The organism is Brevundimonas sp. TSRC1-1 (assembly GCF_049898245.1).
GTDB classification, from domain to species: Bacteria; Pseudomonadota; Alphaproteobacteria; order Caulobacterales; family Caulobacteraceae; genus Brevundimonas; species Brevundimonas mediterranea_A.
In genome coordinates this window covers 278,447-390,077 of sequence record NZ_JAFCXI010000002.1, presented here as the reverse complement: position 1 = coordinate 390,077, position 111,631 = coordinate 278,447, and the positions used below count along the sequence as shown (strand labels likewise).

The window sequence follows — 111,631 nt, the reverse complement described above, 5'->3', positions numbered from 1 at the left end:
ACGACCTGTTCCTGACGGACTACAAGGAGACGCAGGACAAGCCCGAGCCGGTCGAACTGTTCCGCCCGCAGGGCATGCAGAACGCCTATTTCGCCCAGTTCGGCTGGACCGGCCCCAATGTGGTCGGCGGGGTTCCCGGACCCAACACCGTCTGGCGCCTGACCGCCGGCTCGACCCTGACCCCGACGACGCCCGTCACCCTGACCTGGGACAACGGCCAGGGCCTGCGCTTCACCCGCCTGGTGTCGGTCGATGATCGCTATGTCTTCTCGATCCTGGACACGGTCCAGAACCTGGGAACCCAGTCCATCACCATCGCCCCCTACGGCAGCGTCCAGCGCCAGGGCGTGCCGCCGCTGGCCGGTTCGTCCCATATCGTCCACGAGGGCGCCATCGGCACCTTCGGCAAGCCGGGCGACTATCGGACCGAGCAGAAGAAGTACAAGGACTGGCTGAAGGAGCCCCGCATCGAGAACGCCTCGACCGGCGGCTGGCTGGGCATCACCGACAAATACTGGCTGGCGGCCCTGCTGCCCCAGCAGAACGAGGCGGTCGAGACCGAATTCCGCGTTCGCGACGTCAACGGCGGCCAGCAGCTGGAAGCCAATATCCTGGGCGCGGCCCGCACCATCCAGCCCGGCGGAACCGCGACCGAGACCCAGCGCCTGTTCGCCGGCGTCAAGCGGGCCGAGGTGCTGAAGACCTATGAAGAGACCCTGCACCTGCCGCGTTTCGTCTATGCGATCGACTGGGGCATGTTCTGGTTCCTGACGCGCCCGATCTTCTGGATCCTGGAGAACGTCTATGGCTTGGTCGGCAGCTTCGGCGTCGCCATCCTGGCCCTGACCGTCATCGTCAAGCTGGTGATGTTCCCGCTGGCCAACAACGCCTACGCCAGCATGTCCAAGATGCGGAACCTCCAGCCCAAGATGGAGGAGATCAAGAAGAAGTTCAAAGACGACCCGCAGAAGCAGCAGCAGGAGACGATGGCCCTGTACCAGAAGGAGAAGATCAATCCGGTCGCCGGCTGTCTTCCCCTCGTGCTGCAGATCCCGGTCTTCTACGCCCTGTACAAGGTGCTGACCGTCACCATCGAAATGCGTCACCAGCCCTTCCTGGGCTTCATTCACGACCTGTCGGCGCGCGACCCCTCGGTGGTGTGGAACCTGTTCGGTCTGATCCCCTGGAATCCGGCGACCCTGCCCCTGCTGGGCGGGCTGCTGGTCGGGCCGCTGGGCATCGGTCTGCTGGCGGTGGCCTATGGTCTGACCATGTGGCTGCAGACGGCGATGAACCCGCCGGCGGCCGATCCGGTCCAGCGCCAGATCTTCCAGTTCATGCCGCTGGTCTTCACCTTCATCATGGCGCCCTTCGCGGCGGGCCTGCTGGTCTACTGGGCCTGGTCGAACATCCTGACCATCCTGCAGCAGTATTACATCATGCACCGCTACAAGGCCGAGAACCCGATCGACGACTTCATCGCCCGTATCCGGAAGACGAAGGCCGCGTGATCGACGAAACCGAGTTCACCCCCGAAGAGATCGAGGCCGCGCGGATCCTGTTCGCGCGGCCGGCGACCTTCATCATGGGCGCCGCCAAGATCGAGCAGCTGCCCGATCCCGACCTGCCCGAGATCGCCTTCGCCGGCCGCTCGAACGTCGGCAAGTCCAGCCTGATCAACGGCCTGGTCGGCATGCACAAGCTGGCCCGCGCCTCGAACGAGCCGGGGCGGACGCGCGAGGTCAATTTCTTCGACCTGGACGGCCGGATGCGTCTGGTCGACCTGCCCGGCTACGGCTGGGCCAAGGCCTCCAAGACGACGGTGCGCAAGTTCCAGGACCTGGGTCGCGACTATCTGCGCGGGCGGGTGACGCTGAAGCGGGTCTATCTGCTGATCGACAGCCGCCACGGCCTGAAGAGCGTGGACAAGGAGGCGCTGGACGCCCTGGACCTCGCCGCCGTCAGCTATCAGATCGTCCTGACCAAGGCCGACAAGCTGAAGAAGGGCGAAGGCGAGGCCGTTCAGGAAGCGACGCTGAAGGCCATCTCCAAACGCCCCGCCGCCTTCCCGGTCGTGGCCCTGACCTCGTCGGAAAAGGGCCTGGGCCTGCCCGAACTGCGCGCCGAGATCATGCGCACCACCGGCGCGACGATCGACTGACGCCGGTCGTCATCCTCCGGCGGCAATCCACCGGGATCGGCAAGGCCTGGCGGTGAAAAGTCCGGCGTCGGCGCCTGCGCCGAGGGCTGCGCAAGACCCCAGGCGGATATTCATGTCGGCGATGGCAAGCCTCGCCCCTGGCGCGACGCCAGGGGCGAGGCCGGGGCCTGCCTCACTGTGAAATCAGATGCGCGTCCCGAAGAAGTTCGCCGACCTCGGTGGCGTCGATCCTCTTCAGCAGAAAATCGCGGATGAACGCCGGCCCGGGAATATCGAGGGCCTTGCCGTCACGAACGTGCCCGACGGCGGCCAGCAGCTTGCGCACGTCATAGGTCGAGTTGAAGACCTCGGGAACGCCGCGCTCCACATTCAGCAGGGTATAGACAGCCTCCATCGGCGTGCGCACCGAATATTCGGTGGTGAAGATGCAGTCGCGCTCGGCCGACTCGGCGAACTGTCCGATGAAGGCGAAATTGACCGCGCCCCGGGGCACGACGTCCGGACGATCCCCCGCCTGCCGCGGCATGAAGAAGGCCGTGATGTAGGGCATCATCACCGGCACGGCCCTGGCGCCTGTCGCGGCCAGGTCGGCGATGTCCTCGACCGGCACGCCGAGGTGATAGAGCAATTCCTGGGTGATTTCCTCGCCCGTGCAGTCCTGCATCGGCTTCTTGACGAAATCCCCGGGGGTGTCGACGAACAGCGAATAGACCCAGATGACCACCTGGTCTTTCGGCTGCTGCTTGAAGTGCGGGTGGCGGCTGACGGTCCAGCTCATCAACCAGCTGGAATCCTTGACGGTGACGATGCCGCCGGTGACGACCGTGCCGCTGAAGGGGTCGCGCTTGGCGATCTTCTGGATGTAGGCGGGGATGCGGGGGTCCAGCGTCGTGATCGTCGCCGATTCCCACTTGGTCTGGGCGATATGGGCGCCGAAGACGTCGGGCCGACCGAAGGCGGGGTCCTTGGCGGCGATATTGCGCCAGAGGTCCCAGGCCGGAGCGGGACCCTCGTTCAGCCGGGCGGGCGTGTGATGGTCGCCATTATCGGAATTCTCGGTCAGGGAGCCGATGGTCATGAAGACCAGATCGTCGGGGCCGAGATCCACGCCGCCGACCGCGCCGTCCTGCAGCCAGTGGATGCGGGTGGCCTGTTTACGCCCGGGCGTGATGTCGAAGTCGACGTCGGTGACCTCCACGCCGTATCGGAACGTGACGCCGTGATCCGTCAGCCACTTGTAAAGCGGCTCCACCAGCGATTCATACTGGTTGTGGCGGGTGAACTTCAGGGCGCTGAAATCGGCCAGGCCGCCGATGTGGTGGATGAAGCGGTGGACATAGAGCTTCATCTCCAGCGCCGAGTGCCATTCCTCGAAGGCGAACATCGTGCGCCAGTAGAGCCAGAAATTGCTCTTCAGGAAGTCCTCGCCCATCACCTCGTTGATGCGCCGGTTCTCCATCTCCTCGCGGGTCGCCAGGAAGAGGGTGATGAGGTCCTTCTGCGCCCTGTCGTTCAGGGTGAGGAGAGCGACATCCTCAATGGGCCGGCCCTGGTTCTGGGTCGCGCGCTGCAGGGAGAAGTTCGGGTCGTCCTTGTCCAGCCAGTAGAATTCATCGAGCACGCTGGCCCCCTCGACCTCAAGCGAGGGGATCGAGCGATAGAGGTCCCAGAGGCACTCGAAGTGTTCTTCCATCTCGCGACCGCCGCGGATCACGAAACCCTTCTCCGGATCCTTGATCCCGTCCAGCGCGCCACCCGGCAGCGCCAGTCGTTCAAGGATGGTGATCCTGTCGCCGGACATGTGCCCGTCGCGGATCAGGAAGGCCGCGCCGGCCAGACTGGCCAGGCCCGAGCCGACGAAGAACGCCGTCTTGTTCTCTATGCCCTCGGGCTTGCGAGGCCTGGCGAAGGCTTCGTAATTTCCGCTGCTGTAGTACATGGCGACGTCCTTTCCGGTGGTCTCAGTGCGCTAGAATGGCGCGTCTATGTCGACGACGTCGATAAGCTTGTGGTTGACGAATTCCTTGATGCCCAAGCCGATGAGTTCGCGCCCATAGCCGGAGCGCCGCACGCCCCCGAACGGCAGGTCGGCCTTGACCATGGTTGGATGGTTGACGAACACCATGCCCGTGGAAATCTTCCGGGCGACCTCGGCGCCATGGGCGGGATCGCTGGTAAAGACCGAGCCGCCGAGCCCGAACGGGGAGTCGTTGGCGATACGTATGGCGTCGGCCTCGTCCTTGGCTCGAAACAGCATTGAGACCGGCCCGAAAAACTCCCAGTGCCGCGCCGGGTTGTCGTCGCCGACTTCGGTCAGAATGGTCGGCTGCACGAAGGCGCCCCGGTCAGGCGCGGCTGGTCCAACGGCTTCCGCCTTGGCGCCCAGCTTGACCGCTTCGGCGATCTTTTCCTTCACCTCATTGGCGGCGCCCTGAGAGGACAGCGGCGCGAGCGTGGTCTGGGGGTCGAAGGGGTCTCCGGCGACCAAGGCCGCCACGCCCTGGCGGTAAAGGTCGAGAAACGCGTCATAGATCTCATCGACGATGATCATCCGTTTGGACGACACGCAGACCTGTCCGCCGTTCCAGTGGCGTCCAAACACCGCCCAGTCGACGGTCTTCTGAAGATCGGCGTCGGCCAGCACGACAAAGGCGTCCGCGCCTCCCAGCTCCAGGGTCGACTTCTTCAAGGCCTTGCCGGCCTGGGCCGCGACGACCGATCCGGCGGCTTCCGAACCGGTCAGGGCCACGCCCTGAACGCGAGGATCATTGAGGATGAACTCGATCTGCGAGCGCGTGGCGAACAGGTTCTTGAAAGCGCCCTCGGGAAGGCCGGCCGCCTTCATCAGCGTCTCGAAAGCCTCGGCGCTCTGGGGGACGTTGGAGGCATGCTTGAGCAGCATGGTGTTCCCGGCCGACAGTTGCGGCGCGATGATTCGGGCGATCTGATAGTAGGGGAAGTTCCAGGGTTCGATGCACAGCAGCACGCCGAGCGGTTCGTGCGTCACCCGCGCCTCGCCCTCGGCCGGATGGGCGACGGGCAGGATTTCGTCGGCCAGCAGATTTTCGGCGTTGGCGGCGTAGTAGTCGAAAATCTGCGCCGAAAGCTCGACCTCGGCCTTCGCCTCGGACAGCAGCTTGCCCATCTCGGTGGTCAGGATCGCGGCGAAGGCGTCGACGTCCTGTCGCAGGAGGCTGGCGGCGTTCCGCATCACTCTGGCGCGCTCGCTGAAAGCCGTTTCGCGCCAAGCCAGGAACGCGGCGTGCGCGTGCTCGATGGCTTGAGACACCTCCGCGTCCGTCGCGTCGGGGAAGGTCTTGAGCACTTCGCCCGTAAATGGATTTGTCGTTTGATAGGCCACGATCGGTTCTCTTCTCAATGCGATGCAAATGTGTCGGAGGGACCGTCAGCCGCCGAGAGGGAGATCGCCGACCTGCGCCGGTCCGGCGGGGGACGTCGTCACAGCCCGGCCTTGGCCGTTCCGGGTCTCGCTCAGGATCGATATCTTGATGGCCATAACGGAAGCCCGCCTTGCGCGATGTCGTCACCGACCCCGTCGCTGTGGGCGCTTGCCGTACGAGCGGCCTTGACACAGATCAGTTCGCAGCGACTTTCCGCAGCGCATTTCGAATGCCGCCGGGCGACATGGGCGAAGGCTCAGCCCGTCGGCTTCCGCCTTCTGGTTTCAGGCGCGACTGGTTCGCTCACGCGCGCCGCTGGGCCCCGGCCTGCGCCCCGAAGACGCGGCTTGCCGGAGGATCACGAAAGAAAGGCCCGGAGATCGCTCTCCGGGCCTCAATCGTTCAGCCTGTCGCCCGCCCTACTGGGCGGCCGGCGCCGCCGAGCGGACTTCGACGGGCAGGCCAAGCGCGTCGAGCTGGGGTTTGACCACCGAGGCGTCGCCGACGACCACCCAGACGAAGCGCGACGGGTCGAGCGCCGCCTGGGCGGCGGCGTCCAGCTCAGCCGCCGTCAGGGCGTTGGTGCGCGCCGCGACGGTTTCCGGATAGTCGTCCGGACGTCCCAGCATGTCGTTGCCTCGCATGGCGCCCAGAACGGCGGCCGAGGTCTCGTAGCTGCCGGCCAGGCGGCGGGTGTTGCCGTTGACGGTGCGTTCCAGCTCAGTGGGGGTCACGCCCTTGCCGCCCTTCAGGAAGTCGTTGAACTGAAGGTTCAGGGCTTCGATGGCGGGGCCGGTCTGGTCGGCCTGGACCGGGGCGGTGACCAGATAGGGGACGCGTCCGGCGAAGCCGGCGACCGAGGCGTTGACCCCATAGGACCAGCCCTTGGTTTCACGCAGATCCGAGTTGATGCGCGACAGGAAGTCGTTGCCCAGCACGTTGTTCGCGGCGTTGAACACCAGCAGGTCGTCGGTGCCCTGCGCCGCCAGAACCTCGCCGCCCATGATGTAGGACTGGGGCGATTGCGGCCGGTCGATCAGAACGATCCTGGACGTGGTGGCGGGGATCGAACCGGAGAAGTCCTTCACGCCCTTGGCGACGGCCGGGGCGGTCCAGCGGCCGAACTCGGCCTCCAGAACCGGGGTGATCTCCGACAGGGGCTTGTCCGAGACCACGAAGATCTTGGCGTTGTCGGGCCGGATCCATTCGGCGTAGTCGGCGCGGATGTCGGCTTCGGTGATCGACTTGACGCTGGCTTCATCGCCATTGCCGCTGAAGGGGCGACCATAGGGGCTGGACGCGCCGTAGATCAGTTCCGGCAGGGCGCGGCTGGCCAGGGCGGCCGGCTGGGTCCGTTCGGCGGCGATGCGCGACAGGCGGGTGGCGCGCAGACGCTCCAGCTCGGACGCGGCGAAGGCCGGGTTCTTGACCACATCGGCCAGCAGGGCCACCGACGGCTGCAGGTTCGGCGTCACGGCCGAGAGCTGGACCACCGAACGGTCCATCGAGGCGCCGGTCGAGATGGTGGCGCCCAGGGTTTCCTGGGCCTCGGCCAGCTGGGTCGCATTCAGGGTGCGGGTGCCCTCGTCCATCAGGTCCAGCATCAGGCTTTGCAGACCCAGTTTCGACGCGTCGTCGGCGGCCAGGCCGGCGTTGAAGTCGATGGCGATCTTGGTCGCCGGCACCGCGTCACGCTGGGCGTAGACCACCTCGACGCCGTTCGACAGGCGGGTGCGCTGGACCGCCGGGAAGTCGACGTTGGCGACGGCTGCGATCTCGGGCTTGGGCATACGGGCCACGCGCTCGATCGGCGGGGCGGGGGTGTGGTTGGCCCCCGACGGCGCCTCGGCCGCCTCCTGATAGGCTTCACGCTCGCCCGGCAGGGTCGTCAGCGTATAGGCCGGACGGGTCAGCCATTTCTGCATCGCCGCCTGGACCTGGGCCGGGGTCACCGCCGCATAGGCCTGGAGCTCCTTCTTGTAGTGTTCCGGATCGCCGGCGTAGAGCTGGCCTTCGGCCAGGGCCACGGCCTTGCCGCCGAAGCCGCCGACCTGTTCAAGGCCTTGCACGGTGCGCGAGACATACTGGGTCTTGACCCGTTCCACCTCGGCCGCGGTCGGGCCGTCGGCGATCAGGCCGTTCAGGATCTCACGGGCGCGCGCCTCGACGGCGGCGGGATCCTGGCCCGGCTTCACATCGAGGGTGATGTCGAACATGCCGACGCGGTGGAAGGCGCTGTTCGAGGCGCTGACCGAGACGGCGCTCTGTTCGCCGCGCACCAGGGCGTTGTCCAGGCGCGAACTGGCCAGGCCGCCCAGCACCGAGGCGCCGACGCTGAGCGGTACGGCGTCTGCATCCAGCATGCCGGGCACGGCCCAGCTGATCTCGACGCGGGCGTTGGAGACGCGGTCGCGGGTGGTCTCGCTGATCGGCGCCGGCAAGGTCGGGACGGAGGCCTGGGCCGGGGTGTTGACCGGACCGCGCGGGATGGCGCCGAAATATTTCTGGGTCAGTTCACGCGCCTTGGCGGGCGTGATGTCGCCGGCCAGGACCAGCACCGAGTTGTTGGGGCCGTAGTTGGAGCGGAACCAGTCGCGCACCGTCTCCATCGAGGCCGCGTCCAGATCGGCCATCGAACCGATGGTCGAGTGACGATAGGGGTGGCCCTCGGGGAACAGGGCCTCCAGCTGCTTGTACTGGTTCAGGCCGTAGGGCTGGTTGTCGCCCTGGCGCTTCTCGTTCTGGACGACGCCGCGCTGCAGATCCAGCGTCTCCTGGGAGATGGCGCCCAGCATATAGCCCATGCGGTCGCTTTCCATGAACAGGGCCTGTTCCAACGCCGGGGTCGGGACGGTCTCGAAATAGTTGGTGCGGTCGAACCAGGTGGTGCCGTTCATGTCCGTCGCGCCCATGTTGCGCATCGGGGTGAAATAGCTGCCCGGCGCATTCTCGGAGCCGCCGAACATCAGGTGTTCGAACAGGTGGGCGAAGCCGGTCTTGCCGGCCGGTTCGTCCTTGGAGCCGACATTGTACCAGACCGACACCGCCACGACCGGGGCCTTGTGGTCCTCGTGGACCAGGACGGTCAGGCCGTTGTCGAGGGTGAATTTGGTGTAGGGAATATCGACTTCGGCGACCAGTTCGGACACCGGCGCGGCCTGGAAGGCGGGGGCGGAGGCCTGAGAGGGAGCCTGGGCGGGCGCGACGGAGGCCCAGACCGGGTTGGAGACCGCCAGCAGGGCGGCCGCGGCGACAAGAGAACCGGCACGACGCATGGGATGACATCCTTGATTGCAGCTGGATCGGACCATAACGACGGTCGATCCGCTGGCAACGCGACCCATTGAACATGAACAAAGCTTCATGTTCGCACGCACGAGCCCCGGAAAAGGTTGCATCCCCGGACCCCCGGTCTTATGCGCGCCTCAACTCCCCGATCCCTGCTGCCGAGTTTATCGAAAGAGCCGCCATGTCCGCCCCCGCCGACAAGCCCGTGAAGAAAGTCGTCCTCGCCTATTCGGGCGGGCTGGACACCTCGATCATCCTGAAATGGCTCCAGACCGAATATAACGCCGAGGTCGTGACCTTCACCGCCGACCTGGGCCAGGGCGAGGAGCTGGGCCCGGCGCGCGAGAAGGCGCTGAAGCTGGGCATCAAGCCCGAGAACATCTTCATCGACGACCTGCGCGAGGAGTTCGTGCGCGACTTCGTCTTCCCGATGTTCCGCGCCAACGCCCAATATGAGGGCGACTATCTGCTGGGCACCTCGATCGCCCGTCCGCTGATCTCCAAGCGCCAGATCGAGATCGCCCGTCAGGTCGGCGCCGACGCCGTCTGTCACGGCGCGACCGGCAAGGGCAATGACCAGGTCCGCTTCGAACTGGGCTACTACGCGCTTGAGCCCGACATCCGCGTCATCGCCCCCTGGCGCGAATGGGAGTTCCGCAGTCGCGAGGCCCTGCTGGACTTCGCCGAGAAGAACCAGATCCCGATCTCCAAGGACAAGCGCGGCGAGGCGCCCTTCTCGGTCGACGCCAACCTTCTGCACTCGTCCTCCGAGGGCAAGGTGCTGGAAGACCCGGCCGTCGAGGCCCCCGAGTTCGTCCACCAGCGCACCATCTCGCCGGAGGACGCGCCGGATGTGGCGACCGTCATCGAAATCGGTTTCGAGAAGGGCGACGCCGTCTCGATCAACGGCGAGGCCATGTCGCCGGCCACGATCCTGACCGCCCTGAACCAGTACGGCCACGACAACGGCATCGGCCGTCTGGACCTGGTCGAGAACCGTTTCGTCGGCATGAAGTCGCGCGGCGTCTATGAGACCCCCGGCGGGACCATCCTGATCGCGGCGCACCGCGGCATCGAGAGCATCACCCTGGACGGGGGCTCCATGCACCTGAAGGACCAGCTGATGCCGAAATACGCCGAGCTGATCTACAACGGCTTCTGGTTCTCGCCCGAGCGCGAGATGCTTCAGGCCGCCATCGACAAGAGCCAGGAAAACGTCTCCGGCACGGTCAAGGTCAAGCTGTACAAGGGCAATGTCTCGGTCATCGGCCGCGAGAGCCCCTACAGCCTGTATGATCAGGACCTCGTCACCTTCGAGGAAGGCGTCCAGGCCTATGACCACAAGGACGCGGCCGGCTTCATCAAGCTGAATGCGCTCCGCCTGCGCGTCCTGGCCAAGCGCGACGCCCGCAAGGCCTAGCGCCAGACCGCCCGAGGCAAGCCGATGACCGTCAAGGACCGTCTCAGGATCCACGAGACCCGGCTTCTCTCGGACAACTGGTATGTGCTGAAGACGACCCGGTTCGACTGGAAACGGCGCGACGGACGCTGGCAGACCCAGGAGCGGGAACATTACGACCGGGGCAATGGGGCGGTGCTGCTGCCCTATAATCCGGCGGCGCGCACCGTGCTGCTGGTGCGGCAGTTCCGGTTGCCGGCCTATCTGAACGGTTACGACGACCTGCTGATCGAGGCGGCGGCCGGCCTGCTGGACGAGGCCGAGCCCGAGGTGCGGATCCGCGCCGAGGTCGAGGAAGAGCTGGGCTATCGGCTCGGCGCGGTGCGCAAGGTGTTCGAGGCCTTCATGAGCCCCGGCTCCGTCACCGAAATCCTGCACTTCTTCGTCGCCGAGTACGATCCGTCGATGAAGATCGGCGACGGGGGCGGCCATCCGGACGAAGGCGAGGACATCGAGGTGCTGGAGCCCACGCTGGACGAGGCCCTGGCCATGATCGCCGACGGCCGCATCCGCGACGCCAAGACCATCATGCTGTTGCAGCATCTGGCTTTGACGCTTCCGAAGTAGGCGCCCGGTTTCGGCCTAGTCGGCGATCTCCGACCGGGCGATCCTGAGGATCGCCCGGCTGCGGTCGTCCGTGACCCAGATCGACCCGTCGGCGGCGACCGCCAGAACCACGGGCGATCCGCGCGGCTGGCGACCCGCGACCGCGTCCCAACCCGGCGTCAGCACCTTGCCGCGCACGCTGGGCGCCCCGGCCGGATAGGGCAGGGCGCCGCGCGGGTAGATGGCGTAGCGTCCGCCGATGTCGGTCAGAGGGCGGCCTTGCGCGTCGGTCTCGGCCGCCACGATCCGTCCAGCGGCGCGACGATAGCCGTGCCAGCTCATCAGCAGCCGGCCGCGCAGTTCGGGAAACATCGCCCCTTCGTAATAGATCAGGTCCAGCGGCGCGGCGTGCGGCGGCAAGAGGGCGACCGGCCGGTCACGCCGGTCGCAGCGGGCCTGGGCCGCGCTCCAGCCCGGCAGGGGCGTCGTCAGGTCGACGCAATAGGGCCAGCCGTAATGGCCGCCCTGACGCAGGACGTTGATCTCGTCATAGGGATGGTCGGGCGTGGTCAGGTCGACCGAGTTCTCGCCCTGAAGGATCGTGCCCGACCGATGCCGCACCAGGGCGATGGAGTTGCGCAAGCCCGAGGCGAAGACGGTGCTGTCCTGCGCCCACCGGCCGGCGCCCAGATAGGCGTGACGCCGCACCTGGGCGGTTCGGGCGCTGTCGGCGCAGGCGCCCTTGGCGTCAGTGCGCGGCCGACCCCGCGCGTCCAGGCAACGGTCGCTGGGCGCCCCGACATTGACCAGCAGAGCGCCGTCGCCGTCGAAGACGAAACCGGACAGGGGGTGGCGATTGTCGTGCAGCCGGTTGTCCGGCAGGTCGCCGATCACGGTCCGCACCGTCGCCGCCGGATCGGCCGCATCGGGGTCCAGGGTCAGGATGCGGTTCATCTCGGACACATAGATCCGTCCGTCCGGGCCCCGCGCCACCGTGTGCGGCATGGACAGCCCCTGGGCGAGCCTGCGCCAGCGCGCCGCACCGTCGGCGCCGAACGACAGCCGCCAGACCGCGCCGCGTCCCGGCTCCCACCCGCCCAGGTCGGTGACCAGCCAGTCGCCGCCGGACAGGGGCAGCAGGCCGCGCGGCATGCGGGGTCCGTCAGTCCCCGCGCCCTGCCAGACTAGGCCCAGACAATAGCCCGGCGCCGTCCGCACCGTGGTCGCGGGCCGCCCGCCGCAGTCGCCGTCCACGGCATAGGCGCGCGAGGCGGCTTTGGCGCCGGACGGTAGGCTCAGCAGGGCGAGCGCGAGGAGCGTAAGCAAGGGGCGGATGGGACGGCGCATGGCCTCTTGGTAAGGCCAGGCCGAACAGATTGCGAGCCTCGGGGGGGCAGCCCCTAGGGGGCGAACAGGATCCACAAGCCCGTGGCGGCGAAACCGACGGCGGCGGCCAGCCGGATCCACTTCAGCGGCAGTTTCTTCGCCGCCGTCTCGCCCAGCAGGACGGCGGGGCCGTTGACCAGCATCATGCCCAGGGTCGATCCGGCCACGACCAGGGGCAGGTTCTCGAACCGGGCGGCCAGCATGGCGGTGGCGACCTGGGTCTTGTCGCCCATCTCGATCAGGAAGAAGGCCGAGGCGGTGGTCCAGAAGATGGCCCAGAAGCCGCGCTGAACCTCGCCCTTCTGTTCGTCCAGGGTATCGGGGATCAGGGCCCAAGCGGCGAAGCCCAGGAAGGCGACGCCGACGATCCAGCGCATCCAGTCGCCGGTGATGAAATGGGCCAGAACCGTGCCGGCCAGGGCCGCGAAGGCGTGGTTCAGCAGGGTGGCGGCGAGAATGCCCAGGATGATGGGCGTGGGCCGTCGCCAGGTCGCCGCCATGACGATGGACAACAACATGGTCTTGTCCCCGATCTCCGCGATGGAGACCAGGCCGGTCGAGATCAGAAAGGCTTCCAAGAAGGAACCTGTGTGCGCGGGAGCCTCGGCGGACGGACCTGTGGCGTTCGCAGCCGGGCCCCGCGTGGACATCCCTGCGAAAGCCGCCGGTCTTGCCGTGATCCGGACCCCAAGAGGGTCCCGGACCGTTCCCGCGCCATCCTCTCCGGGAGAGGAAGCATGTTGACGCGAGCCCCGCTGATTGTTGCGGGCGGCTACTCCCCGATGACGGGCCGGGGTTTAGGACGCGCGGCCGGAAATGAAAAGTCGATAACGACTCGCAAGATTTGCCTCAGATCAGACCCTGCCGCCCAGCCTCGGCCGTCAGGTCGTCGCGGAACTCGGGCGCGGCCAGGGCGATCAGGGCGCGGGCCCGCTCGCTGGTCGACTTGCCTTTCAGGTTGGTCCAGCCGTGTTCGGTGACGATGATGTGGACGTCGTTGCGGGGCGTGGTGACGGGGCCGTCCAGCAGGGCGACGATGCGCGAACAGGTCCCCTTGGCCGCCGTCGCATGACAGGCGATGATCGACTTGCCCCCTTCGGAGCCATAGGCCCCGCGCACGAAGTCCAGCTGTCCGCCCGAGGCGGTGAACTGGCGCCCGTTCAGGAACTCCGAACAACAGGCGCCGCTCAGGTCGATCTGAAGCGTGGCGTTGACCGAGACCATCTTCGCATTGCGCGCGATCACGGCCGGATCGTTCACATAGGAGACGGGATGGGCCTCCAGGCCGCGATTGCCGTCCAGGAAGTCATAGGTGTTCTGGTCGCCCATCGAGAAGGCGAAGACCCCGACCCCGGGGTGCAGGGTCTTGCGGGCGTGGTTGGCCACCCCGGCCTGCATCAGCTCGACCAGGCCCGGCGTCAGCATTTCTGTATGGACGCCCAGGTCGCGGTGGTCCTTCAGGGCGTCGCAGACGGCGTTGGGCAGGGCGCCGATTCCCATCTGCAGCGTCGCCCCGTCCTCGACCAGATCGGCGATGATCCGGCCGATGGCGAGGTCGGCCGGCTGGGGCTCGGCCCTGGGCACGACCAGCAGGGGGGCGGCGTGTTCGACGATCCCGGCGACCCTGGAGACATGGACGGTGCAGTCGCCGAACACGCGCGGCATGTGCGGATTGACCTCGACCACGATGGTCCGGGCCGTGTCCGACACCGGCTTGGCGTAGTCCGTGTTGGTCCCGAACGAGAAGAATCCGTCGGCGTCCATAGGCGAGACGGTGCAGATCAGCGCATCCACCCCGACTTCGTCGCACAGCAGGCGCGGCGACTGCTGGAAGCCGGTCGGGATGAACTGGACCGGATTGGGCCGCCTCTCCTCGAAGGCGCGCTGCTCCAGCCGGCGTTCGACGGCGCTGTGGAACAGGCTCCACGGCCGGATCCGGTCCATCAACTCGTAGCGCAGCACAGTGTCGCCGGCGATGGCGGTGGAGAGCAGATAATAGAGGTTCACGTCCTCGACCTCGCCGCGCTCGGCCCGTTCGGCCAGGGCCTTGAGCAGGGCCGGGGGCTGGGACACGCCCAGGCCCATGGCGACCTTGGCGCCCGACCGGATCAGGGCCGCAGCCTGATCCGGCGTTTTCAGCCGTTCGGCATAGAGGGCGGCGTGGTCCATGGCGTATCTCCCGTCTGCGCGCCGCTCTGTTCAGATCGAGGCGGCGTCTCAAGACAGACTATCCTGCGTCCGACGCCAAGGCGGGGCTAGACTTTGGTCGGATCGTCCCCGGTTTCAGGCTCCATCGGCGACGGCTCGTCCTGCAGGGGCGCCTGATGACGCTTCTGCCAGCGCGCGATCCCATAGGCGACCAGCCACAGGACCATGGCCCAGGCCGAGCCCACGGCCCAGCCGGCGAAGACGTCCGTCGCCCAGTGGGCGCCCAGATAGATGCGGGTCAGCCCCACCAGCAGGGCCATCAGAATGCCGACCCCCAGGACGAAGATCTTGAACCTCTGGCGCGGAAAGGCGCGCGTCAGCATGACCGCGACGCTGAGATAGAAGACCGTCGCCAGCAGGGCGTGGCCGGAGGGGAAGCTGGCGTTGATCGTCTCGACCGCCTGCAGGGCCTGGGGCGGGCGTTCGCGCTCGAACACCGCCTTCAGCCCCTCGCTCAGCGTCACCGCGCCGATCAGGCTCAGGGCCAGCAGGACGGACGACAGCCATTTCCTCTGGCTCAACAGGAAGACGATGACGATCAGGGCGAACAGGCCCAGCACCGATATGCCGCCCAGCGAGGTGATGTCGGCCGCCGCCTCCTTCAGCCACCACGGCCCCCAGGGCCGGCCGGGGTCGTCGGCATAGGGGCGCAGCAGGGCCAGAACCTGATGGTCGAAGGCCTGGCCGTCGGCCTCCGTCATGTCGTCGGCGATCTCGACGAAGGTCATGACGCCGATCGCGGCCACGAACAGGGCCGTCAAAGCGGCGATCTCTGTTCGCGCAACCGTCAGGGCGCGTATCAAAAAGGGACGGAAATCTGAAACGGTCATGGACGGGCCAAACGGCCAAGCTCGCCCTATGTTCCGATCACGCGTTCGTGATATCGCAACTGCGAAGGCCTGGGAGGGGTTTGCTGGCTTGCTTGCTGGATTTTCCCCAGGCGTGGACGAGTTGTCCGACCGATTCGCTTACAATGCGACCGTCAAGACGTTGACGGGTTATTAGGCATGTGCGCCCTATATGTGGGCTCAGGGAGCGTTGAGACCACTAGATGATGTGGTCACGGCGCAGGTGGCTCTAGGCTGTTTATTGTTCAGGACGCAGATGACCATGGCTGGCGGCGAGGCTTTGAAGACGACGGAATTCCAAGGTGTTGTGACGAACGCGACCCTCGAGAAGCCCCATCTGACTGTCGTGAAATCGGTCCAGGTGGACCGTTCGCGCGACGCCCTGCTGACCGACTTCGGCAAGAAGACGCTGGAAGACCGCTACCTGCTGGCGGGCGAGAGCTATCAGGACATGTTCGCCCGCGTCTCGACCGCCTTCTCGGACGACGCCGACCACGCCCAGCGCCTGTACGACTATATGAGCCGCCTGTGGTTCATGCCCGCGACCCCGGTCCTGTCGAACGGCGGCGCGGATCGCGGCCTGCCGATCTCCTGCTTCCTGAACGCCGTCGGCGACAGCCTGGACGGCATCCAGAGCGTCTGGAACGAGAACGTCGCCCTGGCCTCGAACGGCGGCGGCATCGGCACCTACTGGGGCGGCGTCCGCTCCATCGGCGAGAAGGTCAAGGGCGCGGGCAAGACCTCGGGCATCATCCCCTTCATCCGCGTGATGGACTCGCTGACCCTGGCGATCAGTCAGGGCTCGCTGCGTCGCGGCTCGGCCGCCGTCTATCTGGACATCCACCATCCCGAAATCGAGGAATTCCTCGAGATCCGCAAACCCTCGGGCGACTTCAACCGCAAGTCCCTGAACCTGCACCACGGCGTCAATGTCACGGACGAATTCATGGAGGCGGTGAAGACCGGCGCCACATTCGACCTGAAGTCGCCCAAGGACGGCGCGGTCATCAAGACCGTCGACGCCCGCTCGCTGTGGACCAAGCTGCTCGACATCCGGATGCAGACCGGCGAGCCCTATATGATCTTCTCCGACACGGTGAACCGCCAGATGGCGCCGCACCAGCGCGACCTGGGCCTGAAGGTCAAACAGTCGAACCTGTGCGCCGAGATCATGCTGCACACCGGCCGCGACCATCTGGGCGTGGACCGGACCGCCGTCTGCTGCCTGTCGTCGGTCAACGCCGAGACCTTCCTGGAGTGGCGCGAAGAGCCCAAGTTCATCGAAGACATCATGCGCTTCCTGGACAATGTGCTGGAGGACTTCATCCGCCGCGCCCCGCCGGAAATGAAGGCCGCCGTCTATTCGGCCAAGCGCGAACGTTCGGTCGGCCTGGGCCTGATGGGCTTCCACTCCTTCCTGCAAGGCCAGGGCGTCGCCTTCGAAAGCGCCATGGCCAAGTCGTGGAACATGCGCCTGTTCAAGCACCTGCGTCGCGAGGCCGACAAGGCCAGCCGCCTGCTGGCCGAAGAGAAGGGCCCCTGCCTCGACGCCGAGGAGCGCGGCGTGATGGAGCGGTTCAGCCACAAGCTGGCCATCGCCCCGACCGCCTCGATCTCGATCATCTGCGGCGGCACTTCGGCCGGCATCGAGCCGATCCCGGCCAATATCTACACCCACAAGACCCTGTCGGGCTCGTTCGCGGTCAAGAACCCCTATCTGGAGCGCCTGCTCGACGAGAAGGGGATCAACACCGAGGCGGTCTGGAACTCGATCCTCGAACACGAGGGGTCGGTCCAGCACCTGGACGCCCTGAACGAGGACGAGAAGGGCATCTACAAGACCGCCTTCGAACTGGACCAGCGCTGGGTGGTGGAACTGGCCGCCGACCGCGCCCCGGAAATCTGCCAGGCCCAGTCGCTGAACCTGTTCATCCCCGGCGACGTCAATAAATGGGACCTGCACATGCTGCACTGGTCCGCCTGGGAGCGCGGCGTGAAGTCGCTGTACTATCTGCGCTCCAAGTCGGTGCAGCGCGCCGCCTTCGCCGGCGCCGAGGACAAGGCCGAGGCGGTCATCGATCCGAACCAGCCCGACCTCTTCTCCATGCCCAAGACCGACTACGACGAGTGCCTGGCCTGCCAGTAGGCGGTCGGACGCCAGACCTGAAAGGGCTCCGCGCAGGCGGGGCCCTTTTTCACGACTGGAACTCCGGCGCGGCGGCGTCGTTCAAAAGGGACGAAACAGTGTCTTGAAAATGTCTGTTGGAGTCTGGTTGCACCTGGTGCAAGCTGGAGAACAGCGGACGGTGGGGAGACCGAATGCGCGTTGCGGTGTGGAGCGTTGGAGTGGGAATCGTCCTGGCGGCAGCCGGGTTCGCCGACTCGCGCGCCCAGGCCTGGATCCCCGGCGCCTTCGACGAAACTCACGCGACGGCTCAAACCCTGACCGCGCGCCTCAATGAGCAAGGCGGGTTCCGCGTCACGCCCGACGCCCGCTTCGGATCCGAAATCGAGATGAGCGCGCCCTTGCGGCCGGCCGAAACCGAGGGTCTGGCCGCCGCCACCCGCAACGATATCTGGATCGACCGCAAGGCCTTCACCGACCGGGTCACGCTGGAAACCGCCGGGCGATTGCGTCGCGCCGACGGCTCGCCCCTGCCGGTCACGCCGATCGACCGGGCCGAGCTGGACGCGGAAGCCTATGACCTGCGCTATGTTCGCGGCTTCCGCGGCGCCGTCGGACGCACGCCGTCCGGCCTGGAAGTCAGTCTGACGCCCCACGCCGGTTTCGGCGTCGGCAGCGAGGGCGGCTCGGCCGAGGCCGGCGCCACCCTGAAGATCGGCGAGGGCCTGGATCGTCTCGCCCCCGACGGAACCGCGCGCTTCGGCGAGCGTCCCCGGTGGTATCTCTACGCCGCCGGGTCCGGCCGGGCGGTCGGCTATAATTTCGCCCGCACCCGCGACGGCGACTACGCCCGCTCCGGCTATACCCAGGATCGAGGCGGCTTCCTGGGCGACGCCTCGGTCGGCGTGGCCTATCGCCGGGGCGATGTTCAGACCTCCGTCGGGCTGGTCTATCGCGAGATCGACGCCGGCAAGGGGCTGCGCGGCATGAACGGCCTCGACACCGATCTGGACGAGGGCCTGATCGCCTTCCAGCTGTCGATCAAGCCGCGCCGCTGACCCGCACCTTCGGGTCGTCGCGCATCAGCGAACCTCCGACACCGCCACGCCCTCTCGCCTCGGATCCGCGCCGCCGTCCCACCGGCCGTCGCGCCACATCGCTCCATGCAGGCCCGAGGTCTCGGTTGCATTGGGTCTGAGGCTCATGCCCGCCGCCCCCAGGGCGTCGCGGATGTCCGGCGCGATCAGGGCCGTATCGGCGCCGACCATCTCGCCGCGCACCACCAGATTGGGCAGGGCGACAGCCTCCTGCATCGGCAGGCCCCAGTCGATCACCCCGATCAGGGCCTTGGCGACATAGGCCAGGATGCTGGACCCGCCCGGCGAGCCGATGGCGCCGACCAGACGGCCCTGACCGTCCAGGATCAGCACCGGCGTCATCGACGACCGGGGCCGCTTGCCCGCCGCCACCGCATTGGCCGCGGGATGGCCGTCCTCGCTCGGGGTGAAGGAGAAGTCGGTCAGCTGGTTGTTCAGGAAGAAACCCTCGACCATCCGGCCGTTGCCGAAGATGCTCTCGACCGTGGTCGTCATGCTGACCGCGTTCCCCTCCGCATCGACGATGACCATGTGCGAGGTGCCGCCGGGCTCGGCCGTGCGGTCTGCGCCGCGCGGGGGCGACCCCGTGGGGGCGCCGGCCGTCGCGGGACCGTTCAGGGTCGGCGCCAGGGCCGCGCGCGCGGCGACATAGTCCGGATCCAGCAGGCCGGCGATCGGCACGCCGACGAAGTCCGCATCCCCCACATAGCGGTCGCGGTCGGCGTACATCAGACGCTGCAGCCGGCCGAAGGCGACCCAGGCGGCCGGGCTGTCGGGGCCCTTTCGGATGTCGGGCGTCTGCTCGGCCATGGCCAGGAACTGCAGCAGGGCCACTCCGCTGGACGGCGGCGGCGGCACGCAGACGACATAGATCCGGTACGGACGGCACAGGGCGTCGCGACGCAGCGGGCGATAGGCGGCGATGTCCGTCTCGGTCAGGCCGCCGGGGCGCGGCGCCTTGGCCACTGTTTGGGCGATCTCGCGCCCGATGCGGCCGCCATACAGAACGCCCGGCCCTTCGTTCGCCAGGGCCGCCACGGTTCGGGCATAGGCGGGGTTCCGCATCACGTCGCCGGCCCGATAGGGTTCGCCGTCCGGCCGGGTGAAATAGGCTTTGGCCCACCGGGTTCTCGCCTGGGGCGCGGGGCCGTTGATCATGCCGGCCAGGCGCGGGCTGACCACGAAACCGTCCCGCGCCAGGCGTTCGGCCTCGCCGAACAGGTCGCGCCATTCCAGCCGGCCGTGATCCTTATGCGCCATGGCCAGCATGGCCACCGCGCCCGGCGCCCCGGTCGAGCGCCCCGACAACAGGGCGTCGATGAAGGCCAGCGGCTCGCCGTCCTCGTAAAACAGCTCTGGCGTGGCCGAGGCCGGCGCCGTCTCGCGGCCGTCATAGGCCGTCACATGGCCGGTCGCCGCCTCATAGCTCATCAGGAAGGCCCCGCCGCCCAGACCCGACGACTGGGGCTCCACCAGGCCCAGCACCGCCTGTACGGCGACAGCGGCGTCCACCGCCGACCCGCCGCGCCGCAGCACCTTCATCCCCGCCTCGACCGCCAGCGGATTGGCCGCCGCCACGAAGGGGCCGCGCGCAGGCGTCCCGGCCTCCGGCGTCGTCGCCTGACCCTGAACCGGTGTCTCGGCCGCTGTCGGAGCGCCCCCGCCCGCCGTCTGGCAGCCGGCGATGACAATGGGAATGAGCAGGACGGCGAGACGACGGCGGATGAAATGCATGAGAAAATCCGGACGAGGGAGGACGTCGCCTCCCGACCTAGGCCGTCCCGGCGTCCGCGCCAACCGCCGACCACGCAGAAACTGCATTCCGCCGCTTGCGCCCGCCGGTTTCTACGGCTAAAGACCCGCCCTCGCCGCAAGGCAGCCGCACCCGTAGCTCAGCTGGATAGAGCACCAGACTACGAATCTGGGGGTCGGGCGTTCGAATCGCTCCGGGTGCGCCATTTCCACAAATCTATCATTCGGGTAGATGGGCCGCGCTGCGAGTCCAGCCGACGGGCTGGCTGTAATACTGCCGGCAGCCGAATCCAGGCCTCTGATTTAGACGACACGCCCGGTTTATAGGGGCCGAGACTCGTGAAGGGTCGTGATTCACGAGGACCGCCCCCAGCGACCACGACAGCTTAGGTCGGCGGGGCGTAGCGCCGCCGTCTGCATCGAACCTGCATGGCGCCTGCGCTGACAATCCATCGACGGCGCAACCGATCTCGACGGACATGGCGGAGAAGCATTTCCCGAAAGGGAGGCCCCATGCTTCACATACCCGTTCCGCCTCGATCATCATTCTGGCTCAGGGTCGCCGTCGGCGCCGCCCTGGTCGGCCTCGCCGACCTGCTGTTCTTCGCCCATGCCCCCGGTACGAGTCTTGGCCTGTTCGCCTTCGCGGTCCTGGGGAGCGCGCTCCTTGGTCGGAAAGACCTGCTGCAAGACCGTCGAGGCCGGGGCTTCGTCCTGGCCGGCGTCGCCTTCGCCCTGGTTCTGGCGGACCGGCCTGGGCTGCTGGCCTGGGCTCTGTTCGGGGTCTCTATGAGCCTCGGGGCGTTGTCGAGCCGGGTGGGGCCGAACGAGACGGCGTGGGGCTGGGCCCAAAGACTGGCGCTCGACTGGTTTTTTGCGCTGTTTGGCCCCGTGATCGACCTGTTCAAGGTCTCGCGGCTGAGGCGCGGTCGCGGCGGAATGTCCGCTCTGAACCTGCTTGGCCTTCTCATCATGCCCTTGGTCGGCGGCGGTGTCTTCCTCGCCCTGTTCTCGGCGGCGAATCCGCTCATTTCGAATGCGCTCGCCAACCTGTCCCTGCCGTCCCTGTCGCCCCAGAACGTCCTCCGCATCCTGTTCTGGTGCGCCGTCTTCATCGGCGCTCTGGGCCTGCTGCGTCCGCGCTGGCGCAAGCCCTTGCTCGCCCTGCCGGAACGCAAGATCGGAAAGCCTTCAGCCTTCCTGACCCGCACGATCACCCTGTCCCTGATCGTCTTCAATGCGGTCTTCGCGCTCCAGAGCGGCCTGGACATCGCCTTCCTGTGGAGCGGCGCGCCGCTTCCCGGCGACATGGGCCTGGCCGACTACGCCCATCGCGGCGCCTATCCCCTGATCGTCACCGCCCTGCTCGCCGGGCTGTTCGTCCTGGCGGCGCTCCAGCCGGGTTCCGACACAGCGAACAGGCCGCTGGTGCGTCGTCTGGTGGTCGTCTGGATCGCGCAGAACATGATCCTGGTCGCATCCAGCCTGCTGCGCACCGCCGACTATATCGAGGCCTACGCCCTGACCCGTTTCCGCATCGCCGCGATGATCTGGATGGGGCTGGTGGCGGTCGGCCTGATGCTGATCTGCTGGCGCATGCTGGCCGGCAAGTCGGCGCACTGGCTGATCAACGCCAACGCCGCGGCCGCGCTGATCGTGCTGGCGGTCGTCAGCGTCGTCGACCTCGGCGCCGTCGTGGCCGGTTGGAACGTGCGGCATGCCAGGGAAGTCGGAGGTCGCGGGGTCGCGCTGGACCTCGGCTATCTCCATACCCTGGGCGCGCCCGCCCTCGTCTCTCTGGCCGAACTGGAAACGACCCTCGACGACGCCGTCCTGCGCGACCGGGTCGCCGCCGTCCGCCAGGACATCCTTCTGAACGTCCGTCGGCGACAGAGCGAATGGCGCGGCTGGACCTGGCGCGACCAGCGTCGTCTGGATCGCATCGCCGCCCTGCAACAGAAGGGCGCCTTGTCGGCGCCGGCGCCGGGCGCCCGTCACTGGAACGGGCGGCTCATCCAAATGCCGCCGCCTACCGCGCCGGCGCCCGTCGCCGCCCCGCCGCCTGTCCCGTTGACCTCGCGGACGGAAGGCTGAACATGGCCATCATGCAAAGCACCGTCCTGGTGGTCGACGACGACCCGCACATCCGCGACCTGCTGACCTTCGCGCTTCAGAAGGCGGGTCTGGCGACGCGGGAGGCCGCCGACGGCGAGGCCGCTCTGGCCGACATCGCCCTGTGCAGGCCGAACCTCGTCGTGCTGGACATCAACATGCCCCGCATGGACGGGATCGAGGCCTGTCGCCGAATCCGCGCCCAGGGCGATCTGCCGGTCCTGTTCCTGTCGTCGCGCGATGACGAGATCGACCGCATCCTGGGCATGGAGCTGGGGGCGGACGACTATGTGACCAAGCCCTTCAGTCCGCGCGAGGTGGTGGCGCGGGTCGCCGCCATCCTGCGCCGGATCGCGCGGAGCCCGCCCCCTCCGACGCCGGGTCAGTTCGCCTTGGGGAGCCTGGGCCTGGACGCGGACGGATGGCGGGCGACATGGCGCGATGTGGAGGTGCCGCTGACGGTGACGGAGTTCAGCATCGTGCGCACCCTGGCCGATGCGCCGCGCCGGGTCTTCACGCGGGACGCCATCATCGACCGGGTCCATGGCCCAGGCTTCGCCATGACCGACCGTACGATCGACAGCCATGTCCGCAACCTGCGGGCCAAGTTTGCAGCGGTGGGCGGGGCTGACGTGATCGAGACGAGACCCGGCATCGGCTATCAGCTTGGCCCCTGTCTCGGCGCGCCGGGGACGTCGGACGCGTGATCGCACGCCTGCGCGCCTTCGTCCGCCGTCATTGGCCGGCGCTCAGGCTCCGGACGATCCTGCTGTCGGTGCTGATCTTCGCCGGCGTCCTGCCGGGGCTCAGCGCCATATTCCTGCGGGTCTACGAGAACACCCTGGTGCGTCAGACGGAGGCGGAACTGGTCGCCCAGGCCGTCGTCCTGTCGGCCGTCGCCGCCTCGGATTGGCCCGGCGCCGTCGTGGTTTCGCCCGATCCCGCCCGACGCGACGATCCGGGTTATTACAGGCCCGAACCCGCGACGATCGACCTGGGGTCCACGCCGGTCTTGCCGGCGCGACCCTCGCCGCGCTCTGCGGCGGCGCCTGAGGCCGGGGCGGTCGAGGTCGCCGCCCGGTTTGGTCCTGTCGTCGAGCAGACCAGCCGCACCACCCTGGCCTCGATCCTCTTGCTGGATCGCAACGGGACGATCGTTCTGGGCTACGGCCAGGGCGGCGGCCTGGCCGATCTGACCGAAGTGCGCTCGGCGCTTGCGGGCGAACCGCGAACGGTCCTGCGTCGCAACGACGCCTATCGTCCGCGCTACTCCATGGAATGGCTCAGTCGCGCAGCGGGCGTTCGTATCCACCATGCGCGGCCGGTGATGGTGAATGGCCGGGTCGAGGGGGTCGTCGTGGCGTCCCGCTCGCCCCGGGCCCTGTTCAAGGGACTGTACCAGGACCGGATCAAGATCGGGCTGGGCGTCGTCGGCACCCTGGGGGTGATCGCCCTGCTGGCGGTTCTGGTCTCGCGCGGCATCGCCCGCCCGATCGAGGCGCTCAGCCGGGCGACGCGCGATGTCGCCAACGGCGGCGGCGTGTTGCCCCCCGCGCCGGCCACCGCCGCCGTCGAAATCCAGACCCTCTATGAGGACTTCGGGCGGATGGCCCAGGCCGTCGATCGCCGGTCCCGCTATCTGCGCGACTTCGCCGCCGCCGTCAGCCATGAGTTCAAGACGCCCCTGTCCGGGATTCAGGGGGCCGTCGAACTGCTGCAGGACCATGAAATGGACCCAGGTCAACGTCGACGGTTCCTCGACAACATCGCCGCCGACGCCCGCCGCCTCTCGGCCCTTGTGACGCGCCTGCTCGACCTGGCGCGCGCCGATATGGCGCGTCCCCAAGCCGGGCTTTCGGTCGACGTCCGCCTCCCGATCACGAAGGCGGTCGACGCCAGGTCAAGCCGGCTGGCGATCTCGGTGATGTTCGGGGACGAAACGCCCAGGGTGGCCGTTCCAGCGTCTACCATCGAGATGGTGGTTTCGACGCTCCTGGAAAACAGCCGCCAGGCCGGCGCGACGGCCGTCAGCATCAGGGCGGCGGCCCTGCCCGATCGACTTGTCGTCACCCTGGCGGACGATGGTCCAGGCGTCGCGCCGGCCGACGCCGGTCGCGTCTTCGAGCCCTTCTTCACCACGCGACGCGGGGAGGGCGGCGCCGGCCTCGGCCTGTCCATCGCCCGCGCCCTGCTGGCCGCGAACGACGCCACCCTGGATCTGCTGCCTACGACCGAGGGCGCCGTCTTCGAATTGGTCATGCCGCTCGCCGAGCAATAGGTTTGGCTGTGCGACCGGGGGCCGGAACCGGGCCGTCTTTCGCGGACACGCCTTATACGCCGCGGATCACCCGTCCCGGGACAGCCTCGGCCGCCATCGGCGGAGGCGGATCGAAACCCGATCATGCCCCGCTTCAGCCGCGGGGTCCGATGTGGAGGCGGCGTGGTCCGCAGGCGCCCCGTCTCGAGACAGTGACGAACGGTCCATGCCGAATTGCGACAGCTAGCACTCACGATGACCCGGAGCCGGTCTGCCGCCCCACGCTTTGAGAGCCGCCGTATTAACGCTGTCCGAACCCGGTTCGATGTCAGATCAATCGCTTGCGTAGTCCTCGTCGACCAACCCCTTACCGCCTATGATTAATTTGTGTTAGTCATTGTAATGGATGGGTTTTTGCACTGAGCCGGTTTGCCCGATGTTGGGCCTTCTGGAGAAATCTCGTGACCACCAAGATCCTCATCATCACCGCCGTTCTCGGCGTCGCGACGGCCGGCGCCGCCCATGCTCAAAGCATCGGATCAGGCCAGTCGAACAATGCATCCGTCCGCTCGCAGCTGAACGCCACGATCACCGACGTGAACAATTCGGTTTCCGTCACCTCCGCCGCCATTTCCAACAGTGTGACCATCGACGGCGGCACGGCGGTGTCCCTGAACAACAATCAGAACGCCTGGGGCGGCGCGTCGTCCCAGCTGAACGCGACCATCGGCGATGTCTCCAAGGACGTCTCGGCGACGTCGGCGGCCATCGCCAACTCGGCGACGATCAAGACCTCCGACTGGGGCGGCGCGATCACCAACACCCAGGTCGCCTATAACGACCCCTCGGCCACGCTGAACTCCACCATCAGCGACGTGTCGGGCACGGTTTCGGCGACGGCGGCGGCCATCAGCAACTCCGCCACCATCGACTCGCGGCTGGGGTCCCTGAACTCGTCGCAGACCAATACCGCCGGGGTTTCCGCCATCGCCACCACGACCGTGCGTGACGTCTCGGGCGCCGTCACCAACACGGCGGCGGCCATTGGCAACAGCTTGACCGTGACCGGCTTCTGAATGGACAGGCCGGCGTCCCCGCGAAGGCGGCGTCGGCCCTTTCCGCCGCTTCACCCCGCTCTCCTTCCCGCTGAGATGACACACATCATGACCAAGACGCCGCTCTTGCCGCTCGTAATCCTGACCCTGTCCGGTCTCTCCGGGCGGGCCGTCGCGCAATCCTCGACCGAGTCCGCCGGGGCGGCTTCGATGGAGGCCGGCTATGGCCGTTCCGGCGCCGTCGCGACCCAGACCTTCAACCCCGTCACGCGCGACGCCAACGGCAATCGGCTGGTCGTCAACGGCGTCATCGTGAACAGTCAGGCCGGCACGACCGTCAGCTACGCCAGCACAGGGTCGAACACGCAGTCGGGCGCCGCCTATTTCGACAGCGGCGCGGCGGCGCTGGGCGATACGAGCAGCGCGACGGCCGTGGGCAACCTGGTCAATGTCTCCATCATCGGCCACGGCAACACCGTGGTGCTGAACAGCCGCCAGACCAACAGCGGCGACGTCAGCGCCAATGTGCGGAAGTCCGGCTCATGAGGCGGGCGGCGATCACGGGGATCGCGCTCGGCCTGGTCGCCGGAGCCGCGACGGCGGAACCTTCGGGCGGGATGAATCCGGGCGCGATCCGCGGCGCCCCCGCTACAGCCAATCCGTCTCCCTATTCTGCGGCCCTGACCTGCTTGTCGCGGCGGGGCGGCTGGATCGACGGCGCCCCGCCCAGGATCGCGGTGGGACGGATTTCCGACATGACGGGCCGGGTCGATCTCCAGACCGGCGCCCGCGTCTCGCAGGGCGCCGCGCTGTTCGCCATCACGGCCCTGGCCCGCTCCGGCGCGCCGGTGGTCGAGCGGCTCGACAACACGGTCGCCGAGATCGAATTGAACTATGCGCGCCAGCACCTGCTGTCCGACGCCCCGGAACGGGCCGGTCAGGATCCCGACAATTTCAGGCCGATCCACGTCGGCCAGGTCGCGGGGTCGCGGTACTATCTCGTCGGCGGCGTCACCGAACTGAACTACAATATCGCCTCGAACGGCATGAACGTTCAGGCGGGCGATGTGAGCGCGACCGGCCTGCGCGGCCTGGGTCAGGCGTCGCGCTATGTGATGAACGTCGCGGTCGACCTCAGGCTGGTGGATACGCGCTCGCAGGAAGTGGTGAACAGCGTCAGCTTCCAGAAACAGGTGGTCGGCGTGGACCGCAGCCTCGGGCTGACGGGAACCCAGGGATCGGTCGGCGGCGTTGCGACGGCCGGCGGCGGCGCCATGGAGCCGGTGCAGGCCGCTGTGCGGACGGTGGTCGAACGCGGCGTCTTCGAACTGTTGGCCGACATCCAGACACCGGGCGCCAAGGCGACCTGCCTGCCGGCCGACGACCCTGTCGGGGTCCAGACCTACGCCATCGCCGCAGGAGCCGCTTCGTGAGACTGAGACCGCTTCTGGAGGCGTCGATGATCGCGGCGGTCGGTCTGGCCGGCTGCACGACCGCACGCTACGACCCCGCCACCGGTCTCTACGCCAATCCGATCGGCGGCGCGCCGGCGACCGGCAACGACACCGCCTATTCCGCCGCGCTGAGATGTCTGGCGTCGGCGGGCCAGGCGGAGGGGCGCAGCGCGCCGCGGCTGGCGGTCGGCGACATCGCCGACCTGACCGGCCGCAATGATCTGGAGACAGGACGCAAGATCAGCCAGGGCGCGTCCCTGTTCGCCGTGACAGCCCTGACCAAGGCCGGAGTGCCCACGGTGGAGCGCCAGGATCGCGGGGTTTCGGAGGTCGAACGACAATATGCCCAATCTCATCTCCTGTCCGACACCCCCCAGGCGGCCGGCGAAAGCGCCGAGAATTTCCGCCCGATCTACGCCGGTCAGATCGCCGGTTCGCGATACTATGTCGTGGGCGGGGTCACCGAGCTGAACTATAATCTGCGGTCTTCCGGGGTCGATGTCTCCGCCGGGGGAATCGAGGCCAGCGGGGTCAAGGGGGGCCTGACCAGCAGCGGCTATGTCATGAACATCGCCATCGATCTTCGCCTGGTCGACACCCGGTCCCAGGAGGTCGTCGCCACGGCCTCCTATCAAAAGCAGCTTGTCGGTCGCGAGATCCGCGTGGGCGTGTTCGACTTCACCCACGGCAATATTTTCGACCTTTCCGCTGGAGCCTCCGGCATGGAGCCGATCCAGTTCGCCGTCCGGACCGCGATAGAACGCGGCCTGTACGACTTCGTCGCCGACCTCTACGCCATTCCCCGCGACCGCTGTCTCGCGCGGCCGGAAACGGGGCTGCAAGGCGAGAGCCTGCTGGCGCTGCGCGCGGCGGAAGCGGCTGCGCCCGAGGCCGAACGGCCGTCCGCCAGGCCGCCCGCCGTCGGGCAGGCCCCGTCCCGCCCGATGGCGGGACCGCCGGCCCGCTGGGTGCTGGATCCTTCCAGCTGGCGCACCGCGCCGTCGTCCGCGGTGCGCGGGACGACGGCCGCGGGCGGTTGAGGCGCCACGGACTTTCCGACTTCTCCAGTGCCAATTGAAGAAGGCCGTCGCGAGCGTCGCGACGGCCTTTCTCGTCTGGGTCAGTCCCCCGATCCGTCGCGCGGGGCGGCGGCGTCCCGCGCGACGAAGGGTCAGAGGCCCCCGGTCACCCGGCTGATGGTCGCCGAATTGCCGATGGCCGCCGCCGTCAGCGACGCCGAATCCACGGACCGGACCGTGACGTTGGATATCGCCTGCGTCAGGGCCTTGTTGTCCTGAACAGAGGAGGCCGTCAGCATGGTGTTCGGCCCGGTGTTCAGCGTCAGCGAGTTGGAGATCGCCGCCGAGGTGGCCGACACCGCGCCATCGACGTCGGCGATCGTGGCGGACAGGGTTGCGGTCGGGTCGTAGCCGGACATCTGGGTGTTGGTGACCGTGCCCTTGCCCGCGCCCTGCAGGTCGATGGTCGCCGAATTGGCCAGGGCGGCCGAGGTCAGGTTCACCTTGTCGGACACGTCCTGGACCGTCGCGTTCAGCACGGCTCTCGAGTCGCCGTTGAAATATTGGGCGTTGGTCACGGTCATCGCCCCTTCGCCCGAGGCGGTGAAGGAGTTTGCGATGGCGGCGGCGGTGCCGTTCACGGCGCCGTCGATGTCCGCCACCTTGAGGTTGGCGTCCGCCAGAAACTGTCCGCGATGGGTGTACTGGGTGTTGGCGACCTTGGACACGACATTGCCGTCCAGGGTGACGGTGGCGGAGTTGCCCAGGGCCGCCGCCGTGGCCGCGACATCGCCGTTCACGTCGGCGACATTGCTGGACAGGGCGGCGCTGGTGGAGCCCCAGCTATCCTGAAGATTTCGCACGGTCGTCGGCCCGGCGCCGGAGATGGTCGCGGAGTTGCTGATCGCCGCCGAGGTCTGCGAGACGTTCCCGTTGACGTCGTTGACGACGGCGTTGAGCTGAGCCCGGACGGTCGCCGTGTTCTTCTGGTTCGATGTTGCAGTAGACTGCGCCTGAGCGCCGGATGCGAGCATGAGAGCGGCCGCGGCCGCTAGGCTGGTCACGCCGATATTGTGAGTCATTTGAAAGCCCCAAGAGGATATCCGTCGGAAATGACGGCGTTCTGTCGACTGCAAGAACGGCCGCGTCTTTCCGCGTTCGAGGCGTTAACCGAGTCTCGGGACGAAGCGCCGATACGCATTGAAGATCGTCCCGCAGGACGGAGGACAGGGTTAACCTTCGCGCCGTCCGCCTCGTTCAGTTTGCGACGCTTGCGACCGCGCCTGCCTCGGATTGGCACATTCGGAGGACGGACGTCGATCCGTCTCGCCCTGCAGTCGGCGCAATAGAAAACCCGCGCCGGCGAAGGCGCGGGTTGAGGAAGCGCGTCGTCAGGCTTGATCAGCCCCGAACGGGGCGCAGACCGTCGGCGGAGGCTTGTTGCAGGGCCGGGCGCTTCTGTCCGCCGGACGCGATGATGCGGTCGATGCGGGCCTTTTCGGCGCGGAAGGCGGCCAGGTCGCCGCCGGCCAGTTCGGTGCCTTCCTGGGTGCGGACGCCGGCGGGATTGATCCGCTGGCCGTTGCGCCACAGTTCATAGTGCAGGTGGGGGCCGGTCGAGGCGCCGGTCGAACCGACATAGGCGACGACCTGGCCCTGGCTGACGCGCTGGCCGGCGCGAATGCCGGAGCCGTAGCGCGACAGGTGTCCGTAGCCGCTCTCGAGCCCGTTGTTGTGACGGATGCGCAGCCAGTTGCCGTAGCCGCCCCAGCGACGCGCCTCGACCACCACGCCGTCGGCGGGGGCCACGATGGGCGTGCCTGTGCCGGCGGCGAAGTCGATGCCCTGGTGCATCTTCTTGTAGCCCGAGATCGGGTGGGTGCGGAAACCGAAGCCTGACGAGACGCGGCGGAAATTCTGCAGCGGGGTGCGCATCATGGCCGAGCGCAGGTTCTTGCCCGAGGCGTCGAAGAACTGGGCTTCCTTGGCGCCGGCCGGCTTGAACCGATAGAAGGTGACGCCGCGCAGTTCGGCGTACATCAGGTCGCCCACGCCCACGGTGCGACCGGCCTCGGTCACGTCGCGGTCGAAGACCATGGTGAACTCGTCCGAGGCGCGGATGTCGCGCTGCATGTCGAACTTGGTGGCGAACAGGCGGCTGGCGGAGCGGACGATGGAGGCGGTGGCCCCCAGTTCGCGGGCGCTGGCGGACAGGGAGCGTTCGACGTCGCCCTTCAGGACCACGGTCTCGTGCGTGACTTTTTCTTCCAGCGAACGCAGGCGCAAGGCGCCGTCGAAACTGCGCGACACGGTCAGCTGGCTGGCCGGGCCGGTGCGCATGGTCAGGCCGATGAGGCGGGCGTCGCCCCGGCCGTCGCGCGGCTTGGCGATGGCGGTTTCGAAGCGAAGGCCGGCGCGGAGGTCGGCGAGGTCGAAAGCGTTGGCGACGGTGGCGGCGACGGCGCTGGCTTCTTCCGGCGCGACGCCGGTGCGGCGCACGGCCTGCTCGAAGGTTTCGCCGCGACGGATCTGGACGGGGACGGCTTCCGGGGCGGTCATGCCGGCCGGGGCGTTGGCGGCGGCGAAGGCCTGGACTTCCATGGCGGCCATCTGGGCCGACGACATTACGGGAACTTCTTCCGCCTGAGCGGGTTGGTAGACTCGACCGGCCAGCAGGGCGACCGAAATGGCGGCGGCGGCGGTCACGACATGCGGTGCGAGACGCATAGGTTGGCGGCGTGGGTCGAACTGAGCCATCGGTCTCATCGTGTTGCGACGCCCGAGGCGCCAAACTTTTTACCCAAAATCGCGCCGATAGACCCCGAGCGCGAAGTCATCGGCTATAACCTGCCTGTCTCAGTTTGGGAAGACAGACCGTTACAAACCGTTAAGAACCGGACGTGGGCGGAAAAAGTCTCGCAGACTCATGCGATTGACACGCAGGCTCGCCCTCTTGTCGCCCAGCTTGGCTGCGACGAACGCAGGGTTCGGGCCTGTCGGCGACGCTTGAGGCTTGTATTCGCATCGAGGGTGGCGATGGTGGTCCGGCGATCAGTTCTCAATCGATACGGCGTCCCTGTTTGACCGAAGTTCCGGCCACTCCTTCCGACCGATCCCCAGGCGTCAGGCGCAAGGGCGGCCTGCGGCGTCGACTGGGCCTGGGCCTGCTCGCCGTGTTCGTGGTCGTGGCCCTGCTGGCGGCCGCCCTCTATCTGAACCGTCGCGCCGCAGCGCGCGAGGTTCTGGTCGGCTGGCTGGAGCGTCAGGGCGTCCAGGCCGAGGTGGAGGTCGAGCGGATCGAGCTGGACGGTTTCGTCGGCCGCATCCGTATCGGCGACCCGCGCAATCCGGATGTGACCGTCGAGCGGGTCGAGGTGGATTACGCCGTGGCCCTGCCCTGGTCCAGGACCGGCGTGGGGGTGACGCCCAGTCGGATCCGACTGGTGCGGCCGGTGATGCGGGCCAGCTGGAAGAAGGGAAAACTGTCCCTGGGGTCGCTCGATCCTCTGGTCGAACAGTTCACAGGCGGGCCGCCCAGGCCGGACTCGCGCAGCCCTCTGGTGATCGTCGAGGGCGGGCGGGCGCGGCTCGATACCGAATATGGGCCGGTTCAGTTGCTGGCCGATGCGCGGGTGGACGACGGCAAGCTGATGCGTTTGAGCGCCCGGATGCCGCGGGCCGCGCTGAAGAGCGGAGAATTCCAAGCTGACGGCCTGGGGGCCGTCGTCGATCTGACGACGACCGGCGACCGGGTCGCGCTGCGGGTCGAGGCCGAAGGCGACCGGGTCCAGACCGCCGCCCTGAACGGTCGGGCGATCCGGCTGAGCCTGACCGGCGACCTGCCCTATCCCGACATGAAGAGGCGGCGCGGCGACGGCCGGGCCGTGGTCGACGCCCGTCTGGTCGGCGACGTGCTGGGCTTCGCCCAAAGCGGGGGCGCGGGCCAGGGCGGACAGCAGACGCAGGCGCGGGATGCGGAGCTGTCGGCGCGGTTCGACGGCGTGACGGCCGGATGGATCGAGACCTTCCGGCTGGAAGGCGCGACCGCCCTGAACCTGAAGGCGGCGGCGATCGATGGGCCGGGGCTGGCGGCGCGTCAGGTCGCCGGTTCGGCGACGGGCGGGCGGTTGACCGTGTCGCGGGATGAGGCCGTGCGCTGGAGCCTGGAGACACCCCTCAATTTGAGAGCCGCCTCTGGCCAGGCCGGCGAGGCCAAGGCGCAGAACCTTTCGATCCAGTCGAACGGTCTGTCCATGGGCGGGCGGAATACGGCCTTCGAGGCGACCGGGCCGGTGACGGCGGCGTTCGACCGGATCGGTTTCGGCGACCTGATGCTGAAACAGGCGCGGGGCGAACTGAGCCTGGACGTGGTTCAGGATGGGGCGATCCGGATCGCGGCCGAAGGCGGCCTGCGCTCGGCGGGCGGCGCCTGGCCCCTGTTCGGGCCGGTCGGGCCGGATGAGATCGCCGAGTTGACCGAGATGAAGACGGCGCTGGGGGATTTCGCCCTGAGCGCGCCCGCCATCCGCTTCGCCACGGGTTCGGCGGGGACCAGCGTGACCCTGGCCCGGCCCGTCACCCTGACGCCGGCCAACGGCGGAATACTGACCGTCGCCCAGGCGGGAACGGGGGCCTATCAGGCCGAACCGGGCCGTCTGGGCGGCGGGGCCCTGACCCTGACGGCGACGCGAGGGCGAGGCCTGCCGGAAATGGCCGTGGCCGTGCCTGAGTGGCGGCTGACCGACAGCGGGTTCGAGGCCCTGCTGGACGGGCGGGCCCAGCTGGACTTCGACCTGGCGCGCGGCATCGACGCCCGGACGCGGGGCCTGCTGGCCATGGCGGACGGGCGGCTGACCTATGCGACCTCCGACTGTGTCGACCTGACGGTCGAGCGGCTGGAGCTGGACGAGAACGACGTCCATCAGGTGGCCGGGAAGCTGTGCCCCGAAGGCGGGCCGCTGCTGAGTTCCAAGGACGGGATCTGGCGCGTCGCCGGCGGTTTCCAGGGCGTGTCGGCCGACGCCCCCTTCCTGGGGATGCGGTTCGCCGAGGCCTCGGGCCGGGTGGTGGTGGACGGGACCAAGGCGGGGGTCGGGCTGACGGCGACGGTGGCCCAGGTCCAGGCGCTCGATGCGACCACGCCCAAACGGTTCGAGACCCTGGCGGCTTCGGGCCAGGCGACCCTGGCCAATGAGCGCTGGACCGGCGAGTTCGACCTGAAGGGAACCGGCAAGGCGGCCGCGACCACCCTGGGGCGGTTGACCCTGGCCCACGACGGTCGAACCGGGGCCGGGGGCGTTCACATCGCCGCGCAGGGGGTGCGGTTCGTCGAAGGCGGCCTTCAGCCCTCGATGCTGAGCCCTCTGGTCGAGGCCTTCGTCCAGTCGCCGGCGACCGGCGTCGTCGGGTTCGACGGCCGGTTCGACTGGACCAAGGACGGCGAGCCGACGTCCAGCGGGCGGTTGAGCGTGCCGGGGCTGGACTTCGTCAGCCCGGCCGGGCCGGTCAAGGGCGCGCGCGGCGAGATCGAATTCACCAGCCTGAGCCCCGCCATCATCACGGCGCCGAACCAGAGGCTGACGGTCGACAGTCTGGACATCGGGGCCGACGCGACGGCCCTGGACCTGAACTTCGCCATCGACGCGGCGGGGTTCAGCATCGCCGGCGGGTCGGTCCAGGCCGGGGGCGGGACCGTCTCCATCGAACCCCTGGTCGTGCCGCTGGACCCGACCCAGGCCTATAGCGGGGTCATCGTGCTGGACCGGGTCCAGCTGGGGGATGTGGTCGCCGACAGCGGTTTCGCCGACAAGGTGATGCTGGACGCGGTGGTGTCGGGCCGGCTGCCCTTCACCATGGACCCGAAACTGGGCCTGAAGATCACGGCCGGCGCCCTGGGCGCGGTCCAGCCGGGGCGGCTGTCGATCCAGCGCGACGTGCTGACCGATGTGGATGCGGGCGGCGGGGGCGCGGACGTTCCGCCCAATATGGTCGAGGACCTGGCCTATCAGGCGATGGAGCATCTGGCCTTCGACGTGCTGAGCGCGGATGTGAACAGTCTGGACGAGGGACGGATCTCGGTCCTGTTCCACATCCGCGGGCGGCACGAACCGCCGCAGCGCCAGGAACTGCGCCTGACGGTGGCCGAGCTGATCAGCCGGGAGTTCCTGAACCGGGAACTGCCCCTGCCGTCGGGCACCCAGATCGACCTGACGCTGGACACCACCCTGAACGCCAACCAGTTGTTCGCCGACATCATGGCGGTCAATCGGGCGCGTCAGGGTCAGAAAGAGCCAGGGCCGACGCCCGCGCCCGAGACTGAGCCCGAGACTGGGCCCGAGACTGGGCCTGAGCCCGAAGCGCCGTGAGTCGAACCATTCAGCGACCGTTCACGCGATAGCGTGCTAATGACCTCTCAACCTTGACCGACCCGGAGTTCTCGCCATGATCAACAAGCGCCAGTTGGCCGGACTCGGCCTCGGGGCGGTCGTCGTCGCCGTCGCGGCCTGCGCCCCGACCATCCGTCTGGAGGTTGCGCCGATCCAGATCTACGCCAAATTGGATGCAGACGTCCGCGTCCGGCTGGATCAGGAGCTGCAGCAACTGCTCCAGCAGAACCCGAACCTCTTCTGATCGCCTCGCTTCTTTTGAAAGGACAGGCCGATATGAGCCTTCGTAAATTCCTCGCTGTCGGCGCCCTCGCCGCAGCCGTTTCATTCGGCGGCGCCGCCCTGGCCCAGACCGCAGCCCAGAAGACCCTGGTCGACCAGGCCAAGGCCGCCGGCACGGTCGGCGAACAGGCCGACGGCTATGTCGGCTTCCGGGTCAGCACCTCCGACGCCGCCCTGCGCGCCGCCGTCGACGCCATGAACGCCGGCCGCCGCGCCGCATACGCCCGCAGCGCGGCCGAAGCGGGCACCAGCGCCGATGTCGCCGGCGCCCGGATGTTCGAAAGCCAGCTGCTGCCGCGCATCCAGTCGGGCCAGTGGTACCGCAACGCCCAGGGCCAGTGGGTCCAGCGCTGAGCCAGGCCTGAATGATCGATCCGGCGTTTCGCCGGGTCGATCCCACGGGCTTCAGGCCGCTGTGCGACGCGAGCTCAGGGCCGGCAGAAGCAGGCCTTCGGTCAGGGCGCGCACCACGGGCACGGCGACGGCGTCGCCCATCAATTTCAGCGCCGCGCTCTCGCTGCCGGGCAGACGATAGTCGTCCGACACGCCCATAAGCCTCGCCGCCTCGCGTCCGGTCAGGCGACGCACCCGCGTCCGACCGCCGTCGCAGACCACCACATATTGCCGCGACGACCCGCCCGCCGGGGTGCGCAGACAGCCGGCCAGGCCGTCGAACCGGATCTCCAGCCGCTGGACCTTGCGGCCGTCTTCGGTCCGCACCCGGCGATAGGCGGCGCCGACCACGCGCCGGCCGGAGGCGACGGCGGCCTCGATCCGGGCGCGGTGCAGCGGAGCGGCCAGGGCGAGGATGTCCGCGCCGTCGTCCAGCCATTCCACGGATTCATCCGGCTCCAGCAGGGCGGCGAGATCCAGGTTGCGCCGGGGCGGGACCGGCAGACTCCACCAGGCCCAGGCCGCGCGCACGGCGTCCGGCAGCCGGGCATGGGCGGCGACCAGGCGGGGGGAGTGGAAGGGGCCCGAGGGGGCGGAGGCCTCGGGCGCGCCGTTCAGGGCCGATTCCTGAACCGCCACGATGAACAGGCGGGGCCGTGACTGGGGCAGCCAGTGGGCGGCGTCCATCTCCAGCGCCCCGACGCGATAGCCGGCCTGGACCATGGCGGCGCAGACGGCGGAAAAATCCCGGCCCGATTCGTCTTTGGGGCCGGAGGTCAGCAGACCGATGACGTTTTCCAGCACGATGACGCGGGGCGCGCGCCCTTCGACCGCCAGGCCCTGGATCAGACGCCAGAAGCCCCAGAAGGCGCCGGATCGACCGGCCTCCAGTCCGCCCCGCGCCCCGGCCAGGCTGACGTCCTGACAGGGCGACGAGGCCCAGGCCAGATCGGGCGCGCCCGGCAGGTCGGCGGGGCGCAGGGACCAGACGTCGCCCAGATGGAAGCGGATGTCGGGATGGTTGGCGACGAAGGCCCGCCCCTTGGCGGGGTCCATGTCGTTGGCGAAGACGGTGTCGACGCCGGCCCATCTCTGGCCTGAGAGGCCGGCGCCGGACAGGCCCAGGCCCGCGAGACCGCCCCCGGCGAAAAATTCATAGGCGGTCGGGCGAATCGACATGCGGCCACCATAACTCAGCCCGGCCCCTTGACCGAGGCCGGCCCCGTCCACACCTGCAGGCCGAACGCGGGGGTCCGTCATGCGCGCCATACTCACCACATTGCTGATCGGGCCGGTTCTCGGCCTGACTCTGGTCGGTTGCTACGACCGTCGGGACAAGGCGCCCGAATCCGCGCCGCCGCCCGAGGCCGCGCCGGTTCTGGCGGGTGTCGATCTGGGCAAGCCGGTGCGGGCCCTGGGGACCGAACCCTTCTGGAGCGTGGAGATCACCCCGGACACCCTGATCTACACCCGGATGGACCAGCCGACGCAGCGGGCCCCCAACCGCGGGGCGACGGTTCAGGGGACGGTCGCCACCTACGCCACCTCCACCGACCTGAATGCGGCGATGAACGTCGTGCTGATCGCCACCGAATGTTCGGACGGCATGAGCGACCGCACCTATCCCCTGACCGCACGGGTCGAGATCGGCGACGACACCCTGAGCGGTTGCGCCGCATCGGCCTCGGCCTTGAAAGTCGCGCCGGCGCCCTGACCGGCCCCTGCCTTCACCACCAGTCGGCTTCGCGCAGGGTGCGGGCGTAACGGCGGCTGACGGGGACGCTGAGACCGCCCTCCAGCGTCAGGGTGGCGCGGCCGTCGCCGCGGTGGACGCCGCGCACGGCGGATCGGGCCACCCACCAGCTGCGGTGGGTGCGGGCGCCCTCCAGCCCCTCCAGCTCCTCGACCGCGTCGGACAGGCGCATCAGGATCAGGTCCGAGCCCCGGTCGGTGTGCAGGTGCAGATAATGATCCTCGGCCTGGACGGCGTAGAGAGTCGCGCCCCTGAGCTTCAGCGGCAGCCGGTCCAGGAAACGGACCGGGGGCGGCGAGGCCGGCGCGGGGGAGGCGGGCGCGGCGTGGGTCTGGACCGGCTGGGCCCGGCCCAGGAAGACATTGACGGTGGTGACCGCCAGGGTGACGACCAGCACCGGGCCGAACAGCTGGGGCAGGGCCGCCAGCGGATAGAGTTTCCGGGCGAAGAACAGGCCGGTCGCCGCCCAGACGATGACGCTCAGGGGGCCGGTGATCACTCCGGTCATCACCGCCACCGTCAGCCAGGGGCGGTCGTCCACATCGACGAACCGCGTCACGATCCGGCTGCACAGATGGCCCCACAGCCCGCCCAGGATCATCATCAGCACCCAGTAGGCCAGGCGCTGGACATAGGGGGCGTTGGCGCTGCCGAAGGCGCCGGTGGTCGCCAGGAAGACCCCGACCAGGCTGGCGACGACAAGGCCGCGCAGGAAGGTTCGGCGACGGTCGGCGGCGGGAGACGTCATGGCGGCTTTCGAAGGAGGGACGCCTGTCTGAAATCATGATTTCGGGGCCGGAGGAAGGGGCGTCCGTTCGCGAAGCCGGGGTGGTCGTTGACGCAGAACGGGAGGCGCGACCGCGAGCCGGGCTTCAGAAGCGGCGAGACACATCGCCGGAGGTTCCCCTTGTTTCGTCACGCCCGTTTCGCCCGTTTCGCCCCGTCCATCGCCGCCCTGGTCCTGCTGGGCGTCCCCATTGTCGCCTATCTGGCGGCGGACGGGGGGCGGATCGCCCTGCTCGGGTTCAGTTTGCGCGCGCCGGACTTCGGCCTGCTGTCGGCGGCGCCGACCGCGATCCAGATCCATGTGGCGGCGGCCCTGACCGCTCTGGCCATCGGCATCGTGCTGCTGGCGGGGATCAAGGGGACGCGGCTGCACCGGGCGCTGGGCTGGACCTGGGTGCTGGCCATGGGGACGACGGCGGTCAGCTCGTTCTTCATCCACACGATCAACCCCGACGGACCGGCCGGCCTGTCGTTCATCCATCTGATCAGCGGCTGGACGGTGGTGAGCCTGCCGATGGCGGTCCATGCTGCGCGGCGTCATCGGGTGCAGGCGCACCGGCGGGCGATGACGGGCATGTTCGTGGGCGGGCTGATCGTCGCCGGCGCGCTGACCTTCCTGCCCGGCCGGCTGATGTGGGCGATCTTCTTCAGCTAGCGGGGCGACATGCCGACGACGGCGCGGAAGCCGGCGGCGGCGAAGCGGACCATATAGTCGCCGGCCGTCTCCAGGTCCCCGGATCGGGCCAGGCCGCCCGACAGCCGGTCCAGACGGCCGGTCTCGCCCAGGGTCAGGGTCAGGGCGCCCGACAGATTGTGATAGCCCCAGTACAGGTCCACCTCGCTGGCGTCCGGCAGGACCACGGCGATCAGCTCGATCAGCCGGCGGATGGCCGGGTCGAAATAGCGGGCCATGGTCTCGCCCCCGAAGGTGGGGTTGGCGTTGGTCTGGGCCACCAGGGCGGCATAGTGTTTCCAGCCCGGCCCGCCCTTCAGCGACCATTCGAACGGCGGCCGCAGGAAGGCCTCGAGCAGGCCCTCCAGGGTCATGTCCGGCCCGGCGGCCTCGGCGTAACGATCAATGGCGGCGACGCGGTCGTCGTTCCAGACCTCGGCCCGGCGCAGGAAGACGGCGTCGAACAGGTCGCGCTTGGCCCCGAAATAATAATGCACAAGTGCGGTGTCCACGCCCGCCTCGCGCGCCACCTCGCGGATGGTGACGCCATAGAAGCCGTGTTTGGAGAACAGGTCCTCGGCCGCGTCCAGGATCAGGTCGCGCGTCTCGCCGGCGGCCTTGGCCTGGGCCTTGGGGGGACGGCCGCGTCGGCCGGGCCCCTGAGCCGAAGGGGCGCCGACGGCCGACTTGCGGCGCGCGGCGGCGATGGAACGGACGGCGGGGGGCGAGGCGTCGGGCTTGCTCATGATCGGGAGGCTAGGCGGGCGTTCGCACCGGTGCAACGGCGCCACGCCCCGGATCGAAGCGGCGGCGCGGTGACGCGGGGAAGGGGGAGGGTTTGACAGACGGCGGAAACCGGGTCAGGTTCAGGAAAATCATTGAACGCTGAATAAAAGCGTCAACGGGCTGGAAACGACAACCAAAGGGGTAGGATCATGAGACATCATGTGAAGTGCGCGCTGCTGGCCGGCGCGGCTTGGGGCGTGCTGGCGGGGGCTTCCACGGCCCAGGACGCCGAGGCGGCGGCCCAGGCGGCCAATGCAGAACAGGCCAATATGGTCGAGGACATCGTCGTCACCGCCCGGCGGCGCGACGAACAGCTGAAGGACGTGCCGGTCGCGGTCTCGGCCCTCAGCGCCGAGCGTCTGGAACAGACCGGCGCGACCAATATCACGGCCCTGCAGCAGCAGACGCCGAACGCCACGGTGCAGATCGCCCGCGGCTCCAACTCGACCCTGATCAGCTTCATCCGGGGCGTGGGCCAGCAGGACCCGCTGTGGGGCTTCGAGCCCGGCGTCGGCCTCTATATCGACGACGTCTATGTGGCCCGGCCGCAGGGCGCCGTGCTGGACATCTTCGACATCTCGCGCATCGAGGTGCTGCGCGGGCCCCAGGGGACCCTGTACGGCCGCAACACCATCGGCGGGGCGATCAAATACGTCACCAAACGCCTGGGCGCCGATCCCAGCCTGACGGCGCGGGCCGAGGTCGGTTCGTATAACGAGCACAACTTCCTGCTGTCCGGCTCGGTCCCGGTCGGCGACACCTTTGCGATTGGCGGCGCGGTCGCCACCTATCAGCACGACGGCTACGGCGAGAACCTGAACACCGGCCAGGACCAGTACGACAAGGACGTCACCGCCTATCGCGCCAGCGCCGAATGGACGCCGAACGAGAACCTGTTCTTCCGACTGGCCTGGGACCGGGTCGAGGACGATTCCAGCCCCCGTCACGGCCACCGCGAAGTGAATTCGACCACCGGCGGCTATACGCCTCCGGCCAGCGAATATGACACCTACGCCGGCGTCACCGGCGAGCAGAAGGTGGTCACCGAGGGCGTGTCCCTGACCGGCGAATACCGGGTCAACGACATGCTGACCCTCAAGTCCATCACCGCCTATCGGTCGGGCGACACCTCGACCGTCATCGACTTCGACCAGACGCCCCTGCCGACCCTGGACGTGCCGGCCATCTATTCGGACGACCAGTTCACCCAGGAGTTCCAGGCCCTGTTCACCGGCGATCGCTGGTCGGGCGTGGCGGGCGTCTTCTATCTGGACGGCACCTCCTCGGGCGCCTTCGACACCATCGCGGGCAATCTGGGCCTGGCCATCGCGGCGGCGGGGTCGGTGGACACAAAGTCCTTCTCGGTGTTCGGCGACTTCAGCTACGATCTCTCTGACCGGCTGCACGTCTCGCTGGGCGGGCGCTACACCAAGGACGACAAGGACGCCTCGGTCCTGCGCCTCTTCTATCTGGGCGCCACGCCGACGCCCTACACCGGCGGAGCCGCCCGGCCGATCTTCGCCACACGCACCGACTACACCGCTTCGGACAGCTTCGAGAAGTTCACGCCGCGCGCCAGCATCTCGTATGACTTCACCGAGGAGGTCACCGGTTACGCCTCGGTCAGCCAGGGCTTCAAGTCGGGCGGCTGGGACATGCGGGGCGACGCCGCCCTGGTGCCGCAGACGGTCAATGGCTACCAGCCCGAGACGGTCACCACCTATGAGCTGGGCCTGAAGGGGTCGGCCTTCGACCGGCGGATGAACTTCGCCTCGGCGGTCTTCTATTCCGACTACAAGGACCAGCAGATCACGACCCAGCAGGTGGCCACGGCCCCGGCCGTCGGCATCGCCTCGGTGGTCGACAACGCCGGCGCCTCGACCATCTACGGCTTCGAACTGGAAGGGTCGGCCTTCCTGACCGACGACATCACCGCCAACTTCTCGCTGGGCTATCTGAAGAACGAGTTCGACGAGTTCATCACGCGGATCACGGGCACGCCGGTCGATATCTCCGACACCCGCGAGCCGCAGAACTCGCCGGAATGGTCGGCCTATTACGGCATGACCTGGCGGGGCGACATCCTGGGCGGGGAGATCCGGGTCACGCCGTCGCTGTCCTATCGCTCGGACTACCACCTGTTTGACACGCCGGACCCCATCCTCGACCAGGACGGCTATGTCCTGGCCGACGCCAGCGTGGTCTGGATCGCGCCAAGCAAACAGTGGGAGGTCGGCCTGTTCGGCCGCAATCTGACCGATGTCCGCTACAAGGTCGGGGGCTACAGCTTCCCGGGCGCGACCTACAACAACTCGATCAGCGCCTTCTACGGCCCGCCGACCACCTATTCGGCGCGCCTGACCTACCGGTTCTGATCGCCGAAGACGCCTGACGGAGGGCGGCGGTCTCCGGGCCGCCGCCCTTTGCTTTGCAGGGGGCGGACTTGCGGCTAGGCTCGCGCCCAACAAGAAAAATACGCCGAGGGAAACGCCGATGACGACCGACACGCTGACGGACGCGCAGGCGCCCGCGCCGCACCGACCGGGCTACCGCTTCTATGTGCTGGCGGTGCTGATCCTGATCTACATGCTGAACTTCCTGGACCGGCAGATCATCGGCATCCTGGCCGCGCCGCTGAAGGAAGAGTTCGGCATGTCCGACAGCCAGTTCGGCCTGTTGGGCGGCATCGCCTTCGCATCGGTCTATTCGACCCTGGCCATTCCCCTGGCCTGGATGGCTGATCGGTTCAGCCGGGTCTGGATCATGACCGGAGCCCTGGCGGTCTGGTCCGGCTTCACCGCCCTGTGCGGCATGACGGGGTCGTTCGGCCAGCTGTTCCTGTGCCGTATGGGCGTGGGCGTGGGCGAGGCGGGCGGGGTCGCCCCGGCCTATTCGCTGATCGCCGACTATTTCCCGCCCCATCAAAGGGCGCGGGCCCTCGCGGCCTTCGCCTTCGGGATTCCGCTGGGCATGGCGGCGGGCACCCTGGTCGGGGGGCTGCTGGCGGCGACCTACGGCTGGCGCACGGCCTTCATCGTCGTCGGCCTGCTGGGCCTGCTGGTCGCGCCCCTGTTACGGCTGACGGTCAAGGATCCCCAGCGCGGCGGAACCGATGCGGTCAAGACCGAGGCCCAGGTCGCGGCCCTGGCGGCCGCGCCGGTCGGCACCGACCGGGCGGGCCGGATCGCGGCCCAGGTCATGCTGGGCCTGGGCGCCGGGCTGCTGCTCCTGGCGGCGGCGAACTGGTTGCTGGGCGGGTCCCTGGGCAGTCCGCTGGTCCTGGCCTTCGGCGGCCTGCTGGCCGGGGTGATCGGGGTTTCCTTGATGGTGGCGCGACGCACCGCCTCGGTGGTGATCAAGAAGCCCAGCTTCTGGCTGCTGGGCCTGGGCGCGGCCTCGTCCTCGGTGTGCGGCTATGGCGTCGCGGGCTGGTTGCCGCTGTTCTTCATGCGCAGCTTCGACCTGACCCTGCGTCAGACCAGCTGGTATTACGCCGGCATCGCCCTGATCGGCGGTCTGCTGGGCATCTGGCTGGGCGGCATGATCGCCGACAAGCTGTCGAAAAAGGGCAAGGGCGCTTATCCCCTGACCCCGGCCATCGCCTTCCTGATCTCGGCGCCCTGTTTCATCCTGGCGATGAACTCGCCCTGGCTGATCGGCCTGGTCCTGCCGGGCGGCGGCAGCAACACCCAGCAACTGGTCCTGGCCTTCCTGATCTTCCTGTTGCCGACCGGCCTGAACCTGGCCTGGCTGGGGCCGATCACGGCGGCGGTCCAGCATCTGGTCCCGGCGGCCATGCGGTCCACAGCCTCGGCCCTGTTCCTGCTGCTGAACAATCTGCTGGGGATCGCGGTCGGCTTCTATTATTTCGGCTGGATGAGCGACCTGCTGGCGCCCCGGTTCGGGGATGAGAGCCTGAGGTGGGCCATCTACACCGGCATGGGCTTCTATGTGCTGGCGGCGGTCCTGCTGATCGGGGCCTCGCGGACGCTGAAGCGGGACTGGGTCGACTGAAGCTTAGACCAAAACCATGGTCGACCCCTGTTGCGCCTGCGAAGGGGCGGAGCCTATAAGCCCCGCAAACCCTTCCCAGCAAAGATTGCGGCGGTCGCCATGAACATCCACGAATATCAGGCCAAGCAGGTTCTCAAGGGCTTCGGCGCCCCGGTCGCCGAGGGCGTGCCCATCACCTCGGCCGATCAGGCCGAGGCCGCCGCCAAGCAACTGCCTGGCCCGCTCTATGTCGTGAAGTCGCAGATCCACGCCGGCGGCCGCGGCAAGGGCAAGTTCAAGGAACTGCCGGCCGACGCCAAGGGCGGCGTGCGCCTGGCCTTCTCGATCGAGGACGTGGTCAAGAACGCCAAGGAAATGCTGGGCAACACCCTGGTCACCGCCCAGACGGGCGAGGCCGGCAAGCAGGTCAACCGCCTCTATATCGAGGACGGCGCCGACATCGCCCGCGAACTGTACTGCTCGCTGCTGGTCGACCGTCAGTATGGCCGCGTTGCCTTCGTCGTCTCGACCGAGGGCGGCATGGACATCGAGGCCGTCGCCCATGACACGCCCGAGAAGATCCAGACCATCGTCATCGACCCCGCCACGGGCGTGACCGAGGCCGACGTCGCCGCCATCAACGCCGCCTACGGCCTGACGGGCGATGCGGCCGAAGACGGCAAGTCGCTGTTCCCGGCGCTGTACAAGGCCTTCGTCGAGAAGGACATGGCCATGCTGGAAGTGAACCCGCTGATCGTCATGGAGAACGGCCGCCTGCGCGTCCTGGACGCCAAGGTCAGCTTCGACGGCAACGCCCTGTTCCGCCACGAAGACATGCGCGCCCTGCGCGACGAGACCGAGGAAGACGCCAAGGAAATCGAAGCCTCCAAGTGGGACCTCGCCTATGTCTCGCTGGACGGCAACATCGGCTGCATGGTCAACGGCGCCGGCCTGGCCATGGCGACGATGGACATCATCAAGCTGTACGGCAAGGAGCCGGCCAACTTCTGCGACGTCGGCGGCGGCGCCGGCAAGGAGAAGGTCGCTGCGGCCTTCAAGATCATCACCGCCGACCCGAACGTCCAGGGCATCCTGGTCAACATCTTCGGCGGCATCATGAAGTGCGACGTCATCGCCGAGGGCGTCGTCGCCGCGGTGAAGGAAGTCGGTCTGAAGGTGCCGCTGGTCGTGCGTCTGGAAGGCACCAACGCCGAACTGGGCAAGAAGATCCTGAACGAGTCGGGCCTGACCATCCAGGCCGCCGACGATCTGGACGACGCCGCCCAGAAGATCGTCGCAGCGGTCGGCTAGGTCCGGCGGCTCGCCCCCAGGCGGACGTCGTCGATGGCCGTGTTCGAAGTCGTCGCCATGGCCCTGGCGCCGGAGCGGCATGTCGCGGCCTTCGTCGATCACTTCCGCCGCAAGGGGGCCGCGCGCGTTCGCGTCTATTTCGACAGCGCGGCCGCGCCGGCGCCGGACGCCGTGGGCCTGGCTGAAGGCGAGCTGATCGTCTGTGACGACGCCTTCTGGTCCGCCCTTGGCGGTCGGCCGGCGACGGTCGAGGATCGGCAAAGGGTCGTCTATGGCGCCGCCTATCGCGGCCTGGCCGCCGACTGGCTGCTGGTCGTCGATATAGACGAGCATTTCTTCGGCGCGGTCTCGCCGGCCGCCGTGCTGGAGGCGGTTCCGGCCGACTATGAGTCCGTCATCTTCGAGACCGTCGAGGCGGTCTGGCGATCCGGGGACGATCTCAATCTGGAATACGGGGCCAGTCTGGCCCGCAAGTCCTACAGCGGGCCGTTCTGGTCCGAGCTGAGCCACGGCCTCTATCCGGGCGCCGGCCAGTTCTTCGTCCGGGGGCTGCTGGGCCACCATATGGGCAAGCACGCCGTGCGGCGCGGCCTGGCCGACATCACCGTCTGTATCCACGAATCCAAGCGGGCGGGGGTTCCGTTGAAGGCCGCCCGCGCCCGCGACCCCGGCACGGGCGGTCGGGCCTGGCTGCTCCACTATGACGCCATCAGCCTGGACGGCTGGCGCGCCAAATGGGATCGACGGCTGGCTGTCGGCGATACGGCCGAGTGCGGCCGCCGCCGAAGACGGCAGCAGACAGACTACGCCGAGGCGCGGGCCGCGGGCCGGGAGGCCGCGCTGTTCGAGAGACTGTACGCCCTGACGCCGGTTCAGGCCTGGATTCTGCGGCGGCTGGGATTGTTGCTCGATATTCCGAGCCCCCGCTGGCCGACAAGGGACTGACTTGCCCCGTCTCGCTCCACGGCCTATGTGTTCCACATAACCCGTGTAGGCCGATGACCCGCAACCTGACCCTCGCCATCGACGACGACCTGCTCGACAAGGTGCGGGTTCTGGCCGCCATGAAGCGGACCAGCGTCAACGAGATGGTGCGCGGCTTTCTGACACGGCTGGTCGAGCAGGAGACCTCAAAGGACGAGGCGCGCGAGGCGCTGCTGAAACTGATCGACGAATCCGAAGGCCGCGGAGGCGAGGGTTGGCGTCCGCTCACACGGGAAGAAACCTACAGCGGAGACCCTCGGTTTGATCGCGAGTTCTGAGGTCTTTCTCGACACCAATATTCTGCTCTACGCCGCTCTTGGTCGGGACCATGCGGGGCATAGGTGGGAGCGTGCGCGCGAGATCGTGCTGACCGAGGACTATTGCACCTCGGGCCAGGTGCTCGCCGAATTCTACAACAACGCCACGCGCAAGGGCGCGCCGCCGCTTTCGTCGGACAAGGCCCGCGAATGGGTCCGCGTCGTCGCCATGAAGCCCTGCCAGCCGATCACGCCGGAGGTGGTGGTCGCGGGCGTCGACAACGCCCGCCGCTACCAACTGTCCTACTGGGACGGCGCCATCATCGCCGCCGCCGAGCGGCTGGGCGCCAAGGTGCTCTATTCCGAAGTTCTCACTCACGGTCAGACCTACGGGTCGGTCCGCGTCGAAAACCCCTTCCTCTCCGCCTAGCCAAAGAAGCGAGACCCCATGTCCATCCTCGTCAACAAAGACACCAAGATCATCGTCCAGGGCCTGACCGGCAAGACCGGCGGCTTCCACACCGAACAGGCCCTGGCCTATCACGGCACCAAGATGGTCGCCGGCGTGCACCCGACCAAGGGCGGCACGAACTGGACGGGTTCGCACGGCGAAACCCTGCCCATCTACGCCTCGGTCGCCGAAGCCAAGGACGCCACGGGCGCCGACGCCTCGGTGATCTATGTCCCGCCGTCGGGCGCCGCCGCCGCCATCATCGAGGCCATCGACGCCGAGATCCCCTTCATCACCTGCATCACCGAGGGCATTCCGGTGCTGGACATGGTCAACGTCAAGCGCCGCCTGGAAGGCTCCAAGTCGCGCCTGCTGGGTCCGAACTGCCCGGGCATCCTGACGCCGGACGAGTGCAAGATCGGCATCATGCCGGGCAATATCTTCAAGAAGGGCTCGGTCGGCATCGTGTCGCGTTCGGGCACCCTGACCTATGAGGCCGTGTTCCAGACCACCAACGAAGGCCTGGGCCAGACCACGGCCGTCGGCATCGGCGGCGACCCGGTCAAGGGCACCGAGTTCATCGACGTGCTGGAACTGTTCCTGGCCGACCCGGAAACCACCTCGATCATCATGATCGGCGAGATCGGCGGCGGCGCCGAAGAAGACGCCGCCCAATTCCTGATCGACGAAGCCAAGAAGGGCCGCAAGAAGCCGATGGCCGGCTTCATCGCGGGCCGCACGGCTCCGAAGGGCCGCACCATGGGCCACGCCGGCGCCGTCGTCTCGGGCGGCAAGGGCGATGCGGAATCCAAGATCGCGGCGATGGAAGCCGCCGGCATCCGCATGTCGGAATCGCCGGCCCGCCTGGGCAAGACCCTGGTGGAAGTGCTGAAGGGTTAAGGAGCCAAGGCGCACAGGCGCCTCTCCCTCCCCCTGCGGGGGAGGGGCGTCGCGTCAGCGACGGGGTGGGGGCGGCCAGGCTGGGCCGCACCTGTCTAGTTTTAGAGGTCTGTGGGGCTCGCCCTGCCCGCCCCACCCGGCTCCGCTTCGCTTCGCCCCCCTCCCCTGCGGGGGAGGGAAAGGTCGACGAGGCGTCGCGCATCAAAAATGCCGGTCTCGGCAGGATTGGACGCCCCCGGTTTCGGCCGGGGGCGTTTTTCTTTGCGCCTGCGACCAATTTCTCACCGAATTGCCCCGTTTCGGTCATGACCCATAAGGAAAGCACGCCTATATGACGGGCGCGCCCCTCACGGAGATGTGTCCGGCGGGGCCCAAGGGATAGCGAGAACAATGGCGGACGATGCGGGTCGGCTGAACCAGGTCTTTGCCGAGACCTCTTTCCTCTACGGGTCCAATGCGGCCTATATCGAGGAGCTGCACGAGAAGTGGGCCAATGATCCCGGCTCGGTCTCTGCGGAATGGAAAGCCTTCTTCGACCAGTTGCGCGACAACGCCGCCAGCGTGAAGGCCTCGGCCGAGGCCGGCGCCTGGGGGCGTGGAACCGCCACCGAGCCCAATGAGGCGAACGCCGTGTTCGACGGCCGCTGGCCGGCGCCCAAGCCCGATCCGAAGAAGCCCGGCGCCGCGCCGGCGCCTGCAGCGGCCAAGGCCGCGCCGGTCGAGGTTTCAGGCGACGCGATCCGCGCCGCCGCCCATGATTCCATTCGCGCCCTGATGCTGATCCGCAGCTATCGCGTGCGCGGCCACCTGCAGGCCAAGCTGGACCCGCTGGGCATCGAACAGCCGGTCGAAAACCCGGAACTGACGCCGGAATTCTATGGTTTCAGCGCCGCCGACATGGATCGTCCGATCTTCCTGGACGGGGTCCTGGGGCTTCAGACCGGCACGATCCGCCAGGTGCTGGACCTGTTGAAGCGCACCTACTGCGGCAATATCGGCATCCAGTACATGCATATAGCCGAGCCGGAGGAGAAGTCCTGGCTGCAGCAGCGGTTCGAAGGGCCGGACAAGTTCGAGCAGAACGCCTTCACCAAGGAAGGCAAGCTGGCCATCCTGAACAAGCTGATCGAGGCCGAGGGCTTCGAACGCTTCCTGCACAAGCGTTTCCCCGGCACCAAGCGGTTCGGCCTGGACGGCGGCGAGGCCATGGTCCCGGCGCTGGAGCAGGTGATCAAGCGCGGCGGCAATCTGGGCGTCGACGAGGTCGTGCTGGGCATGGCCCACCGCGGCCGCCTGAACGTGCTCGCCGCCGTCATGGGCAAGCCCTACAAGGTCATCTTCCACGAGTTCCAGGGCGGTTCGGCCGTGCCCAGCGACATCGAGGGCTCGGGCGACGTCAAATATCATATGGGCGCCAGTTCGAACCGCGAGTTCGACGGCAACCACGTCCACCTGTCGCTGACCGCCAACCCGTCGCACCTTGAAATCGTCAACCCGGTGGTGCTGGGCAAGGCGCGCGCCAAACAGGCGTTCGACATCCGCGAGGCCAACGCCGGCAAGCCCGAGGCTGAATGGGCGCTGGACCGTTCCAAGGTCGTGCCCCTGCTGATCCACGGCGACGCCGCCTTCGCCGGCCAGGGCGTGGTGGCCGAATGTTTCGCCCTGATGGGGCTGAAGGGCTACCGCACCGGCGGCACCCTGCATTTCGTCATCAACAACCAGATCGGCTTCACCACCAGCCCGCGGAACTCGCGCTCGTCGCCCTATCCGTCGGATGTGGCGCTGATGGTTCAGGCGCCGATCTTCCATGTGAACGGCGATGATCCCGAAGCGGTCGTCTTCGCCGCCAAGGTGGCCACCGAATACCGCCAGAAATTCCACAAGGACGCGGTGGTGGACATGTTCTGCTATCGCCGGTTCGGCCACAACGAAGGCGACGATCCGACCTTCACCCAGCCGCTGATGTATTCGAAGATCCGCGCCCAGCCCTCGACCCGCGAACTGTATTCGCAGCGTCTGGTCGCCGAGGGCGTGCTGACGCAGGCCGAGGTGGACGCCGAGATTGCGCGGTTCGACACCTTCCTTGACGACCAGTTCGAGGCCGGCAAGACCTGGTCCGCCGAGAAGGCCGACTGGCTGGACGGCCACTGGCAGGGCTTCCAGTCGCCCAAGGACGAACTGCGCGGCGAGACCGCGGTGCCCCTGGCCAAGCTGACCGACCTGGGCCACCGCCTGACGACCATCCCCAACAGCGTCGACATGCACAAGACGCTGAAACGGGTCATCGACGGCCGGCGCGAGGCCATCACCTCGGGCGAGGGCCTGGACTGGGCCACGGCCGAGAGCCTGGCCTTCGCCTCGCTGGTGGACGAAGGCTTCCCGGTGCGTCTGTCGGGCCAGGATTCGGTGCGCGGCACCTTCTCGCAGCGCCATTCGGGCATCATCGATCAGACGACCGAAGAGCGTTACATCCCGCTGAACAACCTCCGCGAAGGCCAGGCCAACTACGAGGTCATCGACTCGGCCCTGTCGGAAGAGGCGGTGCTGGGCTTCGAGTACGGCTATTCGCTGGCCGACCCCAACACCATGGTGATGTGGGAAGCCCAGTTCGGCGACTTCGTGAACGGCGCCCAGGTGGTGATCGACCAGTTCATCAGCTCGGGCGAACGCAAGTGGCTGCGGATGAGCGGCCTGACCATGCTGTTGCCGCATGGCTATGAGGGCCAGGGTCCGGAACACTCGTCGGCCCGTCTGGAGCGCTTCCTGCAACAGTGCGCCGAAGACAATATGCAGGTCGCCAACTGCACCACCCCGGCCAACTATTTCCACATCCTGCGTCGCCAGATGCACCGGCCGTTCCGCAAGCCGCTGATCCTGATGACGCCCAAGAGCCTGCTGCGTCACAAGAAGGCGGTCTCGTCGATGAAGGATCTGGCGGAGGGTTCGTCCTTCCACCGCGTCCTGCACGACGACGCCCAGACCCGCCCCGACGTCGCCGGGATCAAGATCAAGGCCGACAAGGCGATCCGCCGCGTCATCCTGTGTTCGGGCAAGGTCTATTACGACCTGCTGGACGCCCGCGAGAAGAAGGCCAAGGACGGCCAGGCGGTGGACGACGTCTATATCCTGCGCCTGGAGCAGTTCTATCCGTGGCCGATCCAGTCGCTGCGCAAGGAACTGGCCCGCTTCCCGAAGGCCGAAGTGGTCTGGTGCCAGGAAGAACCCAAGAACATGGGCGGCTGGACCTTCGTCGATCCGTGGCTGGAGCTGACGCTGGACAAGCTGGACGTCGCCTCCAAGCGCGCCCGCTACGTCGGCCGTCCCGGTTCCGCCTCGACGGCGGCCGGCCTGATGAGCCGCCACCTGAAGGAACTCGAGACCTTCACCAACGAAGCCTTCGCCTGATACACCTCACCGAATACTCCCAAAGAGACAGCTGGACCCGACATGGCCGACATCCTGACCCCCGCCCTCGGTGAATCCGTCACCGAGGCCACCATCGCGAAATGGACCAAGAAGGTCGGCGACGCGGTCAAGAAGGACGAACTGCTCGTCGAACTGGAGACCGACAAGGTCTCGCTGGAAGTGGTGGCCCCGGCCGACGGCGTCCTGGGCGCCATCAACGCCGCCGAGGGCGACACCGTCGTTCCCGGCACGGTCCTGGGTTCGGTGACCGAAGGCGGCGCGGCCGCCGCTGCGGCTCCGGCCCCGGCCAAGGCCGCCAAGGCCGAGGCCAAGGCGGCGCCCGCCGCCGCTGCGTCCAGCATCGACATCACCGTGCCGGTGATGGGCGAAAGCGTCGCCGAGGGCTCTATGGGCAAGTGGCTGAAGAAGAGCGGCGACGCCGTCAAGAAGGACGAACTGCTGGTCGAGATCGAGACCGACAAGGTCGCGGTCGAAGTGTCGGCCCCGGCGGACGGCGTGCTGACCATCGCCGCCGACGAGGGCGCGACCGTCACCCCCGGCCAGAAGATCGGTTCGATCTCGGGTTCGGGCGCAGCCGCTTCGGCTCCGGCCGCCGCTGCCCCGGCGCCCGCCGCCGCTCCGGCCAACACCGGCTCGGCCCAGGTCTCGGGCGGCAAGAACGACACCCTGTCGCCGGCCGTCCAGCGCGTCGTCGCCGAAAACAATCTGGACCCGAAAACCATCGCCGCCACCGGGCCCAAGGGCAATATCACCAAGGCTGACGCCATCGCCGCCATCGGTCAGGCCGCCCCGGCTCCGGCCGCCGCCGCCGCGCCTTCGGCCCCGCGCGCCGTCGGCCCGCGCGAAGAGCGGGTGAAGATGACGCGCCTGCGTCAGACCATCGCCCGTCGCCTGAAGGAATCGCAGAACACGGCCGCCCAGCTGACCACCTTCAACGAGGTGGACATGACCAATGTCATGGCCCTGCGCGCCCAGTACAAAGAGGTGTTCGAGAAGCGCCACGGCGTGAAGCTGGGCTTCATGTCCTTCTTCACCAAGGCCGTGGTTGCGGCCCTGCACGAGATTCCGGCCGTCAACGCCGAGATCGACGGCACGGACATCATCTACAAGAACCACTATGACATCGGCGTCGCCGTCGGCACCGAAAAGGGTCTGGTGGTTCCGGTGCTGCGCGACGCCGACACCCTGAGCCTGGCGGGCATCGAAAAGGGCATCGGCGCCCTGGGCAAGGCCGCCCGCGACGGCGCCCTGACCATGGACCAGCTGCAGGGCGGCACCTTCACCATCACCAACGGCGGCACCTATGGGTCGCTGATGTCGACGCCGATCCTGAACGCCCCGCAGTCGGGCATCCTGGGCATGCACAACATCGTCCAGCGCCCGATGGCCATCAACGGCGAGGTCAAGATCCGTCCGATGATGTACCTGGCCCTCAGCTATGATCACCGCATCGTCGACGGCAAGGAAGCCGTGACCTTCCTGGTCCGCATCAAGGAACTGCTGGAAGACCCGCAGCGGGCCCTGCTGGACCTGTAAGAGACGGAAAGGCGGCGAGGTTTTCGTCGCCTTTTTCTTTCCCGACGAGGCCGATCATGCTGACCCTCTATACCGCCCCCGGATCCTGCAGCCGGGCCAGCCATATCGCGCTGGAAGAGTCCGGCCTGGCGTTCGAAGTCCGCCTGGTCGATTTCGCCCAGGGGGACCAGCGCCGGCCCGAGTTTCTGGCGATCAACCCCAAGGGGCGGGTTCCGGCTCTGGTGACCGATCAGGGCGTCCTGACCGAAAGCCCGGCCATTCTGGCCTATATCGCCGCCCTCGCTCCGCAGGGTCTGCTGGCGCCGGTCGAGCCCTTCACCCTTGCGCGGATGCAGGCCTTCAACCTCTATCTGGCCTCGACTGTCCACGTCGCCCACGCCCATGGCCGCCGGGCCTCGCGCTGGAGCGACGACGCTGCGGCCCAGGCCTCGATGGCGGCCAAGGTGGCGCAGAACATGCGGGACTGTTTCACCCTGATCGAGGCGGATCTGGCCCGGAACGGAGACAGCGACTGGGTGATGGGCGACGCCTATTCCGTCGCAGACCCCTATCTGTTCACCTTCACCGGCTGGCTGGAAGGCGACGGCGTGGATGTGGCCGAGTTTCCGAATGTACGCGCCCATTACCACCGGATGGGCCGTCGTCCGGCGGTCGTCCGGGCGCTCCAGGCCGAGCAGACGCGCGCAGCCTGAGATATCATCGGTTGTGTCTCGTTTGCGCCGGTTGGACCTTTTCAGCCGACTAAGGGGTTTTCCGCACTTACGGCCCGGGCGGGAATGACGCCTTATTCCCGCCATGGAGTGGGCAGCGCGCGCGATAGGGGTGTTCTACGTCTTGGGCGGGCTGATGCTTCTGTATCAGGCCTGGCTCAACTGGCGTTTGCAGCGTGCATTGTCGGGGCTGATCCCGGTGTCCGTCACCGACCAGGTCGGGGACGGGGTGATTGCGCTGGGCGCCATGCTGGTCCTGGCCTCCGGCGCGGCCCTGGCGGCGCTCAGCGGCTGGGCGGTCGCGGCCTTCCTGGCCGGGTGGACGATCCAGGCCCTGTATCTGCTGTGGAATGATCGCGCCGTCCGCATCGCCGAGCCCACGGCCCTGAGCGGCCGTCGCCGGTCGGTCCACGCCTTCGCCGGCTATACAGCCGTCACGGCCCTGGTGCTGTGCCTGCCCATGCTGGGCGTGCTGGGCTGATCAGCCGAACTCGGCCTCGAGATCCGCCAGGCGTGCGGCCTGATCCTCGGCGATCAGGGCGTTCAGCATGGGGTCCAGGTCGCCTTCCAGGATCTGGGGCAGGCTGTGCAGGGTCAGGCCGATGCGGTGGTCGGTCACCCGGCCTTGGGGGAAGTTGTAGGTGCGAATCCGCTCGGACCGGTCGCCCGACCCGACCTGGGACTTGCGCGAGTCGGCGCGGGCCAGATCCTTGGCCTGGCGTTGCATGTCGTACAGGCGCACCCGCAGGTTCTTCATCGCCTTGTCGCGGTTCACGTGCTGCGACTTCTCGGAGCTGGTGGCCACGATCCCGGTCGGAAGGTGGGTGATCCGCACGGCCGAGTCGGTCTTGTTGACGTGCTGGCCGCCCGAGCCGGAGGCGCGGAAGGTGTCGATGCGGATGTCTTTTTCCAGGATTTCGATCTCGACGTCCTCGACCTCGGGCAGGACGGCGACGGTGGCGGCCGAGGTGTGGATACGGCCTCCGGCCTCGGTCGTCGGCACGCGCTGGACGCGGTGGACGCCGCTCTCGAACTTCAGTCGGCCGAACACCCCGTCGCCGGTGACGGTGGCGATGATCTCCTTGTAGCCGCCGGCGTCGCCCTCGGTCGCCGAATCCAGCTCGATCCGCCAGCCGCGCGTGGCGGCGTAGCGCGAATACATGCGGAACAGGTCGCCGGCGAACAGGGCCGCCTCGTCGCCGCCGGTGCCGGCGCGGACTTCCAGCACGGCCGAGGCGTTCTCGTCGGCGTCGCGCGGGGCCAGCAGCAGGGCGACGTCGCGCTCCATCTGCGGCAGGCGTTCGGTCAGGTCGCGCAGCTCGTCCTGGGCCATGGCGGCCATTTCGGGATCGGCGGCCATGACCTCCAGATCGGCCATCTCGGCGCGGAGTCGGGCCAGGCCCTGGACCGCGTCGGCGACGGGCTTCAGCTCGGCGTGCTCCTTGGACAGGCGGACGATCTCGACGCCGTCCGTCGCCGCACCCATGCGGGCCTCCACCTCGTGGAAACGGTCGAGCACCTGATCGAGACGGGCCTGGGGCAGACGCAAGGGGGCAATCCTGGAGAAAGGGAGGGCCGTCCTTAGCGCGCCGAGGGGCGCGATGTCGATTGTCGGCGGGGACCACGGTCGGCGCCGGGATTGTGATTTTGGATAACGATGGCGTCAGAGGCGCTTACGCCGAGGGTTCCAAACGACTAGCTGACGGCCGATCAGCCGTGAGGAGGACGTCATGTTCGATCGCCCGCCGCCGTCGAAGCCTGTCGCCCAGGCCGCCGACGCGACTCCGGACGGCGCCGACAGCGTGGAACGGCTGTGCCGCCTGTATGACGCGCGTCTCACCGCGGCGGGCGGCCGTCTGTCGCCGGACGATGCGCGCGACCTGAAGACCATGGCGGGCCTCTATGGCCTGGATAGCGACCGGCCGGCGGTCGAGGTCTGGCGCGATCTGCGTCGGGTCATCGTGGCCCAGACATCCGGTTCCGCTGAAGGGGCCGCGCCCCGGCCGGCCGAGATCGCCGTCGTGGGGGGCGATCTGGAGCCTCTGACCCTGCTGGTGGTCGAGGATGACGCCGAGGTGGCCGCCGACCTGACCGAACTGTTGACCGAGGCCGGGCACAGGGTGGTGGGCCCGTTCCACAGCGCGGCGGCGGCCGAGGCTGCGGCGGCCCTGCACGCCATCGACGGCGCCCTGCTGGACATCAATCTGTCCGGCGTCACGACCGGGGGCGAATTGGCCGAGGTTCTGACGCGGCGCTGGGACATTCGGGTGATCTTCATTTCCGGCGACGCTGAGGCCGCAACCCGTTACGCCCCCCTCGCCGAAGCCCTGGTGCTGAAACCCTATACCGGTCGGCAAATCCTGGCGGCGGCGGCCCGGTTGGGCCGGCCGGGATGAGGTCGGGCCGGACGGCGAACGGCGTCTTGCGTCCGGCGCGCGGTCGCGCGATCACGGACCATGCTGTCGAACCGGTCCCGCTACGCCCTGCGCGCCATGATCCATCTGGCCGGCCTGCCGGGCGGCGGCCCCGCCACTATCGGCGAGATCGCCGAGGCCGCCACGGCGCCGCGCAAATTCCTAGAAGCCATACTTCTGGATCTGCGTCGTCAAAATCTGCTGGTGTCCAAGCGGGGGCGGACCGGAGGCTACGCCCTGGCGGCGCCGGCCGGGACCATCAGTTTCGCCGATGTGATCCGGGCGCTGGAAGGCCCCCTGGCCTTGGCGCCCTGCGCGTCGCGCACCGCCCACGGGCCTTGCGAGACCTGTCCGGACGTCGAGACCTGCCCGTTGCAGCCGGTCCTGCAGGATGGGCGCGACGCCGTCGCCGCGGTGTTCGAGGCGCGAAGCCTTCTGCAAGCCGCGTCGAATCCTTCTCCTATTGACCCAGTAGGAAAATAACACGCACCGTCGGGCGGATTTTCAGGGGCGGCCATGCAAGATTTCCTCGTCTTTCTCCTCGTCGGTTTCCTGGCCCAGTCCGTCGATGGGGCCCTGGGCATGGCTTACGGCGTCATCTCCTCGACGGTCCTGCTGTCGTTCGGCGTGCCCCCTGCGACAGCTTCGGCCAGCGTCCATGCCGCAGAGGTCTTCACCACGGCGGCGTCGGCCGGATCTCACACGGTCAACAAGAATGTGAACTGGAAACTGTTCGTGCCCCTGGCCATGGGCGGGGTGGTGGGCGGCTGCCTGGGAGCCTTTGTCCTGACCAGCATCGACGGCGACCTGGTCAAGCCCTGGATCACCGCCTACCTGGCGATCATGGGGGGCGTGATCATCTGGCGCGCGACCCGCCAGACTCGCGCGCGGATCTTCCCGGTCAGGTTCGCGGGACCGCTGGGCGTCGTCGGCGGGTTCTTCGACGCCATCGGCGGCGGCGGCTGGGGGCCGACGGTCACGACGACCCTGGTGGGGTCGGGGGGCGATCCTCGCGCCGCGATCGGCACCACCAATACGGCGGAGTTCTTCGTCACCTCGGCCATTTCGGCGACCTTCCTGGCCGCCCTGCTGACCGGTCACTGGGCGGAGGCCAAGGGCGTCGCCACCCACGCCGCCTCCATCCTGGGCCTCATCCTGGGCGGTCTGATCGCCGCGCCCTTCGCCGGGGTGATCGCGCGGATCGCGCCCCGTCGGATCCTGACCTACGGCGTCGGGGCCGTTGTGTTGCTGTCCGCCGGCTATCAGGCCCTGCGGCTGTTCGGGGTGATCTGAGACGAAAGACGACGGCGGGTCGGGACCCGCCGTCGCCGTGGTTTTCCTTGATCCGATCAGCGCGCGCGGGCGCGGAAGCGGGTCAGGAATTCCTTGATGTTTTCGCGGATCGAGGCTTCGTTGGCCATCCGAAGACGTTCCACGCCCATGAAGGCCTGACCCATGGTCGCTGTGCCGGTCGCCGCCACCGTTTCGTCGAAGACGGAACGGTCGGCTCGCATCACGGTATAGCGAACCTGGCTGGTCACAGACATGTCAAAGCCGGCCATCGGCTGTTTCAGGTCGATCAAGGATGCGGAGACCGTCATGGGCTGACCTTCGGTCCCCATATAGCCGGCGGCCGTCAACGAGCCTTCCAGCGCGGTCTTGAAGTCCGCATTCGAAACCTCGGAGGTCCACATCGGATTGGTGTTCTGGCCGCCGGAAACCGTGACTGTCGTCACCGACCGATAGCCGAGATCGCCGGGCGCCGCCGTGAGGCCCGATGTCGCCGGCAAGGTCATGAGCGCGGGGTTGGACGGGCTGGCGCAGGCCGCGACGCCCATCAGGGCGCCCAGAGCGGCGGCGGCGGCGAGACGACGGATCATTATTCGCCTCCGGCTGCGGCTGCGGCGGGCGGCGTCGCGACGGGGGCCTGGGCTGCGGCCGCTTCTTCGGCCGGGGTGCGCAGGGTCACGATCAGCGGATTGGGCTTCAGATCATTCATGGCGCCGGAGGTGGCGTCGATCGCCCCACCGATGATGCCGCCGATCAGGATGTTGCCGGCCATGGCCGTACCGCCCGCGCCGGAGACGCTGCTGGTGATGTCATGGGTCTGGGCGACGTAACCGTCCTTGGACACGGTGATGCGGAAGGCGTCCTTGCGCGGCATGCGGAAGGTGCAGGGCGTCGCCTGGCATTCGAAGCCGTTCGACGTGCTGACCTGGGCGCCGGGCGGGGTGCTCTGGACGGAGAATTGCTGACTGGAGCCACGCGTCACGGTGGCGCAGGCGGGCAGCGACATCGCCACGCCGGCAAGCATGAGCAAGCGCACGCCGAAACGTGCGGAATTTTTGGAAATCATAAGGCCCCTCAGTGGATTAAGGTTCAGCCTCCCCAGGCGAACCAACGGCAGAGGTTGCACTTCCGACACGATCGGTCAATCACTCAGGCGTGAATTTCATCAAACCTTGTGCAACCTCGAGGGGCGGGTCTATTCCGCCGCCTGAAGCTCCGCCGCCCGGGCCGCGTCCAGTTCGGCGGCCTTCTGCTCGACCAGGTCGACGATATGGTCGATCATGCCGTCATTGGCCTGTTTGTGGGCGATCTTGCCGTTCAGATAGATCATGCCCGCCCCCTTGCCGCCGCCGGTGAAGCCGATGTCGGTATAGAGGGCCTCGCCCGGGCCGTTCACGACGCAGCCGATGACCGACAGGCTCATCGGCGTCGAGATATGGGCCAGTTTCTCTTCCAGCAGCGTCACCGTCTCGATGACGTTGAAGCCCTGACGCGCGCACGACGGACAGGCGATGATATTGACGCCCCGATGGCGCAGGCCCAGCGACTTCAGGATGTCGAAGCCGACCTTGATCTCCTCGACCGGATCGGCGGCCAGCGACACGCGGATGGTGTCGCCGATGCCGGCCCACAGCATCGAGCCCATGCCGATGGCCGATTTGATCGTGCCGGTGCGCAGCGGCCCCGCCTCGGTCACGCCCAGGTGCAGGGGGCAGTCGATGGCCTCGGCCAACTGCTGATAGGCGGCGACGGTCAGGAAGGGGTCGGACGCCTTCACCGAGATCTTGAACTCGTGGAAATCGTGATCCTGAAGGATGCGGGCGTGGTTCAGGGCGCTCTCGACCATGGCGTCGGGGCAGGGCTCGCCGTACTTCTCCAGCAGCTCCTTTTCCAGCGAGCCGGCGTTGACGCCGATCCGCATCGAACAGCCGTGGTCCTTGGCGGCCTGGATCACGTCGCGGACGCGGTCGGGACTACCGATATTGCCCGGATTGATCCGCAGGCAGGCGGCGCCCGCCTGGGCCGCCTCGATGCCGCGCTTGTAGTGGAAATGGATGTCGGCGACCAAGGGGACCCTGGCCTCGCGGGCGATGGTCTTGAAGGCCTCGGTCGATTCCACGTCGGGGCAGGAGACGCGGACGATGTCGGCGCCGGCCTCTTCCAGCTGGCGGATCTGGTCGATCGTCGCCGCCGCGTCGGACGTCGGCGTATTGGTCATCGACTGAACGCTGATCGGGGCGTCGCCGCCCACGAGGACGGAGCCTACGCGGATCTGGCGGCTCTTGCGGCGCTCGATATGGCGCCAGGGTCGGACGTGGGTATGGTCGCTCATCACGGGCTCATATAGGCCGAAGACGGCGTCAGGGCCACGGGGACGACGATCAGTTTGTCGCCGCGACGGGGGGAGGGGCGGGTTGGGCGGCTTGTTGGGCCGCCCGCACGGCCTGAGCCTGCGCCACGCGACGGGCCTGGTCCTCCGCCACCTGGCGGGCGGCCTGTTCTGCGCGGCTGTTCAACTGGGCCAGGGGCGTCAGGACAGCCGGCAGGATGCCGCCGTGTTCGCCGTTCAGATAGACGTCAAAGGCCGCCGGATCCGATACATCGATGGTGGCGCTGACGCCCATCGGCGCGCGCCAGGCCTCGCCGGCGGCCATCTGGCGGGCGAACAGGGCCTGACCGTCCCCCAGCCGAACGACCAAGGCGCCGGCCTTCTTGGCCTGGATCACCACCTGGGAGGCGGTGGCGGGGGCGCCATAGACGGCGCCGCGTGGGTTGAAGGCCTTTTGCACGGGGGCGTTGTTGGCCGCCGCCGTCGCCGCCAGCACCGCAGGATCATTGGGATCGATCCCGGTTAGTTGGGCCTCCAGGCCGGGCGTGATGTAGAGGGCCGGCGTGGTCTGGTCCAGCGGTGCGGCGCGGGGCGCGCTGAGGTCGATCAGACCGTTCTGACCGGGCACGTCCCCCAGGGTCCAGCTCTCGGGCACGGCGGCGATGTCGGAGGCGCGCGGCGCCTTCATCAGATTGATGCGCTGGAAGACATTCCATCCGACGATGGCCAGGGCGGCCACGGCGACGACCGCGATGATGCGCGGCGAATAGCGTTTCACATCCTCAAAGGCGATGCCGATGGGCGCCTTCAACGGGGCCGAGGTGTCGGGACTGTCGCGCTTGAACCGTTCGACGGCCAATTGCTCGTCGAGGCCCAGGGCGGCCGCATAGCCACGCACATAGCCGATGGCGAAAACCCGAGAGGGCAGGGAGGACCAGTCGTTCTGCTCCAGAGCGGTCAGGAACCGCGAATGGACCTTGGTTTCGGCGGACAGATCCGCCAGGGACTTGCCGGACGACTCGCGCGCCCGGCGCAGGCCGTCGCCCAGAGTCACGGACTCTGCGATGGAGGGCGCAATGTCCTTCCAATCAGGATGAGCCTTGAACTCGTCGGGGGCTTGCCCCGCATCCAGCGCCATGACGCCTGACCCCACACTCGGAACGGCTTGAAGCCGCTCCGTACTCGAAACGGACCCGTCCGGTAGCATGTCTTCGTGACTGGACTCGCCTCCCCCCGGAGGCAGTCCTGATGCGTCCTGTGGATAAACCATAATGCCCGCCCCATCAACGGCGATTCCCAAAACGGAACGCGCGCGAAGACTCTCAGACGGCGATGTTCAACTTCCGCGCCAGGGATTCGATCTCGTTGCGCACCGAGCCGGTCGAGAGATTCAGCAGATTGTTCAGGCCCCGGCGCGCCGCCGTCAGGTCCGCGGACAGGATCATCCGCTTGACCGGGCCGACGCCGCCGGCCGGGGCCGACAGGCGGGTGAAGCCCAGGGTGATCAGGGCGAAGGCCTCCAGCGGCCGGCCCGCCAGTTCGCCGCAGATCGAGACCGGGGTGCCGGTGTCGGCGCAGGCCTTCTGGATCGTCTGCAGGGCGCGCAGGGTGGGCGGCGACAGGGGATCGTAGCGGTCCGAGACCAGGGGATTGGTCCGGTCGGCGGCGTACATGTACTGGAACAGGTCGTTGGTCCCGATCGAGACGAAGTCGGTCAGGGGCAGAAGCGCGTCGAGGTGCCACAGCAGCGACGGGCATTCGACCATGGCCCCGACGCGCAGCAGGGCGGGCAGGGCGCGGCCGCGCCGCTTGGCCCAGGCGCATTCGACGTCGACCAGCTCGCGCGCGGCGCGGAACTCGTCCACCGTGGCGATCATCGGGAACATGACGCGCAGCTCGCGACCCGCCGCCGCCGTCAGCAGGGCCCGAAGTTGCATCCGTAACAAAGACGGCCGGTCCAGGCCCAGGCGGATGGCGCGCCGGCCCAGGGCGGGGTTCTCCTCCCGCTCGGCCTCCAGATAGGGCAGGACCTTGTCGCCGCCGATGTCCAGGGTGCGGAAGGTGACGGGCCGGTCGCCGGCGGCGTCCAGCACCAGCTTGTACAGGGCCGTCTGGGCGTTCAGGCGGGGCAGCTCGTCCGAGACCATGAACTGGAATTCGGTGCGGAACAGGCCGATGCCCTCCGCCCCCGTCTCGTTCAGATTCTCCAGGTCCACCGCCAGGCCGGCGTTGGTCAGCAGGGTGATGCGCTGGCCGTCCAGGGTCACGGCGGGGGTGTCGCGCAACTGGGCGAACTGAGCCTGGCGCTGGTCGCGCACGGCCATACGCGACTGGACCGCCTCGATCATATCGGGGCGGGGCCGCAGATAGGCCTCGCCGGTCTCGCCATCGGCGATGACGACGTCGCCTTCCGACAGCCGGTCGCGCAGGCCCATCAGGCGGCCGACGCACGGGATCTGCAGCGCGCGGGCGACGATGGCGGCGTGGCTGGCGGCCGAGCCTTCTTCCAGCAACAGGCCCTTCAGCTTGTCGCGCGGATATTCCAGCAGGTCCGCCGGACCCAGGTTGCGCGCCACGAGAATGGCGTCGTCCGGCAGTTCGCGCTCACCCGGCTTGTCGCCCGCCAGCACCCGCAGCAGCCGGTTGGCCAGGTCCTCGAAATCGTGCAGCCGTTCGCGGATATAGGGGTCGCGCGCCTGGGCGAAGCGGGCGCGGTGCTCGTTCCGGACCCGGTCCACCGCCGCCTCGGCGGTCAGGCCGTTGCGCACGGCCTCTTCCAGCGACCGGTTCCAGCCCCGGTCGTCGGCGAACATCCGATAGGTCTCCAGCACCTCGAACGAGGGTCCGGCCAGGCCCTGGCCCTTGTCCAGCATGGCGTCCAGGCCGGTCTTCAGCGAGGCCAGGGCCAGCTTCAGCCGGGCCTCCTCCATCGCCGGGTCTTCGGACAGGAGTTTCTCGGGCGGCAGGGGCGCTTCGTGCAGGACGACCCGGCCGACCGCCAGACCGTCGCCGAACTTCTGGCCCTTCAGCCGTTCGGGCCGGTGGGGCGCCAGTTCGACGTCGCGCAGCTCGTCCTGTTCCAGCAGTTCGCCGGAGGACACCGTCTCGGACAGGACCATGGCGATGGTCTGGATGTCCTCGACCTCCTCCTCGTCATAGCGCCGCTCGGTGCGGTTCTGGACGACCAGGACGCCGATGGCCCGGCCGCCGCGCAGCAGGGGGGCGCCGAGGAAGGCGTGATAGGGGTCTTCGCCCGTCTCCGGCCGGTAGGAGAAGGAGGGGTGCGAGGGCGCGTCCGACAGGCTGATCGGCTGGGCCATCCGGGCCACCTCGCCCACCAGGCCTTCGCCGGGGCGCAGGCGGGTGTTGTGGACGGCGTCGGGGTTCAGGCCCTCGGTGGCGAACAGCTCCAGCTCGCCCGAGGCGCGGCGCAGATAGATGGAGCAGACCTCGGCGACCATGGACCGGGCGATGATCCGCACCACCATGTTCAGACGGTCCTGCGCCGGGGTCGCGCCCGCGCCAGCCCCGCCCAGAGCCTCGCGGATCTGGCGCAGGAGGATCCGAGGTCCTCTGGTCATCGCGCCGCCTGCCGGCATCATGGCTCCCGCGCTCCGGCGCCGAGGCGCCTGTTCAAATCATCCTATATCGCGTCCAGCCCGTAAGCCGAATGCAATGCGCGCACGGCCAGTTCGGCGTACGCCGCGTCGATCAGGACGCTGATCTTGATTTCCGAGGTCGAGATGGCCTGGAACTTGACGCCCTTGTCGGCCAGGGCCTTGAACATGGTCTGGGCCACACCGGCGTGGCTGCGCATGCCGACCCCGACGACGGACACCTTGGCGACATCCTCGTCGACCCGGATTTCCTCGATGCCGATCTCGGCCTGGGCGGCCTTCATCAGGTCGGCGGCGCGGACGGCGTCGCGACGGCCGGTCGTGAAGGTCAGGTTGACCGCCCCGGCGGTGCGCGACTGGCTCTGGACGATCATGTCCACATTGACGTTGGCCTCGGCCAGACGGGTGAAGACGTCGGCGGGGGCGTCCACGCGGTCGGACAGGCCCAGCAGGGTGATGCGGGCCTCGTCACGGCTCATGGTCACACCGGACACGATGCGCTTTTCCAAGATCTCCTCCTCGTCGCAGATCAGGGTTCCGCCCTTGTCGGGCATTTGGCCGGACGCGTCCGGTTCGATGAAGCTGGACAGGACGCGCACCGGCACCTGTTTGGCCATGGCGAGCTCGACCGAGCGGGTCTGCAGCACCTTGGCGCCCAGCGAGGCCATTTCCAGCATCTCCTCGTAGGAGACCTTGGCCAGGCGGCGCGCACGGTTCTCGATGCGGGGGTCGGTCGTATAGACCCCGTCCACGTCCGTATAGATGTCGCAGGGGCAGGACAGGGCGGCGGCCACGGCCACGGCCGAGGTGTCGGACCCGCCGCGGCCCAGGGTGGTGATCTTCCCGTCGGGGGTGACGCCCTGGAAGCCGGGGACGATGGCGATCTCGCCCGCGTCGAGGGCGGCGCCCAGTTTCTCGCCGGGGATGTCGATGATGCGGGCGCGGGCGTGGGCGTCGTCGGTGATGATCGGCACCTGCCAGCCCATCCACGACCGGGCGTTCAGCCCCATGTTGCGCAGGGTCAGAGCCAGAAGCCCGGCCGTCACCTGTTCGCCCGAGGCGACCACCACGTCATATTCATCGTCGCTGACGGGCAGGCCCGCGGCGGCCGGACCGGCGCCGTCGGTCCAGGCGACCAGTTCGTTGGTCTTGCCGGCCATGGCGGAGACGACGACGGCGACCTTCTTGCCGGACGCGGCCTCGGCGGCGACGATTCGCGCCGCGCGCCGAATCCGTTCGAGGTCGCCCATCGAGGTGCCGCCGAACTTCATCACCAGTCGCGTGGTGTCGGATCGTGAAGAATCGGGCCGCGTCATCGTGGCGTTTCGCCCCCTGCTTGCGTGAAAGGGCGCGAAGGTTCATCCCTCGCGTCATGACCGCTTCTAGCGACGCCGCACCGTCTCGCCTACCCCGCGAAGGGCATGGTTTTCCGCAAAATTCGTCCGAGGGCGCATTTGGCGCATCGATCGACCCGGCCGACGTCGCCCGCTTCTCGGCCCAGGCGGCCGAATGGTGGGACGCGCACGGGCCGTTCGCGCCGCTGCACCGGTTCAATCCGGCCCGGCTGGCCCTGATCCGCGAACAGCTGTGCGCCCGGCTGGGCCGCGATCCCAAGGCGCGCAGCCCCTTCGAGGGACTGACCCTGCTGGACGTCGGCTGTGGCGGCGGGCTGATCGCCGAGCCGATGCGGCGGATGGGCTTTTCCGTCACCGCCATCGACGCCTCGTCCGAGAACATCGGCACGGCCCGCGCCCACGCCGAGATGGTCGGGTTGGACATCGCCTATCGCGCCGCCACGGTCGAACAGATTGAGGCGGAAGGCGCGGGGCCGTTCGACGTGGTCCTGACCATGGAGGTGATCGAACATGTCGCCGACCCGGAGGCCTTCGTGCGCGCCTGTTCGCGCCTGGTGCGGCCGGGCGGGGTGATGATGGTCGCCACCCTGAACCGCACGCTGAAGTCGCTGGCCCTGGGCAAGGTGGCGGCGGAATATATCCTGCGCTGGGTGCCGGCGGGCACGCACGACTGGCGACAGTTCCTGAAGCCCGACGAGATCCGGACGATGCTGGCGCAGGAGGCTGTGACGGTCGAGGGGCCGTACGGCCTGAACTACGACCCGCTGACCGACCGCTGGAGCCAGAGCGACGATGCGGGCATCAACTATATGATGGTGGCGACGCGGGCGGCTTAACGGATCTCCCTCCCCCTGCGGGGGAGGGGCGTCGCGCAGCGACGGGGTGGGGGCGGCCAGGCGGGGGCGCACCTATCCGACCGAGCCAGGTTTGCGATGTGTCGCCCTGCCGCTCCCACCCGGCTCCGGCTACGCCTCCGCCCCCCTCCCCCGCAGGGGGAGGGAGAAGTGTTGTGTCACACCGCCTTGGCGCGGCTGCGGGTCCAGGCGTAGAGGCCGAACACCGCGACGGCGAAGCCGATGATCCCCGCCAGCATGGCCGGCCAGGTCGAACCCTCGGGCAGCATGGCGAACGGCGCGTCGTCGCGGGTGGCCACGATGACCCCGGCGGTGAAGACGCCGAACAGGCTCTCGCCGACGATCAGGCCCGAGGCCAGCAGCACGCCCATGCGGCGCGCCACATCGGCGTAGCGGGTGCTGGAGACCGCCTTGTCATAGATCCAGCCGCAGACGGCGCCGATGACCAGCATGGTCGTGACGGCGGCGGGCAGGTAGAAGCCGATGCCGACGGCGAGCGGCGGCAGTTTGACCCTGCCGTTCGTGGCCCTGGACACGACGGCGTCCAGCACGATGATGATCACGCCGATCACCGCGCCCAGGCCGATCAGGTCCCAGCGCAGATCGCCGCCGATGACGCCGCGCGCCAGGGCCGAGATCAGGGTGGCCTGGGGCGCCGCCAGGGTCTTGGCGCCCTCGACGATGGCGGGCGGCCCGCCCTCGAAGCCGAAGGCCTGGTTCAGCAGGTTCAGGATCAGGGGAATGACGATGGCGCCGGCGCCGACGCCGACGATCAGGGCGACCTGCTGGCGCCAAGGCGTGGCCTCGACCAGTTGGCCGGTCTTCAGGTCCTGAAGATTGTCATTGGCGATGACGGCGACGGCGAAGACCACGGCCGTGACGATCAGGGCGAAGGCGATGATCGACGGATCGGCCGGAACCCCCGCGATGGCCATGACGCCCAGCATCAGCAGCGAGGCGATCACGACCGCCAGGATGCCGACGCCCGAGACCGGGCTGTTCGACGAGCCGATCAGGCCGGCCATATAGCCGCAGATGGCCGCGACGGCGAAACCGATCAGGACGACATAGACCAGGCCGCCGATGACCAGCAGCGGGGTCGATCCCGCCAGGGCCGGGGCGCTCTGGGCGAACCAGGCCAGCAGGCCGGCGATTCCGACCAGGCAGGCGACCGAAATCGCGCCGACCAGCTTGATGGGCAGGTCCTGTTCGGTCCGTTCCAGCACCTCGCCGTGGGCGCGCTTGGCGTTGGCGGCCAGGGCGGAGGTCAGGCCGCCGATCAGCGGTCCGGCCAGTTTGACCAGGGTCCAGATGGCGGCGACGCCGATGACGCCGGCGCCCATGAAGCGAACTTCACGGCTCCAGACGGTCGCCGCCAACTCCTCGGCCGGCGCGCCGACGGGCAGGGTGGAGGCGATGGAGGGGATCCCGTGCGCCGTCAGCCAGGCGACGGTGTCGGGGCTGGTCAGGATCGGCACGGCGATGGCCCAGGCCAGGATCAGACCGAACAGTTGGGCCAGGCCCACGGTGAGGCCGATCAGGTGGCCGGCGCCCAGAAGCGCGAACTGCATGCCGAAACCCATGCCGGTGGCGCCGCCGCCCAGGGCGGCCGGCAGCTTGAAGAATTTCGCCGCCTCGCCGGCGAAGACGCGACCCGCGACCAGCAGGGCGTAGCCGGCCGAGACGACAGCGCCGGCGACGACGATCCACAGACCGGACTTGTTCTCGCGCACCGCGCTCTCGGTCTGTTCGGCTCCGCGAGAGCCGACCTTCAGCACCTCGGCGGCGGCGACGCCCTCGGGGTAGGGCAGGCCGCCGTTGGTCACCAGGGCGCGGCGCAGCGGGATGGAGAAGGTCACCCCCAGCACGCCGCCCAGGATGCAGATGGCCACCGACTGCCAGAAGGGAAACTCCAGCCACCAGCCGATCATCACCAGGCCGGGCAGGACGAAGATGATCGAACTCATGGCCCCGCCGACCGAGGCCACGGTCTGGACGGTCATGTTCTCCCAGATGGTCGAGGTGCGGAAGGCCCGCAGCACCGCCATCGAGATCACCGCCGCCGGAATGGCCGAGGCGAAGGTCAGGCCCACCAGCAGGCCCAGATAGGTGTTGGCGGCGGTGAAGATCACCGCCAGCAGGCAGCCCAGCACAAGGGCGCGAAGGGTCAGTTCAAGCCGGCCCTTTTGGGCAGGGCTTTGGGGCGCAGCGGCGGCGTCAGTCATCGAGATTGGTTCCCACGTTCGACGCGGACGTAAGCCCATAACGTCGCCTGCGGCAACCGGTCACGCCCAGACAACGCTCAGGCGGGGAGAGGCTGAAGCCCCCGGAACCGCCGCCGGGCCCGACGAACCAGACCGGGCGAGGCCACCGTCACCCGATAGACCCCCGCCATGACCAGGGCCGTCAGGGCCCAGGACAGCAGGATATCCGACAGGAAATGCCCACCGAAGGCCAGCCGGTTCATCGACAGGGCGAAGGCGTAGACGAGGCCGAGGGGCAGGACGACCGGCCGCCATTTCGCCGGCGTCACTACCAGCAGGACCCCGACCATCCAGGCCGCGCTGGAGCCCTCGCCCGAAACGAAGGAGCAGTTGGACTGGCAGGCGTCGCTGACCATCCAGACGGGGGTAAAGGCCGCGTCGCCGCCGAACTGGTCGATCTGAACCGGACGGGCGCGGCCCCACAGCCCCTTCAGCACCAGATTGACGACCAGGCCCGGCCCGACGGCCAGGGCGGCCAGGACGAAGACCGCGCGGCGCGCGGCGGCGCCGAGGGGCCGGCGACGCAGGGCGCGCCACGCCAGTCGGCCGATCACGCCCAGAAGCATAAGGGCCAGAACGAGGGAGGAGCTTTTGCGCAACGCCTTCAGCAGGGGATTGTCGGCCAGGAAGAAGCCGGCTTCGGGCCGGTAGAACAGACGGCTGACCGCAATATCGACGCCGGGAAAGGCCAGGAAATAGACGCTGACCGCCAAAACGGCCGCCGCCGCCAGGATCGCGGCGTCGTCGCGCGTCAGACCGACCGAACGAATCAGGTTCGAGACGCGGACGCCGGGCCGGCGGATGATGATCGATTGAGACACGTTCCCCCCGGAGTGCGCCTAAAATGGATGACAGACCAGGGTGTCGGCTGAACGTCGGTTCGAACAAGGTTTTCCGAAGATCGCAGCGGGGGCGGACGATCCGCTTGGCCCGCCCGTGTCGAGGCGCTAGGACCGGTCCATGCCTGAACTTCCCGAGGTCGAAACCGTCCGACGCGGCCTGACGCCCGTACTGGCGGGCGCGCGCCTGTCCCGGGTCAGGATCAACCGGCCCGATCTGCGTTTTCCCTTTCCCGACCGGTTCGTCGAGCGGCTGGAGGGGGCGACGGTCCAACGGATCGACCGACGGGCCAAATATCTGTTGATGCCTTTGTCTAGCGGCGAGACCTGGATCACCCATCTGGGCATGACCGGCCGGTTCACCCTGGACGGAACCCAGCTGGGCGAGTTCGAGGAGGCGGCGCCCATCGCCGGCAAGCACGAGCATTTCAGCGGCTGCGCCGTCCGCGACGGCGCCTCGACCCGGATCGGCTACGCCGACGCCCGCCGGTTCGGCTTCATGGGTCTGATCCCGACCGACCAGGTCGAGGTCCACCCGTGGTTCGCCGGCCTGGGCCCCGAACCCCTGGGCAATGGTTTTTCCGGCGCGCACCTGGTCGAGGCCTTCGTCGGCAAGACACAGAACATCAAGGTCTCGCTGCTGGACCAGCGGATCGTCGCCGGACTGGGCAACATCTATGTCTGCGAGGCGCTTTACCGCGCCCGCATCTCGCCCCTGGTCGCGGCCGGATCTGTGTCGAAGGCGCGGCTGGAGCGGCTGGCCGCCGTCGTCCGCGACGTGCTGAACGACGCCATCGCCGCCGGTGGATCGACCCTGAAGGATTTCGCCAACGCCGAGGGCGGCCAGGGCTATTTCCAGCACCGGTTCGACGTCTACGGCCGCGAGGGTCAAGCCTGTCGCGGCGAAGGCTGCTCCGGCGTCGTGGCGCGCATCGTCCAGGGCGGTCGCTCGACCTTCTACTGCCCGTCTTGCCAGAAGACGTAATCCCGAAGAGGTCCGCACCATGCGCAAAATCCATCTGTGGATCAGTCTGGTGGTCGGCGTCCTGGTCTGGGGCGCCTATTTCCTTCATTTCGCTCAAGGTCTGCGCTCCGGCGATCTCGGGGGACTGATCTGGTGGTTTCTCGCCGCCCTGATCGTCGCCGTCGTCGCAGAAGGGGCCGCCACCGGGCTGATCGCCCGTCTGCTTCGACGGCGCACCCGTGCGCTGGACGACGGGCCGACGCTTCAGGCGGCGCTGAAGGCGGGGCATGTCGCCCTGATGCTGCTGGTCGGCTTGATCCTGCTCTCGGCCCTGGTCCTGGCGCTTTCGTCCGTCTTCGGCTGGACGCTGGATCTGTCGGGCGCGCGCGGCCAGGTGATCGCCGCCAATCTGCTGCTCGGCATGGCGGTCGTCGCCGAACTGGTGCGCGCCGGCCTGACGCTGGCCTTGACGCCGCGCCGGTAGCAAGCCCGCCTTCGTCCCTGTATGACCGCGCTCAAAGGAGACCGCCCATGGCCGACGCCTATTCCACCCTGCTGATCGAACGCTGCGCCGACGGCTACGCCGTCGTCACCCTGAACCGGCCGGAGGCGCTGAACGCCCTGAACTCGACCCTGTTCGGCGAGCTGGCGGCCTTCCTCGATGCGGTCGAGACCGACGACAGCGTGCGCTGCCTGATCCTGACCGGCTCGGCCAAGGCCTTCGCCGCCGGCGCCGACATCAAGGAGATGGCCGACCAGTCCTACGCCGACATGTTCAAGGGGAACTTCTTCGCCCTGGGCCATGACCGGATCATGCGCTTCCGTAAGCCGATCATCGCGGCCGTGTCGGGCTACGCCCTGGGCGGCGGCTGCGAACTGGCGATGTTGTGCGATTTCATCATCGCGTCCGAGACGGCGAAGTTCGGCCAGCCTGAGATCAATCTGGGCGTGGCGCCCGGCATCGGCGGCTCGCAGCGGCTGACCCGTCTGGTCGGCAAGTCCAAGGCCATGGACATGATCCTGACCGCCCGGATGATGGACGCCGCCGAGGCCGAGCGCGCCGGCCTGGTCAGCCGCGTCGTCGCTCCCGACGCCCTGCTGGACGAGGCCCGCGCCGCCGCCGCCAAGATCGCGGCCCAGAGCCCGCTGGCGGTGATGATGAACAAGGAACTGGTCAATGTCGCCCTTGAGACGACCCTGACCGAGGGCGTGCGGTTCGAGCGCCGCCTGTTCCACTCTCTCTTCGCCTTCGAGGACCAGAAGGAGGGCATGTCCGCCTTCGTCGACAAGCGCAAGCCGGACTTCAAGGGGCGATGACTAACGGTCGCGGCCGTCAACCGATCGCCGTGATCGTGCGTTAGGTGCGGGTCATGCGCCGTCTTCTTGCTCCGCTTTTCGCGATCCTGTTCGTCGTCCTGCCTGGCGCCGCCGTCGCCCGGACAACAGTATCGGCGTCTCTCGCCCCCGCCTTCCGCTCCGACCGGATCATCGTCGAGACGCGGGGCGCGGGGCCGGATATCGTCTTCATTCCGGGCCTGGGCTCAACCGGGGCGGCCTGGCGGTCGACGGCGGACAAGCTGGAGGGCCGGTATCGGGTGCATCTGGTCACCATCCGGGGCTTCGGCCAGACGGATATCGGCGCCAACGCCGGCGGCGCCCTGGCCGCGCCCGCCGCTCTGGAGATCGAACGCTACATCCGCGAACAGCGGCTTTCGCGCCCCGCCCTGATCGGCCACTCGCTGGGCGGCCAGATCGCGCTGCGGGTCGCGGCGGACATGCGGGACCGGATCGGCCGGGTGATGGTGGTCGATTCCGCCCCCTTCTTTCCGGCCCTGGTCGATTCCCGCGTCACCGCCCGCGAGGTCGAGCCCCTGGCGCGGCTGGGTTATCAGGCCCTGATGCTGTTCGGGGACCAGGCGCTGAAGGGCCAGGTTTCGGCCCTGGGCGGCGACCTCGGCCTGGCGGGCGACATGGTGTTCGACGGCCTGGGCCTGCAGGGCGGCGACCGGCGGGTGTTGGCCCAGGGCCTGTACGAAGCTCTGACGGTCGATCTGCGCCAACGGCTGCGCGACGTCACCGCCCCGGTCACGGTGGTCTATGGCTGGACGCGGGACACGAACAACCCGCGCAACCGGCTGGAGGGCCTGTACCGCTACGGCTTCTCCACCCTGCGCCGGCCCGCACAATTCGTCCGCATCGAGGGCGCCGACCACCAGGTCATGATCGACCAACCCGCGCGCTTTCAGGCGGCGGTGGAACGGTTCATGGGATAGGTGCAGACCTTCCCCCGCTTGCGGGGGAAGTGGCAGGTCGTGGCGCGAAGCGACACGCCTGACGATGGGGGAAGTCTCCCTTTGAGCGACACTTCCCTCTCCGACCCTGGTTCGCTGCGCGAACGCCGGGCCACCTCTCCCGCAAGCGGGAGAGGGTCTTAGCGGCTGCGGGCCTCGCGATGGATATGGTCGGTGACGGCGGTCAGGTCGTTAAGGACGTCGCGGGCCGGAATCCGCAGGGTGCGTATGCCCTGATCCAGCAAGAAGGCGTCGCGCCGGGCGTCTTGAGCGCCTCGCCCTTCATGACTTTCTCCGTCAATCTCGACCGCCAGTCGCGCGCCGGCGCAATAAAAGTCGAGCACATAGGGGGCGATCGGATGCTGGCGGCGGAACTTCAGCCCGCCCAATTTCTCGCCCCGCAGCGCCTGCCATAGCTGGACCTCGGGCAAACTCATCTCTCGGCGCAAATCGCGCGCCCGGTCGATGATGTCCGAGGGACGACCGTCTTCGGGCTCCAAGCCTTTCGCCAACGTCTCCAACACCCCCTTGCCGTAGCGGTCCAGTTTCGACTGGCCGACGCCGGGCAGGGCGGCGAGGGCGGCGAGGTCGCCGGGCTCGGCGTGGGCGATTTCCAGCAGGGTCTTGTCCTGGAAGATGACATAGGGCGGGACGTGCTGTTCGGAGGCGCGGTCGCGGCGCCAGGCGCGCAGGGCCTCGAACCGGGCGCGGACGTCGGCGTCCATCGTCTCTAGCGCCGCATTGCGGCCCTCGCCGGTGCGGTCGCGGCGATTGCGCGGATTGCCCGAGCGCGTGCCGGCGTCGAAGCCGGCGGGCACGCGGCGCACCTCGATCTTGCGTTCGGCCTTGTAGACGGCGCGCACCGCCTCGCCGTCGCCCAGACCGACCAGGGGCTTGCCGTCGTTCGGATCCTCGACCAGCAGGCCTTCGAACAGCAGGTGATCGACGATGTCGCGCCAGCCGTTGGGCGAGATGTCGGCGCCTATGCCCCAGGTGGACAGCTGCTGCTCCCACGGCTGGACCGCCTTGGTCCGGCCGGTCAGGTGGTCGACGATCCGGCCCCGGCCGAACCGGCCGCCTAGCCGCTGGACCGCCGCCAGGGCCTTTTGCGCCGGGACGGTCGCGTCATAGAGAAGCGGCGGGTCGCCGCAGATGTCGCAGACGCCGCAAGGCTCTGCGTCGGTCTCGCCGAAATAGCGCCGCACGGCCTGGGCGCGGCAGACGGCGCCGTCCAGCATGGCGAACAGCTGGCGGGCCTTGCGCACCTGGACCTGTTTGACCTCCTCGGCCATCGGGCGGCTGTCCAGCCGGCGCAGGGTCCAGGCGATGTCGGAGGGGCCGTACAGGGTGATGCCCTCGGCCGGTTCGCCGTCGCGGCCGCCCCGGCCGATCTCCTGCCAATAGGCCTCGAGACTACCCGGCGGATCGGCGTGGATGACGAAACGGACGTCGGCCTTGTCCACTCCCATGCCGAAGGCGATGGTGGCGACCATGACGGCGCCGTCCTCGGCCAGGAACCGCTCCAGCCGGCGGTCCCGCTCCTTGGTGTCCATGCCCGCGTGATAGGCGATGGCGTTGGTTCCGGCGTCGCGCAGCGCCTGGGCCACGCGGTCGCAGCCGTCGCGGCTGCCGCAATAGACCACGCCCGACTTGCCGCGCCGTTCGCGCACCAGTTCGATGACGCGGGCGTCGGTCTTGGCGCGCGAGGCGCTTTCCTTGCGCTCGGCCGACAGTTGCAGGTTCGGGCGGGCGAAACTGTCGACGAAGACCTTGGCCTGTTCCAGCCGCAGCGAGCGCAGGATGTCGTCGCGGGTGCGGGCGTCGGCGGTGGCGGTGACGGCGATGCGCGGGACGTTCGGGAACCGCTCGGCCAGCAGACCCAGGCTGCGATAGTCGGGACGGAAGTCGTGGCCCCACTGGCTGACGCAGTGGGCCTCGTCGATGGCGATCAGGCTCAGCGGCAGTTCGGCCAGCCGGTCCATCATGGCCCCCGCCGCCAGGCCTTCGGGCGAGACGTACAGCAGGTCCAGATCGCCGGACCGGGCCGCGGCCCAGATGGCCGAACGTTCGTCCAGGGAGACGCCGGAATCGAGGCGGGCGGCGGCGACCCCCTGCTGCTTCAGGGCCTCGACCTGGTCGGTCATCAGGGCGATCAGGGGCGAGACCACGAGGCCCAGGCCGGGGCGGAGGATGGCCGGGATCTGATAGCAGACGCTCTTGCCGCCGCCGGTCGGCAGCACGGCCAGGGCGTCGCGCCCGGCCAGGATTTCGGCCACCACCTGGCTTTGCAGGCCGCGAAAATCCCCGTGGCCCCAGACGCGCGACAGCAGGGACCGGGCGTCGTCCAGCGTCGGGTCCTGGTCGGGGCGGAACTGGGTTTGCGTGGCGGGCATCCGAAGGTTGTGCACTATTTGTTCCGCCGTGCGAAGATCGCCCGGCCGTTTTCACGGCCGGGTCTTAAGTTAGAATGGGCCGTTTTCACGGCCGGGCGTCAAACCGGCGAAGGGCGTGTCAGTGGGCGGGCGAGACGGCGAACTGGCCGCCGTCGCGATAGCGCCACAGATAGGAGGGGGCGATGGAGCCCATGCTGGTCGGATGAACCATGCCCAGGTCGGTCAGGCCGGCGGCGTCCGGCGAGACGATGTTGTCGGACTGAAGCATGACGACCTGATCGCGGGTCAGGGGCGGGGTCAGGCCCAGAAGGGCGACGGTCTGGAACACCGAACCCATCAGGCGGGCGACGGGGAAGGGGATGGGCAGAAGCGGCCGATTGCGGCCGGTCTCGCGGCACACCAGCTCCAGCACTTCGCGGAAGCTGAAGACGTCCGGACCGCCCAGTTCGAAGGTGCGGCCGGCCGCGTCGCCGCGGATCACGGCGCGGGCGACGGCCTCGGCCACGTCGCCGACATAGACCGGCTGGAACTGCGTCTTGCCGCCGCCGATCAGCGGCAGGGCGGGGGCCATGGTCGCCATGGCGGCGAACCGGTTCAGGAAGCCGTCGCTGGCGCCGAACACCAGCGACGGGCGCAGGATGACGGCGTCGGGATAGACGGCGCGGATCTCGTTCTCGGCCTCGCCCTTGGTGCGGGCGTAGGCGGAGCGGCTGTTGGCGTCGGCGCCGATGGCCGAGATCTGGACGACGCGCTCCACGCCGGCGGCCTTGGACGCCTGGGCGATGTTCCTGGCGGCCTCGACATGGGCGCTCTTGAAGCCGCGCTTGCCGCCGCCGTCGTGCAGGACGCCGACCAGATTGACCACGGCGTGAGAGCCGCGCACCGCCGCCGCCACATCCTCGGCATTGGTCACGTCGCAGCGCATGAACTGGATCTGGCCCGGATCGCCCAGGGGCTGGACCTCGATGGCCAGAACCGGGTTGCGCACCGCCACGCGGATGCGCCAGCCGCGACGGGCCAGGGCGCGCACCGCCTGCGATCCGATGAAGCCGGATCCTCCGAAGAGGGTCACGACGCCGGGGGCGAGGTCAGCCATGGGGAAAGCTCCAGTCGAAATCCGTGTCGGCGGGATAAACGATAGGGCGCCGCACCGCAACGCGGCGTTGGACTGTCAAGCTGGCGATCGTGGCCGCCGCCCCTATCTGCGACCCATGAAAGTCTTCACAATCGGCTACGAGGGCGCGACCCAGGCCCAGGTGATCGACCGGCTGAAGGCGGCCGGGGTCGATCTTCTGGTCGATGTCCGCGCCGTCGCCGCCTCGCGCCGCGCCGGGTTTTCCAAGACGATTCTGGGCGAGAGCCTGAAGGCCGAGGGGATCGACTATCTGCATCTGCGCGGCCTGGGCACGCCCAAGGCGGGTCGGGATGCGGCCCGCAAGGGTCATGTCGCCGAAATGCGCGCCATCTTCGCCGACCATCTGGCCGAGCCTCAGGCTCAGATGGAATATGAGCGGCTGAAGGCGCTGGCAGGCGAGAAGCGCGTGGCCCTGCTGTGCTTCGAGGCCGATCACGCCGGGTGCCACCGCGCCGTCCTGGCGGAGCGGCTGTCGGACGAGGCGGGCGCGAGCGTGGTCAACCTTTAGGGGCGGGGGGCGAGGCCCACCTTCCCCCGCTTGCGGGGGAAGCGACACGCCTGACGATGGGGGAAGTTTTTTCTGAAATCAGACTCCCCTCTCCGACCCTGGTTCGCTTCGCGAACGCCGGGCCACCTCTCCCGCAAGCGGGAGAGGGTCTTTTGCGTTACGGCCGGCCGACCAGTTGATCGACCGAACCGCTGGTCACCGGGTGATACAACGGCCGGGCCTCGGCGTAGATGCGGCGGGCGATGGGGCGGCCCCAGTCGCCCTCGTTCCACAGGGTCTGGAACAGGGGCAGGACGAACTTGCGCCGGCCCTGGCTGGTCAGGAATTTCTCCGCCGTGGCGACCGCAGGCTGATAGCGGTGGGCCAGGGCGATCTGCAGCCAGGCGAAGGTCAGTTCGCTGTTGCCCTCGTTCGCCAGGTTCAGGGTGCGCTCCAGATCCGCCAGCTGGGCGGCGGTCAACCAGTCGGCGTTGGCGGCCAGGCCCTCTGGGCGCCAGCCGAGGAAACGCTGGCGCTGCTGGGTGTTCCACTCCGCCCACGGAATTGCGGAGGCCGGTCCCTTGTCCTTGAAGAAGGCGACGGCGGCCGCATCGACCGGGGTGAAGGCGTTCGAGACCGGGGCCACGGCGTTGGACGGCAGGCCGGGCTGATAGACCCAGGCGTCCAGCTGCAGTTCGGATTCCAGAGCCGCGTCGCCCTTCACCAGATGGGTGCGGATGTCCTTCAGGAACATGGCCGTGGTCATGGGCCGATAGGCGTTGCGGTCGAAATAGCCGCGCAGCCAGGCGTCGAACTTCTCGCGCCCGGCGATCCGCTCGATGGTGCGCAGGAAGGCCGAACCCTTGTCATAGGCGATGGTGTTCATGCCGTCGTCGGGATCGCGGCCGGTCAGGTCCAGATGCAGGCGGGTGTCGGCGGCGGGCAGGGATTTCAGCTCGTCCTGCAGCCCGTCCCAGCTCAGCACCTGTTCCTGCACCGCGCGGTCATGGCCGTAGATCGACTCCATGATCCGGTTCTCGAAATAGGTGGTGAAACCCTCGTTCAGCCAGAAGTCGTTCCAGGTGGCGTTGGTGACCAGATTGCCCGACCAGGAGTGGGCCAGTTCGTGCGCCACCAGCGAGACCAGCGACTGGTCCCCGGCGATGATGGTCGGGGTGGCGAAGGTCAGTTTTGGGTTCTCCATCCCGCCGAACGGGAAGGAAGGCGGCAGGACCAGCAGGTCGTACCGGCCCCAGCGATAGGGGCCGTAGAGCTTCTCGGCCGCGTCCACCATTTCGGCGGTGGGCTCCAGCTCGGCGGCGGCCGCGCGCAGGCGGCTGGGTTCGGTCCAGACCCCGGTCCGCTCGTCGAAGGGGGCGAAGGCGATGTCGCCGACGCCGATGGCGATCAGATAGGGCGGGATCGGATTGTCCATCCGGAAGCGCCAGGACTTCATCCCATTGGCGGCCGACTCGCCCTTGGGCGTCAGCTGGTCGGCGCTCATGACCACGGTCAGGTCGGCCGGGGCGGTGATGCGGGCCGAATAGGTCTGGCGGATGCCGGGGCTGTCCTGGGTCGGAACCCAGGTGCGGGTCAGGATGGCCTGGCCCTGGCTGAACAGATAGGGCTTCTGACCGCCCGCCGTCTGGCTGGGCGACAGCCATTGCAGGGCCGCCGCGTCGGGACGGGTCGAATAGCGGATGGTGATCTTGCGCCGTTCATTGGGCGCGAAGGCCGGGAAATAGACCGTCAGGGGCTGGCCCTTGATGGCGTCATCGTCGCCGACGACATAGCGCAGCGGTTGCCCTGAGGCGTCGCGCACGTCCTGGATGTCCAGGTTGCGGATGTCCAGGATCACCTCATTGGCGCCGGGGACGGCCAGGATGTCCAGGGTCGCCGTTCCCGACAGGGTCCTGGCGTTGAAGTCGGCGGTCAGGTCCAGGGCCACGTCGACGACGCGGGCGATCTCGGGCCGGGCGTAGGTGTGGCTGTCGACCGCGTCGGGGCCGGGCGCGGGGGCGATGGCGGGCGGCGTCATCGACGCGGTTCCTCCGGTCGGGGTGGAACAGGCGCCGAGGCCGAGAACCGAAGCAAGGGCGAGGGCGGAGACGAGACCGAAGGCTTTGCGCTTCATCGAGGCTTTCCGGGGCTGACCAGAGGGGTTGGCCGGAGAACGCGCGGAAACGTCGAAAAGATCAAGCCTGCGGTCGGTAAAGCCTCAGTGCGCCGTCGCGCCGGGCGCGTGATGCGACCGGAACAGCCGGCCGCGCTCGGCGAACAGGACCCAGGCCAGGGCGATCAGGCCGAAGACGGTGAAGCCCAGCACCATGGGCACGGTGGTGCCGTTGAACTGTTGACCCACCGCAAAACCCAGCAGCGAGCCGAAGATGGTGGAGACGAAGCCCTGGATCGAGGCGGCGGTGCCGGCGATATGGCCCATGGTCTCCATGGCCATGGCGCCGAAGTTGCCGGCGATCAGGCCGAAGCAGAACATGGTCAGGGTCTGCAGCACGGCGAAGGTCCAGATCGATTCATGCCCGCTGATCGCCACGGCGGCGTGGACGGCCGAAATGGCGGTGAAGCCGATCAGGGCCGTGTGCGAGATCTTGCGCGATCCCAGCCGGACCACCAGCCGCGCATTGACGATCGAGGCCACGGCGATGCCGCCGGCGATCAGGGCGAAGACGGCCGGGAAGGCCGCCTCGGCGTCGAAGACGTCGGCGAAGATCTGCTGCGACGAGTTGATGAAGCCGAACAGCGCCCCGGTGATGGCCGTCATGGCCAGGGTGTAGCCGACGGCGGTGCGGTCGGTCAGGGCGGTCCTGTAGGCCGAGGTCAGGCGTTTCACCCGGATCGGCAGCCGATCCTCGGGCTTCAGCGTCTCGGGCAGACGAAGCGACGCCCAGACGATCAGGCCCACGCCGATCAGGCCCAGGCCCGCGAAGATCCAGCGCCACGGTCCGACCAGCATGATCAACTGCCCCAGCGACGGGGCCAGGATGGGCACGCCCAGGAAGACCAGGAAGCTGAAGGACATGACCCGGGCCATGGTGCGGCCTTCGTAGCGGTCGCGTACGATGGAGACGGCCAGCACGCGGGTGCAGGCGCTGCCCAGGCCCTGGCCGATCCGCGCCAGGATCAGCATGTCGAAGGTGGGCGCCAGGGTCGCCAGCAGGCTGAACACCACATAGACGCCGACGCCGAACAGCAGTACGGGCTTACGCCCGAACCGGTCCGCCAGCGGGCCGTAGAACAGCTGGGCCCCGCCGAAACCGAGCAGATAGGCGGTCACCACCCACTGGCGGTCGTTGTCGGTCGTCACGTTCAGGTCGGCGCCGATGTGGGGCAGGGCCGGCAGCATCGAGTCGATCGCCAGGGCGTTCAGCGCCATCATCAGGGCGATCAGGCAGACGAACTCGACGAAGCCGGGCTCCTTCCTGGCGGGCTGGGCGGGCGGCGAGGCAGGTGCGGCGGACATGCCCGGCAGATGCCCGGCAATCGCCCGAACCGCAACCGCGCAGGCGTCATAAATTGCTGCAATGCAGCGAAATCGAGATTGAAGCCGCAACGCCTCGCCATTGTCACGAAGCTTCGCTAGAGGAAGTCATGACAGAACAGATGACAGCACAGGCGGCGCTGGACCGCCTCGAAACCCTCTACACCCAATCCGTGACCAACCTGCGCGACGCCGTGCGGGATTTCGTCGAGACCGGCGCGCGGCCCGATCCGCTGAAACGCGCCGAAGGGGTGTTCGCCTATCCGGAACTTCGCATCCGCTGGGACGGGGATCGTCCCCAGGACCTGGAGCCGCGCGCCTACGCCCGGCTGTCGAAACAGGGAACCTACGCCACCACGATCACGCGGCCGGACCTGTTCCGCCCCTATCTGACCGAACAGCTGGGCCTGCTGGAGCAGGAGTACGCCGCGACCTTCGAGGTCGGGATCTCGAAGCAGGAAATCCCCTTCCCCTATGTGACCGACGGTCTCGAGGTGGCGCTGGACCGGTCGATGACGGCGGCCCTGGCGCGCTGGTTCCCGACCACGGACCTGGCCCATATCGGCGACGAGATCGCCGACGGCCTGTTCGACATGGGCGGCGACTTCCCCCTGTCGCATTTCGACGGACTGAGGACCGACTTCTCGCTGGCGCGGCTGCGGCACTACACCGGCACGCCGGTGGACGATGTCCAGTCCTATGTCCTGTTCACCAACTATAATCGCTATGTCGACGAGTTCGTGCGCTGGGCCATCGAGCAGCTTCAGACGCCGGGCACGCCGTACGAGACCCTGTCCTGCGCCGGCGGGGTGGTGATCACGCGCGACACGCCCAATCCCGAGGCCTCGATCAGCGACACGGCCTGGAAGAAGCACCAGATGCCGGCCTATCACCTGACCGCGCCGGGCCATAAGGGCGTGACCCTGGTCAATATCGGCGTCGGCCCGTCCAACGCCAAGACCATCACCGACCACCTGGCCGTCACCCGCCCGCATGTCTGGCTGATGATCGGCCACTGCGGCGGCCTGCGCGCCAGCCAGACCATCGGCGACTATGTCCTGGCCCACGCCTATCTGCGCGACGACCATGTTCTGGACGCGGTGCTGCCGCCGGACATTCCGATCCCCTCGATCGCCGAGGTCCAGCGCGCCCTGTACGATGCGACCAAGTCGGTCAGCGGCATGCCCGGCGACGAGGTCAAGCTGCGCCTGCGCACCGGCACGGTGGTCACGACCGACGACCGGAACTGGGAGCTGCGCTATTCGAAGTCGGCGCTGCGCTTCAACCAGAGCCGGGCCGTCGCCATCGATATGGAAAGCGCCACCATCGCCGCCCAGGGCTACCGGTTCCGCGTCCCCTACGGCACCCTGTTATGCGTCTCGGACAAGCCGCTGCACGGCGAGATCAAACTGCCGGGCCAGGCCAACCGCTTCTACGAAGGCTCGATCTCGGAACACCTCCAGATCGGCATTCAGGCGGTGGACCTGATGCGCAACGAGGGTTCGCGCCTGCACTCCCGCAAACTCCGCGCCTTCGACGAGCCGCCGTTCCGGTGATCGCCGCTTGCCTCCTCCCCGCCCTTGCGGGGAGGGGGCCGCCGCGCCACTGCCCCATATGTGGGGAGGGGTCTAATGTCGAGAAAGAACTTTACAAACAAAAGTACATTGTGCATCCTGTGATCATCGGATTTCAGGAGGAGGGCGCCATGACGCGCGACACACAGACTATCCAGGACGACATCGCCTATATGCGGGCCTTGGCCCACGAGGGGCGGCACGCGCCGTTGCTGGCGGGGCCGGTGCTGGTGACGGCCGCGGTTATTTTCGGGGCGGCCAATCTGGCTCAGTGGGCTCTTCTCACCGACGTGATCGACGCCTCGCCCTGGGCGCCGGTCTGGCTCTGGATCGGATCCGGCCTCGTGTTTGGCGCGGCCCTGGCGGTTCTGATCGGTCGGATGAAGGGCAAGCCGGGCTTCAACTCGTCGGGCAATCGCGCGGTCGGCTCTGCCTGGTCGGCGGTTGGATATGGGATCTTCGCCACCTGGATGGGGTTTATGGCCATGGGGCTTAAGTCTGGCGATTGGTCGGTGATGATGGCCATGCCGACCATCGTCTTCGTGGCCTATGGCTCGGCCTGGATAATCGCGGGCACCATGACGTGCGTGCGCTGGATGACGATGACGGGGATCCTGTCCTACATCGGCGCTGTGGTGGTGGGGTGGTTCGCCGGCGACATGGCCATGTACCTGGTCTTCACCGTGGTGATCTTCGCCGTCGCCTTTGTTCCCGGCCTGATCCTGATGCGGCAGGAACCGTCGGAGATCGTCTGATGGCGGATGATTTCGATATCAGCCGGATCGACGAGGTGATCCACGGGCGAATCCGGCTGGGGATCATGGCCTATCTGTCCGGGGCCGAGGCGGCGGATTTCAACACGCTGAAGGCCCGGTTGCAGACGACCGACGGCAATCTGTCGGTCCATCTGCGAAAGCTGGAGGAGGCGGGCTTCGTCGCCGTGACCAAGAGCTTCGTCGGCCGCAAGCCCCTGACCGAGGCCCGGCTGACCGAAGAGGGCCGGACCGCCTTCGTCGCCTATCTGGACGCCATGGCGGGGCTGCTTCCGGCGCGCTAGCTCTTCAGACGCCAGCCCGAGCGGAACACCAGCCAGCAGACGACTCCCATGACGACCATCAGCACGGCCGAACCGATCACGCCGACCGTCAGGTTGCTCTCGGCATGGCCGATGAAGCCGTAGCGGAAGCCGTCGATCAGATAGAAGAAGGGATTGTAGCGGCTGAACGAGCGGAACGGCTCGGGCAGGTTGTCGACCAGATAGAAGGTGCCCGACAGGAAGGTCATGGGCATGACGATGAAGTTCTGGACCGCCGACAGATGGTCGAACTTCTCGCTCCAAAGGCCCGCCAGAATCCCGGTCATGCCCATGATGAAACTGGCCGCTAGGGCGAACCAGACGATGGCGAAGACATTGGCCACGCCGAGCGGCGCGAACGGCAGGACGCACAGGGCCGTGACCAGACCGACCACCGCCCCGCGCGTCGCGGCGCCCAGGGTGAAGCCCATCGTCAGCTCCAGCGGGCTGAGCGGCGGGGTCAGGAAGTCGGTGGCCGTGCCCATGATCTTGGCCTGGATCAGGCTGGACGAGGCGTTGGCGAAGGCGTTGTTCAGCACCGCCATCATGATCAGGCCGGGCGCCACGAACAGGGCGAAGGGCGTGCCGTGCAGCGGCGGCCGGGCGCCCTGAAGCGCGACCACGAAGACCAGCATATAGAGCAGGGTCGTCACCACCGGCGCCGCCACCGTCTGGGCCCCCACCTTCCAGAACCGCCGCACCTCGCGCAGATACAGGGTCTGCACCCCGATCCAGTTGATCCCCGGGTAGCGTCGCGGCTGCGGCAGTCCGGCGGGGCGGGTGGAGATCAGGTCGGGCGTGGTCTCGGTCATGGCCGCCAGATGCGCTCTGAGGCCTGTCTTCGCAAGGTCGGGGTGACTCGTGACTGGTGAATCGTGGCCTTCGCTGACTCACGATTCACGCGTGACGCCTGACGAACCCGTCTTAACCTTAACGAAGATTCAATATCTGGTTTCTGTGGACGGTTGATTCGCACATCTTGCGTCTCTTAATGGCTGGTTTACGATTAGTGGTAGGTCAAGACCCCGGAGGGGGAGCCTGGACCTAGATATTGAATCCAAACTCGCTGAGGGTGGCATGACCGCAGGCTGGACCGACGACCGCGTAGGCGCGCTGAAGAAGCTCTGGCTCGAGGGCCAGTCTGCGAGCCAGATCGCCAAACAATTGGGCGGCGGGGTCACCCGCAACGCCGTGATCGGCAAGGTGCACCGTCTGGGCCTGTCGGGCCGGGCCGCTCCGTCGCAGCCGGCGCGCACCGCGACCAGCTTCCGCACCACCCGCCCGCGTCCGGCCGCTCCGGCCGCGACCCCGGCCCAGGCGCCCCAGCCTTCGGCTCCGCGCCGCCTGGAAGCCGTCTCGTCCAAGCCGGTCCCGCCGACGCCCCCGGCCGCCCCGATCCCGGACCTGCCGGGCACGGCCACGGTCATGACCCTGGGCGCGCACATGTGCAAATGGCCGATCGGCGACCCGTCCTCGCGGGAGTTCAGCTTCTGCGGCCGCCGCGCCTCGGAAGGCGTCTATTGCGTCGAACACGCCCGCGTCGCCTACCAGCCGCAAGTCCGTCGCGGCGCCAAGGAAAGCGGTTCGGATCTGGCCCGCAGTCTGCGTCGCTACATCTAAGGGCGCTATCGCGCTTCGCGCTACTTGAGCGCGGCGCTTCGCGCGGGAGCGCACGAATGCGCTCAAGTCGTGAGCGACCGCGTCGCGAACATAGCGCCACAAAGAGATGCTCTCTAGGGAGCCGACTTCCCCCTCGCCGGTCTGCGCAAGCGGCCGGCGAGACTTCAGGGGGCGGGGCTGCGGTTCATCCGGGTTGACGCAGCCCCATCCGCCTTGGTTGCGGTGCTTCCATCAGAAACGTCCCAACTGGTTGTAGAGAGCCACAGGCGGACGTTAGCGAGTTCTTCAGCGGACGACGGCAGGTTGGCGTCATGAGCATACCGGACCGCGTCATCGTCGTTGGAGCCGCCCTTCCGGCCGCGCTTGGATTTCCCGCCGCGCTTGGCTTGACGCACGACCTTATGGTCTCAGGATTTGTCGGGCTGGCCGCCAGTCTCGTCGGCGTCGCCATCTCCCTGACGCCGCCCGTTCGCAGAGCGAGAGTGCGCCTGCTGCGGCGGAAATATCCCGCTGAATCGTAAACTTCATAGATCTCAGTTCAACACCCGCCGCGCATCCGGCGTATCCAGCGAGAACGCCGGAATCTCCGCCTCGAAACTGCGGCCGTCCGCGTCCGTCATATAATAGGCGCCGACCATCGACCCGCTGTCGGTCGGCAGCGGGCAGCCCGAGGCGTAGGCGTAGCTGGCGCCCGGCTCGATCACCGGCTGTTCGCCGACCACGCCGGGGCCGCGCACCTCCTCGACATGGCCGTGACCGTCGGTGATGGTCCAGCGGCGCGCCATCAGCTGCACCGTCGATCCCGTCAAGTTCACGATCTCGATCTGATAGGCCCAGACCCAGCGGCCCTCGTCGGGGTCCGACTGGCCCGCCAGATAGCTGGGCCGGACCCGGATCAGGATGCCGTTGGTTTCGGCGGTATAGGCAGGACCATCGTGCATGGGCTATATGCTCGCCCCGCCGCGCGCGGGCTGCAAGCGCGACTTGGAGACAAGCCGCGAAAACCGTGTGAGACAGACGCCATGAGCTCCTTCCAAGCGCCCCGTCCCGGCATCCTGCCCGCCCAGTCCATCGAGACGCTGATCGCCGCCGGCGCCATCACCTCCGACACCCCGTTCGATCACGACCAGGTCCAGCCGGCCAGCCTGGACCTGCGCCTGTCGGACCAGGCCTGGCGCGTGCGCGCCTCCTTCCTGCCCGGCCGACGCAAGGTCGAGGAACGGATCGCCGACGTGGCCATGCACGCCATCGAGATCACCGACGCCGGGGTCGTTCTGGAAAAGGGCTGCGTCTATATCGTGCGCCTGCAGGAGCGGCTGAACCTGCCCCAGGGCCTGATCGCGCGGGCCAATCCCAAGTCCTCGACCGGCCGGGTCGATGTCTTCGTGCGCCTGCTGACCGATCAGGGCGCCAGTTTCGACGACGTGGCCGAGGGCTATGACGGCCCCCTCTATATGGAGGTCGCGCCCCAGACCTTCTCCATCCTGGTGCGGCCGGGCACCCGGCTGAACCAGCTGCGTCTCAAGGCCGGCGATCCGCCCAAGCTGGAGACCCGCTCGGTCGGCGTCGATCTGCAGGGCGGCGACATCGTCGGCTTCCGGGGGCGACGCCACGCCGGGGTGGTCGATCTGGATCATATCGACGGCCACGACCCGCGCGACTTCTGGGAGCCGCTGACGCTGCGTCGCGGCGAACTGCTGCTGGATCCGGGCGAGTTCTATATCCTGGCCTCGTCCGACGACGTCGAGATCCCGGTCGATCAGGCCGCCGAGATGACCCCCATCGACCCGTCGGTGGGCGAGTTTCGCGTCCACTACGCCGGCTTCTTCGACCCCGGCTTCGGCACGGACGAGGCGCATGGCGCGGGGTCGAAAGGCGTGCTGGAAGTCCGCACCCACGACACCCCCTTCCTGCTGGAACACGGCCAGATCGTCGCCCGCCTGGTCTACGAACCCCTGACCGAACGGCCCAGCCGCCTGTATGGCGAGAGCGGCAGCCACTATCAGAACCAGGGCCTGAAGCTGTCGAAACATTTCAGGGCGTGGTGAGCCACAGGCCTCTCCCTCCCCCTGCGGGGGAGGGGGGCTGAGCCGCAGGCGAAGCCGGGCGGGGCGGGCCGGGCGACGCGTCGCAGACCTCGCCCGATCAAGTCCGTGCGTCGTCGCCTGGCCGCCCCCACCCCGTCGCTACGCGACGCCCCTCCCCCGCAGGGGGAGGGAGAGACGGAGACCTCACGTCAGCCGATCCGCCTTCCTCAGCCCCGGGAACATCGCCGACCAGGCGCCCGTCGCCGCCAGCGCGCCGACCCCGCCGAACACCGCCGCCCCGACCGCGCCCAACATGCGCACCATGACGCCGGAATAGGCCTCGCCCAGCTCGTTCGAGGCGCCGATGAACAGCATCGACACCGACGAGACCCGGCCGCGCATATGATCGGGCGTGGCCAGCTGGATCAGGGTCTGGCGCACATTGACGCTGATCATGTCCGCCGCCCCGCCGATCAGCAGGGCCAGACCGGACAGCCAGACGATCCTGGACAGGCCGAAGGTCAGGGTGCAGATGCCGAACACCGCCACGGCCGAGAACATCCAGCGCCCGCCGTTCCGCCGGATCGGGAACCGGCTCAGATAGATGGCCATGCCCATGGCCCCCACCCCGAAGGCCGCGCGCAGCAGGCCGAAGCCCTGGGGTCCGACATGAAGGATGTCGCGGGCGAAGATGGGCGTCAGAAGCGCGACGCCCGCCAGCAGGACCACGACCAGGTCCAGGGAGATGGCGCCCAGGACGATCTTGGTCTTCCACACATAGGCCAGCCCCTCCTTGACCGAGTCGATCGGCGACAGGGGATTGGCCTGGGGCGCGGGCTTGCCGCCGGTGCGGATCAGGATGAAGGCCGCGACCGCCAGCAGGAACATGCCCAGGGACACGGCATAGGCCAGGGGCACATTGACGCCGACGATCACGCCGCCCAGGGCCGGGCCGGCGATGGCCCCGGTCTGGAAGGCGATGGACTGGGCCGCGATGGCGGGCGGCAGGGCCTTGCGCCCCACCACCATGGGCAGGAAGGCCTGGCTGGCCGGCGCCAGGAAGGCCCGCGCCGCGCCGAACAGGGCCGCCACCGCCAGCAGACCCCACAGGGGCGGGTTTCCGTGAAGCGCCATGGCCAGGAACGACCCGGCGCAGGCCGCCTCGACCAGGATGGAGATCCACACCGTGCGCTTGCGGTCGCGCCGGTCGGCCATGGCCCCGGCCGGCAGGGTGAAGGCCAGCAGCGGCAGGAACTGACACAGGCCGACCAGGCCCAGATACAGGCTGGCCTCCTCGATCGGATGGTCGCGCCGGGCGATCTCATAGACCTGCCACAACAGGGCCGAGGACTGGATCTGGATCGCCAGCACGGCGACCACGCGGCCGAACCACAACAGGCGGAAATCGCGGATGCCCCACGGACTGTCGGGGCCTTCGGCAGGGGCGGTGTCGGTAGAGTCTGAGGTCACGTGCGTCTGGGCTGTTTCGGATAGGGCGAACCGTCGCGGTGGAAGTATCGGTCCGCGCCCGCAGGCAGGACCATGTCGATATCGGGGTAGTCGCAAGGGGTGACGGTCGGGCTGCGCGTGCCGACCTCCAGCAGAACCGCCTCATGGCCGGATCGGTTCTCGATCCTGTGGCCGTTCGGAACGCCGGCCTTGAAGCCGGCGCAGTCGCCGGCGCGCAGCACGGTCTCGCCCTCGTCCTCGATCAGGACGACCTCGCCCTCGACCACCATGACGAACTCGTCCTCGGCTTCGTGCCAGTGGCGCTGGCTGGACCAGGCGCCGGCGGGCAGACGCAGCAGATTTACGCCGAACTGGCTCAGGCCCGCCGCATCGCCCAGCTTCCAGCGGCGGCGCGACAGGCAGGGGCCGGCGAACTCGTCCGGATAGGTCGTGCCGTCGCCCCGGGGCGCGCTGTCGATGTCGATCTTGGGCATGGGCCTTCTCGCCGTGACGCGATGTCCGTAAAGCATAGGCGCATGAGCCGCGCATCAACTCCTGTGATCGATCCTGTCGAACTGACCCGCGACCTGATCCGTATTCCGTCCGTCACCCCCGCAGACGAGGGGGCGATGGACGTGCTGGAACGCCATCTGACGGCCCTCGGCTTCCACTGCCGCCGGCTGGCGTTCGAGGGGCCGGGGGGCGAAGGGGTCCATGCGCGGATCGAGAACCTGTACGCCCGGCGCGGAACCGCCTCGCCCAATCTGTGTTTCGCCGGCCATACGGACGTGGTGCCGACCGGGCCGTCGGAACAGTGGTCGTCGCAACCCTTCACCGCCGAGGTCAGGGACGGCGTCCTGTACGGCCGGGGCGCGGTGGACATGAAGGGCGGGATCGCCGCCTGGGTCGCCGCCGTGTCCCAGGTGCTGGCCGAGGACGAGCCGAAGGGCTCCCTCTCCTTCCTGATCACCGGCGACGAGGAAGGCCCGGCGCTACACGGCACCAAACGGGTGGTCGAGACGCTGGCGGCCGAGGGCGAGGTGATCGACGCCTGTATCGTGGGCGAACCCTCGTCGTCGCAGCACCTGGGCGACATGATCAAGGTGGGTCGGCGCGGCTCGCTGAACACCTGGATCACAGTCACGGGCAAACAGGGCCACGTCGCCTATCCCGAACGGGCGGCCAATCCGGCCCCGGTGATCGCCCGGCTGATGAGCCGGCTGAACGACCATGTGCTGGACGACGGCTATGAGGGTTTCCCGCCGTCGAACCTGGAGATCACCACGATCGACATCGGCAATCCAGCGACCAACATCATTCCGGCCGAGGCGAAGGCGCGGCTGAACATCCGCTTCAACCCCAGCCATACGGGGGACGGCCTGATCGACTGGCTGAACCGCGAGGCCGGGGCCATGCAGGCCGAGACCGGGCTGCAGATCACCCTGGAGCACCTGTGTTCCGGCGAGGCCTTCCTGACCGAGCCCGGCGTCTTCGTCGCGGCGGTTCAGGACGCGGTCGAGGCCGTCGCCGGCCGCCGCCCCGAAGCCTCGACCACCGGCGGCACCTCCGACGCCCGCTTCATCCGCGCCCTGTGCCCGGTGCTGGAACTGGGCCTGGTCGGCCAGACCATGCACCAGATCGACGAACGGGTGCCGACAGCGGAGCTGGAGGCGCTTACGGCGGTCTATCGCCGGGTGATCGAGACGGTGTTCGAGCGGCTGTGATGATGTCCGTCTCCTCCCCGCTTTGCGGGGAGAGGGACCGCGAAGCGGTGGAGGGGTCTGTCCGCCCCGCCGAGTCCGGGGCAAGAGCCCCTGCTTCACGGCGCTGAAGAAGCGCCGCACCACCTCCCCGCTAGGCTGGAAGGAGACACGCTAGTCGAACGGAACAAACCTGAGGTCCAAGTATTGCTGGATCCAATCCCTGAAGGAAGGGGCGACTAAAGAGGTCTCGCCTGTTTCGTGGTCAAAGAACCAGACGGCGGAACCGGGGCTGGGCGCAGTGCCGTCAAAGGCAAACAGATTGCCCATGCAATCCGAGGCGAAGGCGATCATCTGGACCGGCAGCCCCATTTCGCGCCAGCCCAAGGTCGATGCGACCATCTCTTCCGGCGGGAGAAAATCGGACACGTCGGCGAAATCGGCCTCGGCCTCGCAAACGCTAGTCAGAAGAGCGGCGGTCGGCCGAGGCAGACCGATCTCGATGATCGCTTCGCGAAAGTCCGCCGGCAAGCGACCGCCGAGTTGCTGCTCCGCGGTCGCCAGATCGGCGGCCCGGACCGGAGCCGGTCGATACTCGGGATGAGACCATTTCAACGCGAAGTCGGCGAGAGGGCGCATATAGTCTCCAAGCGTTTTGGCGTGCTCCCCACGCGGGGGCCGAAGACGCTAACCCAGGCAGCGAAGGTGATCCACGTGCCGCGCCGACAAATCGGCTTCACCGAAGAGGAGACGTCGCCCCCTCCCCGCTCTGCGGGGAGGGGGACCGCGAAGCGGTGGAGGGGTCTGTCCGCCGCACCGAGTCCGGGGCAAGAACCCCTCCGTCACGGCGCTGAAGAAGCGCCGCGCCACCTCCCCGCGAGGCGGGGAGGAGACAGAGGGCGTGCGACTTAGCTCCGCTCCAGAAACCGCAGCGCCGTCAGCACATGCGTCTTCACCCCCAGCGGCAACACCTTCTCGTTCGGCGAGAACTCCGGCGAGTGGTTCGGCGCGGACTGGGACGGGTCCACGCCGTCGGGACTGGCCCCAAGATGATAGAAGACGCCGGGGATGGCCTGCTGGAAATAGCTGAAGTCCTCGGCCACCGTGGTCGGGGGCGTGGCGGGGTTGACGTTGCCGGGGCCGGCCGCCTCGGTCAGGACCGGGGCCAGCCAGGCGGACAGGCCGGGGTCGTTGAAGACCAGGGCGGCGTTCTGTTTGACGCCGAACTCGGCGGTGGCGCCATAGGCGGCGGCGACATGGTCGATGGCGGTCTCGGCGCGGGCGACCAGGGCGTCGCGCTGGGCGACGTCGAAGGTGCGAAGCGTGCCCGACAGGGTCGCGCTGTCGGGGATGATGTTGTAGCGGACGCCGGCGTTCAGGGTGGCGATGGTGAAGACCGTCGGGGTGGTGGTCGGATCGACCGTGCGGGCGGTCAGGGTGTTGACCGTCTCGATCACCTGACCCGCCACCGCGATCACGTCCACGCCGCGCCAGGGCCAGGCGCCGTGGGTCTGTTTGCCCTTCAGCACGATATCGACCCGGTCCGAGGCGGCCATGAAGCCTTCGGGCCGATAGAAGACGCTGCCGGGGCGGCCGGGGACGACGTGCAGGCCGAAGATGGCCTCGGGCCTGGGATCGTTCAGCGCGCCCTCGGCGATCATCAGGGCGGCGCCGCCCTTGGGCTCGCCGGGAGGGGCGCCCTCTTCCGCCGGCTGGAAGACGAAGACCACCGTGCCGGCGATCTGGTCCTTCATCCCGGCCAGAACCTGGGCCGCGCCCATCAACATGGCCATGTGCATATCGTGGCCGCAGGCGTGGGCCACGGGAACCGTATTGCCCATGTATTTGCCGGTGGCGGTGGAGGCGAAGGCCAGGCCCGTGGCCTCCTGCACCGGCAGGGCGTCCATGTCGGCGCGCAGGGCCACGATCCGACCGGGACGGGCGCCGCGCAGGACGCCTATGACGCCGGTCTTGCCGACCCCGGTGCGGACCTCCAGCCCCAGGGACCGCAGGTGATCGGCGATGACGGCGGCCGAGCGGGTCTCGGCGAAGCCCAGTTCGGGATGCTGGTGGAAGTCGCGGCGCCAGTCGACCACCTGGGGCGTCACGCGCTGGACGGCGGCGTCCACGCTGGCCGCATCGACGGCCTGGGCCTGGGCGGAACCGGCCGCGAGCAGCAGCGCCAGGGTGGAGACGGCGAACAGGCGACGCATGTGGATATCCCGTAAAATCGGAGAAGCCGCAGGATGAGGGCGCCGGGGCCGCTTGTGCAACGACCATCGCTCGGCGAAACTCGAATCATGGCCAAGCCGATCAAGAGCACGACGACCGAGTGGCGCGACGTCGTGCTGGTGTGCCGCAAATGCTCCAAGAAGCTGGACGGCGGCTTCGGGCCGGACGGCGATCTGACGCTGAAGAAGGCCCTGCGGAAATATCTGCACCTGAAGAAGGGCAAGAAGGGGCGCAAGGGCGAACTGACCGTGGCGGGGACCGACTGTTTCGACATCTGCCCCAAGGGCGGGGTGGTGGCGGTCAACGCCGCCCATCCCAAGAAACTGCTGATCATCCCGGCCGGCGCCGACCTGTTCGAGGTCAAGACGCGGCTGGGGCTGGACGACGGGCGGCGGCTGAAGGTGGTCACGCCCGACTGAGACGTCTTTCTTCCGCCGCCCAGTCGTGCCAGATCGGCGGCATGGACGACACCAAGATCGAGAAACGCGCCGGCGTGCGGGCGACCTCCGACCGGATCTGGGAGCTGGTCTCCGACCTGTCGCGCTGGAACGAATGGAATCCGCACGAGACCGAGGTCTCGGGCGCCATCGCCTTCGGCGGCCAGTTGACCCTGACCGAGGCCTTTCCCGGTCAGCCGGAGCGCGCGGTCGTGGCCCGCATCGCCGACTGGCGGCCCTATGTGCGGCTGGTCTGGACCGAGAACCGGGGCTTCCTGTTCCGCACCCTGCGCTACATCGACATCGAGGAGCTGGAAAAGGGCAGCTGCATCGTCTCGTCGGCGCACAAGTTCGCGGGGCTGAGGGGCGAGCTGTTCCACGACAAGCACCGGATCGCCCTGCGCGACGCGCATCAGGCCATCGTCGACAATCTCAAGGCCGCAGCCGAGGCCTGAAGCGCCGCCGGATCAGCCCTTGGCCATCGTGTCCATGATGTTCAGGATCGCCGGCCCCAGGATGACGATGAACAGGACCGGCAGGAAGAACAGGATCATCGGCACGGTCAGCTGAGCCGGCAGGGCGGCGGCCTTCTTCTCCGCCGCCGACAGCCGCAGGTCGCGGTTTTCCTTGGCCATCACCCGCAGGGCCGCGGACAGGGGCGTGCCGTAGGTCTCGGCCTGGGTCATGGCGACGGCGACGGATTTGACGCCGGGATGGTTGGTCCGCTTGCCCAGGTTCTCGTAGGCCATGCGCCGGTCCGGCAGATAGCTGAGTTCGGCGGACAGCAGGGACAGCTCCTCGGCCAGTTCGATGGACGATGTGCCGATCTCCTGGCTGACCTTGGCGATCGCCGCCTCGATCGACATCCCCGCCTCGACGCAGATCAGCAACAGGTCGAGGGCGTCGGGGAAGGCCTGCATGATCGAGGTGCGGCGCTTGGTGATCCGATTGGTCAGAAACAGGTTGGGCGCATAGAAGCCCGCGACGGCGCCGGCCATGCAGGCGGTGATCTTCTGCATCGTGGGCCAGTCCACGACCTTGATCACGAACATGTAGAAGGCGACCACCATCAGGAAGATGAAGGGCGAGGCGAAGCGGAAGAAGTAGAAGGTGGTCAGGGGGCGCGGGCCGCGATAGCCGGCCTGGGCCATCTGGTCGGCGACCTTGGGATCCTCCAGCAGCTTGGTAAGGTTCAGCCGGTCCACGACCCGCTTCTTGAACCCCTCGTCGTCCGTGTGGCGCAATCCGCCCGGCCCCGTGTGGATGGCGGCCCGGGAGCGGCGCTTGAGTTCGTCGCGGCGTTCCGACACCGCCTTCATCCGCTGGTCCAGCTTCACCCCGCCCGTCATCGACGACAGCAGGGTCAGGACGGTGGCGAAGACGAGCACGCCCACGCCGAGGCTGAGCAGGTTCTGCGGGTCGGTGATGAAGCGAATGAAGGCGTCCACGGTCCCGACCTCAGATCTTGAACGAGATCATGCGCTTCATGACGAAGATCCCCGTCCCCATCAGGGCACCCGCCAGGAGCAGCAGCGCGTTGCCGCGGATGTCGGTGAACAGGGCCATCATGTAGCCGGGGCTGGTGAACATCACCATCGTCATGACGGCCGGCGGCAGGGAGGCGATGATGCCTGCGGACGCCAGGGCTTCCGAAGACAGGGCCTTGACCTTCTCGCGCATCATCCGCCGCGCGCGCAACACGGTCGACAGATTGCTGAGCGCCTCGGCCAGATTGCCGCCCGTCTTCTGCTGGATGGCGATGACGATGGTGAAGAACCTCAGTTCCGGGGTCGGCATCTGTTCGAACATCTTGCCCAGCGCCTGTTCCAGGGTCATGCCGACGCCCAGGGCCTCCACGAGCTTCTTGAACGCCGGGCCGAGGGGGGCGGGGCTTTCGCGGGCGATGATCTTGAAACACTCGTGGACCGGCAGGCCCGACTTGATGCCGCGAACGATGACGTCCACCGCATTGGGAAACTCCAGCGAGAATTTCTTCATCCGCGCCTTGGCCAGGAAGCCGACGATCCAGCGCGGCAGGCCCAGGCCGACGACGATCGCGAGGCCGAGAACGATCAGGATGTGCAGGCCGAAGGCCAGGGCGGCGACGGCGGCGATCAGGCCCACCCCGCCGCTGACGATGTAGAAGGTGCGGACGCTGATCGTCAGTCCGGCCTGTTTCAGCTTGGCCGCCATATTGGCGCGCGCCTTGCGCTCGCGGCGCTCGGCTTCCTGGAGCTGGACCATGATCTGCTTGCGGCGCGCCTCGGGCGTATTGGCGGCGGCCGCGGCCTTGCGCGCCGTGGCGGCGTTGCGCTTTCCCTCGCCCAGGTTCTGCGCCCGTTTGACCGCCTGACCGGACGAATCGTCGCCGCCGACGAAGACCCAGCCCAGGCCGCCGATGGTGATGAAGGCCAGAACGGCGGCGAGGATCGGCAACATGTCCCTACTCCGCCGCGTCCAGGGCGTCCGCCAGTTCGCGCTCCAGGCCGTAATAGCGGGCGCGGTCCCAGAAGCGGGGACGGGCGATGCCGGTCGACCGGTGACGGCCGATGATCTTGCCGTTCTCGTCCTCGCCGGTGATGTCGTAGACGAACAGGTCCTGGGTGACGATCACATCGCCTTCCAGGCCGACGACCTCGGTGATGTGGGTGATGCGGCGCGAGCCGTCGCGCAGACGCGCGGCCTGGATGATGACGTCGACCGAGCCGACGATCATCTCGCGGATGGTCCTGGACGGCAGGCCGTAGCCGCCCATGGTGATCATCGATTCCATCCGGCTGATGGCCTCGCGCGGGGAGTTGGCGTGCAGCGTGCCCATGGAGCCGTCGTGGCCGGTGTTCATGGCCTGGAGCAGGTCGAAGGCCTCGGGTCCGCGCACCTCGCCGACGATGATCCGTTCGGGACGCATCCGCAGGCAGTTCTTCACCAGGTCGCGCATGGTGATCATGCCCTGGCCTTCGAGGTTCGGCGGGCGCGTCTCCAGACGCACCACATGCGGCTGCTGCAGCTGCAGTTCGGCCGCGTCCTCGCAGGTGATGACCCGTTCGGTGGGGTCGATGAAGGCCGTCAGGGTGTTCAGCAAGGTCGTCTTGCCCGAGCCCGTGCCGCCCGAAATCACCAGATTGCATCGCGAGGCGCCGATGACGCCCAGGACGCGTGCGCCCTCGGGACTGATGGAGGCGTACTCCACCAGATTCTTCATCGTCAGCTTGTCCTTCTTGAACTTCCGGATCGTCAGCGTCGGCCCGTCCAGCGCCAGGGGCGGGGCGATGACGTTGACGCGCGAACCGTCCGGCAGGCGGGCGTCGCAGATCGGGCTCGACTCGTCCACGCGGCGGCCGACCTGGGACACGATCCGCTGGCAGATGTTCATCAGCTGGGCGTTGTCGCGGAAGCGCACATTGGTCAGCTGGACCTTGCCCCCGACCTCGATGAAGACCCGGCCGGCGCCGTTGACCATGATGTCGGCGATGTCGTCGCGGGCCAGCAGCGGCTCCAGCGGGCCGTAGCCCAGGACGTCGTTGACGATGTCCTGGACCAGATGCTCCTGCTCGGCGACCGACATGGAGACGTTCTTGATCGCCACCAGTTCGGCGACGATGTCACGGATCTCTTCCGACGCCGCCTTGGTGTCCAGCTGGGCCAGCTGGGCCAGGTCGATGGTGTTCATCAACGCATTGAAGATGGTGGTCTTCGTGGCGTGATAATAGTCGCTCTGTTCCCGGACGATCTCGGCGACCGCCTGGGCCTTCTTCAGCTGTTCGAACCCGGCCGTGGCCTTGGGACCGGGCGCGGGCTTGCCGCCCGGCGCGGCGGGGGCCGCGGCCTCGGGGGTCGGGCGGGACGCCAGGGCGTCAAGGCGGTCAGCCTTGGCGGCCGGCTGGGCCTGGGGCTGGGCCTGCCCCGAAGCGGCCGGGGCGAAGGCCTCGACAGCGGGCTCGAGGTCGGCCGCGCCGCCGAAGGCGAAGGCCTCGGTCTGGACGCCCGGCGCGGACTGTCGCGGGGCGAACTCGGGCGCGGCGCCGGCGACGCCCGCAGGGGCGGGACGCATCGGAGCCGGAACGACGCCGGGCTGACCTGTGCGCTTGCCGAACACCCGTCAGCGCTTCTTGAACATGGAGGCGAACAGGGATTTCGACTCGGTCGAAGCCGCCTTTCCGGGCTTGGCCTTGGGTCCGGCGATGACGGGGATTTCCCGACGCGACACGATCTGGGCCAGGGTCTGGAAGGCCTCGGCCGCCTTGGTCTTGGCGCCGGCGTCCAGGATCATCTGGCCGTTGTTGGCGGCGGCGCCGAAGGTCTTGGCGTCGAAGGGGATGATCAGGCTGGGATGAACGCCCAGGGCGGCGCCGAAATCCTTGGCCGGGATCTCGGGACGACCGGGCACCCCGACCTGATTCAGCACCAGGCGCGGCGGGGCGTCGTTCGGGCGGCCCGAACGGATCAGGTCCATCATGTTCTTGGCGTTGCGCAGGGCCGCCAGGTCCGGCGTCGCCACGATCACCACCTCGTCGGCGCTGATCAGGGTGCGGCGCATCCACGGCGACCAAAGGTGCGGCAGGTCCAGGACCACGAAGGGCGCGGTCGAGCGGATGCGCGTCGTCACCTCCTCGAAGGCCTCGGTCGAGATGTCCCAGTCGGTGTCCAGGGTGGCGGGCGCCGCGAACAGGCTGAGCTTGTCGGTGCAGCGGACCATCATCCGGTCCAGCAGGGTCGAGTCCAGTCGGTCGGGCTGGCCCAGGGCGTCGGCGACGCCGCTCAGCGGATCCTGGTTGAAATCCAGGCCGGCGGTGCCGAACGGCAGGTCATAGTCGACGATGACCGTATTGGCGCCGATCCGCTCCGAGATCGCATAGGCGGTGTTGTGCGCCACGGCCGAGGCTCCGGCCCCGCCCCGCGCGCCGACGAAGGCGATGGACCGGCCGACAAACGGTTGCGCCGGATCGTTGAACAGGCCGCCGATGGCCGCGATCAGTTGCAGGGGCTGGAGCGGGCCCACCAGATATTCGCTGACCCCGCGACGCATCAGCTCGCGGAACAGCAGGATGTCGTTGGTCGGCCCCACGACGACGACCTTGGTGCCGGCGTCGCAGACCTCGGCCAGCTGATCCACTTCCCACAACAGGGTCTGAGGGTCTTTCAGACATTCGACGATGATCAGCGGCGGGGTCGGTTCGTGCTGATAGGTCTCGACGGCGGCCATGATCCCGCCGATGCGGATCTGGGTGGTGGCGCGCGACAGGCGTCGGTCCTGGGCGGCGCGCTCGGCCGCCGCCAGGGTGTCCTGACGTTCGGCGAAGACATGGATGGCGATCCGCGGCACCGACACTTCGCCGATGGATCCGACGGCCGCGAGACCGGCGGGAGCCAGGCCAGAAGGCGCCAGGGCGGACTGGACCGCACTGGACGGGGCAGGGCCCGCGTCCGTCGTCGGCGCCAGAGTCGATTGCGCCTGTGCCAGCAGGTCGCCGACAGGATTGAAGCCGGGGGCGCTCGTGTTCTGGGTCGGCGCCTGCATCACGGGCTGAGCCGCAGTCTGAACCGCCGAGGCCGGCGGGGTGAACTGCAAGGGGGAGCGCCCGGAGTCGCCCGGAAAAGCGGCGGCTGCCTCGGAGAAGTCCATATCGACGTCGAAGCCGTCGTCGAAAGGTTCGAGAGGGTGAGGGGCGGACATGGTCAACGGCCTATTCCACAGCCGTCGAGACACGTGAACGCTGCACCATTTGTTCCTGCGGGGCGGCGGTCGGCAGACCTTGGCGATAGCGATCGAAGACCACCGAACGCCGGCCCGCCTCGGGGGGCGTCAGGGCGCGGGGCGCCGCGATGTCGCGCGGATCGGCGATCTGGGCGGCCAGATTGGCAGTGACGGCGCAGCCGAAGTTCGAACCGGACATATTGTCTCCGGTCCGGCTCAGATTACCCCACGCGGCGCCGCAGCGCGGCACGGCGGCCTGGACCGTTTCGAACCCGACCAGAACCGGCGCGCGGGGGTCAGGCCCCGCATAGCTGACGACGCGAAGACGGTTCGGATCCAGGCCGATCTGCGCCAGGGCGGCGCGCGTGTCGTAGGCTGTCTTGGCGGCCACCGAGTCTTCCCCGGCCGGGGCCTCGATCACGATGACGCCCGCCCCGGCGGCGGCGAACCGCTGGGCCAGGTCGCGCAGAGCCGCGTGCTGATTGGCCGACAGTCCCTGTTCGTGGACGGCCAGGGCGATACGGTCCAGACCGGTCTCGACCTGAAGCGAATAGCGCGAGGTCGGGGTCAGAGGCGGCGGGCCGCCCAGACTGGCCGGGCCGCCCACACAGCTAGCCAGCCCCAGGACCGATCCGGAAAGGATTAGGGACAGAACGCGCGTTCTTGAGGTTCGGATCATGCGCCTACTCGATCACATAGCCGGCCGCCCCTTGCCACACGGCGCCCGATCGGGCGGTTGGGCTGGGCGATCCATAGATCTGGTTCAACTGACCAAACAGGATGGTCTGCGAGTCGCTGGCGATACGCAGGCCGTCGGCCGGCGTCTGCATCCGGTCGGGCGAGGTCGGGCTGACGATATAGGGCTCGACGATCACGACCAACTCAGTCTCGCCATTAAGGTAATCGCGTGAGCGGAACAACTGTCCCAGCACCGGCAGATTGGTCATGCCGGGCAAGGCGTCGATGGCTTGACGGGTGTTTTCCTGGAGCAGGCCGGCGATCATCATGGAACCGCCCGACGAGAGTTCGACCGTGTTCTCGCTGCGGCGAACCGACAGCCCCGGCAGGCTGACGGACGAGGTGGTGCCTGCCCCGATTGTCAGGCCGCCTTGAGACGTCAACTCCGACACCTCGACCTTGACCTGAAGACTGATACGCCCCGCGTCCAAGACTACCGGCCGGAAGCTGAGCGCCACCCCGTAAGGTTTGTAGACGACCGTGATGTTGCCGTCGCGGTCTCGACCGGACGGAATCGGGAACTCGCCCCCGGCCAGGAAACTGGCGGCTTCGCCGTTAACCGAGGTCAGGTTCGGCTCGGCCAGCGTCCTAAGCAGACCGACACGCTCGAACGCCTTAACCGTGGCGCTGCCCTTGTTAAGATCATTCGAACCTGGCCCCGTGCCGGGTTGGGCCGTATCCCAGTTTGATGCGTCGTCTGGCCCTCTGACCGTGACGGGGCAAAGCGCGCCTGGGGTCCAGCCGGGGCCGACGCAAGGCCTTTGCATCTGATAATTCTTGGTCGTATCGCGCGACAAGCCCGCGCTGATGCCGCCGATCAGCCCGCCGTTGACTCCCCAGGTGGCGGAGTTTCCAAGCAGCCACTGAGTGCTGCCCAGTTGGCCGACCACAGCCGAGGTGTCGAACCCCAACTGTTTGATGGCGCTGCGCTGGACCTCGACCACCCGGACCTTCAGGGTCACCTGGTCGGATCCGGCGACGCTGATCATGTTCAGCACCTTTTCCGGCGCGGACACGAAGGCGCGGGCCACCTGAGCGGCCTGGACGGCCTGGGCCGGAGAATCGGCGACCCCGCTCAGGATCACGCTGTCGTTGACCGCCTCGGCGCGGATCTGGCTGCCCGGAACCAGCCGGCTGAGCGTGTCCTGCAGCGCGCTGGTTCCCGCATCGACCCGCACCCGCAGGCTCAGGATGGTGCGGCCGGCGGCGTCCAGGAAGACGGCGTCGGTCTCGCCGGGCGCAATCCCGATCACGGTGATGCGGCGCGGCGAATGCAGCATGGCCTCGGCCACCTGCGGATTGGCGACGATCACGTCGCGGGCGTCGGCCGGCAGATCGACCGCGAAGGACGTCCCGCGCGGCAGATTGATCAGTTGCGGCGCGGCGCCCATGGACACGGCGGCGCGCGTCTGGGCCAGGCCGGCGACCGGGGCGGCCCCCAGGCCGGCCAGCAGGACGCAGGCCAGGGCGACGGTCTTGCGCACGGGCGTCTTCCTCATGGGGTGGTCACCACTTCCGGTTCGCCGCCGCGATAGACGCGGACGCTGCGGGACGCGCTGGCGACGGCCCGGGGCGCACGGGTCGCGCCCGAGGGCCCGGCCGTGTCCGCATAGGAGCGCAGCGACAGCGACAGTTCACCCTCGGACTTGGCCTGGGCCAGCAGCACGGCGTCCTGGGGGCGGACCTCCAGGGTGGCGGTCGCGCCGACCACGGCCTGGGCGTCGTCGCCGGCCCGCGTGGACTGGTCGATGGCCAGAACCTTGACGTTCTGCATCACGGTGGCTGAGGAATATTTGGCCGTTGCGCCGCCGCCCTCGACGGCCGAGCCGCCGCGTTCGTTCTGCACCGTCAGGACCACATCGACCCGGTCGCCGGGCAGGATGAAGCCGCCGGCGGCGGATTCCACCGTCACGGCGATGGCCATGGCCCGCATGCCGGGCTCCAGATAGGCGGCCAGATAGCCGCTGTCGCCGGCGCGCACGATCTTGCGGCCGACGATGGGCTCGCCGGCCAGGATGGGTTCGCGCACCACCGAACCGATATAGTCGGACTTGGCGCCGGGACCGGCCATCTGGCCGGCGGCCTCGGCCACGCGCTCGACGGCGGCGCCGGCCTTTTCGCCGGCGCCTTCGGGGGCGGGCTTGGCGGGAATGGGCGTGGAGCCGTCGGTGATGAAGGCGGGATTGACCTCGTCGACCGGCCAGTCCTTCCAGGCCAGGTCCGCCTCGGCCAGGCGTTTGCCCGGCTCCAGATTCTTGGCCGCGACCAGGATCTTGGCCATCGGCCGGGTCTCGACGGGCGCGGCGGCGGCGGGGGCGGCGGGTTCGCCGTTCCCCATCGCGCGGACGACCAGCGCCAGGCCCAGGGCCGACACGGCGGCGATACAGATGACGGCGATGCGGGCGGGCTTCATCCAGAGGTCTCCGGCAGGCGTGACGACCCGGAGTCGATCCTCGACGCCCTACCGTTAACGATCATGAGGCCGGCGGGTTAATGCTTCCTAAGCGCCGACGAGGCCGCGCGCCGGCGCGTCTATCGCGCCGTCAGAAAGCGAACTGCCAGATCCCCCTCGGGAAAGGCGATCAGGGCGCCGATGGCGATGGCGACGCCATAGGGAATGTCGCCCTTCGGCTCCATCAGCCGGGCGAGCCACCCGATGCGGAACGCGGCAGGCGCGACCATCGGATAATATTGGCGGACGAGCAGCAGCAGCAGACAGAAACCGCCGCCCACGATCGCGGTCCATAGCAACAGGGGCGCGAGACCCGTAAGGCCCATCCACAGACAGGCGGCCGCCAGGGCCTTCGCGTCGCCGCCGCCGATCCAGCGCAGGGCGAACATGATCATGCCCACGATCAGGGCGGCGAAGCCGACGCCGACATGGATCGCGACCTCGACCGGCGACAGACCGATCAGCAGGGCCGCCGGAAAGAAGGTCGCCAGCAGGACCAGGGAGATCCAGTTCGGAATCCGCATCGTCGTCAGATCGTGCAGGCCGGTCGCGATCATCAGGATCGGAAAGACGGCGAGGCAGAGAAGGCTCAGAAGGTCCATGCGGGAATCTGTGGCACGTCGCCTGTTAAGGCCGCGTTGCCGTCGGACAAAGAAAAAGGACCGGAGCTTGCGCTCCGGCCCTTCCGGTTTTCAAGACGTTGGGCGTCTTACTTCTTGGTTTCCAGGCCGGTGGCGACGGCTTGAAGCTTGGTGTTCAGGTTGGTGCCGATGGTGCCGAGCACGGTGATGATCACGACGGCGATCAGGGCGGCGATCAGGCCGTATTCGATGGCGGTGGCGCCCGATTCGTCTTTGGCGAAACGCGAAATGAACTTGGTCATGGAGTGTTCCCTTTTGATAAAATGTCTAGCGAGCAACTTGGCGGGGGGAGCCGGTAGCCCGCTTGACCCCCAAACGCAGGATGAAGATGCCTGACGCTCGTTAAGGCTGAGTCACGAGTTTTGGTTACCCTCGGATTTACCAAAGAAAATTCGGTTTGAACCGCTTCAGCCTTTGTTGAGACTCCGTGGGACATCATGCGCGTGTCCGCGTTCATGCGCGTTGTTGTTCAGAGCCGCCGATGTCCCGCCTTCCCATCGCCGTATTGGCCGCCGCCCTGATGGCCGCGCCGCTCGCCGCCGCTCCGGCCCAGGCCCAGAGCGGCGCCCTTAATGTCGAGATCGATCGCTCGGCCCGCGTCCAGCTCAACGGGGCGGCCTCGTCCGTCATCGTCGGCAATCCGCAGATCGCCGACGTCACCGTGGTCGACGCCAACACCCTGTTCATCGTCGGCAAGGGGTATGGCGTCACCGAAGTGGTGGCGGTGGACGGCGTGGGCCGCACCCTGTTCCAGCGCGAGATCGTCGTCACGGGCGGCTCGACCGGTTCGGTTCGCGTCTGGCGCGGCGGTCAGGCGACGGAAATGGCCTGCAGCGCCACCTGCGCGCCCAGCGTCCGCGCCACCGCCTCGACGGCCGGCGCCACGCCCACGCCCTGACCTTCGTGGACATGCCTCTTCGTCGTCGGTTCAAGGCGGGCCAGGCCCGCAGGTCGCGCGAAGGCGCGGCGGCGGTCGAGTTCGCCCTGGTGGCCACGCCCTTCTTTCTGCTCCTGTTCTCGATCTTCCAGCTGGGCCTGGTCTTCATGATCGACGCGGTGGCGGAAAACGCCGTGCTGGAAGCCAGCCGGCTGGTGCGGACAGGCGAGGCCCAGACGAAGAAATTCGACAAGACCGCCTTCAAACAGGCCGTTTGCGATCAGATGAGCGTGTTCAAGAGCGACTGCGCGGATCGGGCGACGATCGACGTGCGCGTCGTCACCAGCTTTTCCGACGACATCGATCCGCCCAAGGACAAAGACGGCGTGCTGGACCTGTCCCAGATGGACTTCAAGGGCGGGGTCGGCCAGGATCTGATCATCGTTCGGCTCTGGTACAAGCAGCCCATGATCATTCCAGCCCTGACCCAGGCGGTCAGCAGCGCGGGACCCGGACAGATCATGATCTCCTCGACCACGGCCTTCCGCAACGAGCCCTTCTGATGTCCCGATCCTTGATCCGGCGCTTGGCCGGCGATGAAAGCGGCGTATCGGCGGTGGAGTTCGCCCTGATCGCACCCGTCATGCTCCTGTTCTACGCCGGCATGGTGGACCTGTGCCAAGGCTATATGGCCCTGAAGCGCACCAGCCACGCCGCCTCGGCCGTGGCGGACCTGGTCTCCCAGTCGCGAACCATCACCAAGGCTGACATAAACAGCATCTTCGAGGTCGGGCCGGCGATCATGGCGCCGTTCGCCTCAACCTCCATGGAACAGCGCGTCAGCAGCGTGACCCGTGTTTCCGCCAACAAATATACGTTGAACTGGAGCCGAAGCTGGACTCCCGACGGCGGCGCCGGCACGAAGATGAACAAGCCTCTGGTCATCGCCGACGCCGGTATTCCGGCCGACATGTTCCCGGCCGACGGGGACTCGATCATCGTCGCCGAGGCCTATTACAAATATTCTTCGCCCTTCCAGCAGTTCCTGCCGGCGGCGGAGTTCACCCGTCGGGCCTATCTGAACCCGCGCGAGGCGACCGTCATCACCTGTTCGGATTGCTGACCGACCAGGGCGCGCTTCAGCGCTGAAATCTTCACCTCGGTTTCGGCCAGTTCCGCCTGCGGGTCGCTGTCGGCCACGATCCCCGCCCCCGCAAGGGTGCGGAAGCTCCAGCGCCCGCCCCGGCGTTCGAAGGCGGCCGTGCGGATCAGGACCGAGGCGGTCAGGCCTCCGTCCTCTTCCAGAATGAACAGGGACCCGCACCAGGCGCCGCGCGGCGGCTCCAGGTCGGCGATCACCTTCATGGCCTGATGCTTGGGCGCGCCGGTGATCGAACCGGGCGGGAAGGTCGCTTCCAGCAGATCGGCCGGCGTCACTCCCGGCTCGGCCCGGCCGACCACGGTCGAGACCAGATGATGGACGGTCGGATGGCTCTCGATCGCAAACAGCCGCTCGACCGCCACCGAACCGACGCGCGACGCGCGGGCCAGGTCGTTGCGCATCAGGTCGACGATCATCAGGTTCTCGGCCCGGTCCTTGGCGCTGGCCTGAAGCTCGGCGGCGAGGGCCGCGTCCTCGACAGGGTCGGCCGACCGGGCGCGGGTGCCCTTGATCGGCCGCGCCTCGATGCGCCGGCTTTCGCCGTCGAAGGCCAGGAAGAGTTCGGGCGAGTTGGACACCAGGGCCCGATCACCGATCCGCCAGAAGGCGCCATAGGGCGAGGCCCGCCCTTGTTGCAGCCGCAGGAAGACGTCGAACGGATCGGCCTGGGGCTTGAGTTCCCCACCCCAGGCGCGGGCGATATTGGCCTGGAACAGCTCGCCGGCGGCGATGCGGGTCACGACCTCGGCGACGGCGTCGCGATAGGCCTGGTCATCCGCCTCGGCCACGAAGGCTTCGGCCGGGGCGGCGGGGGTTTCTGGCGTGATCGCCGCCGCCAGCCACCCGGCGGCGCGGACGGCGGCGGCCTCGGCTTGTGCCGCCGTCGCCCCCCGGCCGATGGCGCAAACCCGGCGCTGAAGATGGTCGAAGCTGAGCATCGCCGGATAGCGGGCCAGGATCAGGTCGGGCCAGGCCTGAGGCCGGTCGCCCGTCGCCGCCCGCGCCCCGGCGTCATAGGCGGCCAGCCCCACCGTCCCCGCGCCCCAGGCCGGATCGCGCAAGGGGGCGAACAGATCGGCCTCGACCGCGCCCACGTGAATACGGTCCGGCGCCGTCGCCACATGGGACCAGCGTCCGCCCGGCCCGCCGTCGGACAGCAGGGCCAGGCCGCCGTCGGCCTCGCCGATCCCGGCCGCCACATCCAGAGGATCCGTCCACGGATGATCCCGGACGACGACATGGGTCAGGCTATCGCTCACGCCGACAGCCGCGCCTCGATCCGCGCCCGCAGGGCGGCGTCGACGCCCAGGGCCTGGGCCAGATAGGCGTCCAGCGATCCGTGCCGCGCCTCGACCTCGGCGAAGGCGGCCTCCAGATAGGCGGGCTCGACCCCCAGGAAGGCCACGACGGCGTCATCGGAGGCGACGCGGCCGGTCATCTTGTGCAGTTGCCGCGCGATGGACGGGGCGCGGCCGACCAGATCGACGGCGGTGTTGGTCAGCAGATAGTCCTCGACCATGTCGTCGCGATGCACGCCCAGCAGATGATGGGTCAGGGCGGCCAGAAACCCCGTCCGGTCCTTGCCCGCCGCGCAATGGATCAGGACCGGCCGGTCCTGGTCGCCAAGGCTATGGAAGTAGCGGCTGAAGACGTCGATGTGCGAGGCGTCGAAGGGCAGGGACCGATAGGTCCGCTCCATGAAGCGGCGGCCGGAGGCGGGCGTCAGGTCCTCGGTCTTCAGGAAGGCGATGTGCGGCGCGTCGGCCCCGTCGTCGATCCCGCCCTCGATCACCAGGGCGTCGAAGCCGTCGGGCCGCCGCGACGGCTGGTCCCGCCGCTCGCCCGGCCGTCGCAGATCGATCACCGCCCCCAGGTCGAACCCCTTCAGCCGCTCCAGATCCGCGTCGCTGGCGCGGGCGTGATGGCCCGAACGCAGCAGACGGCCCGCGCGCACGCGTCGCCCGGCCGCCGTGGCGTAGTCGCCATAGTCGCGGAAGTTGTCGATGGCCTCGAAGGCGTGGAGACGGTCGTTCATGCCCGTTTCCTAGGACGAATCGACATTCAGCGCATCCAGATCATGGCGGTGACGGTGCGGGTCCGTCACAGGGCGGGCGCCGATCATCGATCCGCTGTCGTCGCCGAGGGGCCGGTCTGGCGGCGCAGGCGTCGCTGGCGCCCGGCCCGATCAGCGGCTAACTCTGGAGGATCGCTCCCCTGAGAGGTCCGCCATGCTGTTCCGTTCGCTCGTCGCCGCTGCGGCGCTGTTCGCCGCCGTTCCAGGCCTTGCGCCGGCCTGGGCCCAGGAAGCCACGCCCCAGGCCGGCGACCGCCCCGACATCGCCGCCGGCGCCGCCCAGTTCATCAAGCCCACCAACGCCGAAAGGACCCAGGTCCTGGTCGGCATGCTGACCCGCCTGGGCTTCACGCCCGAGATCCAGGTCTTCGCCGGCGGCAATCGGGCCACCGGTCCGATGGAGGGCGCGAACCTCGTCGTGACGGTGGGCGAGGGCGCGAAGGACATCGTCCTGACCGCCCACTATGATGCGGTGAAGTTGCGCGACGGAACCCTGTCCCAGGGCGTCGTCGACAATATCGGCTCGGTCATGGCCATGATGGAGGCGGCCAAGACCTTGGAGATGGGGCTGGAGGGGCAGCCGGTCGCCCACCGCTTCGTCTTCGTCTTCACCGATCAGGAGGAACTGGGCCTGCTGGGGGCCAAGGCCTTCCTGGAAAAGCACGGCAAGGACCGGATCGCCGCCGTCATCAACGCCGACGTCGCCGCCTATGGCGAGACGGTCATGTACGGCGAGAACAACGGCGACCAGTCCGGCTTCGTGCTGGAGACCCTGCGCAGCCTGTGCGCCGAGCGCGGCTTCGACTGCATGCCCTATCCGATCTATCCGCCCAGCGACGACCGCGTCTTCTCGGCGGCCGGCGTGCCGGTGGTCTCGCTGGGGACGCAGGATGCGGTGGGCGCCCATCAGATGTGGCTGGCCTTCAACGGCGGCAAGGATAACGGCCTGAAGGAGGGTTTCGTCCCGCCGGTCTTCCAGCGCATCCATTCGACCGAAGACAGGCTGTCCTACATCAACGGCGTCGATGTGGCCCGCTTCGGCCTGTTCCTCGCGGACCTGGGGCTCGCGTTGGACAAGCGACTGGTCGAAATCCAGGCCAAGCAAGACGCCGTGGCCGCAGAAAACGCCCCCGCCGCCGCCATGCCGGACGCCAGCAACCCGTAGCCTTCGCCTCGGCGCCGGTGTTGACTAACACCGTCGCCCGTCCGACAACGCCTGTCCCTATGAAACCGGCTCCGTCGCGCCTCGCGTCGGGGCCGTATCGCTTTTGGAGGTCTTAGTCCCGTGTCCACGAACCATCTGATGGGTGTCTACAATCGCGCGCCGCTGGAAGTGGAACGCGGCCGAGGCGCTCGCCTGTGGTCGACCGACGGGACCGAGTATCTGGACTGCGTCGCCGGCATCTCGACCAACGGCCTGGGCCACGCCCATCCCGAACTGGTCCAGGCGGTCAAGGACCAGGCCGAGAAGCTGTGGCACGTCTCCAACATCTTCCGCATTCCGGGCCAGGAAGCCCTGGCCGACGCCCTGTGCGAGTCGAGCTTCGCCGACGTGGTCTTCTTCACCAACTCGGGCACGGAAGCCGTCGAGTGCGCGCTGAAGACGGCGCGGAAATATCATTCGGCCAATGGCGCGCCCGAGCGGATCGACATCTACGGCTTCGACGGCTCCTTCCACGGCCGCACCTATGGCGCGATCAACGCCGCCGCCAACCCCAGCTATACCGAGGGTTTCGGCCCGCCGATGCAGGGCTTCCACCAGTTGAAGTGGGGCGACCACGACGCCATCAAGGCCGCCATCGCCAACCCCACGACCGCCGCCATCATCGTCGAGCCGGTCCAGGGCGAGGGCGGCTGCCGCGCCATGCCGGAGCAGTGCCTGCGCGGCCTGCGTGAGCTGTGCGACGAACACGGCGTCCTGATCATCTTCGACGAGGTCCAGTGCGGCATGGGCCGGACCGGCAAGCTGTGGGCCCACGAATGGGCCGGCATGTCGCCCGACATCATGGCGGTGGCCAAGGCCCTGGGCGGCGGCTTCCCCATCGGCGCCTGTCTGGCCACGGCCCGCGCGGCCTCGGGCATGACGGTCGGCGTCCACGGCTCGACCTTCGGCGGCAATCCCCTGGCCATGGCCGTGGGTCTGAAGGCGCTGTCCCTGATCAACACGCCCGAGACCCTGAACAACGTCAACGAGATCGCCGGCTATCTGAAGCAGCAGCTGGCGGGGCTTCAGTCCCGCTTCCCGGACGTCATCGTCGATGTGCGCGGCAAGGGGCTGCTGATCGGGGTCAAGCTGGTTCCGAACAATCGCGAGTTCATGGCCCTGGCGCGCGACACGCAGCAGCTGCTGATCGCCGGGGGGGGCGACAACTGCGTGCGCCTGCTGCCGCCGCTGAACCTGACCCTGGACGAGGCTCGCGAACTGATCGTCCGGTTCGAAGCCGCTTGCGAGGTCGCCCGCGAGAAGTGGGCGGCCTGATCCTCAAAACCGCTCATCCCCGCGAAGGCGGGGGACCCAGGTCTTTTACGCGAAAGGCCCGGGACCGGCGGACGTGACAGACATCGGGCGCCCGTCGCCCAAAGCATCAGGTCCCCGCCTTCGCGGGGATGAGCGGAGTTAGGCAATGGTCCGGCACTTCCTCGACATCCACCTGCTGGACGCCGCCGATCTGCGGTCCATCCTGGACGACGCCCACGCCCGAAAGGCCGCCCGCAAGGCATGGCCCCAGGGCCGTCCTGACGCCGATGCGCCGGGCAAGGACCGGGTCTTGGCGATGATCTTCGAGAAGAACTCGACCCGCACCCGCTTCAGCTTCGACGCGGCCATCCGCCAGCTGGGCGGCGCCGCCATCATCGCCACGGCTTCCGATATGCAGTTGGGCCGGGGCGAACCGGTCGAGGACACGGCCCGTGTCCTGTCGCGCATGGTCGACGCCGTCATGATCCGCGCCAACAGCCACGAGGACGTCGAACGCTTCGCCCGCGTCTCGACCGTGCCGGTGATCAACGGCCTGACTGACCGGTCGCATCCGTGCCAGATCCTGGCCGATCTTCAGACGATCGAGGAACATTCCGGCCCGGTCTCGGGCAAGACCATCGCCTGGATCGGCGACGGCAACAACGTCTGCCACAGCTTCATGCACGCGGCGCCCAGGTTCGGCTTCCACCTGAACGTCGCCTGTCCGGCGGCGTATCACCCCGACCTGCGCGACCTGGCCAAGGGCGGCGGCGCCGTCACCCTGACCAGCGACCCGCGCGAGGCGGTCAAGGGCGCCGACGTCGTCGTCACCGACACCTGGGTGTCGATGGGCGACCAGGACTATGAGGCGCGTCTGGCCGCGTTTGAGGATTACACCGTCGATGAGGCCCTGATGGCCCTGGCCGATCCGGATGCGGTCTTCCTGCACTGCCTGCCGGCCCACCGGGGCGAGGAAGTCACCGACGCCGTCATCGACGGCCCCCGCTCCCTGGTCTGGGACGAGGCCGAAAACCGCATCCACGCCCAGAAGGCGGTTCTGGCCTGGTGTTTCGCCGGCTGACGCCGATCTGACGATCGCCAGGCCGCGCGTCGCGCGGTCTGGCTCTTGCTTCCTTCCGGTCACGCTTGTCGCGCCCTGGGGAGGCTGAGGCCATGACCACGATTTCCGCTGCGGGTTCCACCCTCACGCAGCAGCTCTATCAGAAGCTGTTCGACCGCCTGAACCTCGACGGCGACGACGCCCTGACCCTCGACGAGATCAGCGCCGTCGATGCTGGAAACGTCAAGGTTTCAAAGGCTTTCGAAACCTTCGACGCCGACGCGGACGGCCGCGTCACCCGCGCCGAGATGACCCCCGCCGACACCTTCGGCGCCGACACCCTGAACGCCCTGATCCAGGCCCAGTCCGGGTCGGAATCCATTTCCGATCAGGAATATCTTGCCGACTGGTTCGCCCAAACTGACACGGACGGCGACGGTTTGGTGTCGAAGTCGGAACGCGAGGCTTCGGCGGATCTGCGCCGGGCGGCGGCCTATGATGCGGGCTATGCGACCGACCGCGTCCTGATGACCCGCCGCGGCGTGGATGCGGATCAGCCGCTGTCCGTCGATGACTTCCTCGTCGGCCGTCACCTCGCGCTCAAGCCGACGCAGATTTCGGAAATTCCTCCCGAACTCCAGGCCGGGATAAAGGAGATGCTGGACAGCAGCGGGGCGGACGTCGGCCCGACGCCGCCGGAAGGCGCGCCTGCCCAGACGTCTCCTGAACAGATCGCTGCGGATCTGGCTGAACGGGCGTCCGGACCCGATGGCGGCGTCAGCTTCCTCAGCCGGGAGATCGAGGACTTGAGAGCCTCCGAGGCGGCCCGCATCGCCGCCGCCCCGATGAGCGACGCCCTAACCGCCCGACTGTTCCAGCAGGCGCTGAACAGCTGGACGCCGCGGGAGGGCGGCGAGCGGCCTGTTGTCGAAGCGAACGCCTGACGGCGCGCGCGCCAGACCCTGTTCATAGGGCGAGCAAAAACCGGAGCGCGTCCAGATATCGACGCGCCCATTCCGGCAAGAACCCCGTTCCCAGCTCGCCCGACCTATTGAAGATTCACGTCCGACACGCCGCCGACGTCCGGCTGGGTCTTGGTCAGATTGGCCTTCATCACCTGATAGCCGAAGCCCAGCGCGCCCTTGTCCGAAACCCAGACCCGGCCGTCCTCGGCGTTGAAGCGGATCAGGGTCAGGTGCGGGTCGTCCTTGCCGTCCGGGTACCAGGCGGCGACGACGGGGTTCCAGTATTTTTCAATCCGGGCGCGGTCCTGGTCGATCGACAGGTCGCCGTGGATACAGGCCTGAACCTTCTGGTCCTTGGCCTGATAGCAGAACATGCCCTGCTGACCGCCGACCGCCACGTCGCGGGCGAAGTCGGTGTCATTGCGGCTGAAGAACCAGATGGTCCCGGTCTCCGGCTCGCCGAAACCGGTCATGGGCTGATGGTGGTATCCGGCCTGGTCCAGGCCCAGCATGCCGGTGTTGGACTCCTTCAGGCTGTTCCAGAATTCCTTTTCCGCCTCGGCGGGGGTCAGTTTGTCGGCCATGATGCGTCTCCTGTCTGGGGTTCGCAGGATCAACCATCGGGCCTCGCTCGGGTTCCTAAACTGAAACCCAGGGCGGTCGTTCGGCGCCGAACAGGGTGGCCAGGTGGATCAGCAGCAGCATGGCCAGGGCCGCGGCGCCCAGCATGATGAAGCGCCAGGGGACCATGCGCGGCCCCTTGAACGGGTCGGGCGGCCGCGCGCCGCGCCAGCCGGCGAAGACCATGACGGCCAGGGCCGCGCCCAGCAGGATCAGAGTGGTTGTCAGGCTCATGGGCCGCAGTTGGCGCCGCCGGGGCGGGGACGCAAGCCGAACCCGTTACCAGCTCCTTAATCTTAATCCGTCATTAACCACGTCGCGCCCAAAAGCCTCCCCATCCGACGAGATGTCCACAGGCTGACGAGTCGGCGCAACATCTTGCGGTTAACCACACGTTTACACCCTCGATATTGGCGTTATAGCCTCCATCCCATGGGTCGGGAGCCGAATCAGTGAGCGCAGCGGCGCCTTGGAGCGTGAAGGGTATTGATCCGAAGGCCCGCGAGGTCGCCAAGGATCTTGCGCGCCGCTCGGGCATGACCCTGGGCGAATGGCTGAACTCCATGATCATGGAAGACGAGGACGAGGGTTACGCCACCCTGCCGCGTCGCTCCGCCGGCCCCGAGATGTTCGAACGTCGCGGTCGCAGCCGCCGTCTCGACGACGCCTATGACGCTTCCGACGAAGGCTGGCAGAGGATCAGCGCCTCCATCGACGCCATCGCCGCCCGGCTGGAGGCCGCCGAGCGCCGCTCGACCGTCGCCATCCAGGGCGTGGACCAAGCCGTGTCCGGCCTGGTGCGCCGGCTGGACGGCCAGGACGCCCAGACCAAGGGACAGGCCCGCCGCATCGACGACATCGCCGAGGAACTGCGCGAGGGCCATCGTCGCCTGCGCGCCTTCGAACGCGACACCGGCCCTCAGACCCAGGAGACCTTCGGCAAGGTCGAGCAGTCGCTGGGCGCCCTGGCCGGCCGCCTGTACGACATCGAGGAACGCCAGAGGTCGGGCGTCTCGGAACTGCGCCAGCGCATGGAGGCGGTCGAGAAGGCCGCAGGTCCCGGCGTCGGCACGGACCTGCTGGCCCAGGTCGGCGCGCGTCTGGACCAGGCCCAGAGCCGCACCACCGAGGCGCTGAAGACCCTCGAGCGCTCCTTCGCCGAGCTGGACCAGCGCATGCGCGCGGCCGAGGGGCGGGTCGAGCCCGAGGGGGCGCGTGACGCCGCCCGGTTCGAGAAGCTGGCCGAGACCCTGTCGCGCCAGATCGAGTTCAACCGCGCCGAGATGATGCAGCGGCTCGACGCCGCCGAGGCCGGCGCGCGCATCGACCGGATCGAGCAGGCGGTCCGCAGCGTCGGCGATCAGTTGAACGCCTCCGAGCGCAAGGGCGCCCAGGGGCTGGAGGCCATGGGCCGCGAGGTCCTGAAGATCGCCCAGAACCTGAACGCCCGGGTCCAGACGGTCGAACGCGAGGCCATCGGCCGCGCCGAGGCCGTCACCCGCAGCGTCACCGACCTGGTCGGCCGCAAGGTCGAGGCCGATCTGTCGCGTCACGCGGCCAGAATGGACCAGGAGTTCGCGCGCCACGTCGATCGCGTCGATCAACGCCTGACCGCCAGCGACGACCGTCACGCCCTGGCGCTCGAGAAGTTGGGCGGCGAGATCACCCGGATTTCGGATCAGCTGAGCGACCGCATCGCCCAGTCCGAACGCCGCTCGCAGCAGGCGCTGGACGACATCGCGCGGCGCCTGTCGGAAAGCTCGGACAAGATCGAACAGCGCTACGACCGCGCCTCGGGCGAACTGGCCGAGCGGATGCGGATGAGCGAGGAGCGCACCGCCCGCCTGCTGGCCGAGGCCCGCGAGAGCATGGATACGCGCAAGCCGGCCGCGACCCGCGACCTGCAGCTGGACATCCCCGAGGCCGAGCCTTCGCCCGAGCCCGCGCCCCGCGCCGTCGCCGAGCGCGCAGCGGTCGCCGCCGTCTCGGCGCCGGTCGAGCCGGACTGGCGCGCGGCCGTCTTCCCCGAAGAATCCTTCGACGTCGAGGATGACTGGTCGATCGACCCCGTGTCGCCGGACGCGGCCATGGCGACGCCCTTCCCGTCGATGCCGACGGCGTCGACGCCCGCTGCACCGGCGTCGGAGCCGCTCCGGCCCGAGCCTGATCCGGCTCCGGTTTCTGCGGCGTCGGTCGAAAGCGAACCCCGAATCCAGCCCTTCGGCGGTTTCGGCGGCGCCGATGTCGACGA

General features: G+C 68.2%; 99 protein-coding genes, 1 tRNA gene, 1 pseudogene and 1 riboswitch (2 of these 102 cut by a window edge). Of the genes and pseudogenes, 55 read left to right on the top strand and 46 right to left on the bottom strand.

The window, feature by feature from the left end; translation table 11 throughout:
• Positions 1 to 1,511, top strand: partial view of a membrane protein insertase YidC gene (gene yidC, locus ACP7CK_RS07895; protein WP_008264320.1) — the 3' portion only. Its footprint begins 289 nt before the window's first position; the window shows 1,511 of its 1,800 coding nt (coding positions 290-1,800); its start codon lies beyond the left edge, outside the window; the stop codon is at positions 1,509 to 1,511.
• The gene (gene yihA, locus ACP7CK_RS07890) at positions 1,508 to 2,161 is read left to right on the top strand and encodes a ribosome biogenesis GTP-binding protein YihA/YsxC (RefSeq protein WP_008261159.1); all 654 of its coding nucleotides are present in this window, start codon (positions 1,508 to 1,510) and stop codon (positions 2,159 to 2,161) included. Before yidC ends, yihA begins: the two co-directional genes overlap by 4 nt.
• A 172-nt stretch (positions 2,162 to 2,333) precedes the next feature.
• Here the strand turns inward: yihA and ACP7CK_RS07885 are convergent, their stop codons facing one another.
• From ACP7CK_RS07885 to ACP7CK_RS07875, 3 genes are all read right to left on the bottom strand, one after another.
• A complete protein-coding gene (locus tag ACP7CK_RS07885) occupies positions 2,334 to 4,100 on the bottom strand; it encodes an oleate hydratase (RefSeq protein ID WP_426025653.1) in 1,767 nt (588 codons plus the stop codon).
• 30 nt (positions 4,101 to 4,130) lie between these two features.
• Positions 4,131 to 5,522 (bottom strand): NAD-dependent succinate-semialdehyde dehydrogenase, encoded by a 1,392-nt coding sequence (locus tag ACP7CK_RS07880; RefSeq protein WP_426025652.1) that lies wholly within the window; start codon positions 5,520 to 5,522, stop codon positions 4,131 to 4,133.
• A 459-nt stretch (positions 5,523 to 5,981) separates the two neighbouring features.
• Positions 5,982 to 8,837, bottom strand: a complete 2,856-nt coding sequence (locus ACP7CK_RS07875; protein ID WP_426025651.1) for a M16 family metallopeptidase — start codon at positions 8,835 to 8,837, stop codon at positions 5,982 to 5,984.
• Positions 8,838 to 9,031: 194 nt separating this feature from the next.
• On the opposite strand from ACP7CK_RS07875, the gene ACP7CK_RS07870 reads away from it, so the two are divergent.
• Positions 9,032 to 10,270: an argininosuccinate synthase gene (locus ACP7CK_RS07870; RefSeq protein WP_154725960.1), complete on the top strand. Its 1,239-nt coding sequence runs from the start codon at positions 9,032 to 9,034 to the stop codon at positions 10,268 to 10,270.
• Positions 10,271 to 10,294: 24 nt separating this feature from the next.
• Positions 10,295 to 10,876: an NUDIX domain-containing protein gene (locus ACP7CK_RS07865; RefSeq protein ID WP_154725959.1), complete on the top strand. Its 582-nt coding sequence runs from the start codon at positions 10,295 to 10,297 to the stop codon at positions 10,874 to 10,876.
• Positions 10,877 to 10,891: 15 nt separating this feature from the next.
• On the opposite strand, the gene ACP7CK_RS07860 is transcribed toward ACP7CK_RS07865, so the two are convergent.
• The 4 genes from ACP7CK_RS07860 to ACP7CK_RS07845 all read right to left on the bottom strand — a co-directional run bounded on the left by ACP7CK_RS07860 (position 10,892) and on the right by ACP7CK_RS07845 (position 15,279).
• Positions 10,892 to 12,202, bottom strand: coding sequence for a PQQ-dependent sugar dehydrogenase (locus tag ACP7CK_RS07860; RefSeq protein ID WP_426025650.1), 1,311 nt, complete (start codon positions 12,200 to 12,202; stop codon positions 10,892 to 10,894).
• A gap of 53 nt (positions 12,203 to 12,255) precedes the next feature.
• Complete coding sequence (locus ACP7CK_RS07855; RefSeq protein WP_154725958.1) at positions 12,256 to 12,819, bottom strand: TMEM165/GDT1 family protein; 564 nt, start codon at positions 12,817 to 12,819, stop codon at positions 12,256 to 12,258.
• A 99-nt stretch (positions 12,820 to 12,918) separates the two neighbouring features.
• A riboswitch (yybP-ykoY riboswitch) is annotated at positions 12,919 to 13,035 on the bottom strand.
• A 55-nt stretch (positions 13,036 to 13,090) separates the two neighbouring features.
• A complete protein-coding gene (locus ACP7CK_RS07850) occupies positions 13,091 to 14,410 on the bottom strand; it encodes an acetyl-CoA hydrolase/transferase family protein (protein ID WP_426025649.1) in 1,320 nt (439 codons plus the stop codon).
• An 86-nt stretch (positions 14,411 to 14,496) separates the two neighbouring features.
• Positions 14,497 to 15,279 (bottom strand): phosphatase PAP2 family protein, encoded by a 783-nt coding sequence (locus tag ACP7CK_RS07845; protein WP_426025648.1) that lies wholly within the window; start codon positions 15,277 to 15,279, stop codon positions 14,497 to 14,499.
• Between the two features lie 274 nt (positions 15,280 to 15,553).
• Here ACP7CK_RS07845 and ACP7CK_RS07840 point away from each other — a divergent pair, with 274 nt between their 5' ends.
• Both ACP7CK_RS07840 and ACP7CK_RS07835 read left to right on the top strand, forming a co-directional pair.
• Positions 15,554 to 17,443, top strand: coding sequence for a ribonucleoside-diphosphate reductase subunit alpha (locus ACP7CK_RS07840; RefSeq protein WP_035310283.1), 1,890 nt, complete (start codon positions 15,554 to 15,556; stop codon positions 17,441 to 17,443).
• Between the two features lie 200 nt (positions 17,444 to 17,643).
• Positions 17,644 to 18,480, top strand: coding sequence for a lipid A-modifier LpxR family protein (locus ACP7CK_RS07835; RefSeq protein ID WP_426025647.1), 837 nt, complete (start codon positions 17,644 to 17,646; stop codon positions 18,478 to 18,480).
• Positions 18,481 to 18,504: 24 nt separating this feature from the next.
• On the opposite strand, the gene ACP7CK_RS07830 is transcribed toward ACP7CK_RS07835, so the two are convergent.
• Positions 18,505 to 20,253 (bottom strand): gamma-glutamyltransferase family protein, encoded by a 1,749-nt coding sequence (locus tag ACP7CK_RS07830; RefSeq protein ID WP_426025646.1) that lies wholly within the window; start codon positions 20,251 to 20,253, stop codon positions 18,505 to 18,507.
• A 147-nt stretch (positions 20,254 to 20,400) separates the two neighbouring features.
• Between ACP7CK_RS07830 and ACP7CK_RS07825 the strand changes: the two genes are divergently transcribed.
• The 8 genes from ACP7CK_RS07825 to hfaB (ACP7CK_RS07790) all read left to right on the top strand — a co-directional run bounded on the left by ACP7CK_RS07825 (position 20,401) and on the right by hfaB (ACP7CK_RS07790) (position 28,189).
• Positions 20,401 to 20,477: transfer RNA gene (locus tag ACP7CK_RS07825), tRNA-Arg, on the top strand.
• 307 nt (positions 20,478 to 20,784) lie between these two features.
• Positions 20,785 to 22,365 carry a DUF4153 domain-containing protein gene (locus ACP7CK_RS07820; protein ID WP_426025645.1) on the top strand — a complete coding sequence of 527 codons (1,581 nt, stop codon included), beginning with the start codon at positions 20,785 to 20,787 and terminating at the stop codon, positions 22,363 to 22,365.
• Between the two features lie 2 nt (positions 22,366 to 22,367).
• Complete coding sequence (locus ACP7CK_RS07815; RefSeq protein ID WP_426025644.1) at positions 22,368 to 23,090, top strand: response regulator; 723 nt, start codon at positions 22,368 to 22,370, stop codon at positions 23,088 to 23,090.
• Positions 23,087 to 24,661, top strand: a complete 1,575-nt coding sequence (locus ACP7CK_RS07810; RefSeq protein ID WP_426025643.1) for a sensor histidine kinase — start codon at positions 23,087 to 23,089, stop codon at positions 24,659 to 24,661. The genes ACP7CK_RS07815 and ACP7CK_RS07810 overlap by 4 nt, the downstream gene beginning before the upstream one ends.
• A gap of 440 nt (positions 24,662 to 25,101) precedes the next feature.
• Positions 25,102 to 25,716, top strand: a complete 615-nt coding sequence (locus ACP7CK_RS07805; RefSeq protein ID WP_035309444.1) for a hypothetical protein — start codon at positions 25,102 to 25,104, stop codon at positions 25,714 to 25,716.
• A gap of 87 nt (positions 25,717 to 25,803) precedes the next feature.
• On the top strand, positions 25,804 to 26,241 hold the full coding sequence (gene hfaA, locus ACP7CK_RS07800; RefSeq protein ID WP_154726257.1) for a holdfast anchoring protein HfaA: 438 nt from the start codon (positions 25,804 to 25,806) through the stop codon (positions 26,239 to 26,241).
• Entirely contained in the window at positions 26,238 to 27,128 is an 891-nt protein-coding gene (gene hfaB / locus ACP7CK_RS07795) for a holdfast anchoring protein HfaB (RefSeq protein WP_426025642.1), read from the top strand. The genes hfaA and hfaB (ACP7CK_RS07795) overlap by 4 nt, the downstream gene beginning before the upstream one ends.
• On the top strand, positions 27,125 to 28,189 hold the full coding sequence (gene hfaB / locus ACP7CK_RS07790; protein WP_292147606.1) for a holdfast anchoring protein HfaB: 1,065 nt from the start codon (positions 27,125 to 27,127) through the stop codon (positions 28,187 to 28,189). The genes hfaB (ACP7CK_RS07795) and hfaB (ACP7CK_RS07790) overlap by 4 nt, the downstream gene beginning before the upstream one ends.
• 131 nt (positions 28,190 to 28,320) lie before the next feature.
• Here the strand turns inward: hfaB (ACP7CK_RS07790) and ACP7CK_RS07785 are convergent, their stop codons facing one another.
• A complete protein-coding gene (locus ACP7CK_RS07785; RefSeq protein ID WP_052005161.1) occupies positions 28,321 to 29,250 on the bottom strand; it encodes a hypothetical protein in 930 nt (309 codons plus the stop codon).
• Positions 29,251 to 29,569: 319 nt separating this feature from the next.
• The gene (locus tag ACP7CK_RS07780) at positions 29,570 to 30,895 is read right to left on the bottom strand and encodes a M23 family metallopeptidase (protein WP_372704834.1); all 1,326 of its coding nucleotides are present in this window, start codon (positions 30,893 to 30,895) and stop codon (positions 29,570 to 29,572) included.
• A 353-nt stretch (positions 30,896 to 31,248) separates the two neighbouring features.
• Here ACP7CK_RS07780 and ACP7CK_RS07775 point away from each other — a divergent pair, with 353 nt between their 5' ends.
• From ACP7CK_RS07775 to ACP7CK_RS07765, 3 genes are all read left to right on the top strand, one after another.
• Positions 31,249 to 34,533, top strand: coding sequence for an intermembrane phospholipid transport protein YdbH family protein (locus ACP7CK_RS07775; protein WP_426025641.1), 3,285 nt, complete (start codon positions 31,249 to 31,251; stop codon positions 34,531 to 34,533).
• 76 nt (positions 34,534 to 34,609) lie between these two features.
• On the top strand, positions 34,610 to 34,798 hold the full coding sequence (locus tag ACP7CK_RS07770; protein ID WP_008262758.1) for a YnbE family lipoprotein: 189 nt from the start codon (positions 34,610 to 34,612) through the stop codon (positions 34,796 to 34,798).
• A gap of 32 nt (positions 34,799 to 34,830) precedes the next feature.
• On the top strand, positions 34,831 to 35,190 hold the full coding sequence (locus tag ACP7CK_RS07765) for a DUF1318 domain-containing protein (RefSeq protein WP_008261324.1): 360 nt from the start codon (positions 34,831 to 34,833) through the stop codon (positions 35,188 to 35,190).
• A 51-nt stretch (positions 35,191 to 35,241) separates the two neighbouring features.
• On the opposite strand, the gene ACP7CK_RS07760 is transcribed toward ACP7CK_RS07765, so the two are convergent.
• Positions 35,242 to 36,408, bottom strand: coding sequence for a DNA cytosine methyltransferase (locus tag ACP7CK_RS07760; protein WP_426025640.1), 1,167 nt, complete (start codon positions 36,406 to 36,408; stop codon positions 35,242 to 35,244).
• A gap of 79 nt (positions 36,409 to 36,487) precedes the next feature.
• On the opposite strand from ACP7CK_RS07760, the gene ACP7CK_RS07755 reads away from it, so the two are divergent.
• Positions 36,488 to 36,943 (top strand): COG3650 family protein, encoded by a 456-nt coding sequence (locus ACP7CK_RS07755; RefSeq protein WP_008263361.1) that lies wholly within the window; start codon positions 36,488 to 36,490, stop codon positions 36,941 to 36,943.
• A gap of 13 nt (positions 36,944 to 36,956) precedes the next feature.
• Here the strand turns inward: ACP7CK_RS07755 and ACP7CK_RS07750 are convergent, their stop codons facing one another.
• Positions 36,957 to 37,730 carry a LytTR family DNA-binding domain-containing protein gene (locus tag ACP7CK_RS07750; protein ID WP_426025639.1) on the bottom strand — a complete coding sequence of 258 codons (774 nt, stop codon included), beginning with the start codon at positions 37,728 to 37,730 and terminating at the stop codon, positions 36,957 to 36,959.
• A 159-nt stretch (positions 37,731 to 37,889) separates the two neighbouring features.
• On the opposite strand from ACP7CK_RS07750, the gene ACP7CK_RS07745 reads away from it, so the two are divergent.
• Positions 37,890 to 38,423: a DUF2306 domain-containing protein gene (locus ACP7CK_RS07745; protein ID WP_426025638.1), complete on the top strand. Its 534-nt coding sequence runs from the start codon at positions 37,890 to 37,892 to the stop codon at positions 38,421 to 38,423.
• Here ACP7CK_RS07745 and ACP7CK_RS07740 read toward each other — a convergent pair.
• Positions 38,420 to 39,187, bottom strand: coding sequence for a TetR/AcrR family transcriptional regulator (locus ACP7CK_RS07740; protein ID WP_372704830.1), 768 nt, complete (start codon positions 39,185 to 39,187; stop codon positions 38,420 to 38,422). The genes ACP7CK_RS07745 and ACP7CK_RS07740 overlap by 4 nt on opposite strands.
• Positions 39,188 to 39,376: 189 nt before the next feature.
• On the opposite strand from ACP7CK_RS07740, the gene ACP7CK_RS07735 reads away from it, so the two are divergent.
• The 11 genes from ACP7CK_RS07735 to ACP7CK_RS07685 all read left to right on the top strand — a co-directional run bounded on the left by ACP7CK_RS07735 (position 39,377) and on the right by ACP7CK_RS07685 (position 53,276).
• Complete coding sequence (locus ACP7CK_RS07735; protein WP_426025637.1) at positions 39,377 to 41,602, top strand: TonB-dependent receptor; 2,226 nt, start codon at positions 39,377 to 39,379, stop codon at positions 41,600 to 41,602.
• A 118-nt stretch (positions 41,603 to 41,720) separates the two neighbouring features.
• Positions 41,721 to 43,241 (top strand): spinster family MFS transporter, encoded by a 1,521-nt coding sequence (locus ACP7CK_RS07730; RefSeq protein WP_426025636.1) that lies wholly within the window; start codon positions 41,721 to 41,723, stop codon positions 43,239 to 43,241.
• A 99-nt stretch (positions 43,242 to 43,340) separates the two neighbouring features.
• Positions 43,341 to 44,531 carry an ADP-forming succinate--CoA ligase subunit beta gene (gene sucC / locus ACP7CK_RS07725; protein ID WP_008263529.1) on the top strand — a complete coding sequence of 397 codons (1,191 nt, stop codon included), beginning with the start codon at positions 43,341 to 43,343 and terminating at the stop codon, positions 44,529 to 44,531.
• 33 nt (positions 44,532 to 44,564) lie between these two features.
• Positions 44,565 to 45,476, top strand: coding sequence for a hypothetical protein (locus tag ACP7CK_RS07720; protein ID WP_426025635.1), 912 nt, complete (start codon positions 44,565 to 44,567; stop codon positions 45,474 to 45,476).
• Positions 45,477 to 45,529: 53 nt separating this feature from the next.
• Entirely contained in the window at positions 45,530 to 45,793 is a 264-nt protein-coding gene (locus ACP7CK_RS07715) for a ribbon-helix-helix protein, CopG family (RefSeq protein WP_035310073.1), read from the top strand.
• Positions 45,777 to 46,202 carry a PIN domain-containing protein gene (locus ACP7CK_RS07710; RefSeq protein ID WP_008262108.1) on the top strand — a complete coding sequence of 142 codons (426 nt, stop codon included), beginning with the start codon at positions 45,777 to 45,779 and terminating at the stop codon, positions 46,200 to 46,202. The genes ACP7CK_RS07715 and ACP7CK_RS07710 overlap by 17 nt, the downstream gene beginning before the upstream one ends.
• 18 nt (positions 46,203 to 46,220) lie before the next feature.
• A complete protein-coding gene (sucD, locus tag ACP7CK_RS07705; protein ID WP_008262761.1) occupies positions 46,221 to 47,123 on the top strand; it encodes a succinate--CoA ligase subunit alpha in 903 nt (300 codons plus the stop codon).
• 390 nt (positions 47,124 to 47,513) lie between these two features.
• Complete coding sequence (locus tag ACP7CK_RS07700; RefSeq protein ID WP_426025634.1) at positions 47,514 to 50,528, top strand: 2-oxoglutarate dehydrogenase E1 component; 3,015 nt, start codon at positions 47,514 to 47,516, stop codon at positions 50,526 to 50,528.
• A gap of 42 nt (positions 50,529 to 50,570) precedes the next feature.
• Positions 50,571 to 52,085, top strand: coding sequence for a 2-oxoglutarate dehydrogenase complex dihydrolipoyllysine-residue succinyltransferase (gene odhB / locus ACP7CK_RS07695; protein WP_426025633.1), 1,515 nt, complete (start codon positions 50,571 to 50,573; stop codon positions 52,083 to 52,085).
• A gap of 56 nt (positions 52,086 to 52,141) precedes the next feature.
• Positions 52,142 to 52,777: a glutathione S-transferase family protein gene (locus tag ACP7CK_RS07690; RefSeq protein ID WP_426025632.1), complete on the top strand. Its 636-nt coding sequence runs from the start codon at positions 52,142 to 52,144 to the stop codon at positions 52,775 to 52,777.
• 154 nt (positions 52,778 to 52,931) lie between these two features.
• On the top strand, positions 52,932 to 53,276 hold the full coding sequence (locus ACP7CK_RS07685; protein ID WP_197019800.1) for a hypothetical protein: 345 nt from the start codon (positions 52,932 to 52,934) through the stop codon (positions 53,274 to 53,276).
• Here ACP7CK_RS07685 and prfA read toward each other — a convergent pair whose 3' ends face one another.
• A complete protein-coding gene (gene prfA, locus ACP7CK_RS07680; protein WP_008262463.1) occupies positions 53,277 to 54,344 on the bottom strand; it encodes a peptide chain release factor 1 in 1,068 nt (355 codons plus the stop codon). It lies immediately after the preceding gene.
• 181 nt (positions 54,345 to 54,525) lie between these two features.
• Between prfA and ACP7CK_RS07675 the strand changes: the two genes are divergently transcribed.
• Genes ACP7CK_RS07675 through ACP7CK_RS07665 form a run of 3 tightly spaced genes read left to right on the top strand, consistent with a single transcriptional unit; the run spans position 54,526 to position 56,502 of the window.
• Complete coding sequence (locus ACP7CK_RS07675; protein WP_426025631.1) at positions 54,526 to 55,191, top strand: response regulator; 666 nt, start codon at positions 54,526 to 54,528, stop codon at positions 55,189 to 55,191.
• Between the two features lie 60 nt (positions 55,192 to 55,251).
• The gene (locus tag ACP7CK_RS07670; protein ID WP_154726055.1) at positions 55,252 to 55,692 is read left to right on the top strand and encodes an RrF2 family transcriptional regulator; all 441 of its coding nucleotides are present in this window, start codon (positions 55,252 to 55,254) and stop codon (positions 55,690 to 55,692) included.
• A 33-nt stretch (positions 55,693 to 55,725) separates the two neighbouring features.
• A complete protein-coding gene (locus ACP7CK_RS07665; protein ID WP_008260663.1) occupies positions 55,726 to 56,502 on the top strand; it encodes a sulfite exporter TauE/SafE family protein in 777 nt (258 codons plus the stop codon).
• A 56-nt stretch (positions 56,503 to 56,558) separates the two neighbouring features.
• Here the strand turns inward: ACP7CK_RS07665 and ACP7CK_RS07660 are convergent, their stop codons facing one another.
• From ACP7CK_RS07660 to ACP7CK_RS07635, 6 genes are all read right to left on the bottom strand, one after another.
• Positions 56,559 to 57,089, bottom strand: a complete 531-nt coding sequence (locus ACP7CK_RS07660; protein WP_008263699.1) for a hypothetical protein — start codon at positions 57,087 to 57,089, stop codon at positions 56,559 to 56,561.
• The gene (locus ACP7CK_RS07655) at positions 57,089 to 57,523 is read right to left on the bottom strand and encodes a PEGA domain-containing protein (protein WP_426025901.1); all 435 of its coding nucleotides are present in this window, start codon (positions 57,521 to 57,523) and stop codon (positions 57,089 to 57,091) included. Before ACP7CK_RS07655 ends, ACP7CK_RS07660 begins: the two co-directional genes overlap by 1 nt.
• 171 nt (positions 57,524 to 57,694) lie before the next feature.
• On the bottom strand, positions 57,695 to 58,834 hold the full coding sequence (gene ispG, locus ACP7CK_RS07650) for a flavodoxin-dependent (E)-4-hydroxy-3-methylbut-2-enyl-diphosphate synthase (protein ID WP_292147632.1): 1,140 nt from the start codon (positions 58,832 to 58,834) through the stop codon (positions 57,695 to 57,697).
• Between the two features lie 46 nt (positions 58,835 to 58,880).
• Complete coding sequence (locus ACP7CK_RS07645; RefSeq protein WP_008259738.1) at positions 58,881 to 59,966, bottom strand: helix-turn-helix domain-containing protein; 1,086 nt, start codon at positions 59,964 to 59,966, stop codon at positions 58,881 to 58,883.
• Positions 59,967 to 60,150: 184 nt separating this feature from the next.
• Positions 60,151 to 62,409 (bottom strand): phosphoenolpyruvate--protein phosphotransferase, encoded by a 2,259-nt coding sequence (gene ptsP / locus ACP7CK_RS07640; RefSeq protein WP_369732953.1) that lies wholly within the window; start codon positions 62,407 to 62,409, stop codon positions 60,151 to 60,153.
• A 62-nt stretch (positions 62,410 to 62,471) separates the two neighbouring features.
• Positions 62,472 to 63,761 carry an aspartate kinase gene (locus tag ACP7CK_RS07635; RefSeq protein ID WP_426025630.1) on the bottom strand — a complete coding sequence of 430 codons (1,290 nt, stop codon included), beginning with the start codon at positions 63,759 to 63,761 and terminating at the stop codon, positions 62,472 to 62,474.
• 56 nt (positions 63,762 to 63,817) lie between these two features.
• Between ACP7CK_RS07635 and ubiG the strand changes: the two genes are divergently transcribed.
• Positions 63,818 to 64,636, top strand: a complete 819-nt coding sequence (gene ubiG, locus ACP7CK_RS07630) for a bifunctional 2-polyprenyl-6-hydroxyphenol methylase/3-demethylubiquinol 3-O-methyltransferase UbiG (protein ID WP_426025629.1) — start codon at positions 63,818 to 63,820, stop codon at positions 64,634 to 64,636.
• Between the two features lie 176 nt (positions 64,637 to 64,812).
• Here ubiG and ACP7CK_RS07625 read toward each other — a convergent pair whose 3' ends face one another.
• On the bottom strand, positions 64,813 to 66,879 hold the full coding sequence (locus ACP7CK_RS07625) for an OPT family oligopeptide transporter (RefSeq protein WP_426025628.1): 2,067 nt from the start codon (positions 66,877 to 66,879) through the stop codon (positions 64,813 to 64,815).
• A 77-nt stretch (positions 66,880 to 66,956) separates the two neighbouring features.
• On the bottom strand, positions 66,957 to 67,739 hold the full coding sequence (locus ACP7CK_RS07620) for a phosphatase PAP2 family protein (protein WP_426025627.1): 783 nt from the start codon (positions 67,737 to 67,739) through the stop codon (positions 66,957 to 66,959).
• Positions 67,740 to 67,878: 139 nt separating this feature from the next.
• Here ACP7CK_RS07620 and mutM point away from each other — a divergent pair, with 139 nt between their 5' ends.
• From mutM to ACP7CK_RS07600, 4 genes are read left to right on the top strand one after another with little or no spacing between them, the layout of a single operon-like run.
• Positions 67,879 to 68,742, top strand: a complete 864-nt coding sequence (gene mutM, locus ACP7CK_RS07615) for a bifunctional DNA-formamidopyrimidine glycosylase/DNA-(apurinic or apyrimidinic site) lyase (RefSeq protein WP_292130558.1) — start codon at positions 67,879 to 67,881, stop codon at positions 68,740 to 68,742.
• A 19-nt stretch (positions 68,743 to 68,761) separates the two neighbouring features.
• The gene (locus ACP7CK_RS07610; protein WP_008260728.1) at positions 68,762 to 69,205 is read left to right on the top strand and encodes a hypothetical protein; all 444 of its coding nucleotides are present in this window, start codon (positions 68,762 to 68,764) and stop codon (positions 69,203 to 69,205) included.
• Positions 69,206 to 69,252: 47 nt separating this feature from the next.
• Entirely contained in the window at positions 69,253 to 70,038 is a 786-nt protein-coding gene (locus ACP7CK_RS07605) for an enoyl-CoA hydratase (RefSeq protein WP_035308791.1), read from the top strand.
• Positions 70,039 to 70,091: 53 nt separating this feature from the next.
• Positions 70,092 to 70,994, top strand: a complete 903-nt coding sequence (locus ACP7CK_RS07600; RefSeq protein WP_426025626.1) for an alpha/beta fold hydrolase — start codon at positions 70,092 to 70,094, stop codon at positions 70,992 to 70,994.
• A 158-nt stretch (positions 70,995 to 71,152) separates the two neighbouring features.
• Here the strand turns inward: ACP7CK_RS07600 and ACP7CK_RS07595 are convergent, their stop codons facing one another.
• The 3 genes and pseudogenes from ACP7CK_RS07595 to ACP7CK_RS07585 all read right to left on the bottom strand — a co-directional run bounded on the left by ACP7CK_RS07595 (position 71,153) and on the right by ACP7CK_RS07585 (position 74,501).
• The gene (locus ACP7CK_RS07595) at positions 71,153 to 71,449 is read right to left on the bottom strand and encodes an endonuclease domain-containing protein (RefSeq protein ID WP_426025900.1); all 297 of its coding nucleotides are present in this window, start codon (positions 71,447 to 71,449) and stop codon (positions 71,153 to 71,155) included.
• Between the two features lie 72 nt (positions 71,450 to 71,521).
• Positions 71,522 to 73,405, bottom strand: a pseudogene (gene recQ / locus ACP7CK_RS07590) (DNA helicase RecQ); the annotation flags it as partial.
• 118 nt (positions 73,406 to 73,523) lie between these two features.
• Positions 73,524 to 74,501, bottom strand: a complete 978-nt coding sequence (locus ACP7CK_RS07585; RefSeq protein ID WP_426025625.1) for a complex I NDUFA9 subunit family protein — start codon at positions 74,499 to 74,501, stop codon at positions 73,524 to 73,526.
• 115 nt (positions 74,502 to 74,616) lie between these two features.
• Here ACP7CK_RS07585 and ACP7CK_RS07580 point away from each other — a divergent pair, with 115 nt between their 5' ends.
• Entirely contained in the window at positions 74,617 to 75,048 is a 432-nt protein-coding gene (locus ACP7CK_RS07580) for a DUF488 family protein (protein WP_426025624.1), read from the top strand.
• A 157-nt stretch (positions 75,049 to 75,205) separates the two neighbouring features.
• Here the strand turns inward: ACP7CK_RS07580 and ACP7CK_RS07575 are convergent, their stop codons facing one another.
• Together ACP7CK_RS07575 and ACP7CK_RS07570 are read right to left on the bottom strand one after the other, a co-directional pair.
• Positions 75,206 to 77,161 carry a M1 family metallopeptidase gene (locus ACP7CK_RS07575; RefSeq protein ID WP_426025623.1) on the bottom strand — a complete coding sequence of 652 codons (1,956 nt, stop codon included), beginning with the start codon at positions 77,159 to 77,161 and terminating at the stop codon, positions 75,206 to 75,208.
• Between the two features lie 84 nt (positions 77,162 to 77,245).
• Entirely contained in the window at positions 77,246 to 78,505 is a 1,260-nt protein-coding gene (locus tag ACP7CK_RS07570; RefSeq protein WP_426025622.1) for a multidrug effflux MFS transporter, read from the bottom strand.
• A gap of 128 nt (positions 78,506 to 78,633) precedes the next feature.
• On the opposite strand from ACP7CK_RS07570, the gene ACP7CK_RS07565 reads away from it, so the two are divergent.
• From ACP7CK_RS07565 to ACP7CK_RS07555, 3 genes are all read left to right on the top strand, one after another.
• Entirely contained in the window at positions 78,634 to 80,079 is a 1,446-nt protein-coding gene (locus ACP7CK_RS07565) for an AMP nucleosidase (RefSeq protein WP_372704810.1), read from the top strand.
• A gap of 149 nt (positions 80,080 to 80,228) precedes the next feature.
• The gene (locus ACP7CK_RS07560; RefSeq protein ID WP_426025621.1) at positions 80,229 to 80,852 is read left to right on the top strand and encodes a hypothetical protein; all 624 of its coding nucleotides are present in this window, start codon (positions 80,229 to 80,231) and stop codon (positions 80,850 to 80,852) included.
• Positions 80,852 to 81,154, top strand: a complete 303-nt coding sequence (locus ACP7CK_RS07555; protein WP_154726070.1) for a winged helix-turn-helix domain-containing protein — start codon at positions 80,852 to 80,854, stop codon at positions 81,152 to 81,154. The genes ACP7CK_RS07560 and ACP7CK_RS07555 overlap by 1 nt, the downstream gene beginning before the upstream one ends.
• Here ACP7CK_RS07555 and ACP7CK_RS07550 read toward each other — a convergent pair.
• Positions 81,151 to 81,984: an ABC transporter permease gene (locus ACP7CK_RS07550; protein ID WP_035308773.1), complete on the bottom strand. Its 834-nt coding sequence runs from the start codon at positions 81,982 to 81,984 to the stop codon at positions 81,151 to 81,153. The genes ACP7CK_RS07555 and ACP7CK_RS07550 overlap by 4 nt on opposite strands.
• Positions 81,985 to 82,249: 265 nt before the next feature.
• On the opposite strand from ACP7CK_RS07550, the gene ACP7CK_RS07545 reads away from it, so the two are divergent.
• The gene (locus ACP7CK_RS07545; protein WP_287927952.1) at positions 82,250 to 82,792 is read left to right on the top strand and encodes a GcrA family cell cycle regulator; all 543 of its coding nucleotides are present in this window, start codon (positions 82,250 to 82,252) and stop codon (positions 82,790 to 82,792) included.
• A 533-nt stretch (positions 82,793 to 83,325) separates the two neighbouring features.
• Here ACP7CK_RS07545 and apaG read toward each other — a convergent pair.
• Entirely contained in the window at positions 83,326 to 83,733 is a 408-nt protein-coding gene (gene apaG / locus ACP7CK_RS07540; RefSeq protein WP_008263607.1) for a Co2+/Mg2+ efflux protein ApaG, read from the bottom strand.
• An 81-nt stretch (positions 83,734 to 83,814) separates the two neighbouring features.
• Between apaG and ACP7CK_RS07535 the strand changes: the two genes are divergently transcribed.
• A complete protein-coding gene (locus ACP7CK_RS07535) occupies positions 83,815 to 84,840 on the top strand; it encodes a 2'-deoxycytidine 5'-triphosphate deaminase (protein ID WP_372704808.1) in 1,026 nt (341 codons plus the stop codon).
• A 183-nt stretch (positions 84,841 to 85,023) separates the two neighbouring features.
• Here ACP7CK_RS07535 and ACP7CK_RS07530 read toward each other — a convergent pair whose 3' ends face one another.
• A complete protein-coding gene (locus tag ACP7CK_RS07530; RefSeq protein WP_426025620.1) occupies positions 85,024 to 86,289 on the bottom strand; it encodes an MFS transporter in 1,266 nt (421 codons plus the stop codon).
• Positions 86,286 to 86,762, bottom strand: coding sequence for a cupin domain-containing protein (locus tag ACP7CK_RS07525; protein WP_426025619.1), 477 nt, complete (start codon positions 86,760 to 86,762; stop codon positions 86,286 to 86,288). Before ACP7CK_RS07525 ends, ACP7CK_RS07530 begins: the two co-directional genes overlap by 4 nt.
• A gap of 42 nt (positions 86,763 to 86,804) precedes the next feature.
• Between ACP7CK_RS07525 and dapE the strand changes: the two genes are divergently transcribed.
• Positions 86,805 to 87,992 carry a succinyl-diaminopimelate desuccinylase gene (dapE, locus tag ACP7CK_RS07520; protein ID WP_426025618.1) on the top strand — a complete coding sequence of 396 codons (1,188 nt, stop codon included), beginning with the start codon at positions 86,805 to 86,807 and terminating at the stop codon, positions 87,990 to 87,992.
• 150 nt (positions 87,993 to 88,142) lie between these two features.
• Here the strand turns inward: dapE and ACP7CK_RS07515 are convergent, their stop codons facing one another.
• Together ACP7CK_RS07515 and ACP7CK_RS07510 are read right to left on the bottom strand one after the other, a co-directional pair.
• On the bottom strand, positions 88,143 to 88,607 hold the full coding sequence (locus ACP7CK_RS07515; protein ID WP_426025617.1) for an SMI1/KNR4 family protein: 465 nt from the start codon (positions 88,605 to 88,607) through the stop codon (positions 88,143 to 88,145).
• Between the two features lie 269 nt (positions 88,608 to 88,876).
• Positions 88,877 to 90,181 (bottom strand): amidohydrolase, encoded by a 1,305-nt coding sequence (locus tag ACP7CK_RS07510; RefSeq protein ID WP_426025616.1) that lies wholly within the window; start codon positions 90,179 to 90,181, stop codon positions 88,877 to 88,879.
• A gap of 87 nt (positions 90,182 to 90,268) precedes the next feature.
• Here ACP7CK_RS07510 and ACP7CK_RS07505 point away from each other — a divergent pair, with 87 nt between their 5' ends.
• Together ACP7CK_RS07505 and ACP7CK_RS07500 are read left to right on the top strand one after the other, a co-directional pair.
• Positions 90,269 to 90,619, top strand: a complete 351-nt coding sequence (locus ACP7CK_RS07505; RefSeq protein WP_008260764.1) for a hypothetical protein — start codon at positions 90,269 to 90,271, stop codon at positions 90,617 to 90,619.
• A gap of 41 nt (positions 90,620 to 90,660) precedes the next feature.
• Complete coding sequence (locus tag ACP7CK_RS07500; RefSeq protein WP_008261741.1) at positions 90,661 to 91,092, top strand: SRPBCC domain-containing protein; 432 nt, start codon at positions 90,661 to 90,663, stop codon at positions 91,090 to 91,092.
• Between the two features lie 12 nt (positions 91,093 to 91,104).
• Here ACP7CK_RS07500 and ACP7CK_RS07495 read toward each other — a convergent pair whose 3' ends face one another.
• The 9 genes from ACP7CK_RS07495 to ACP7CK_RS07455 all read right to left on the bottom strand — a co-directional run bounded on the left by ACP7CK_RS07495 (position 91,105) and on the right by ACP7CK_RS07455 (position 100,405).
• Entirely contained in the window at positions 91,105 to 92,085 is a 981-nt protein-coding gene (locus ACP7CK_RS07495; protein WP_426025615.1) for a type II secretion system F family protein, read from the bottom strand.
• A gap of 10 nt (positions 92,086 to 92,095) precedes the next feature.
• Entirely contained in the window at positions 92,096 to 93,076 is a 981-nt protein-coding gene (locus ACP7CK_RS07490; protein WP_426025614.1) for a type II secretion system F family protein, read from the bottom strand.
• A 4-nt stretch (positions 93,077 to 93,080) separates the two neighbouring features.
• Complete coding sequence (locus ACP7CK_RS07485) at positions 93,081 to 94,733, bottom strand: CpaF family protein (protein WP_426025613.1); 1,653 nt, start codon at positions 94,731 to 94,733, stop codon at positions 93,081 to 93,083.
• 3 nt (positions 94,734 to 94,736) lie between these two features.
• Entirely contained in the window at positions 94,737 to 96,311 is a 1,575-nt protein-coding gene (locus ACP7CK_RS07480; protein WP_426025612.1) for an AAA family ATPase, read from the bottom strand.
• Positions 96,312 to 96,321: 10 nt separating this feature from the next.
• Positions 96,322 to 97,011, bottom strand: a complete 690-nt coding sequence (locus tag ACP7CK_RS07475; protein WP_292149170.1) for a CpaD family pilus assembly protein — start codon at positions 97,009 to 97,011, stop codon at positions 96,322 to 96,324.
• A gap of 4 nt (positions 97,012 to 97,015) precedes the next feature.
• Positions 97,016 to 98,569: a type II and III secretion system protein family protein gene (locus tag ACP7CK_RS07470; protein WP_426025611.1), complete on the bottom strand. Its 1,554-nt coding sequence runs from the start codon at positions 98,567 to 98,569 to the stop codon at positions 97,016 to 97,018.
• Positions 98,566 to 99,483, bottom strand: a complete 918-nt coding sequence (cpaB, locus tag ACP7CK_RS07465) for a Flp pilus assembly protein CpaB (RefSeq protein WP_426025610.1) — start codon at positions 99,481 to 99,483, stop codon at positions 98,566 to 98,568. Before cpaB ends, ACP7CK_RS07470 begins: the two co-directional genes overlap by 4 nt.
• 119 nt (positions 99,484 to 99,602) lie before the next feature.
• On the bottom strand, positions 99,603 to 100,124 hold the full coding sequence (locus tag ACP7CK_RS07460; protein WP_426025609.1) for an A24 family peptidase: 522 nt from the start codon (positions 100,122 to 100,124) through the stop codon (positions 99,603 to 99,605).
• A gap of 107 nt (positions 100,125 to 100,231) precedes the next feature.
• The gene (locus ACP7CK_RS07455) at positions 100,232 to 100,405 is read right to left on the bottom strand and encodes a Flp family type IVb pilin (RefSeq protein ID WP_183196646.1); all 174 of its coding nucleotides are present in this window, start codon (positions 100,403 to 100,405) and stop codon (positions 100,232 to 100,234) included.
• A gap of 239 nt (positions 100,406 to 100,644) precedes the next feature.
• Here ACP7CK_RS07455 and ACP7CK_RS07450 point away from each other — a divergent pair, with 239 nt between their 5' ends.
• The 3 genes from ACP7CK_RS07450 to ACP7CK_RS07440 are packed head-to-tail and all read left to right on the top strand — an operon-like array spanning position 100,645 to position 102,163.
• Entirely contained in the window at positions 100,645 to 101,061 is a 417-nt protein-coding gene (locus ACP7CK_RS07450) for a pilus assembly protein N-terminal domain-containing protein (protein ID WP_426025608.1), read from the top strand.
• Positions 101,062 to 101,072: 11 nt separating this feature from the next.
• Positions 101,073 to 101,603, top strand: coding sequence for a TadE/TadG family type IV pilus assembly protein (locus tag ACP7CK_RS07445; RefSeq protein ID WP_426025607.1), 531 nt, complete (start codon positions 101,073 to 101,075; stop codon positions 101,601 to 101,603).
• Positions 101,603 to 102,163 carry a TadE/TadG family type IV pilus assembly protein gene (locus tag ACP7CK_RS07440; RefSeq protein ID WP_426025606.1) on the top strand — a complete coding sequence of 187 codons (561 nt, stop codon included), beginning with the start codon at positions 101,603 to 101,605 and terminating at the stop codon, positions 102,161 to 102,163. The genes ACP7CK_RS07445 and ACP7CK_RS07440 overlap by 1 nt, the downstream gene beginning before the upstream one ends.
• Here ACP7CK_RS07440 and ACP7CK_RS07435 read toward each other — a convergent pair.
• Both ACP7CK_RS07435 and ACP7CK_RS07430 read right to left on the bottom strand, forming a co-directional pair.
• Positions 102,115 to 103,461: an anthranilate synthase component I family protein gene (locus tag ACP7CK_RS07435; protein ID WP_426025605.1), complete on the bottom strand. Its 1,347-nt coding sequence runs from the start codon at positions 103,459 to 103,461 to the stop codon at positions 102,115 to 102,117. The two genes, ACP7CK_RS07440 and ACP7CK_RS07435, sit on opposite strands and share 49 nt — an antisense overlap.
• Positions 103,458 to 104,237 (bottom strand): tyrosine-protein phosphatase, encoded by a 780-nt coding sequence (locus tag ACP7CK_RS07430; protein ID WP_372704796.1) that lies wholly within the window; start codon positions 104,235 to 104,237, stop codon positions 103,458 to 103,460. The genes ACP7CK_RS07435 and ACP7CK_RS07430 overlap by 4 nt, the downstream gene beginning before the upstream one ends.
• Positions 104,238 to 104,430: 193 nt before the next feature.
• Between ACP7CK_RS07430 and ACP7CK_RS07425 the strand changes: the two genes are divergently transcribed.
• From ACP7CK_RS07425 to ACP7CK_RS07410, 4 genes are all read left to right on the top strand, one after another.
• Positions 104,431 to 105,441: a M28 family metallopeptidase gene (locus ACP7CK_RS07425; RefSeq protein WP_035308737.1), complete on the top strand. Its 1,011-nt coding sequence runs from the start codon at positions 104,431 to 104,433 to the stop codon at positions 105,439 to 105,441.
• 120 nt (positions 105,442 to 105,561) lie between these two features.
• On the top strand, positions 105,562 to 106,755 hold the full coding sequence (locus tag ACP7CK_RS07420) for an aspartate aminotransferase family protein (protein ID WP_426025604.1): 1,194 nt from the start codon (positions 105,562 to 105,564) through the stop codon (positions 106,753 to 106,755).
• Between the two features lie 145 nt (positions 106,756 to 106,900).
• Positions 106,901 to 107,815 (top strand): ornithine carbamoyltransferase, encoded by a 915-nt coding sequence (gene argF / locus ACP7CK_RS07415; RefSeq protein ID WP_426025603.1) that lies wholly within the window; start codon positions 106,901 to 106,903, stop codon positions 107,813 to 107,815.
• 92 nt (positions 107,816 to 107,907) lie between these two features.
• On the top strand, positions 107,908 to 108,738 hold the full coding sequence (locus tag ACP7CK_RS07410; protein ID WP_426025602.1) for an EF-hand domain-containing protein: 831 nt from the start codon (positions 107,908 to 107,910) through the stop codon (positions 108,736 to 108,738).
• 104 nt (positions 108,739 to 108,842) lie between these two features.
• Here ACP7CK_RS07410 and ACP7CK_RS07405 read toward each other — a convergent pair whose 3' ends face one another.
• Both ACP7CK_RS07405 and ACP7CK_RS07400 read right to left on the bottom strand, forming a co-directional pair.
• Positions 108,843 to 109,343, bottom strand: coding sequence for a pyridoxamine 5'-phosphate oxidase family protein (locus ACP7CK_RS07405; protein ID WP_426025601.1), 501 nt, complete (start codon positions 109,341 to 109,343; stop codon positions 108,843 to 108,845).
• 55 nt (positions 109,344 to 109,398) lie between these two features.
• Positions 109,399 to 109,614, bottom strand: a complete 216-nt coding sequence (locus ACP7CK_RS07400) for a hypothetical protein (protein WP_008261388.1) — start codon at positions 109,612 to 109,614, stop codon at positions 109,399 to 109,401.
• Between the two features lie 242 nt (positions 109,615 to 109,856).
• Between ACP7CK_RS07400 and ACP7CK_RS07395 the strand changes: the two genes are divergently transcribed.
• A protein-coding gene (locus ACP7CK_RS07395; protein ID WP_426025600.1) for an SEL1-like repeat protein crosses the window boundary here: on the top strand, positions 109,857 to 111,631 show its 5' portion. The gene runs 1,132 nt beyond the window's last position; only the first 1,775 of its 2,907 coding nucleotides appear in the window; it begins with the start codon at positions 109,857 to 109,859; its stop codon lies off the right edge, out of view.

What these genes read in the sequence shown, in the direction of transcription:
- ACP7CK_RS07885 (WP_426025653.1), bottom strand. Translation starts at nt 4,100, where the DNA reads ATGTACTACAGCAGCGGAAATTACGAAGCCTTCGCCAGGCCTCGCAAG.
- ACP7CK_RS07875 (WP_426025651.1), bottom strand. Translation starts at nt 8,837, where the DNA reads ATGCGTCGTGCCGGTTCTCTTGTCGCCGCGGCCGCCCTGCTGGCGGTC.
- ACP7CK_RS07870 (WP_154725960.1), top strand. Translation starts at nt 9,032, where the DNA reads ATGTCCGCCCCCGCCGACAAGCCCGTGAAGAAAGTCGTCCTCGCCTAT.
- ACP7CK_RS07865 (WP_154725959.1), top strand. Translation starts at nt 10,295, where the DNA reads ATGACCGTCAAGGACCGTCTCAGGATCCACGAGACCCGGCTTCTCTCG.
- ACP7CK_RS07860 (WP_426025650.1), bottom strand. Translation starts at nt 12,202, where the DNA reads ATGCGCCGTCCCATCCGCCCCTTGCTTACGCTCCTCGCGCTCGCCCTG.
- ACP7CK_RS07850 (WP_426025649.1), bottom strand. Translation starts at nt 14,410, where the DNA reads ATGGACCACGCCGCCCTCTATGCCGAACGGCTGAAAACGCCGGATCAG.
- ACP7CK_RS07845 (WP_426025648.1), bottom strand. Translation starts at nt 15,279, where the DNA reads ATGACCGTTTCAGATTTCCGTCCCTTTTTGATACGCGCCCTGACGGTT.
- ACP7CK_RS07840 (WP_035310283.1), top strand. Translation starts at nt 15,554, where the DNA reads ATGACCATGGCTGGCGGCGAGGCTTTGAAGACGACGGAATTCCAAGGT.
- ACP7CK_RS07830 (WP_426025646.1), bottom strand. Translation starts at nt 20,253, where the DNA reads ATGCATTTCATCCGCCGTCGTCTCGCCGTCCTGCTCATTCCCATTGTC.
- ACP7CK_RS07820 (WP_426025645.1), top strand. Translation starts at nt 20,785, where the DNA reads ATGCTTCACATACCCGTTCCGCCTCGATCATCATTCTGGCTCAGGGTC.
- ACP7CK_RS07815 (WP_426025644.1), top strand. Translation starts at nt 22,368, where the DNA reads ATGGCCATCATGCAAAGCACCGTCCTGGTGGTCGACGACGACCCGCAC.
- hfaA (WP_154726257.1), top strand. Translation starts at nt 25,804, where the DNA reads ATGACCAAGACGCCGCTCTTGCCGCTCGTAATCCTGACCCTGTCCGGT.
- hfaB (WP_426025642.1), top strand. Translation starts at nt 26,238, where the DNA reads ATGAGGCGGGCGGCGATCACGGGGATCGCGCTCGGCCTGGTCGCCGGA.
- ACP7CK_RS07785 (WP_052005161.1), bottom strand. Translation starts at nt 29,250, where the DNA reads ATGACTCACAATATCGGCGTGACCAGCCTAGCGGCCGCGGCCGCTCTC.
- ACP7CK_RS07780 (WP_372704834.1), bottom strand. Translation starts at nt 30,895, where the DNA reads ATGCGTCTCGCACCGCATGTCGTGACCGCCGCCGCCGCCATTTCGGTC.
- ACP7CK_RS07770 (WP_008262758.1), top strand. Translation starts at nt 34,610, where the DNA reads ATGATCAACAAGCGCCAGTTGGCCGGACTCGGCCTCGGGGCGGTCGTC.
- ACP7CK_RS07765 (WP_008261324.1), top strand. Translation starts at nt 34,831, where the DNA reads ATGAGCCTTCGTAAATTCCTCGCTGTCGGCGCCCTCGCCGCAGCCGTT.
- ACP7CK_RS07760 (WP_426025640.1), bottom strand. Translation starts at nt 36,408, where the DNA reads ATGTCGATTCGCCCGACCGCCTATGAATTTTTCGCCGGGGGCGGTCTC.
- ACP7CK_RS07755 (WP_008263361.1), top strand. Translation starts at nt 36,488, where the DNA reads ATGCGCGCCATACTCACCACATTGCTGATCGGGCCGGTTCTCGGCCTG.
- ACP7CK_RS07750 (WP_426025639.1), bottom strand. Translation starts at nt 37,730, where the DNA reads ATGACGTCTCCCGCCGCCGACCGTCGCCGAACCTTCCTGCGCGGCCTT.
- ACP7CK_RS07740 (WP_372704830.1), bottom strand. Translation starts at nt 39,187, where the DNA reads ATGAGCAAGCCCGACGCCTCGCCCCCCGCCGTCCGTTCCATCGCCGCC.
- ACP7CK_RS07735 (WP_426025637.1), top strand. Translation starts at nt 39,377, where the DNA reads ATGAGACATCATGTGAAGTGCGCGCTGCTGGCCGGCGCGGCTTGGGGC.
- ACP7CK_RS07730 (WP_426025636.1), top strand. Translation starts at nt 41,721, where the DNA reads ATGACGACCGACACGCTGACGGACGCGCAGGCGCCCGCGCCGCACCGA.
- sucC (WP_008263529.1), top strand. Translation starts at nt 43,341, where the DNA reads ATGAACATCCACGAATATCAGGCCAAGCAGGTTCTCAAGGGCTTCGGC.
- ACP7CK_RS07720 (WP_426025635.1), top strand. Translation starts at nt 44,565, where the DNA reads ATGGCCGTGTTCGAAGTCGTCGCCATGGCCCTGGCGCCGGAGCGGCAT.
- ACP7CK_RS07715 (WP_035310073.1), top strand. Translation starts at nt 45,530, where the DNA reads ATGACCCGCAACCTGACCCTCGCCATCGACGACGACCTGCTCGACAAG.
- sucD (WP_008262761.1), top strand. Translation starts at nt 46,221, where the DNA reads ATGTCCATCCTCGTCAACAAAGACACCAAGATCATCGTCCAGGGCCTG.
- ACP7CK_RS07700 (WP_426025634.1), top strand. Translation starts at nt 47,514, where the DNA reads ATGGCGGACGATGCGGGTCGGCTGAACCAGGTCTTTGCCGAGACCTCT.
- odhB (WP_426025633.1), top strand. Translation starts at nt 50,571, where the DNA reads ATGGCCGACATCCTGACCCCCGCCCTCGGTGAATCCGTCACCGAGGCC.
- ACP7CK_RS07690 (WP_426025632.1), top strand. Translation starts at nt 52,142, where the DNA reads ATGCTGACCCTCTATACCGCCCCCGGATCCTGCAGCCGGGCCAGCCAT.
- ACP7CK_RS07685 (WP_197019800.1), top strand. Translation starts at nt 52,932, where the DNA reads ATGCTTCTGTATCAGGCCTGGCTCAACTGGCGTTTGCAGCGTGCATTG.
- ACP7CK_RS07675 (WP_426025631.1), top strand. Translation starts at nt 54,526, where the DNA reads ATGTTCGATCGCCCGCCGCCGTCGAAGCCTGTCGCCCAGGCCGCCGAC.
- ACP7CK_RS07670 (WP_154726055.1), top strand. Translation starts at nt 55,252, where the DNA reads ATGCTGTCGAACCGGTCCCGCTACGCCCTGCGCGCCATGATCCATCTG.
- ACP7CK_RS07665 (WP_008260663.1), top strand. Translation starts at nt 55,726, where the DNA reads ATGCAAGATTTCCTCGTCTTTCTCCTCGTCGGTTTCCTGGCCCAGTCC.
- ACP7CK_RS07660 (WP_008263699.1), bottom strand. Translation starts at nt 57,089, where the DNA reads ATGATCCGTCGTCTCGCCGCCGCCGCCGCTCTGGGCGCCCTGATGGGC.
- ACP7CK_RS07655 (WP_426025901.1), bottom strand. Translation starts at nt 57,523, where the DNA reads ATGCTTGCCGGCGTGGCGATGTCGCTGCCCGCCTGCGCCACCGTGACG.
- ACP7CK_RS07645 (WP_008259738.1), bottom strand. Translation starts at nt 59,966, where the DNA reads ATGGCGCTGGATGCGGGGCAAGCCCCCGACGAGTTCAAGGCTCATCCT.
- ptsP (WP_369732953.1), bottom strand. Translation starts at nt 62,409, where the DNA reads ATGACCAGAGGACCTCGGATCCTCCTGCGCCAGATCCGCGAGGCTCTG.
- ACP7CK_RS07635 (WP_426025630.1), bottom strand. Translation starts at nt 63,761, where the DNA reads ATGACGCGGCCCGATTCTTCACGATCCGACACCACGCGACTGGTGATG.
- ubiG (WP_426025629.1), top strand. Translation starts at nt 63,818, where the DNA reads ATGACCGCTTCTAGCGACGCCGCACCGTCTCGCCTACCCCGCGAAGGG.
- ACP7CK_RS07625 (WP_426025628.1), bottom strand. Translation starts at nt 66,879, where the DNA reads ATGACTGACGCCGCCGCTGCGCCCCAAAGCCCTGCCCAAAAGGGCCGG.
- mutM (WP_292130558.1), top strand. Translation starts at nt 67,879, where the DNA reads ATGCCTGAACTTCCCGAGGTCGAAACCGTCCGACGCGGCCTGACGCCC.
- ACP7CK_RS07610 (WP_008260728.1), top strand. Translation starts at nt 68,762, where the DNA reads ATGCGCAAAATCCATCTGTGGATCAGTCTGGTGGTCGGCGTCCTGGTC.
- ACP7CK_RS07605 (WP_035308791.1), top strand. Translation starts at nt 69,253, where the DNA reads ATGGCCGACGCCTATTCCACCCTGCTGATCGAACGCTGCGCCGACGGC.
- ACP7CK_RS07600 (WP_426025626.1), top strand. Translation starts at nt 70,092, where the DNA reads ATGCGCCGTCTTCTTGCTCCGCTTTTCGCGATCCTGTTCGTCGTCCTG.
- ACP7CK_RS07595 (WP_426025900.1), bottom strand. Translation starts at nt 71,449, where the DNA reads ATGAGTTTGCCCGAGGTCCAGCTATGGCAGGCGCTGCGGGGCGAGAAA.
- ACP7CK_RS07585 (WP_426025625.1), bottom strand. Translation starts at nt 74,501, where the DNA reads ATGGCTGACCTCGCCCCCGGCGTCGTGACCCTCTTCGGAGGATCCGGC.
- ACP7CK_RS07580 (WP_426025624.1), top strand. Translation starts at nt 74,617, where the DNA reads ATGAAAGTCTTCACAATCGGCTACGAGGGCGCGACCCAGGCCCAGGTG.
- ACP7CK_RS07575 (WP_426025623.1), bottom strand. Translation starts at nt 77,161, where the DNA reads ATGAAGCGCAAAGCCTTCGGTCTCGTCTCCGCCCTCGCCCTTGCTTCG.
- ACP7CK_RS07570 (WP_426025622.1), bottom strand. Translation starts at nt 78,505, where the DNA reads ATGTCCGCCGCACCTGCCTCGCCGCCCGCCCAGCCCGCCAGGAAGGAG.
- ACP7CK_RS07565 (WP_372704810.1), top strand. Translation starts at nt 78,634, where the DNA reads ATGACAGAACAGATGACAGCACAGGCGGCGCTGGACCGCCTCGAAACC.
- ACP7CK_RS07560 (WP_426025621.1), top strand. Translation starts at nt 80,229, where the DNA reads ATGACGCGCGACACACAGACTATCCAGGACGACATCGCCTATATGCGG.
- ACP7CK_RS07555 (WP_154726070.1), top strand. Translation starts at nt 80,852, where the DNA reads ATGGCGGATGATTTCGATATCAGCCGGATCGACGAGGTGATCCACGGG.
- ACP7CK_RS07550 (WP_035308773.1), bottom strand. Translation starts at nt 81,984, where the DNA reads ATGACCGAGACCACGCCCGACCTGATCTCCACCCGCCCCGCCGGACTG.
- ACP7CK_RS07545 (WP_287927952.1), top strand. Translation starts at nt 82,250, where the DNA reads ATGACCGCAGGCTGGACCGACGACCGCGTAGGCGCGCTGAAGAAGCTC.
- apaG (WP_008263607.1), bottom strand. Translation starts at nt 83,733, where the DNA reads ATGCACGATGGTCCTGCCTATACCGCCGAAACCAACGGCATCCTGATC.
- ACP7CK_RS07535 (WP_372704808.1), top strand. Translation starts at nt 83,815, where the DNA reads ATGAGCTCCTTCCAAGCGCCCCGTCCCGGCATCCTGCCCGCCCAGTCC.
- ACP7CK_RS07525 (WP_426025619.1), bottom strand. Translation starts at nt 86,762, where the DNA reads ATGCCCAAGATCGACATCGACAGCGCGCCCCGGGGCGACGGCACGACC.
- dapE (WP_426025618.1), top strand. Translation starts at nt 86,805, where the DNA reads ATGAGCCGCGCATCAACTCCTGTGATCGATCCTGTCGAACTGACCCGC.
- ACP7CK_RS07515 (WP_426025617.1), bottom strand. Translation starts at nt 88,607, where the DNA reads ATGCGCCCTCTCGCCGACTTCGCGTTGAAATGGTCTCATCCCGAGTAT.
- ACP7CK_RS07510 (WP_426025616.1), bottom strand. Translation starts at nt 90,181, where the DNA reads ATGCGTCGCCTGTTCGCCGTCTCCACCCTGGCGCTGCTGCTCGCGGCC.
- ACP7CK_RS07505 (WP_008260764.1), top strand. Translation starts at nt 90,269, where the DNA reads ATGGCCAAGCCGATCAAGAGCACGACGACCGAGTGGCGCGACGTCGTG.
- ACP7CK_RS07500 (WP_008261741.1), top strand. Translation starts at nt 90,661, where the DNA reads ATGGACGACACCAAGATCGAGAAACGCGCCGGCGTGCGGGCGACCTCC.
- ACP7CK_RS07490 (WP_426025614.1), bottom strand. Translation starts at nt 93,076, where the DNA reads ATGTTGCCGATCCTCGCCGCCGTTCTGGCCTTCATCACCATCGGCGGC.
- ACP7CK_RS07480 (WP_426025612.1), bottom strand. Translation starts at nt 96,311, where the DNA reads ATGTCCGCCCCTCACCCTCTCGAACCTTTCGACGACGGCTTCGACGTC.
- ACP7CK_RS07475 (WP_292149170.1), bottom strand. Translation starts at nt 97,011, where the DNA reads ATGATCCGAACCTCAAGAACGCGCGTTCTGTCCCTAATCCTTTCCGGA.
- ACP7CK_RS07470 (WP_426025611.1), bottom strand. Translation starts at nt 98,569, where the DNA reads ATGAGGAAGACGCCCGTGCGCAAGACCGTCGCCCTGGCCTGCGTCCTG.
- cpaB (WP_426025610.1), bottom strand. Translation starts at nt 99,483, where the DNA reads ATGAAGCCCGCCCGCATCGCCGTCATCTGTATCGCCGCCGTGTCGGCC.
- ACP7CK_RS07460 (WP_426025609.1), bottom strand. Translation starts at nt 100,124, where the DNA reads ATGGACCTTCTGAGCCTTCTCTGCCTCGCCGTCTTTCCGATCCTGATG.
- ACP7CK_RS07455 (WP_183196646.1), bottom strand. Translation starts at nt 100,405, where the DNA reads ATGACCAAGTTCATTTCGCGTTTCGCCAAAGACGAATCGGGCGCCACC.
- ACP7CK_RS07450 (WP_426025608.1), top strand. Translation starts at nt 100,645, where the DNA reads ATGTCCCGCCTTCCCATCGCCGTATTGGCCGCCGCCCTGATGGCCGCG.
- ACP7CK_RS07445 (WP_426025607.1), top strand. Translation starts at nt 101,073, where the DNA reads ATGCCTCTTCGTCGTCGGTTCAAGGCGGGCCAGGCCCGCAGGTCGCGC.
- ACP7CK_RS07440 (WP_426025606.1), top strand. Translation starts at nt 101,603, where the DNA reads ATGTCCCGATCCTTGATCCGGCGCTTGGCCGGCGATGAAAGCGGCGTA.
- ACP7CK_RS07430 (WP_372704796.1), bottom strand. Translation starts at nt 104,237, where the DNA reads ATGAACGACCGTCTCCACGCCTTCGAGGCCATCGACAACTTCCGCGAC.
- ACP7CK_RS07425 (WP_035308737.1), top strand. Translation starts at nt 104,431, where the DNA reads ATGCTGTTCCGTTCGCTCGTCGCCGCTGCGGCGCTGTTCGCCGCCGTT.
- argF (WP_426025603.1), top strand. Translation starts at nt 106,901, where the DNA reads ATGGTCCGGCACTTCCTCGACATCCACCTGCTGGACGCCGCCGATCTG.
- ACP7CK_RS07410 (WP_426025602.1), top strand. Translation starts at nt 107,908, where the DNA reads ATGACCACGATTTCCGCTGCGGGTTCCACCCTCACGCAGCAGCTCTAT.
- ACP7CK_RS07405 (WP_426025601.1), bottom strand. Translation starts at nt 109,343, where the DNA reads ATGGCCGACAAACTGACCCCCGCCGAGGCGGAAAAGGAATTCTGGAAC.
- ACP7CK_RS07400 (WP_008261388.1), bottom strand. Translation starts at nt 109,614, where the DNA reads ATGAGCCTGACAACCACTCTGATCCTGCTGGGCGCGGCCCTGGCCGTC.